Raw genomic sequence first — 82,391 nt, 5'->3', positions numbered from 1 at the left:
TGCGTCACAGAAACCAACACCGCCCCCTGTAGGAGCGGCCTTGTGCCGCGAAAGGGCTGCAAGGCAGCCCCGACAGTCCTGAGACAGACCCAAGACCCGGGGCCGCTACGCAGCCCATTCGCGGCACAAGGCAGCTCCTACAGAGATCGTGCCGGCGGCAAGCCCGGCGGTAGCCCTTTTCCTATGCAAGCCCTCGGGGCGTGGCTATCATGCCAGCCTTATTCCAAGTCGAGACTGGCATGCTGAAGTTGTTGAATCTCCTCAAGGATGGCCGGTTCCATTCCGGAGAAGCCCTGGGGGCCGCCCTCGGGGTAAGCCGCAGCGCCGTCTGGAAGCAGCTGCAGCACCTTGAGAGCGAACTGAACCTGACCATTCACAAGGTCCGTGGCCGTGGCTATCAGCTGGCAGCGCCGCTGAACCTGCTTGAATCGCAGGCGATCGCCGGGTTTTCGGAGGGTGAGCCGTGGCCGGCCTTCATTCATGACACCATCGACTCCACCAATGCCGAGGGCTTGAGGCTTGCCGCCCAGGGGCAGGTGGCACCGTTCCTGGTGCTGGCCGAGCGTCAGAGCGCCGGGCGCGGACGTCGTGGTCGCCAATGGGTCAGTCCATTCGCCGAAAACCTCTATTACAGCCTGGTACTGCGCATCGATGGCGGCATGCGCCAGCTCGAGGGCTTGAGCCTGGTGGTTGGCCTGGCGGTCATGCGCACGCTGAAGACGTTCGGCCTGAAGGATGTCGGGCTTAAATGGCCCAATGATGTCCTGGCCAACGGGCGCAAGATCACCGGCATCCTCCTGGAGCTGGTCGGCGATCCGGCGGATGTCTGCCATGTGGTGCTGGGCATCGGTATCAATGTGAACATGCAGGGCGCGGAGCAGATCGACCAACCCTGGACCTCCATGCGCGGCGAGACCGGGCAGCTGGTGGACCGTAACCGCTTGGTGGCGGAGCTCAGCCAGCAACTGCAGCACGAGCTGGCTCGTCATCGCCGCTATGGTTTCGCCGCGTTCCAGGAAGAATGGGAGCAGGCGCACCTGTGGCAGGGGCGGAAAGTCTCGCTGGTCGCTGGCACCACTCGCATCGATGGGGTGGCGTTGGGCGTGGATGGGCAGGGCGGCTTGCGCCTCGAGGTGGATGGTGTGGAAAAGAGCTTCAGCGGTGGCGAGCTCAGTCTGAGGTTGCGTGATGATTCTTGAGCTCGATTGCGGAAACAGCTTCATCAAGTGGCGCGTCATCCATGCGGCCGACGCCACCATCAACGGTGGCGGTATCGTCGACTCCGACCAGGCACTGGTTGCGGCCGTCGCGGCGCTTTCATCCCTGCGCCTGATCGGTTGCCGGATGGTCAGCGTGCGAAGTGAAGAAGAAACTTCGGCGCTGTGTGCGTTGATCCTGGCTTCGTTCGGGGTCGAAGTGAGTGTGGCCCAGCCGGTGAAGGAAATGGCCGGCGTTCGCAATGGCTACGAGGACTACCAGCGCCTGGGAATGGATCGCTGGCTCGGCGCGCTGGGCGCCTATCACCTGGCGGGTCGCGCCTGCCTGGTCATCGACTTCGGTACCGCAGCCAAGGCCGACTATGTCGCGGCCGATGGTGAGCACCTCGGTGGGTACATCTGTCCGGGCATGCCGCTGATGCGCAGCCAGTTGCGCACCCACACCCGGCGAATCCGCTATGACGATGCCTCGGCCGAGCGTGCCCTGGGCAGCCTGGCGCCGGGGCGCTCCACCGTCGAAGCGGTCGAGCGTGGTTGCGTGTTGATGCTCCAGGGCTTTGCCCGTACCCAGATCGAGCAGGCCAGGGCGCTATGGGGTGAGGATTTCACGGTCTTCCTGACCGGGGGCGATGCGCCGCTGGTGCAGGACGCAGCACCTCAAGCGCGGATCGTGCCGGATCTGGTCTTTGTCGGCCTGGCCATGGCCTGCCCAATTGAGTCGAGGTGACTATGCGCTGGTTGTTTCTGCTGTTGGTTGTGCTCAACGTCGTTTATTACGTATGGCATCAGCAGGAAGCTCCGCTTAAGGTCAAGGAAGTCGCCCCGTTGTCGTTATACAAAGGCTCCCAGCAGGAAATACGCTTGCTGCGCGAGACTGGGGCCGCGGCACCTGCCAGGCGGCGCGACGAATGCCTGGTGGTGGGTGGGCTGGCCGCACGTGAGCAGCTCGATGCCCTGCGTCAGCGCCTGGTCAGCCTGGATATCGCCGCCCTGCCGGTGGTGGGGCAGCTGCCGGGTGCCGAGGGTTTCTGGCTCAAGGTGGCCCCTGAAAGCGAGCGTTTGCTGGACCCTGCGGTGCTCTCGACTCTTTCCAAGGATTTCAAAGACTTAAAACACAAAATTATTTTGTGCGAGGGTATTGCAACTGCTGAATAGCTTGATAGAATGGCGCCCGCTTCACAGGGAACACCACTGAGGTGGTAGAGCTGGAAGCAGTGTCAAAGCAGCTAAGTTTCAGATTTGATTGAAAAAATTTGAAAAAACGCTTGACACTAGGACGGCAGACAAATAGAATGCCGGCCACATCTGGAGGGATTCCCGAGCGGTCAAAGGGGACGGACTGTAAATCCGTTGCGAGAGCTTCGAAGGTTCGAATCCTTCTCCCTCCACCAGTTTTAGCGAGAGCCGCAAGCTCCGCGGGTATAGTTTAGTGGTAGAACCTCAGCCTTCCAAGCTGATGATGCGGGTTCGATTCCCGCTACCCGCTCCAAGTTTGCAGGATTTTGCGCAAAGTGTTTCGCTCTTGTAGCTCAGTTGGTAGAGCACACCCTTGGTAAGGGTGAGGTCAGCGGTTCAAATCCGCTCAAGAGCTCCATATAAACAAGGCAGATATGAAAATATCTGCCTTTGTTTTATAGGCTGTATGACAATTTCTTCTGCGGAGGACTGTATCGATGGCTAAGGAAAAGTTTGATCGTTCGCTACCTCACGTTAACGTCGGCACTATCGGCCACGTTGACCATGGTAAGACTACTCTGACTGCAGCGCTGACTCGCGTCTGCTCCGAAGTTTTCGGTTCGGCCGTCGTTGAGTTCGACAAGATCGACTCGGCTCCGGAAGAAAAAGCGCGCGGTATCACCATCAACACCGCTCACGTCGAGTACAACTCGAACATTCGTCACTACGCTCACGTTGACTGCCCAGGTCACGCTGACTACGTGAAGAACATGATCACCGGTGCTGCCCAGATGGACGGCGCGATCCTGGTTTGCTCGGCCGCCGATGGTCCGATGCCACAAACCCGTGAGCACATCCTGCTGTCCCGTCAGGTTGGCGTTCCGTACATCGTGGTCTTCCTGAACAAGGCTGACCTGGTAGACGACGCTGAGCTGCTGGAACTGGTCGAGATGGAAGTTCGCGACCTGCTGTCCACCTACGACTTCCCAGGCGACGACACTCCGATCATCATCGGTTCGGCTCGTATGGCGCTGGAAGGCAAAGACGACAACGAAATGGGTACCAGCGCTGTCAAGAAGCTGGTTGAAACTCTGGATGCCTACATCCCTGAGCCAGTTCGTGCCATCGACCAGCCATTCCTGATGCCGATCGAAGACGTATTCTCGATCTCGGGTCGTGGTACTGTTGTTACCGGCCGTATCGAGCGTGGTATCGTCCGCGTTCAGGATCCGCTGGAAATCGTTGGTCTGCGTGACACCACCACCACCACCTGCACCGGTGTTGAGATGTTCCGCAAGCTGTTGGACGAAGGTCGTGCTGGCGAGAACTGCGGCGTTCTGCTGCGTGGTACCAAGCGTGACGACGTTGAGCGTGGCCAGGTTCTGGTCAAGCCAGGTTCGGTCAAGCCGCACACCAAGTTCACCGCAGAAGTCTACGTCCTGTCGAAGGAAGAAGGCGGCCGTCACACTCCGTTCTTCAAAGGCTACCGTCCTCAGTTCTACTTCCGTACCACTGACGTGACCGGTAACTGCGAACTGCCGGAAGGCGTTGAGATGGTAATGCCAGGTGACAACATTCAGATGACTGTCACCCTGATCAAGACCATCGCAATGGAAGACGGTCTGCGCTTCGCCATCCGTGAAGGCGGCCGTACCGTCGGCGCCGGCGTCGTAGCGAAAATTATTGAATAAGTAGTTGATTTACTTGATCAGGCCGGTATAATGGCCGGCCTGATACAGCGTTATAGGTCAGTAGCTCAATTGGCAGAGCGACGGTCTCCAAAACCGTAGGTTGGGGGTTCGATTCCCTCCTGACCTGCCATTCACCTCGGTGTGATGGCTTTCTTCTCACAGGATCCTCCTCGATGACTCCCAAAACTGAAGCCCAAGAATCGCGTTTTGATCTGTTCAAGTGGCTCGCTGTTGTCGCATTGGTAGTCGTAGGTGTCGTGGGTAATCAGTATTACTCCGCTTCTCCGATCCTGTATCGCGTGCTCGTCCTGCTTGCCCTGGCTGCTGTCGCTGGCTTCGTTGCCCTGCAGACCGCCAAAGGCAAGTCGTTCTTTGCGCTGGCGAAGGAAGCTCGTACCGAGATCCGTAAAGTCGTGTGGCCGACCCGCCAAGAAACCACTCAGACCACGCTGATTGTCGTGGCTGTAGTTCTGGTCATGGCGCTGCTGCTGTGGGGTCTTGATTCCCTGCTCGGCTGGTTGGTCTCCTTGATCGTTGGCTAAGGGTGTCTCGTGGCTAAGCGTTGGTATGTTGTGCATGCTTACTCGGGTTACGAGAAGCATGTAATGCGCTCCCTGATCGAGCGCGTCAAGCTGGCTGGCATGGAAGATGAATTCGGCGAGATCCTGGTCCCGACCGAAGAAGTCGTCGAAATGCGCAACGGCCAGAAGCGCAAGAGCGAGCGTAAGTTCTTCCCTGGCTATGTACTGGTCCAGATGGAAATGAACGAAGGGACTTGGCACCTTGTCAAGGATACCCCTCGGGTCATGGGTTTCATTGGTGGTACCGCAGACAAGCCTGCGCCGATCACCGATAAAGAAGCTGAGGCCATCCTGCGTCGCGTTGCCGACGGCAGTGACAAGCCGAAGCCGAAGACGCTGTTCGAGCCGGGCGAAGTGGTTCGCGTCATTGACGGTCCATTCGCCGACTTCAATGGCAGTGTCGAAGAAGTTAACTACGAAAAGAGCCGCCTGCAGGTTGCAGTGCTCATTTTCGGTCGCTCCACCCCGGTGGAGCTCGAGTTCAGCCAGGTCGAAAAGGTCTAGCGGAACGCAGCATCCCATACCCCGCAGCCCTATGTGCTGCGGGGTTTTGTCGTCACTGGGATAAAACGCAAGTCATACGGGGAGCCATTAGGCGTTCGTACCCGAATTTGGAGTAGCTCATGGCTAAGAAGATTCAGGCTTACATCAAGCTGCAAGTAAAGGCCGGCCAGGCCAACCCAAGCCCACCCGTTGGTCCAGCACTGGGTCAACACGGTGTGAACATCATGGAATTCTGCAAGGCCTTCAACGCCCGTACCCAGGGTCAAGAGCCAGGTCTGCCGACTCCAGTGATCATCACTGTCTACAGTGACCGTAGCTTCACCTTCGAGACCAAGAGCACCCCTGCCTCGGTTCTGCTGAAGAAAGCTGCTGGCCTGACCAGCGGTTCGGCTCGCCCGAACACCGTCAAGGTCGGTACCGTTACCCGTGCTCAGCTGGAAGAGATCGCCAAGGCCAAGCAGGCCGATCTGACCGCTGCTGACATGGACGCTGCTGTACGCACCATCGCCGGCTCCGCCCGCAGCATGGGCCTGAACGTGGAGGGTGTGTAATGGCTAAGCTGACCAAGCGCCAAAAGGCTATCGCCGAGAAAATCGAAGCAGGCAAGGCCTACAACTTCGAAGAAGCCGCAACCCTGCTGGCTTCGCTGCCGGCCGCCAAGTTCGTCGAGTCGTACGACATCGCCGTCAACCTCGGTGTAGACCCACGTAAATCCGACCAGGTCGTTCGTAGCGCTACCGTGCTGCCACACGGCACTGGCAAGACCGTACGTGTTGCCGTCTTCACCCAGGGTCCAGCTGCTGAAGCCGCTCTGGCTGCCGGCGCTGACCGCGTAGGTATGGACGACCTGGCTGCCGAAATGAAAGGCGGCGACCTGAACTATGACGTCGTCATCGCATCGCCTGATGCCATGCGCGTTGTAGGTCAGCTGGGTCAGGTTCTGGGTCCTCGCGGCCTGATGCCTAACCCGAAAGTCGGTACCGTGACCCCAGACGTAGCCACTGCCGTGAAGAACGCCAAGGCTGGTCAGGTTCGCTACCGTACCGACAAGAACGGTATCATCCATACCTCCGTTGGCAAGATCGGCTTCGAAGCCGGCAAGCTGAAGGAAAACGTTGAAGCCCTGATCGCTGATCTGAAGCGTATCAAGCCGGCTTCCTCGAAAGGTATCTACGTCAAGCGCGTTACCCTGAGCACCACCATGGGGCCAGGTCTGATCATCGATCAGAGCTCGCTGAACGTGTAATGCTCGGCCGGTGTGGCCTTGGTCGCACCGGCTACTAAATTGGGGTCCCTGCCTGGCGGGGGCTATCCAAGACCGTAGGCGGCGCAAGCCTTAAACCTCAAGCCTACGCAGATGGTGCTCCCGATTCGTTCGCGAATCAGACACCAAAACGACATCCGGCTTCGGCCAGATGAAACGGTAGAAACCAGGAGTAAACCCGTGGCAATTAAACTCGAAGACAAGAAGGCCATCGTCGCTGAAGTCAACGAGGCTGCCAAAGTCGCTCTGTCCGCTGTCGTGGCTGATGCCCGTGGTGTGACTGTAGGCGCAATGACCGGACTCCGTAAAGAGGCCCGCGAAGCTGGCGTTTACGTACGTGTCGTACGTAACACCCTGCTCAAGCGCGCTGTTGAAGGCACCGAATTCTCGATCCTCAACGACGCGTTCAAAGGCCCGACCCTGATTGCTTTCTCCAACGAACACCCGGGCGCTGCTGCCCGTCTGTTCAAAGAGTTCGCCAAGGGTCAGGACAAGTTCGAGATCAAGGCAGCTGCGTTTGACGGCAAGTTCCTTGCCGCTAACCAGATCGACGTGCTGGCAACCCTGCCAACTCGCGACGAGGCTATCGCACAGCTGATGAGCGTAATCCAAGGTGCAACCAGCAAGCTGGCTCGTACCCTGGCAGCTCTGCGCGACCAGAAAGAAGCTGCTGCTGCCTAAGGCACGCGCAACGCTTTCAAAATCATACGTTTAATTTGATGGCTGCGTAGGCTGTCACCCCAATACAGGATTTAAGTCATGTCTCTGACTAACGAGCAAATCATCGAAGCAATCGGCCAGAAAACCGTTCTGGAAATTGTTGAGCTGATCAAAGCGATGGAAGAAACCTTCGGCGTTACCGCTGCTGCCGCTGTTGCCGCTGGCCCAGCTGTTGCTGCTGCCGCTGCTGAAGAGCAGACCGAGTTCAACGTTGTTCTGGTTGAAGCCGGCGACAAGAAAGTGAACGTGATCAAAGCCGTTCGCGAGCTGACCGGTCTGGGCCTGAAAGAAGCCAAAGAGAAAGTCGATGGCGCTCCTCAGGTTGTAGCTGAAGGCGTTTCGAAAGAAGCCGCTGAAGACGCTAAGAAGAAGCTGGAAGAAGCAGGCGCCAAAGTCGAGCTGAAGTAATTTCGACTTTGCGACTCCAGTCCGAGCGTTAAGCGAAGGGCTGATGGCTGGTGGCTTATGCCACCGGCCTTTTTCCGTTATTGGTGGCCGATCAGGTCGGCCCCGATAACGAGCTGCAAGACACCCAAGAGGGTGGCGCAAACCAAGAGGTTTGCACGATTTTCGGCTGCTCCCGCCGGGAGATGCCAAACAAGCAGGTGACCAAGCTGGGGAATGCTGATGGCTTACTCATACACTGAGAAAAAACGTATCCGCAAGGACTTTAGCAAGTTGCCGGACGTCATGGATGTGCCTTACCTCCTGGCCATCCAGCTGGATTCGTATCGCGAATTCCTGCAGGCGGGAGCATCCAAGGATCAGTTCCGCGACGTCGGCCTGCATGCGGCCTTCAAATCGGTATTCCCGATCATCAGCTACTCCGGCAATGCTGCCCTGGAGTACGTCGGCTATCGCCTGGGCGAGCCGGCGTTCGATGTGAAGGAATGTGTCCTGCGCGGTGTGACCTTCGCGGTCCCGCTGCGGGTGAAGGTGCGCCTGATCATCTTCGACAAGGAATCGTCGAACAAAGCGATCAAGGACATCAAAGAGCAAGAAGTCTACATGGGTGAAATCCCCCTGATGACTGAGAACGGTACCTTCGTAATCAACGGTACCGAGCGTGTGATCGTATCTCAGCTGCACCGCTCGCCGGGTGTGTTCTTCGACCACGACCGTGGCAAGACCCACAGCTCGGGCAAGCTGCTGTACTCCGCGCGCATCATCCCTTACCGCGGTTCCTGGCTGGACTTCGAGTTCGACCCGAAGGACTGCGTGTTCGTGCGTATCGACCGTCGCCGCAAACTGCCGGCCTCGGTACTGCTGCGCGCGCTGGGCTACAGCACCGAAGAAGTACTCAACACCTTCTACACCACCAACGTGTTCCACCTGTCCGGCGAAAAACTGAGCCTGGAACTGGTGCCTCAGCGTCTGCGTGGTGAAGTTGCGGTCATGGACATCCATGACGGCAGCGGCAAGGTCATCGTCGAGCAAGGCCGCCGTATCACCGCGCGCCACATCAACCAGCTGGAAAAGGCTGGCGTGAAAGAGCTGGACGTACCGCTGGAGTACGTGCTGGGTCGCACCACCGCCAAGGCGATCGTGCACCCTGCCACCGGTGAGATCATCGCCGAGTGCAACACCGAGCTGACCACCGACCTGCTGGTGAAGATCGCCAAGGCCCAGGTTGTCCGCGTCGAGACCCTGTACACCAACGACATCGACTGCGGTCCGTTCATCTCGGATACCCTGAAGATCGACACCACCAGCAACCAACTGGAAGCGCTGGTCGAGATCTACCGCATGATGCGTCCAGGCGAGCCGCCAACCAAGGATGCCGCCGAGACCCTGTTCAACAACCTGTTCTTCAGCGCCGAGCGTTACGACCTGTCGGCCGTCGGTCGCATGAAGTTCAATCGTCGTATCGGTCGCACCGAGATCGAAGGTTCGGGCGTGCTGAGCAAGGAAGACATCGTCGAGGTCCTCAAGACCCTGGTCGATATCCGTAACGGCAAGGGCATCGTCGACGACATCGACCACCTCGGTAACCGTCGCGTCCGTTGCGTCGGCGAGATGGCCGAGAACCAGTTCCGCGTTGGCCTGGTGCGCGTAGAGCGCGCGGTCAAAGAGCGTCTGTCGATGGCCGAAAGCGAAGGCCTGATGCCGCAGGACCTGATCAACGCCAAGCCGGTAGCGGCGGCGGTGAAGGAGTTCTTCGGTTCGAGCCAGCTCTCGCAGTTCATGGACCAGAACAACCCGCTCTCCGAGATCACCCACAAGCGCCGCGTCTCCGCACTCGGCCCTGGTGGTCTGACCCGTGAGCGTGCTGGCTTCGAAGTCCGTGACGTACACCCGACCCACTACGGCCGCGTGTGCCCGATCGAGACCCCTGAAGGTCCGAACATCGGTCTGATCAACTCCCTGGCGGCCTACGCCCGCACCAACCAGTACGGCTTCCTGGAAAGCCCGTACCGTGTGGTGAAGGAAGGCGTTGTCAGCGACGACATCGTGTTCCTGTCGGCCATCGAAGAAGCCGATCACGTCATCGCCCAGGCTTCGGCCGCGATGAACGAGAAGAAGCAACTGATCGATGAGCTGGTAGCCGTTCGTCACCTGAACGAATTCACCGTCAAGGCGCCGGAAGACGTCACCCTGATGGACGTTTCGCCGAAGCAGGTAGTTTCGGTCGCAGCGTCGCTGATTCCGTTCCTCGAGCACGACGACGCCAACCGTGCGTTGATGGGTTCGAACATGCAGCGTCAGGCTGTACCGACCCTGCGTGCCGACAAGCCGCTGGTAGGTACCGGCATGGAGCGCAACGTCGCCCGTGACTCCGGTGTCTGCGTGGTTGCTCGCCGCGGTGGTGTGATCGACTCGGTCGACGCCAGCCGTATCGTTGTTCGCGTGAACGATGATGAGGTCGAGACCGGTGAAGCAGGTGTAGATATCTACAACCTGACCAAGTACACCCGCTCCAACCAGAACACCTGCATCAACCAGCGTCCGCTGGTCAGCAAAGGTGACAAGGTTCAGCGCAGCGACATCATGGCCGATGGTCCGTCCACCGACATGGGTGAGCTGGCACTGGGTCAGAACATGCGCATCGCGTTCATGGCGTGGAACGGCTTCAACTTCGAAGACTCCATCTGCCTGTCCGAGCGTGTGGTCCAGGAAGACCGCTTCACCACGATCCACATCCAGGAACTGACCTGCGTGGCTCGTGACACCAAGCTTGGCCCAGAGGAAATCACCGCGGACATCCCGAACGTGGGTGAGGCTGCGCTGAACAAGCTGGACGAAGCCGGTATCGTCTACGTGGGTGCCGAAGTCGGCGCTGGCGACATCCTGGTCGGCAAGGTCACTCCGAAAGGCGAGACCCAGCTGACGCCGGAAGAAAAACTGCTGCGCGCGATCTTCGGCGAGAAGGCCAGCGACGTCAAAGACACCTCCCTGCGCGTGCCGACCGGCACCAAGGGCACCGTCATCGACGTCCAGGTCTTCACCCGTGACGGCGTCGAGCGCGACAGTCGCGCCCTGGCCATCGAGAAGATGCAGCTGGACGAGATCCGCAAGGACCTCAATGAAGAGTTCCGCATCGTCGAAGGCGCGACCTTCGAGCGTCTGCGTTCCGCCCTGAACGGCCAGGTGGTCGACGGTGGCGCGGGCCTGAAGAAAGGCACCGTGATCAGCGATGACGTCCTGAACGGTCTGGAGCACGGCCAGTGGTTCAAACTGCGCATGGCCGAAGATGCACTGAACGAGCAGCTGGAAAAGGCTCAGCAGTACATCGTCGATCGCCGTCGCCTGCTGGACGACAAGTTCGAAGACAAGAAGCGCAAGCTGCAGCAGGGCGATGACCTGGCTCCAGGCGTACTGAAGATCGTCAAGGTCTACCTGGCAATCCGCCGTCGCATCCAGCCGGGTGACAAGATGGCCGGTCGTCACGGTAACAAGGGTGTCGTCTCGGTAATCATGCCGGTCGAAGACATGCCGCACGACGCCAACGGTACTCCGGTCGACGTCGTACTGAACCCGCTGGGCGTACCTTCGCGTATGAACGTCGGTCAGATTCTCGAAACCCACCTGGGCCTCGCGGCCAAGGGGCTGGGCGAGAAGATCGACCGCATGATCGAAGAACAGCGTAAAGCCGCTGAACTGCGTACCTTCCTCACCGAGATCTACAACGAGATCGGTGGTCGTCAGGAGAACCTGGAAGAGTTCACCGACGAAGAGATCCTCGCCCTGGCGAACAACCTGAAGAAAGGCGTGCCTATGGCCACTCCAGTCTTCGACGGTGCCAAGGAGCGCGAGATCAAGGCCATGCTGAAACTGGCAGACCTGCCGGAAAGCGGCCAGATGGTGCTGTTCGATGGCCGTACCGGCAACAAGTTCGAGCGTCCTGTGACCGTGGGTTACATGTACATGCTCAAGCTGAACCACTTGGTGGACGACAAGATGCACGCGCGTTCCACTGGTTCCTACAGCCTGGTTACCCAGCAGCCGCTGGGTGGTAAGGCGCAGTTCGGTGGTCAGCGTTTCGGGGAGATGGAAGTGTGGGCGCTGGAAGCATACGGCGCGGCATACACCCTGCAAGAAATGCTCACAGTGAAGTCGGACGACGTGAACGGCCGTACCAAGATGTACAAGAACATCGTGGATGGCGATCACCGTATGGAGCCGGGCATGCCCGAGTCCTTCAACGTGTTGATCAAAGAGATCCGTTCGCTCGGTATCGATATCGATCTGGAAACCGAATAACACGTGACGCGAAGGGGAGTGGGGCAGGTAATGCCCGCTCCCTGCTCCGCCAGGAGGAAAGGCCTTGAAAGACCTACTGAATTTGCTGAAAAACCAGGGTCAAGTCGAAGAGTTCGACGCCATCCGCATCGGTCTGGCGTCGCCTGAAATGATCCGTTCGTGGTCGTTCGGTGAAGTTAAGAAGCCGGAAACCATCAACTACCGTACGTTCAAGCCTGAGCGTGACGGCCTGTTCTGCGCCAAGATCTTTGGCCCAGTCAAGGACTACGAGTGCCTGTGCGGTAAGTACAAGCGCCTGAAGCACCGTGGCGTGATCTGCGAGAAGTGCGGCGTTGAAGTCGCCCTGGCCAAGGTTCGTCGTGAGCGCATGGCGCACATCGAACTGGCTTCGCCGGTTGCCCACATCTGGTTCCTGAAGTCGCTGCCGTCCCGTATCGGCCTGCTGATGGACATGACCCTGCGTGATATCGAGCGCGTGCTCTACTTCGAGAGCTATGTCGTTATCGACCCGGGCATGACCACCCTCGAGAAGGGTCAGCTGCTCAACGACGAGCAGTACTTCGAAGCGCTGGAAGAGTTCGGTGACGACTTCGACGCCCGCATGGGTGCCGAGGCTGTCCGCGAGCTGCTGCACGCTATCGACCTGGAGCACGAGATCGGCCGCCTGCGCGAAGAGATTCCGCAGACCAACTCGGAAACCAAGATCAAGAAGCTGTCCAAGCGCCTGAAGCTGATGGAAGCTTTTCAGGGCTCGGGCAACCTGCCTGAGTGGATGGTCCTGACCGTCCTGCCAGTACTGCCGCCGGACCTGCGTCCGCTGGTACCGCTGGATGGCGGCCGCTTCGCGACCTCCGACCTGAACGACCTGTATCGTCGGGTGATCAACCGTAACAACCGTCTGAAGCGCCTGCTCGATCTGTCGGCGCCGGACATCATCGTGCGCAACGAAAAGCGCATGCTGCAGGAAGCGGTCGACGCCCTGCTGGACAACGGCCGTCGCGGTCGCGCCATCACTGGCTCGAACAAGCGTCCGCTGAAGTCCCTGGCCGACATGATCAAAGGTAAGCAAGGTCGCTTCCGTCAGAACCTGCTCGGTAAGCGCGTGGACTACTCCGGTCGTTCGGTAATTACCGTAGGCCCGACCCTGCGTCTGCACCAGTGCGGTCTGCCGAAGAAGATGGCCCTCGAGCTGTTCAAGCCGTTCATTTTCGGCAAGCTGGAAATGCGTGGTCTGGCGACCACCATCAAGGCTGCCAAGAAGATGGTCGAGCGCGAGCTGCCAGAGGTGTGGGACGTTCTCGCCGAAGTCATTCGCGAACACCCCGTACTGCTCAACCGTGCACCGACCCTGCACCGTCTGGGTATCCAGGCCTTTGAGCCGGTTCTGATCGAAGGTAAGGCTATTCAGCTGCACCCGCTGGTCTGCGCCGCGTACAACGCCGACTTCGACGGTGACCAGATGGCCGTTCACGTGCCGCTGACCCTGGAAGCCCAGCTCGAAGCGCGCGCGCTGATGATGTCGACCAACAACATTCTGTCGCCAGCCAACGGTGAGCCAATCATCGTTCCGTCGCAGGACGTTGTACTGGGTCTGTACTACATGACCCGTGAGGCCATCAACGCCAAGGGCGAAGGTCGCGTGTTCGCCGACCTGCAGGAAGTCGACCGCGTATTCCGCGCCGGCGAAGCTGCCCTGCACGCGAAAATCAAGGTCCGTATCAACGAGACCGTGAAAGATCGCGACGGCTCCATCACCAAGAACACCCGTATCGTCGACACCACCGTCGGCCGTGCGCTGCTGTTCCAGGTAGTGCCTGCCGGCCTGCCGTTCGACGTGGTCAACCAGTCGATGAAGAAGAAGGCGATCTCCAAGCTGATCAACCAGTGCTACCGCGTGGTTGGTCTGAAAGAGACCGTGATCTTCGCCGACCAGCTGATGTACACCGGTTTTGCCTACTCGACCATTTCCGGCGTCTCGATCGGCGTCAACGACTTCGTGATCCCGGACGAGAAAGCCCGCATCATCGGTACCGCTACCGACGAAGTGAAGGAAATCGAGAGCCAGTACGCCTCCGGTCTGGTTACCCAGGGCGAGAAGTACAACAAGGTCATCGACTTGTGGTCCAAGGCGAACGACGAAGTGTCCAAGGCGATGATGGCCAACCTCTCGAAAGAGAAGGTCATCGACCGCGAGGGCAAGGAAGTCGAGCAAGAGTCCTTCAACTCGATGTACATGATGGCCGACTCCGGTGCGCGTGGTTCCGCTGCGCAGATCCGTCAGCTGGCCGGTATGCGTGGTCTGATGGCCAAGCCGGACGGCTCGATCATCGAGACGCCGATCACCGCGAACTTCCGTGAAGGTCTGAGCGTACTGCAGTACTTCATCTCGACTCACGGTGCTCGTAAGGGTCTGGCGGATACCGCCTTGAAGACCGCGAACTCCGGTTACCTGACTCGTCGTCTGGTAGACGTGGCGCAGGATCTGGTGGTTACCGAGATCGACTGCGGCACCGACCAGGGCCTGCTGATGACCCCGCACATCGAAGGCGGCGACGTTGTCGAGCCGCTGGGTGAGCGTGTACTGGGTCGTGTCATCGCCCGTGACGTGTTCAAGCCAGGCACCGAGGACGTCATCGTTCCTGCCGGTACCCTGGTGGACGAGCAGTGGGTCGAGTTCATCGAGCTGAACAGCATCGACGAAGTGATCGTGCGTTCGCCGATCAACTGCGAAACCCGCTACGGCATCTGCGCCAAGTGCTACGGTCGCGACCTGGCTCGCGGTCACCAGGTGAACATCGGTGAAGCTGTCGGCGTTATCGCTGCACAGTCGATCGGTGAGCCGGGTACCCAGCTGACCATGCGTACGTTCCACATCGGTGGTGCTGCAAGCCGTACCTCGGCTGCCGACAGCGTCCAGGTGAAGAACGGCGGTATGGTGCGTCTGCACAACCTGAAGCAGGTCGAGCGTGCCGACGGCAACCTGGTTGCCGTATCGCGTTCCGGCGAGCTGGCCATTGCCGACGAATTCGGTCGTGAGCGTGAGCGTTACAAGCTGCCGTACGGTGCGGTGATTTCGGTCAAGGAAGGTGAGAAGGTCGAGGCTGGCGCCATCGTCGCCAAGTGGGACCCGCACACCCACCCGATCGTTACCGAACTGAAAGGTACCGTGACCTTCGTGGGCATGGAAGAAAACATCACCATCAAGCGCCAGACCGACGAACTGACCGGCCTGACCAACATTGAAGTGATGGACGTCAAGGATCGCCCTGCCGCCGGCAAGGAAATCCGTCCGGCGATCAAGATGGTCGACGCCAACGGCAAGGACCTGTACCTGCCAGGCACCGACGTGCCTGCCCAGTACTTCCTGCCGGCCAACGCCCTCGTCGGTGTGGCTGACGGTGCCCAGATCGGCGTCGGTGACGTTATCGCGCGTATCCCGCAAGAAACGTCGAAGACCCGTGACATCACCGGTGGTCTGCCACGCGTTGCCGACCTGTTCGAAGCGCGTCGTCCGAAAGAAGCCTCGATCCTGGCTGAAGTCAGCGGCACCATCGCGTTCGGTAAAGAGACCAAGGGCAAGCGTCGTCTGGTCATCACTCCGACCGACGGTAGCGATCCGTACGAAGAGCTGATTCCGAAGTGGCGCCACCTGAACGTCTTCGAAGGCGAACAGGTAAACCGCGGCGAAGTTATCTCCGACGGCCCGAGCGATCCGCACGACATCCTGCGTCTGCTGGGTGTGAGCGCGCTGGCGAAGTACATCGTCAACGAGATCCAGGACGTTTACCGTCTGCAAGGCGTGAAGATCAACGACAAGCACATCGAGACCATCCTGCGTCAGATGCTGCGTAAAGTTGAGATTTCCGAGTCGGGCGATTCCAGCTTCATCAAGGGCGACCAGATGGAACTGACTCAGGTACTGGTAGAGAACGAGCGTCTCGCCAGCGAAGACAAGTTCATCTCCAAGTTCACCCGTGTGCTGCTGGGTATCACCAAGGCCTCGCTGTCCACCGAATCGTTCATCTCGGCGGCTTCCTTCCAGGAAACCACCCGCGTACTGACCGAAGCGGCGGTAACCGGCAAGCGCGACTACCTGCGCGGCCTGAAAGAGAACGTGGTCGTGGGTCGTCTGATCCCGGCCGGTACTGGTCTGGCCTACCACAGCGAGCGCAAGCGTCGCCGTGATGCCGACAAGCCGCTGCGTGTGAGCGCCAGTGAGGTGGAAGCCGCACTGACCGAAGCGCTGAACTCCAGCGGTAACTAAGTGCAGGGCAGGGCCCCGGCAACCCTCGCAAGATCGTCGGTGACATGAATTGTTGCCGATGATCGGGCGAGGAGGGCCGGGGCCTCGTCTTGACTGGGTGCAAGATCCTCTTTAGACTTTTGTACCCTTAAATTTGGTGAGGCTCCGTCTCGCCAATTTTTGGCTTTCTTGCAAGACAATAGAGTCGCAAGACAATCAGTGGAGCTAGTAGATGGCAACTATCAACCAGCTGGTACGTCAGCCGCGTAAGCGTTCGGTCGAGAAGTCCGACGTTCCTGCGCTGCAGAACTGCCCGCAGCGTCGTGGCGTGTGCACCCGTGTGTACACCACCACGCCGAAAAAACCTAACTCGGCACTGCGTAAAGTATGCCGTGTGCGTCTGACCAACGGTTTCGAGGTTTCCTCGTACATCGGTGGTGAAGGCCACAACCTGCAAGAGCACAGCGTCGTCCTGATCCGTGGCGGCCGTGTAAAAGACTTGCCAGGTGTTCGTTACCACACCGTTCGCGGCTCTCTGGATACTTCGGGCGTCAAAGGCCGTAACCAGGGTCGTTCGAAGTACGGTACCAAGCGTCCGAAGTAATCGGTCGTTTGCAGACATCCATTTTTTTGAGTCGATAAGAGTAAGGTCGGGCAGGGGTCGAAGACCCACGTCCCGGGCTAACCTGAAGACCGTTTGAGGGCTTATCATGCCAAGACGTCGTGTAGCAGCAAAACGTGAGATCCTGGACGATCCGAAGTACGGATCCCAGATCCTCGCCAAGTTCATGAACCACGTGATGGAAAGCGGCAAGAAGGCCGTAGCCGAGCGCATCGTTTACGGTGCCCTGGATACCGTCAAAGCACGCAAGAACAGCGACCCCCTGGAAATCTTCGAGAAAGCTCTCGACGCCATCGCTCCGCTGGTCGAAGTAAAGTCCCGCCGTGTCGGCGGTGCCACTTACCAGGTTCCGGTTGAAGTTCGTCCGTCCCGTCGTAACGCTCTGGCAATGCGCTGGCTCGTAGACTACGCCCGCAAGCGCGGCGAGAAGTCGATGGCTCTGCGCCTGGCAGGCGAGCTGCTGGATGCTGCTGAAGGCAAGGGTGCTGCAGTCAAGAAGCGTGAAGACGTTCACCGTATGGCTGAAGCCAACAAAGCGTTCTCGCACTACCGCTTCTAATTCAAGCATCAATCATTTTGCGAGGGCTTTATGGCTCGTACTACAGCAATTAACCGCTACCGTAACATCGGTATCTGCGCGCACGTTGACGCGGGCAAGACTACCACTACCGAGCGGATCCTGTTCTACACAGGTCTGAGCCACAAGATGGGCGAGGTGCATGACGGCGCCGCGACCACCGACTGGATGGTGCAGGAGCAGGAGCGCGGTATCACCATTACCTCCGCTGCCGTTACCACCTTCTGGAAAGGTTCCCGTGGCCAGTACGACAACTACCGCGTAAACGTCATCGATACCCCCGGCCACGTTGACTTCACCATTGAAGTAGAGCGTTCGCTGCGTGTACTCGACGGCGCGGTCGTTGTGTTCTGCGGTACTTCCGGCGTTGAGCCACAGTCCGAAACCGTATGGCGTCAGGCCAACAAGTACGGCGTTCCACGTGTTGTCTACGTGAACAAGATGGACCGTGCCGGTGCAAACTTCCTGCGCGTCGTAGGTCAGATCAAGAACCGTCTGGGTCACACCCCGGTTCCTGTTCAGCTGGCCATCGGTTCGGAAGATAACTTCCAGGGTCAGGTCGACCTGATCAAGATGAAGGCTATCTACTGGAACGACGACGACAAAGGCACCACCTACCGCGAGGAAGAAATTCCTGCGGACATGCTCGAGCTGGCCGAAGAATGGCGCGCGAACATGGTGGAAGCTGCTGCCGAAGCCACCGAAGAGCTGATGAACAAGTACCTTGAAGAAGGTGAGCTGACCGTCGAAGAGATCAAGGCAGGCCTGCGCGCGCGCACCCTGGCCAGCGAGATCGTTCCGGCTGTCTGCGGTTCGTCGTTCAAGAACAAGGGTGTTCCCCTGGTTCTCGACGCCGTCATCGACTTCCTGCCTGCTCCGACCGAGATCCCGGCGATCAAGGGTATCCACCCTGACCTGATCGACGTGCCGAAGGACGAAGTCAAGCCAGAGCAGTTCGACGAGCGTCACGCCAGCGACGACGAGCCGTTCTCGGCTCTGGCGTTCAAGATCGCTACCGACCCGTTCGTGGGTACTCTGACCTTCGTCCGCGTTTACTCGGGCTTCCTGACCTCTGGTGACTCCGTCATCAACTCGGTCAAGGGCAAGAAAGAGCGCGTTGGTCGTATGGTGCAGATGCACGCCAACCAGCGTGAAGAGATCAAAGAAGTACGCGCTGGTGACATCGCTGCTCTGATCGGCATGAAGGACGTCACCACCGGTGACACCCTGTGCAACGCCGACAAGCCGATCATCCTCGAGCGTATGGACTTCCCGGAGCCTGTGATTTCGCTCTCCGTAGAGCCGAAAACCAAGCAGGACCAGGAGAAGATGGGTATTGCACTGGGCAAGCTGGCTCAGGAAGACCCGTCGTTCCGCGTCAAGACCGACGAAGAAACCGGCCAGACCATCATCTCCGGTATGGGTGAGCTGCACCTGGACATCCTCGTTGACCGCATGAAGCGCGAGTTCAACGTCGAAGCCAACATCGGCAAGCCGCAGGTTTCGTACCGCGAGAAGATCACCAAGTCCAACGTCGAGATCGAAGGCAAGTTCGTTCGTCAGTCGGGCGGTCGTGGTCAGTTCGGTCACTGCTGGATCCGTTTCTCGGAGCCAGATCAGGACGAGAAGGGCAACATCACCGAAGGTCTGGTGTTCGCCAACGAAGTCGTTGGTGGTGTGATTCCGAAGGAATACATCCCTGCGATCCAGAAGGGTATCGAAGAGCAGATGAAGAACGGCGTTGTTGCCGGCTATCCTCTGATCGGCCTGAAGGCCGCGGTATTCGACGGTTCGTACCACGACGTCGACTCCAACGAAATGGCGTTCAAGATCGCTGCTTCGATGGCAACCAAGCAACTGGCCCAGAAGGGCGGTGGCGTGGTTCTCGAGCCGATCATGAAAGTCGAAGTTGTAACCCCGGAAGACTACCTGGGTGACGTGATGGGTGACCTGAACCGTCGTCGTGGTCTGGTACAAGGTATGGATGAGTCGGTCTCCGGCCGCGTCGTCCGCGCTGAAGTTCCGCTCGGAGAGATGTTCGGTTACGCAACCGACGTTCGTTCCATGTCTCAGGGTCGCGCAAGCTACTCCATGGAATTCTCCAAATACGCCGAAGCTCCGTCGAACATCGTCGAAGCACTCGTTAAAAAACAAGGCTAATCCCCTTTAGGCAAGAGGTTCACTGTCGTGGCTAAAGAAAAATTTGATCGTTCCCTTCCCCACGTTAACGTCGGCACCATCGGCCACGTTGACCACGGTAAGACCACTCTGACCGCAGCTCTGACTCGCGTCTGCTCCGAAGTTTTCGGTTCGGCCGTCGTTGAGTTCGACAAGATCGACTCGGCTCCGGAAGAAAAAGCGCGCGGTATCACCATCAACACCGCTCACGTCGAGTACAACTCGAACATTCGTCACTACGCTCACGTTGACTGCCCAGGTCACGCTGACTACGTGAAGAACATGATCACCGGTGCTGCCCAGATGGACGGCGCGATCCTGGTTTGCTCGGCCGCCGATGGTCCGATGCCACAAACCCGTGAGCACATCCTGCTGTCCCGTCAGGTTGGCGTTCCGTACATCGTGGTCTTCCTGAACAAGGCTGACCTGGTAGACGACGCTGAGCTGCTGGAACTGGTCGAGATGGAAGTTCGCGACCTGCTGTCCACCTACGACTTCCCAGGCGACGACACTCCGATCATCATCGGTTCGGCTCGTATGGCGCTGGAAGGCAAAGACGACAACGAAATGGGTACCAGCGCTGTCAAGAAGCTGGTTGAAACTCTGGATGCCTACATCCCTGAGCCAGTTCGTGCCATCGACCAGCCATTCCTGATGCCGATCGAAGACGTATTCTCGATCTCGGGTCGTGGTACTGTTGTTACCGGCCGTATCGAGCGTGGTATCGTCCGCGTTCAGGATCCGCTGGAAATCGTTGGTCTGCGTGACACCACCACCACCACCTGCACCGGTGTTGAGATGTTCCGCAAGCTGCTGGACGAAGGTCGTGCTGGCGAGAACTGCGGCGTTCTGCTGCGTGGTACCAAGCGTGACGACGTTGAGCGTGGCCAGGTTCTGGTCAAGCCAGGTTCGGTCAAGCCGCACACCAAGTTCACCGCAGAAGTCTACGTCCTGTCGAAGGAAGAAGGCGGCCGTCACACTCCGTTCTTCAAAGGCTACCGTCCTCAGTTCTACTTCCGTACCACTGACGTGACCGGTAACTGCGAACTGCCGGAAGGCGTTGAGATGGTAATGCCAGGTGACAACATTCAGATGACTGTCACCCTGATCAAGACCATCGCAATGGAAGACGGTCTGCGCTTCGCCATCCGTGAAGGCGGTCGTACCGTCGGCGCCGGCGTCGTGGCCAAAATCATCGAGTAATCACTCGATCGGTTGAAAAAACCCCCGCTCAGCGGGGGTTTTTTTTATTGGGTTGACACTAAATTGGGGCGTCTATAGAATCACGCCTCCTTTTAACGGGCGTAGTGCGCCCGATGGGAACAGCCTGGAGTCTGAAATCCAATGCAAAATCAGCAAATCCGTATCAGGTTGAAGGCTTTCGACCATCGCCTGATCGACCAATCCACCCAGGAAATCGTGGAAACCGCGAAACGTACTGGTGCACAAGTGCGTGGTCCAATTCCACTGCCAACCCGCAAAGAGCGTTTCACCGTTCTGATCTCCCCGCACGTCAACAAAGACGCGCGTGATCAGTACGAGATTCGCACTCATAAGCGCGTTCTGGACATCGTCCAGCCAACGGATAAAACCGTTGATGCGCTGATGAAGCTTGATCTCGCGGCAGGCGTGGAAGTGCAGATCAGCCTCGGCTAAGACTTCGGTCTGGTCGTGTAACGCTCTGAAATGGGCGGCCATAGCGGGTGAAAGCCCCGTACACTCATGAGGTTTACAACATGACTATTGGTGTAGTCGGTCGAAAAGCGGGCATGACCCGTATTTTCACCGAAGAAGGTGTCTCCATTCCGGTCACGGTCATCGAGATCGAGCCGAATCGCGTCACCCAGTTCAAAACTGAAGAAACCGATGGCTACCGTGCAGTGCAAGTCACTGTCGGCGAGCGTCGTGCTTCGCGTGTGACTGCCGCTCAGGCAGGCCACTTCGCCAAGGCTAACGTTGCCGCTGGTCGCGGTGTCTGGGAGTTCCGTCTTGAAGAAGGCGATTTCCAGGCTGGCGATCTGATCAAAGCTGAACTCTTCACTGCAGGCCAGCTGGTAGACGTAACCGGTCAGTCCAAAGGTAAAGGCTTCGCCGGTACCATCAAGCGTTGGAACTTCCGTGGTCAGGACAACACCCACGGTAACTCCGTATCGCACCGTGTCCCTGGCTCCATCGGCCAGTGCCAGACTCCTGGTCGTGTATTCAAGGGCAAGAAAATGTCCGGTCACATGGGCGCCGAGCGCGTGACTGTTCAGTCCCTGGAAGTAGTACGCGTAGACGCTGAACGCAACCTGCTGCTGATCAAGGGTGCCGTCCCAGGCGCTACTGGCGGCGACGTGGTCGTGCGTCCGGCTGTCAAGGCTCGCGGTTAAGGGGAAACTGACATGCAACTTAATGTAAATGACGCTCAGGCGATCGAAGTTTCCGAACTGACCTTCGGTGGCGAATTCAACGAGACGCTGGTACACCAAGCAGTCGTGGCCTACATGGCCGGCGGCCGTCAGGGCACCAAGCAGCAGAAGACCCGTTCTGACGTGGCCGGTGGCGGTAAGCGCCCATGGCGTCAGAAAGGTACTGGCCGTGCTCGTGCCGGTACTACCCGTGGTCCGATCTGGCGTGGCGGTGGTGTAACCTTCGCAGCTCGTCCTCAAGATCACTCGCAGAAGCTCAACAAGAAGATGTACCGCGCAGCCCTGCGCTCCATCCTCGCTGAGCTGGTGCGTAGCGACCGTCTGGTCGTGGTTCAGGACTTCGCTGTTGAAGCGCCGAAAACCAAAGATCTGCTGAACAAGCTGAACGGCATGGGTCTGAACGACGTTTTGATCGTTTCCGACGCTGTTGATCAGAACCTGTACCTGGCTGCTCGTAACCTGCCGCACGTCGACGTACGTGACGTTCAAGGTTCCGACCCGGTCAGTCTGATCGCATACGAGAAAGTGTTGATCACTGTCTCGGCCGTGAAGAAATTCGAGGAGCTGCTGGGATGAACCAGGAACGCGTATTCAAAGTCCTCCTTGGCCCGCACGTTTCCGAGAAGGCTACCGTTCTGGCTGAGAAAAAAGGCCAGTTCGTATTCAAGGTTGCTACCGATGCAACCAAGCTGGAAATCAAGAAAGCTGTCGAAGGCCTGTTCAACGTAAAAGTTGAAAACGTGTCGACTGTCAACGTTCTGGGTAAAACCAAGCGTACCGCACGTGGTCTGGGCAAGCGTAATGACTGGAAGAAGGCGATCGTCTCCCTTCAGCCAGGCCAAGATCTCGATTTCAGCAGCAGTGCTGAGTAAGGAAGGGGTGCATCATGGCAATCGTTAAATGCAAACCGACTTCCCCTGGCCGCCGTTTCGTGGTCAAGGTGGTCAACAAGGAGCTGCACAAAGGCGCTCCTCACGCACCGCTGCTCGAGAAGAAATCGAAGTCTGGTGGTCGTAACAACAATGGCCGCATCACCACTCGTCACGTTGGTGGTGGTCATAAGCAGCATTACCGTCTGGTTGACTTCCGTCGCAACGACAAAGATGGCATTCCAGCCACTGTCGAGCGTATCGAATACGACCCGAACCGTACTGCTCACATCGCCCTGCTGTGCTACGCAGACGGTGAGCGTCGCTACATCATCGCCCCTAAAGGCGTGAGCGCTGGCGACCAGCTGATCGCAGGTGCCCTGGCCCCAATCAAGGCCGGTAACTCCCTGCAACTGCGCAACATCCCAGTAGGTAGCACCATTCACGGCATCGAACTGAAGCCGGGTAAAGGTGCTCAGATCGCTCGTTCCGCTGGTGCTTCGGCTCAGCTGATCGCTCGCGAAGGTGTCTACGTGACCCTGCGTCTGCGCTCTGGTGAAATGCGTAAAGTCCTGGCTGAGTGCCGTGCGACCCTGGGCGAAGTCTCGAACTCCGAGCACAGCCTGCGTTCGCTGGGTAAAGCTGGTGCCAAACGCTGGCGCGGCGTTCGCCCAACCGTTCGTGGTGTTGCCATGAACCCGGTTGACCACCCGCATGGTGGTGGTGAAGGTCGTACCTCCGGTGGTCGTCATCCGGTATCGCCATGGGGCTTCCCAACCAAGGGTGCTAAAACCCGTGGTAATAAGCGTACCGACAACATGATCGTCCGTCGTCGCAAGTAACTAGAGGGATACGACAGTGCCACGTTCTCTGAAAAAAGGTCCTTTTATCGATCTTCACCTGTTGAAGAAGGTCGAAGTGGCGGTGGAGAAGAACGATCGCAAGCCAGTTAAAACCTGGTCGCGCCGTTCGATGATCCTGCCACAAATGGTCGGTCTGACCATCGCGGTACACAACGGTCGCCAACACGTCCCAGTTCTCGTGAACGAAGACATGGTCGGCCACAAACTGGGCGAGTTCGCCGGTACCCGCACCTACCGCGGGCACGTGGCTGACAAGAAAGCCAAGCGTTAAGGGGTAAGGAAATGGAAGTAGCCGCTAAGTTGTCGGGCGCTCGCATCTCCGCCCAGAAAGCCCGCTTGGTCGCCGACCAGATCCGCGGGAAGAAGGTGGGCGAAGCGCTCAACCTGTTGGCCTTCAGCAGCAAAAAAGCCGCTGAAATCATGAAGAAAGTCCTCGAGTCGGCCGTTGCCAACGCCGAACACAACGAAGGCGCAGACGTTGATGACCTGAAGGTCTCCACCGTCTTCGTCAACGAAGGGCGTTCGCTGAAGCGCATCATGCCACGTGCCAAAGGCCGTGCTGATCGCATCGTCAAGCGGTCTTGCCATATCACTGTCAAGGTTGCGGACAAGTAACGGAGTCGATCAGATGGGTCAGAAAGTACATCCCACTGGCATTCGCCTGGGAATCGTCAAGGAGCACACCTCCGTCTGGTACGCAGACGGCGCGACTTACGCAGATTACCTGCTGAAGGATCTGCAAACTCGCGAGTACCTCCAGGACAAACTAAAAAGCGCGTCCGTAAGCCGTATCGATATTCATCGTCCGGCTCAAACTGCACGCATCACCATCCACACCGCTCGTCCCGGTATCGTTATCGGCAAGAAAGGTGAAGATGTTGAGAAGCTGCGTCAGGACCTGACCAAGCAGATGGGTGTGCCTGTGCACATCAACATCGAAGAGATCCGCAAGCCGGAACTCGACGCTATGCTGGTTGCTCAGAGCGTTGCCCAGCAGCTGGAGCGCCGCGTTATGTTCCGTCGCGCCATGAAGCGCGCCGTACAGAACGCCATGCGTATTGGTGCCAAAGGCATCAAGATCCAGGTGAGCGGTCGTCTCGGCGGTGCCGAGATCGCACGTACCGAGTGGTATCGCGAAGGTCGTGTGCCTCTGCACACCCTGCGTGCCGATATCGACTACAACACCTACGAAGCTCACACCACCTACGGTGTGATCGGTGTGAAGGTTTGGATCTTCAAAGGCGAAGTAATTGGTGGTCGCCAGGAAGAGCTGAAGCCTCAAGCACCAGCGCCTCGTAAAAAAGCTGCTAAGTAAGGGGTACGCCAAATGTTGCAACCAAAGCGTACAAAATTCCGCAAGCAGATGACCGGCCACAACCGTGGTCTGGCACTGCGCGGTAGCAAGGTCAGCTTCGGCGAGTTCGCTCTGAAAGCTGTCGCCCGCGGTCGTCTCACCGCTCGCCAGATCGAGTCGGCACGTCGTGCCCTGACCCGTCACGTAAAACGTGGCGGCAAGATCTGGATCCGTGTCTTCCCGGACAAGCCGGTTACCAAGAAGCCTCTCGAGGTTCGTATGGGTAAAGGTAAAGGTTCCGTGGAATACTGGGTTGCCCAGATTCAGCCAGGCAAAGTCCTGTACGAGATCGAGGGTGTTTCTGAAGAGCTGGCGCGCGAAGCTTTCGCCCTGGCCGCTGCAAAGCTGCCTCTCGCCACCTCCTTTGTTAAGCGGACGGTGATGTGATGAAAGCGAATGAACTTCGTGAAAAATCCGCACAGCAACTGAATGAGCAACTGCTCGGCTTGCTGCGCGACCAGTTCAATCTGCGCATGCAGAAAGCAACTGGCCAGTTGGGGCAGTCGCACCTGCTCTCGCAAGTTAAGCGTGACATCGCTCGCGTGAAAACTGTGCTCAACCAGCAGGCAGGTAAGTGATCATGGCTGAAGCTGAAAAAACCGTCCGTACGCTGACTGGCCGTGTCGTCAGCGACAAAATGGACAAGACCATCACCGTTCTGATCGAGCGTCGCGTAAAGCACCCGATCTACGGTAAATACGTTAAGCGTTCGACTAAGCTGCACGCGCACGACGAAGCCAACCAGTGCAAGATCGGCGACAAGGTTTCCATCCGTGAAACCCGTCCGCTGGCCAAGACCAAGTCCTGGGCACTGGTTGAAGTCCTCGAACGCGCTGTTGAAGTCTAAGGGCTAAGGGTCGGAGAAATTTTATGATTCAGACTCAATCCATGCTCGATGTGGCCGATAACAGCGGCGCTCGTCGCGTCATGTGCATCAAGGTGCTCGGCGGTTCCCACCGCCGTTACGCCGGTATCGGTGACATCATCAAAGTTACCGTCAAGGAAGCGATTCCTCGCGGTAAGGTCAAGAAAGGCCAGGTGATGACCGCTGTTGTCGTTCGTACCCGTCACGGTGTACGTCGCGCTGACGGTTCCATCATTCGTTTCGACGGCAACGCTGCTGTTCTGCTGAACACCAAGCAAGAGCCGATCGGTACTCGCATCTTCGGGCCAGTGACTCGTGAACTTCGTACCGAGAAGTTCATGAAGATCGTCTCGCTCGCCCCTGAAGTGCTCTAAGGAGATCCGACATGCAAAAGATTCGTCGTGACGACGAGATCATCGTGATCGCCGGCAAAGACAAAGGTAAGCGCGGTAAGGTGCTGAAGGTTCTCGCTGACGACCGTCTGGTCATCGGTGGTGTCAACCTGGTCAAGCGCCACACCAAGCCTAACCCGATGGCGGGCGTCCAGGGCGGTATCGTCGAGAAAGAAGCGCCTCTGCACGCTTCCAACGTCGCCATCTTCAACGGCGAAACCAACAAGGCTGACCGCGTTGGTTTCAAAGTAGAAGACGGTAAAAAAATTCGTGTCTTCAAGTCGACCCAAAAAGCGGTTGATGCTTGAACACTGCTAGGTAGAAGACCATGGCACGACTGAAAGAGATTTACCGGAACGAAATCGCTCCTAAGCTTAAGGAAGAACTTAAGCTGTCGAACGTGATGGAAGTTCCGCGCGTTACCAAAATCACCCTGAACATGGGTCTGGGCGAAGCGATCGGCGACAAGAAAGTCATCGAGCACGCTGTTGCCGACCTGGAAAAGATCACCGGTCAAAAGCCGGTCGTGACTTTCGCTCGTAAATCCATCGCGGGCTTCAAAGTCCGTGAAGGCTGGCCGATCGGTGTCAAGGTGACCCTGCGTCGCGAAAAGATGTACGAGTTCCTGGACCGCCTGCTGGCGATCTCCCTGCCACGGGTTCGCGACTTCCGCGGCCTGAATGCCAAGTCCTTCGACGGTCGTGGCAACTACAGCATGGGCGTGAAAGAGCAGATCATCTTCCCGGAAATCGATTACGACAAGATCGATGCTCTGCGCGGTTTGGACATCACCCTGACCACCACTGCTCGTTCGGACGACGAAGGCCGCGCTCTGCTGCGTGCTTTCAAGTTCCCGTTCCGCAACTGATTGGAGTAGGAAAATGGCCAAGAAGAGCATGAAGAACCGCGAGCTGAAGCGTCAGCTCACGGTAGCCAAGTTCGCTAAGAAGCGTGCTGAGCTGAAAGCGACCATCGTCAACCTGAACGCCTCTCCTGAAGAGCGTTTCGCTGCCGTTGTCGCCCTGCAGAAGCAACCACGTGACGCCAGCGCCTCGCGCCTGCGTAACCGTTGCCGCCTGACCGGTCGTCCGCACGGTGTATACCGTAAGTTCGGCCTGGGCCGTAACAAGCTGCGCGAAGCCGCTATGCGCGGTGACGTGCCAGGTCTGGTCAAGGCCAGCTGGTAATCCCGGTTGGCGTGACGCCGGCGCAAGGGGAGCAATCTTCCGACCGCCGGTGACCTCGCAACGAAACAAGCCCCTATATGGGGCTTGTTTCGTTTCTGCCTTGTGTCTAGAATGACCGGCTCACCTGAGCCTGGGTTTTTTGCCCTGCCTGCTTGGGTGGTTGTGATAGCCGCAAGGCTAATAATTCTTGTATCAGGAGCATCTAGCCCATGAGTATGCAGGACCCGTTAGCGGACATGCTAACTCGCATCCGTAATGCCCAGATGGCTGAAAAGTCTGTCGTAAGCATGCCTTCTTCCACCCTGAAGGTCGCGGTTGCCAAAGTACTGAAAGACGAAGGCTACATCGCCAGCTACGAAGTGACCGGCGAAGCCAAGCCTTCCCTGTCGATCGAGCTGAAGTACTTCGAAGGCCGTCCGGTCATCGAAGAGCTGAAGCGTACCAGCCGTCCTGGCCTGCGCCAGTACAAGGCCGTTACCGAGCTGCCGAAAGTACGTGGCGGCCTGGGCGTGTCTATCGTCTCCACCAACAAAGGTGTGATGACTGACCGCGCTGCGCGCGCTGCCGGTGTCGGCGGCGAAGTTCTGTGCACAGTGTTCTAAGGGGAGATAGGCATGTCTCGCGTCGCTAAGAACCCCGTTAAGCTGCCAGCAGGCGTCGAAGTCAAATTCGCCGGCCAGCAGCTTTCGGTGAAGGGTGCCAAGGGCACTCTCGAACTGAACGTTCACTCGTCTGTTGAAGTTACCGAAGAAGCTGGTGAGCTGCGTTTCTCCGCTCGCAACGGTGACCAGCAAGCTCGCGCCATGGCCGGTACTACCCGCGCTCTGGTGAACAACATGGTCCAGGGCGTAAGCCAAGGCTTCGAGCGCAAGCTCCAGCTGGTCGGTGTTGGTTACAAGGCTCAGGCCAAAGGCACCATCCTGAACCTGGCTCTGGGCTTCTCGCATCCAGTGGATTACGAACTGCCAGCCGGTATCACCGCTGAAACCCCAAGCCAGACCGACATCCTGATCAAGGGTATCGACAAGCAGCTGGTGGGTCAGGTGGCCGCTGAAGTCCGCGGTTTCCGTCCGCCAGAGCCTTACAAGGGCAAGGGTGTGCGTTACGCGGACGAAGTAGTCCGTCGTAAAGAAGCCAAGAAGAAGTAGGGCCTAGCAAATGACCGACAAAAAAGTTACTCGACTGCGTCGCGCTCGCAAAGCACGCCTGAAAATGCACGAGCTCGAAGCCGTGCGTCTGTGCGTGTTCCGCTCCTCGCAGCACATCTACGCCCAGGTCATCTCGGCCGACGGCAGCAAGGTTCTGGCAAGTGCCTCGACCTTGGACAAAGAACTGCGTGATGGCGCCACCGGCAACATCGACGCGGCCACTAAGGTTGGCAAGCTGGTAGCTGAGCGTGCGAAAGCCGCCGGTGTATCTCAAGTTGCCTTTGACCGTTCCGGCTTCAAGTACCACGGCCGCGTCAAGGCGCTGGCTGATGCTGCTCGTGAAGGCGGGCTGGAGTTCTAAGTTATGGCAAATAACGATCAAAAGCGCGACGAAGGCTACATCGAGAAGCTGGTTCAAGTTAACCGCGTAGCCAAAACCGTAAAAGGCGGCCGTATCTTCACCTTCACCGCGCTGACCGTGGTGGGTGATGGCAAGGGTCGTGTTGGCTTTGGCCGTGGCAAGTCGCGCGAAGTACCTGCCGCGATCCAGAAAGCCATGGAAGCTGCTCGTCGCAACATGATTCAGGTTGACCTGAAGGGCACCACCCTGCAGTACGCCACCAAGGCCGCCCACGGCGCCTCGAAGGTCTACATGCAGCCTGCCTCGGAAGGTACCGGTATCATCGCCGGTGGCGCAATGCGTGCCGTCCTGGAAGTTGCTGGCGTTCAGAACGTCCTGGCCAAGTGCTACGGCTCGACCAACCCGGTGAACGTGGTTCACGCCACCTTCAAGGGTCTGAAAGCCATGCAATCCCCTGAGTCCATTGCTGCCAAGCGCGGCAAGACTGTTGAGGAGATCTTCTGATCATGGCAACCGTAAAAGTAACGCTGATCAAAAGCACCGCCGGCCGTCTGCCTAACCACAAACTGTGCGTTAAGGGTCTGGGTCTGCGTCGCATCGGTCACACTGTAGAAGTCCAGGATACTCCCGAGAACCGCGGGATGATCAACAAGGCTTACTACATGCTGAAGGTCGAGGGTTAATCGATGAAACTCAATGATCTGAGTCCAGCGCCGGGTTCCCGTCGCGAGAAGCACCGTCCGGGCCGTGGTATCGGTAGCGGTCTGGGCAAGACCGGTGGCCGTGGTCACAAAGGTCAGACCTCCCGCTCCGGTGGTTCCATCGCTCCAGGCTTCGAAGGCGGTCAACAGCCGCTGCACCGTCGCCTGCCGAAGTTCGGCTTCGTTTCCCTGAAAGCCATGGACCGCGCCGAAGTGCGTCTGTCCGAGCTGGCCAAGGTGGAAGGCGATCTGATCACCGTTCAGTCCCTCAAGGACGCCAACGTGATCGGCCAGCACGTACAGCGCGTGAAAATCATGCTGTCGGGCGAAGTCACTCGCGCAGTCACCCTCAAGGGTATCGCCGTCACCAAAGGTGCACGTGCGGCTATCGAAGCAGCTGGCGGCAAGTTCGAGGAATAAATGGCTAAGCAAGGTGCTCTCTCTTCGCTCGGTAAGGGCGGGATGTCGGAACTCTGGGCTCGTCTGCGCTTTCTGTTCATGGCGATCATCGTCTATCGGATTGGCGCGCACATCCCAGTGCCAGGCATTAACCCGGACCGTCTCGCGGATCTGTTCCGGCAGAATGAGGGGACCATTCTTAGCTTGTTCAACATGTTTTCCGGTGGCGCGCTGGAGCGCATGAGCATCTTTGCACTGGGGATCATGCCGTACATCTCGGCATCGATCATCATGCAGCTCATGACCGCTGTCAGCCCGCAGCTGGAGCAGTTGAAGAAGGAAGGTGAAGCTGGCCGTCGCAAGATCAGCCAGTACACCCGCTACGGCACCGTTATCCTGGCGCTGGTTCAAGCCATTGGCATGTCCATTGGCCTGGCCAACCAGGGCGTGGCGTTTTCTGCGGGCCTGGGCTTCCATGTCGTCGCCGTCTCCACCTTCGTGGCGGGCGCGATGTTCATGATGTGGCTCGGCGAGCAGATTACCGAGCGCGGTGTGGGCAACGGTATCTCGATGTTGATCTTCGCAGGTATCGTTGCCGGTCTTCCGAGAGCAATCGGGCAGTCTTTCGAGTCTGCGCGCACAGGCGATATCAACATTTTCGCCTTGGTCGCTATCGGTTTGCTGGCAGTAGCGATTATCGGCTTCGTGGTGTTCATTGAGCGTGGTCAGCGTCGTATCGCCGTTCACTACGCCAAGCGTCAGCAGGGCCGCAAGGTCTTCGCTGCGCAGACCAGCCACCTGCCGCTGAAGGTGAACATGGCGGGCGTAATCCCGGCCATTTTCGCGAGCAGCATCTTGCTGTTCCCGGCTTCGCTGGGTGCCTGGTTCGGTCAGTCCGAAGGTATGGGCTGGCTGCAGGACATCTCGCAGTCGATCGCTCCTGGTCAGCCGTTGAACATTCTGCTGTTTAGTGCAGGGATCATTTTCTTCTGCTTCTTCTACACAGCGTTGATGTTCAACCCGAAAGACGTAGCGGAAAACCTGAAGAAGTCCGGTGCCTTTATTCCGGGTATCCGTCCTGGTGAGCAGTCGGCGCGCTACATTGATGGCGTCCTGACCCGTCTGACCATGTTCGGTGCTCTTTACATGATGGCCGTGTGCCTTCTGCCCCAGTTCCTGGTGGTGGCAGCAAACGTGCCGTTCTACCTTGGCGGGACCTCGTTGCTGATTGTGGTAGTGGTTGTGATGGACTTCATGTCCCAAGTACAATCGCACCTCGTTTCGCACCAGTACGAATCCCTGATGAAGAAAGCCAACCTGAAAGGCTACGGCGGCAGCGGTCTGCTGCGCTGATTTAGCCCCTTAAGGTTCGAGGAGTCGGTAATGAAAGTTCGTGCATCGGTGAAAAAGCTGTGCCGCAACTGCAAGATCATTCGTCGCGAAGGTATCGTGCGCGTGATCTGCAGCGCGGAACCGCGTCACAAGCAGCGCCAAGGCTGAGTGTGATCCGCGCTTCAAACCCAGCAGCTAGTGTGCTGCTGGGTTGATTATTCGTTTCTACAGCGATATTATCTCGCGCCCTATTTCTTGGCTTCCGGGGCGTAGGTAGCTGTCAATTGGAGTCCCACTGAATGGCCCGTATTGCAGGCGTCAACATTCCAGATAACAAGCATACTGTTATCTCGCTGACCTACATCTATGGTGTCGGTCGCACTACCGCGCAGAAAATCTGTGCGGACGCTGGTGTAAACCCAGCCGCTAAGATCAAGGATCTGAGCGACGAGCAAATCGAAACCCTGCGTGGCGAAGTCGCGAAGTTCACCACCGAAGGTGACCTGCGCCGTGACATCAACATGAAGATCAAGCGCTTGATGGACCTGGGTTGCTACCGCGGCCTGCGTCATCGTAAAGGTCTGCCGGTTCGCGGTCAGCGCACCAAGACCAACGCACGCACCCGTAAGGGCCCGCGTAAGCCGATCCGCAAGTAATCGCCCAGGAATATAGACATGGCAAAACCTGCTGCTCGTCCTCGTAAAAAAGTCAAAAAGACAGTGGTTGATGGCATCGCCCACATCCATGCGTCTTTCAACAACACCATCGTGACCATCACCGACCGTCAGGGCAACGCACTGTCCTGGGCTACTTCCGGTGGTTCGGGTTTCCGTGGTTCGCGCAAATCCACCCCGTTCGCAGCTCAGATCGCTGCTGAGCGTGCTGGTCAAGCTGCGCTGGAATATGGTCTGAAGAACCTCGACGTCAACGTCAAGGGTCCAGGTCCAGGTCGTGAATCCGCCGTTCGTGCACTGAACAGCTGCGGCTACAAGATCGCCAGCATCACCGACGTGACGCCAATCCCGCACAACGGGTGCCGTCCGCCGAAGAAGCGTCGCGTGTAATCAGGAGACAGATAAATGGCACGTTACATTGGTCCAAAATGCAAACTGTCTCGCCGTGAAGGCACTGACCTGTTCCTGAAGAGCGGCGTTCGCGCTCTGGAATCGAAGTGCAACATCGAAGCAGCCCCAGGTATCCACGGCCAGCGCCGTGGCCGTCAGTCCGACTACGGTACCCAGCTGCGCGAGAAACAAAAAGTCCGTCGTATCTACGGTGTTCTGGAGCGTCAGTTCCGCGGTTACTACCAAGCTGCTGCCTCGAAAAAAGGCGCAACCGGTGAGAACCTGCTGCAACTGCTCGAGTGCCGTCTGGATAACGTCGTCTACCGTATGGGCTTCGGCTCGACTCGTTCCGAGTCCCGTCAGCTGGTTTCGCACAAAGCGATCAGCGTCAACGGTAAGACTGTGAACATTCCATCCTACCAAGTTCGTCCGGGTGACGTGGTCTCGGTTCGCGAGAAGTCGCTGAACCAGCTGCGCATTGTTCAAGCCCTTGAACTGTGCGCCCAGCGTGGCCGCGTTGAGTGGGTTGACGTGGATGCTGCTAAAAAGTCGGGCGTTTTCAAGAACGTTCCTGCTCGCAGCGACCTGTCCGCCGACATCAACGAAAACCTGATTGTCGAGCTCTACTCCAAGTAAGGGCTAGAAAATAGGTGCATCCATGCAGATTTCGGTAAATGAGTTTCTGACACCCCGTCACATCGACGTGCAGGTTGTCAGTCCAACCCGCGCCAAGATCACGCTCGAGCCTCTCGAGCGTGGCTTCGGCCATACCCTGGGCAACGCGCTGCGCCGCATCCTGTTGTCCTCCATGCCTGGCTGTGCAGTAGTCGAGGCCGAGATCGATGGCGTACTCCACGAGTACTCCGCGATCGAAGGTGTTCAGGAAGACGTCATTGAAATCCTGTTGAACCTGAAAGGCCTGGCTATCAAACTGCACGGTCGTGACGAAGTTACGCTGACCTTGTCGAAAAAGGGTTCGGGGGTGGTTACCGCTGCCGATATTCAGCTGGATCACGATGTCGAGATCGTCAACCCCGATCACGTAATCGCGAACCTGGCGTCCAACGGCGCCCTGAACATGAAGCTCACTGTAGCTCGTGGTCGCGGTTACGAGCCGGCCGACTCCCGTCAGACCGACGAAGACGAAAGCCGCAGCATTGGCCGTCTCCAGCTGGACGCTTCGTTCAGCCCGGTGCGTCGTATCGCCTACGTGGTCGAGAACGCCCGTGTTGAACAGCGTACCAACCTGGACAAGCTGGTCATCGATCTGGAAACCAACGGTACCCTGGATCCTGAAGAGGCCATCCGTCGTGCCGCGACCATCCTGCAACAGCAGCTGGCCGCGTTCGTCGACCTCAAAGGTGACAGCGAGCCGGTTGTGGTTGAGCAGGAAGACGAGATCGATCCGATCCTGCTGCGCCCGGTTGACGACCTGGAACTGACCGTACGTTCGGCCAACTGCCTCAAGGCGGAGAACATCTACTACATCGGCGACCTGATTCAGCGTACCGAAGTAGAGCTGTTGAAGACTCCTAACCTGGGCAAGAAGTCCCTGACTGAAATCAAGGACGTCCTGGCCTCCCGTGGTCTTTCCCTCGGCATGCGCCTCGACAACTGGCCGCCTGCAAGTCTTAAGAAAGACGACAAGGCGACTGCCTGATCGTCGTAATCACCGAACGTAGTGTTTGGTAAGGAATGAATCATGCGTCATCGTAAAAGTGGACGTCACCTGAGCCGTACCAGCTCTCACCGCAAGGCTATGTTCCAGAACATGGCAGTGTCGCTGATCGAGCACGAGCTGATCAAAACCACCCTGCCGAAAGCCAAGGAACTGCGCCGCGTTGCCGAGCCGCTGATCACCCTGGCCAAGGAAGACAGCGTTGCCAACCGTCGTCTGGCCTTCGACCGTACCCGTTCGAAGTCCGCCGTTGGCAAACTGTTCAACGACCTGGGCAAGCGTTACGCCACCCGTCAGGGCGGCTACCTGCGCATCCTGAAGTGCGGTTTCCGCGCTGGCGACAACGCGCCTATGGCGTACGTCGAGCTGGTTGATCGTCCGGTCGGTGGTGCTGTAGAAGCTGCCGAGTAAGACGTTCTGTCTGCTGCAAAGAACCGGGCCTAGGCCCGGTTTTTTGTTGCCTTATGAATTGTTATTTTCTATTGATGCAAGTCAGGTAATGAATTTGTTCTTGTAACAGGGCTCGACAATACTCTCTCCAAGCCGATTAGCCGGCAGTTCAAGACCGATCAGGAGAGCCCATGAGCAAGATTCTCACCACCGCAAGCGGCGCGCCCGTAGCCGACAACCAGAATTCCCGTTCCGCAGGCCCTCGCGGCCCGCTGCTGCTCGACGATTTCCACCTGGTCGAGAAGCTCGCCCACTTCAACCGCGAGAACATCCCCGAGCGTCGCGTGCACGCCAAGGGCTCCGGCGCCTACGGCACCTTCACCGTCACCCGTGATATCACCGAACTCACCAGTGCCAGGCTGTTCGACAGCATCGGCAAGCAGACCGAGACGTTCCTGCGCTTCTCCACCGTGGGTGGCGAACGCGGCTCGGCGGACACCGAGCGCGACCCGCGCGGTTTCGCGGTGAAGTTCTACACCGAGGAAGGTAACTGGGACATCGTCGGCAACAATACGCCGGTGTTCTTCATCCGTGATCCGCTGAAGTTCCCTGACTTCATCCACACCCAGAAGCGCCACCCGCAGACCAACCTGAAGAACGCGCAGATGATGTGGGACTTCTGGTCGCATTCGCCCGAGGCGCTGCACCAGGTCACCATCCTGTTCTCCGACCGCGGGATCCCTGACGGCTACCGCCACATGCACGGTTTCGGCAGCCACACCTACAGCCTGATCAACGCCAAGGGTGAGCGCACCTGGGTCAAGTGGCACTTCAAGACCCAGCAGGGGATCAAGAACCTGGCGCCGGCCGAGGCCGCCCGCCTGGCCGGCAGCGACCCGGACTATGCCCAGCGCGACCTGTTCCAGGCCATCGAGCGCGGTGATTTCCCACGTTGGACCGTGTGCATTCAGGTGATGAGCGAAGCCGAGGCCGCCAGCCGTGACGAGAACCCCTTCGACGTGACCAAGACCTGGTCTCAGAAGGACTACCCGTTGATCGAGGTCGGCGTGCTGGAACTCAACCGCAACCCGCTCAACTACTTCGCCGAGGTCGAGCAGGCGGCGTTCGGCCCCAGCAACATGGTGCCTGGGGTTGGCCTGTCGCCGGACCGCATGCTGCAGGGGCGCGTGTTCGCCTACGCCGATGCGCACCGCTACCGCGTGGGTACCAATCACCAGCATCTGCCGGTCAATGCGCCTCGTTGCCCGGTACACAGCTACCAGCGCGATGGTTCCATGGCCACCGGTGCCTACGGCAGTGCTCCCAACTACGAGCCAAACAGCTACGCGGACGCACCGAAGCAGTCGCCGCGCCATGCAGAGCCGGCGCTGGCCCTGAATGGCTCGGCGGATCGCTACGACCACCGCGAAGACAACGACTACTACAGCCATGCCGGCGCGCTGTTCCGCCTGATGAGCGATGAGCAAAAGGCACTGTTGATCGGCAACATCGCCGGCACCATGGCGGGCGTCAGCGAGGATGTCGTCCAGCGTCAACTGCAGTACTTCTTCAAGGCTGATCCAGCCTACGGAGAAGGCATCGCCAAGGCCTTGGGCATCAATCTGGCCTAATCGAAGTGATAACAAGAACCGCCCTCGTTTGGGCGGTTTTTCAATGAATATCACTACTGTTTAGCCGATTATTTGCTTCTAATTGCGCGTTTTTCAGTGACCGCGAGCAAAACCTGGTTCACACTATGTCCCATAGACGTATTCACAGGGAGAAGCAGGGCGATGCAAGGTCACCCGGACGTTATCAACTACCTCGTCACGTTGCTGAAGGGCGAACTGGCAGCACGCGATCAGTACTTCATTCACTCGCGGATGTACGAAGACTGGGGCCTGTCCAAGCTCTACGAACGTATCAACCACGAAATGGAAGAAGAGACGCAGCACGCCGACGCCCTGATGCGCCGTATCCTCATGCTCGAAGGCACCCCGGACATGCGCGCCGATGACCTGCACGTGGGTAGCACCGTGCCGGAGATGATCGAGGCTGATCTGAAGCTCGAGTACAAGGTCCGTGCCGCGCTGTGCAAGGGCATCGAGCTGTGCGAGCTGCACAAGGACTACATCAGCCGCGATATCCTGCGTGCGCAGTTGGCCGATACCGAAGAAGATCACACCTACTGGCTGGAGAAGCAGCAGGGGCTGATCAAGGCCATTGGTCTGGAGAACTATCTGCAGTCGCAGATGTAAAAGCTGGGGGCTGCTTTGCAGCCCATTCGCGGCACAAGGCCGCTCCTACAGGCGATCGCGTAATCTTTTGATTGACGCGTTCAAATGTAGGAGCGGCCTTGTGCCGCGAAAGGGGCGCAAAGCGCCCCCAATGCCTCAAGCCCGGTCGCGCTCCAGCAGCGGTTTGAGGTAATGCCCGGTATACGACTGCTTCTTCTCGGCCAGTTCCTCCGGCGTACCGCAGGCAATGATCTGCCCACCCTTGGAGCCACCCTCCGGCCCCAGGTCCACCAGCCAGTCGGCAGTCTTGATCACATCCAGGTTGTGCTCGATCACCACCACGGTGTTGCCGTGGTCACGCAGGCGGTGCAGCACGTCCAGCAATTGCTGGATATCGGCGAAGTGCAGGCCGGTGGTCGGTTCGTCGAGGATGTACAGGGTCTTGCCGGTGTCGCGCTTGGACAGCTCGCGGGACAGTTTCACCCGCTGCGCCTCACCACCAGACAACGTGGTCGCTGACTGCCCCAGCTTGATGTACGACAGGCCGACATCCATCAGCGTCTGCAGCTTGCGCGCCAGGGCCGGGACCGCGTCGAAGAACTCGCGGGCATCCTCGATGGTCATTTCCAGCACCTCGTGGATGTTCTTGCCCTTGTACTTGATCTCCAGGGTTTCGCGGTTGTAGCGCTTGCTCTTGCACACATCGCAGGGCACGTAGATGTCCGGCAGGAAGTGCATCTCCACCTTGATCAGGCCATCGCCCTGGCAGGCTTCGCAACGCCCACCCTTGACGTTGAACGAGAAGCGTCCCGGACCATAACCGCGTGAGCGCGATTCCGGCACGCCAGAGAACAGCTCGCGAATTGGCGTAAAGATGCCGGTGTAGGTGGCCGGGTTCGAGCGCGGCGTGCGACCGATGGGGCTCTGGTCGATATCCACCACCTTGTCCAGGTGTTGCAGGCCATCGACGCTGGCGTGTGGCGCGGCCTCCAGGCTGCTTGCGCCGTTGAGCGCGGTGGCGGCCAAGGGGAACAGGGTGTTGTTGATCAGCGTCGACTTGCCCGAGCCGGACACGCCGGTTACGCAGGTCAGCAGGCCGATCGGCACTTCCAGGTCGACGTTCTGCAGGTTGTTGCCGCGCGCGCCCTTGAGCTTGAGCGACAGCTTCTTGTTGCGGGGAGTGCGCTTGGCCGGGACGACGATCTTCTTGCGCCCGGACAGGTACTTGCCGGTCAGCGAGTCGGGGTGCGCCATGACCTCCTCGGGCGAGCCCTCGGCGACGATCTGGCCGCCATGCACGCCAGCGCCCGGGCCGATATCCACCACGTAGTCGGCCAAGCGGATGGCGTCCTCGTCGTGCTCGACCACGATCACCGTGTTGCCCAGGTCGCGCAGGTGGTTGAGGGTGGCCAGCAGGCGGTCGTTGTCCCGTTGATGAAGGCCGATGGACGGTTCATCGAGGATGTACATCACCCCGACCAGGCCGGCGCCGATCTGGCTGGCCAGGCGGATCCGCTGGGCCTCGCCGCCGGACAGGGTATCGGCGCTGCGGTCCAGCGTCAGATAATCGAGACCGACGTTGACCAGGAACTGCAGGCGCTCGCAGATCTCCTTGAGGATCTTCGCCGCGATCTCGCCACGACGTCCGGTGAGGGTCAGCCCGCCGAAGTAGTTGCTGGCTTCGCCGATCGGCAGGTTGGTCACCGCCGGCAGGGTCTTCTCGCCGACCCATACATGGCGGGCCTCACGACGCAGGCGAGTGCCGCGACAGTCGGGGCAGGGCTGGGTGCCGAGGAACTTGGCCAGTTCTTCGCGCACGGTGGCCGACTCGGTCTCGCGGTAGCGGCGTTCGAGGTTGGGCACGATGCCTTCGAAAGGATGCGAACGCTTGACGATGTCGCCACGGTCGTTGAGGTACTTGAAATCGACGCTCTGCTTGCCGCTGCCCTGCAGGATGACCTTCTGGTGCTCGGCCGACAGCTCGCCGAACGGTTCCTCGAGGCTGAAACCGTAGTGCGCGGCGAGTGAGCCAAGCATCTGGAAGTAATAGACGTTGCGCCGGTCCCAGCCACGTATCGCGCCTTCGGCCAGGGTCAGCTCGGCGTTGACCAGGCGCTTGGTGTCGAAGAACTGCTTCACCCCCAGGCCGTCACAGGTCGGGCAGGCACCGGCCGGGTTGTTGAAGGAGAACAGCTTGGGCTCCAGTTCGCTGATCGCATGGCCGCACACCGGGCAGGCGAAGCGCGCCGAGAAGATCACTTCCTCGCCGTCTTCGTCGTCCATCGGCGCGACCAGGGCGATGCCGTCGGCCAGCTTCAGCGCGGTCTCGAACGACTCGGCCAGGCGCTGCTGCAGGTCGGCGCGGACCTTGAAGCGGTCGACCACCACATCGATGCTGTGCTTCTTCTGTTTATCCAGCTTGGGCAGTTCGTCGAGCTCGTAGAGCTTGCCGTTGACCCGGGCGCGAACGAAGCCCTGGGCACGCAGTTCGTCGAACACCGCCAGGTGCTCGCCCTTGCGCTCGCGGATCACCGGGGCCAGCAGCATCAGCTTGCTGCCTTCAGGCTTTTCCAGCACCAGGTCGACCATCTGGCTGATCGTTTGCGCCTCCAGCGGGATGTCATGGTCCGGGCAGCGCGGGGTACCGACGCGGGCATAGAGCAGGCGCAGGTAGTCGTAGATTTCGGTGATGGTGCCGACGGTCGAGCGCGGGTTGTGCGAGGTCGACTTCTGCTCGATGGAGATCGCCGGTGACAGGCCTTCGATGGTGTCGACGTCGGGCTTTTCCATCATCGACAGGAACTGCCGGGCATAGGCCGACAGCGATTCGACGTAGCGGCGCTGGCCTTCGGCGTACAGCGTGTCGAACGCCAGCGAGGACTTGCCGGATCCGGACAGGCCGGTGATCACGATCAGTTTGTCCCGGGGCAGGGTCAGGTCGATGTTCTTCAGGTTGTGGGTACGCGCCCCACGGATCAGGATCTTGTCCACTACGGCCTCGCTCGGCGGGCATAAACAAAGGAGTATACGGCGCGCTGCCATTACGCGGCAAAGCGTCGCGTATATGCCGCCAAGGCGTCGGACTGATAGAATCGCCGCCGGTTCACACGAGGTTAATCCATGCACGACACCCACAACGAGCGCATGAGTGGCAGCGAAACCCGCGCCGCCAGCGGCCTGGCCCTGGTCTTCGCCTTTCGTATGCTGGGCATGTTCATGGTGCTGCCGGTGCTGGCCACCTACGGCATGGACCTGGCCGGCGCCACGCCTGCGCTTATCGGTCTGGCCATCGGTGCCTACGGCCTGACCCAGGCCGTGCTGCAGATTCCGTTCGGGGTGATTTCCGACCGCATCGGCCGCCGTCCGGTGATCTACGTGGGGTTGATCATCTTCGCCCTGGGCAGCGTGCTGGCGGCCCAGGCCGACTCTATCTGGGGCGTGATCGCCGGGCGCATCCTGCAGGGCGCGGGGGCGATTTCCGCGGCGGTGATGGCGTTGTTGTCCGACCTGACCCGTGAGCAGCACCGGACCAAGGCCATGGCCATGATCGGCATGAGCATCGGCCTGTCGTTCGCCGTGGCGATGGTGGTCGGCCCACTGTTGACCCGCGCCTTTGGCTTGTCAGGATTGTTCCTCGCCACCGCAGGACTTGCCCTGGTCGGCATCGGCCTGATCGCCTTCGTGGTACCCAACTCGCACAGCGTGTTGTCCCATCGCGAGTCCGGTGTCGCCCGTCAGGCCCTCGGTCCGACCCTGCGCAATCCGGACCTTCTGCGCCTGGACATCAGCATCTTCGTGTTGCACGCGATCCTGATGGCCAGCTTCGTGGCGCTGCCCCTGGCGTTCGTCGAGCGCGGCGGGCTGCCCAAGGAACAGCACTGGTGGGTGTACCTGACCGCGTTGCTGGTTTCATTTTTTGCAATGATCCCCTTCATCATCTACGGGGAAAAGAAGCGCAAGATGAAACGCGTGTTGCTCGGCGCGGTCAGTGTCCTGTTACTGGTGGAGGTGTTCTTCTGGCAGTGGGCTGACAACTTGCGCGGACTGGTGATCGGCACCGTGGTATTCTTTACTGCATTCAACCTGCTGGAGGCATCCTTGCCTTCGCTGGTCAGCAAGGTGTCGCCTGCCGGTGGCAAGGGGACGGCGATGGGGGTGTACTCCACCAGCCAGTTCCTCGGCGCCGCGCTGGGAGGCATCCTAGGTGGTTGGTTGTTCCAGCACGGTGGCTTGAGCATGGTGTTCCTCGGATGCGCCGTATTGTGCGTCCTGTGGTTGCTCACTGCGTTGCGCATGAACGAGCCGCCGTACGTGACCAGCCTGCGCATGCCGCTGACGCCGGAAGCGGTCCGGGAAGCCGGGCTGACCGAGCGCCTGATGGCCGTGCCGGGTGTGACCGACGCCGTGGTGGTGGCAGAAGAAGCCGCCATCTATATCAAACTGGATACGAAAATTTTGGACCGTGCGACCCTCGAGCGTCTGGTGAACCCAGCCTCTGCGGCGTGCGAAGCCTAGGAGAACGTTATGGCCCGTGGGGTTAACAAAGTCATTCTGGTCGGTACCTGCGGTCAGGATCCCGAAGTCCGCTACCTGCCCAACGGTAACGCCGTGACCAACCTGAGCCTGGCCACCAGCGAGCAGTGGACCGACAAGCAGTCGGGCCAGAAGGTCGAGCGTACCGAGTGGCACCGTGTGTCGCTGTTCGGCAAGGTCGCCGAGATTGCCGGCGAGTACCTGCGCAAGGGTTCTCAGTGCTACATCGAAGGCAAGCTGCAGACCCGCGAGTGGGAAAAGGACGGCATCAAGCGCTACACCACCGAGATCATCGTCGACATCAACGGCACCATGCAGTTGCTCGGCGGTCGTCCGCAGGGTCAGCAGGGTGGTGGCGACCAATACAACCAGGGTGGTGGTAACAACTACAACCAGGGTGGCCAGCAGCAGTACAACCAGGCTCCGCGCCAGCAAGCCCCGCGTCCGCAGCAGGCACCACAGCGCCCGGCGCCGCAACAGCCGGCTCCGCAGCCAGCCGCTGACTTCGACAGCTTCGACGACGATATTCCGTTCTAAGCCTCGAGTCTGCCTGGCAGTCAAGAACCCCTGAAACGCGAGTTTCAGGGGTTTTTTTCTGCGAGCGTGGACGATCATCAGCTGATGGCGCATTGGCACTAAAAGGCCTTGGTTTTACAAGATGTAACTGGTAGCGTGCGCGCCACCAGGCACCGGGATGTGTGTACGTCATTACAAGGAGTAGTCCATGACACCGGCCAATACCGTGATCAGCGGCATTGAACTCGAGCAATTGCTGGATCGTCTTGACGGTGTCCTCCAGGACCATGGCGCGCCCGCGCTGCTGGAGCAGCTCCAGGCCGAGGTGCTGCAAGCCGACTCGATCGGCTCGATCGAACGCCTGCATGTGCTGTGGGTCAACGCCGGCGATGCCCAGGCCGCCGCCCGTGTGCTGGTGGACGATGGCCAGCACCTGCTTGAGCTCTGCAACCCTGCCGCTCGCGCAGAATTGAGCATGAGTCTTCTGCTCAAGCGTCTGCGCCTGGCCCATTTCTGTGATGACGAGCCACTGATCGAGCAGGTGCTCGGTGAGATCGACGCCATGGCCAAGGTCGCACCGGACTACGACGTCGAGTACTACCGCCGTTCGCGCATTTTCGAGCAACTCGAGCAGCGTTCCCTGGTGCTGGCGCTCAGGGCCATCGAGGTGCGTCACGCCCTCACCCTGTTCAACCCCGGGCGCGCCAGCGTGCGGGCCTGGGACCTGGCCGACCGGGCCTGTCGCCGGGCCTGGGCGTTGCACGTCAATGGCGAGCAGGAGCAGGCCCGCGAGGCCGCGCTTGAGGGGGTTGCCGCCTTGCGCCAGGCAGGGCCGGACCAGGACATCGACCAGGGCGACTGGATCTGGCTGGGCAACGGCCTGATCGAGATCATTCCGTTGCGCCTGGCCATGTTCGAGCAGCCCGTGGTGAGTCTGATCGCCGACCTGTCGCTGCCTCGGCGCCGCGAGTGGGAAGTGCGTCTGGCGCGCCTCGCCGCCAGGGCCCTGCATGCGCAGGGCGACCTGCAGGGGGCGCTGCGTATCCTGCCGGCCGCGGCCATTGCCTTGGACAGCGACTGCGACAACAACTTCATCGAGTATGAACTGCCCTGGCTGGTGGCCGCCGGAGAGATCGAGCAGGCGGGGCGGCGGGCGCTGCATGACATCTACGACATGCGCGCGGCCACCGCGCCCATCACGGTCAAGGTGGTGGTCGAGCAATTGCTCGCGCAGGAGCCGAGTGTCTGGTGGCCGCTGTGCATCATGCGTGCCTGTGATGCCGACGATGTGCTGGAGCACTTTCTGGAATGCCTGCCGGCGCTCGATGAGTCGCCTGCCGGCAAAGGCGCGCTGATCGAGGCGCTGTATGAAGACACCGAGCAGCCCGAGCGTCTGGAGCACCTGTTCGCTCTGGCACTGGCCGAGGCTCAGCGTATCGCGCCGCGCCATCCCTGGATCCTGCGCCTGCTCGCCGTGCGCGACCGGCAGGCCGGGCGCATCGATGCGGCGACCGAACTGGCCATGCTGCAGGAGGCCATCGGCTCCGGCCTGATGAATGATCACCGCAGCAGCTACAGCCTGGTACACGCCTGGGCTGATACCCATGGCCTGCTCGATGCCCTGCGCCAGCCGCCGATGGTTCTGGCCAGTGGCTACGATTACTACAACCACAGCGGCAAGCTGTCGGGGCTGGTCGAGCAGCACAGCGAGTCGTTGACACCTGAGCAGCAGAATGAGGCCGGATACTTGCTCGAAGTGGCGCAACGGCAGGCTTATGAACTGGGCCAGGCCCGCCTGGAGCGGTATTTCGCCAGCGGCCAGGGGCACCGTGGCGACGGTTGTGCCCACCTGTACTCGATGCTGTGCAACAACCTGGCGATCAACTACCGCTACCTGCAGGGCCAAGAGCGCGTCCCGGAGTCGATCGAGCTTCATCACCGCGGTATCGAGGCCAGCCCCTTCGCCGAGCATTACGACGGTGTGCTTCGCGCCTACATCAAGCTCGATGATCCCGCAGCGATCTGCCAGGCGGCGGAAGACCTGTGGAACTTCGCGGCGGCCCATGGCTACGGGCGGCACAATCCGGACGGCTATTTCGGCAACGTTTCCCAGGCGCTGTATGTGCTCGACCGTGATCATGAGCTCGTGATCTGGCTGCAGCGCCTGCTCGACTGGCAGGCAGGGCAGGACATCAGTGATCAGGACGTGGACTATGAAGGGCTACGCTGCCGGCTGAGGATCTGCTTCCATCTCGCCCACTCACAGCCGGAGGCCGCGCTGGCGCTGTGGCAGCGCTATGAGTCGATCATCACCGAGCGCCAGGATGCGCTGTTGACCTGGGACAGTGCCGATATCTTCAAGAATATGGGGCGCAAGGATGAGGCCATCGCCCGCTACAACGCGGCGCTGGCCCTGTGCGCGGGCAGCGATGAGGCCCACGATATCGCCAATGCCGCGGCCCTGCGCAGCATCCTGGATGAATTGCAACAGGTGCAGGCACCTGTCGCCAAGCGCTGGTGGCAAGTGTGGAAATGACCGCCGCCCCGCGCGCCGGCGCCTATGCGCCGCGCAACCTGCTCAACGCCGATGCGCTCAAGCGCCGACTGGAGCAGCGCAGTCAGGCCAGGGGCGACGAAGCGCCTGTGCGTGGCTGGCTGCTCAACCATTTCTATCGCCAGTTGGTCGGCAATTTCGAGCCCGCGCGCAAGGTGCGCAGCCTCGAGGAGGCCACGAGCCTGCTGCAGGGGCAGGCTGTGCCGGCCTGGGTGGAGCGGCATCTGAAACAGGAGGCGAAGGCGGGCGAGGCCGTGGCGCTGGTCTGGATCGATCCTGACCACCCGGCGGTGCTCGAGCAGGAAGCGATGCTGGTGGAGTTCCTCACCTCCCGCAAAGGCACGGCGCTGGAAGGCAAGCTCGAGCGCATCAACTGCCCGCAGGCGCTGGCGCTCTGGCATCAGGAGCACGCCCGCATGGCGGCGCGCCAAGCCCAGGGCTGGCGGCAGAGTCGCCCGGAGGCGCTGCGTCGGATGGTCGAGTGCGACGCTCATGTGCTCGTCGAATTGCTGCCGGACAGCCCCCATCTGCGTGAAGAGATGGCCTTCGAAAGCTATGTCATGCGCCATTGCCTTGGGCAGTTTGCCGACCGTCGCACCCTGCGCGGTGGTTACGGTGAAAGCTACGCCGAGGCCCTGGAAGCAGGGCGCATGCGCATCTTCAGCCTGCGTGATGGCCAGGGCCAACCGCATATCACCATCAGCCTGCTGGTCCAGGGCGACGGCAGACTGTGCGTCGAGCAGCTCAAGGGCAAGCAGAACCGTCCGCCGGTCGCGCGCTACCTGGATGACGTGCTCACCTGCCTGAATGCCCTGGGCACCGACCGGCAAACCCCCGCGGATTGCCTGGCCATTGGCGTCGTGCGCTGTGACGCGGGCTGGTGCCGCCTGGAGTCGGTGACCGATCCGACCACCCAGGCGCAACTGATTGCCCAGCATCCGCAATTGTTCAATCGCTTCGCCGCGCCATCGCCGCTTGTGGAGTGGCTGGTGGCGGCGCGCCAGCCCGAGCGCCTGCGAGCGACGCAGCCACGTGCCGCCACGCTGCGTTACGCCTTGCGCCATCTGTTTGGCCAGCCTGAGTCCGACGGCCCGGTGTACGCCACCGAGGCGGTGACCTGGCCCGGCATGACCGCGGCCCTGGCCGCCGGGATCGCCGACTGGCACTCCACTGACCGCTGAGGGTACCGAGATGTTGATCTTCCTGGGCATGCTGGCCGCCACCTGGCTCCTCGCGCGCTGGATGCGCCCGCGCGCGCCGGCGTTCGAGTTGTATGGCGCGCGCCGGCACCTTGCATTGTCGGTGGCGCGGCCGATGGCCGATGCCATGAGCGTGGATGGTTTCTTCAACCAGCATTGCGGGAGCTTCACCGAATCGGCACGCAGCTTTTTGCGCATGCCGTTGCTGCACATCGCCGGCCTGCAGGGCAGTGCCACCGACGAAGAGATCCAGCGCTATTTCGCCAATGATTTCGAGCATGAGTGGTTTCGACTCGATCTGCTGAACCTGCAACCCTCCGACGACCCGCGTGCCTCCCTGGCGTTTGCCTGTGTGCGCTGCGGCTTCCTTGTGCGTTGCGCCATGCTGCTCGGCTGGCTGGCGCCCGATGTCGGTTGGCGTGTGCTGCTGCTCAACGCCCAGCGCGCCCAGGACTGTTTCGACGGCTGGGCGGACCTCGGCGCGGCCTACCTCGACGGTCGCCGGCAATGGGTGCGGGCGTTTCGCGCCGACTCGCTCGGGACCTTCGATGAGCAGCGGCTCCAGGCGTTGCTGGCGTCCGAGGACGGGTGGGCAGGCTTGCCGTGGCGTGAGTGCGCTCCGCTGAGTCCGCAGTTGCAGGCTGCGTGAGGGGGCAGCCATGCAGCCTGATGCAGGACCTTGCCGTTCCTGATGCAAGGCTGCTCTTGAGTGCCTGAAAGTGCTTGAACTTGGGAAGTTGGGATGGCTATCGTCACGCTCCTCCCATTCAGGAACCGAGACATGGATGTGCTCATGGGACTGCTGGCTGCCGTACTCTGGGGAGCCACCGACTTTCTGGTCGGCATGAATGCCCGGGCGGTCGGCGTAAGGCGGGCGGTATTCTTCGGACAGTTGTTGGGCCTGTTGTTGATGGGGCTCATCATTGCCGTATCTTCCCAGCAACTCATCAAGATGGTCGCGGCCCCGGCTAGCGTGCTGCTGCTCGCTTGTCTGGCGGCGCTGTGTACCCTGAGCGGTGCATTGGCACTTTCGAAGGCGTTCGCGATCGGCAAGACCTCGGTGGTGGCGCCGTTGGTGACTTCCTATGGTGTGTTCACCACGCTGCTGGCCTGGCTGGGCGGTGAGACGCTGGGCACCTGGCAGATCTTCGGGTTGCTGACCTGCTTTCTGGGTGTGGTCCTGGCCAGCCGTGAGGCAAAGGGCGGCAGTGGGCAAACGCATGTGGGCGGTCGTCTGTCGGTCGGTTTCGCCCTGCTGGCGGCGCTGCTGTATGGCGTCAGCTTCTGGGTCCAGGGCAAGTACGCACTGCCGGTGCTGGGGCCGGTGAACATGCTGGCGCTGGGCTACGGAGTAGGGGTTCTGTTCCTGCTGCCTGAAGCACTGCGAATGCTTCGAGACCAGGTTACGGTCAGGCTCAAGACCTGGGGCACCTTGTGTGGTGCCAGCCTTTTCAACCTGGGAGGTTTCTCGGCGTTTTCCTGGGGCGCGTTGCATGGCTCGATCGCGGTCGTCACGGTGATCAGCACTTTGTCCGGAGGCATTGCCGCGATTCTCGGCTTCCTGTTCTACCGCGAGCGCCTGTCCCTGCTACAGATCGTCGGGGTGATTCTGGTGCTGGTGGGCGCTGTCCTCCTGCATCTGTATGGATGAAGCGGCGAAATCCCCTGAGCCTGATCCAGATCATCACGCTTTGCAGATTCTTGACTAGGCTTAACAGTTGGCGGTGTCTGTCCACCGTCACCGTGAAGTCCCTGAGGCGCCGGCCAAGTCCCGCGCGCCCGAGAACCTGATCAGGAGTGCACGATGGATCTCAACCGTCGGCAATTCTTCAAGGTCGCCGCCGTCGGCCTTGGAGGCTCGAGCCTTGCGGCGTTGGGCATGGCCCCGACACCCGCGTTCGCCGAGCAGGTGCGCCACTTCAAGCTGGCGCACACCAAAGAAACCCGCAACACCTGTCCTTACTGCTCGGTCGGCTGCGGCCTGATCATGTACAGCCAGGGTGACGCGGGCAAGAACGTCAAACAGAACATCATCCACATCGAGGGCGACGCGGACCATCCGGTCAACCGCGGCACTCTGTGCCCGAAAGGCGCCGGCCTGCTGGACTTTATCCACAGCCCCAGCCGCCTCAAGTACCCCGAGGTGCGCAAGCCGGGCAGCAGCGAGTGGACCCGCATCGAATGGGACGAAGCCCTCGACCGCGTCGCTGACCTGATGAAACAGGACCGCGACGCCAACTTCATCGAGAAGAATGCCCAGGGCCAGACGGTCAACCGCTGGCTTACCACCGGCTTCCTCGCCGCGTCCGCCGCTTCCAGCGAAGCGGGCTACATGACGCACAAGGTAATCCGTTCGCTGGGCATGCTGGGGTTCGATAACCAGGCGCGTGTCTGACACGGCCCGACGGTGGCAAGTCTTGCCCCGACGTATGGCCGTGGCGCGATGACCAATCACTGGTCTGACATCGCCAACGCAAACCTGGTCCTGGTGATGGGCGGCAACGCCGCTGAAGCGCACCCGTGCGGCTTCAAGTGGGTGACCGAAGCCAAGGCGCACAACAAGGCGCGGCTGATCGTGGTCGACCCGCGGTTCACCCGTACCGCCTCGGTGGCCGATTACTACGCGCCGATCCGCACCGGCAGCGACATCGCCTTTATGGGCGGGCTGATCAACTACCTGCTGAGCAACGACAAGATCCAGCACGAGTACGTGCGCAACTACACCGACGTGTCGTTCATCGTCAAAGAGAGCTATGGCTTCGAAGACGGGCTGTTCAGCGGCTATGACGCGGCCAAGCGCGTGTACGCCGACAAGTCCGGCTGGGGCTACGAGCTGGGCGAGGACGGTTTCGCCAAGGTCGATCCGACCCTGCAGCACCCGCGTTGCGTCTACCAGCTGATGAAGCAGCACTACAGCCGCTACACGCCGGAACTGGCGAGCATGACCTGCGGCATGCCCCAGGACCAGATGATGAAGATCTGGGAAGAGATCGCCACCTGCTCGGTGCCGGGCAAGACCATGACGATCCTCTACGCCCTGGGCTGGACCCAGCACTCCATCGGCGCGCAGATCATCCGCAGCGCGGCCATGGTGCAGTTGCTGCTGGGCAACGTCGGCATGCCGGGTGGCGGGGTCAATGCCCTGCGCGGCCACTCCAACATCCAGGGCCTGACCGACCTGGGGCTGCTGTCGAACTCGCTGCCGGGTTACCTGACCCTGGCCGGTGATGCCGAGCAGGACTATGCCGCCTACATCGACAAGCGCGCTTCCAAACCATTGCGGCCGGGGCAGCTGTCGTACTGGCAGAACTACGGCAAGTTCCACGTCAGCCTGATGAAGGCCTGGTACGGCGCCAACGCCACCGCCGCCAACAACTGGGGCTACGACTGGCTGCCCAAGCTCGATGTGCCGGCCTACGACGTGCTGCGCATGTTCGAGATGATGGGCCAGGGCAAGGTCAACGGCTACATGTGCCAGGGCTTCAACCCGATCGCCGCGCTGCCGGACAAGAACCGCGTCACCGCGGCCCTGGCCAAGCTCAAGTGGCTGGTGATCATGGACCCGCTGGCCACCGAGACCTCCGAGTTCTGGCGCAACGCCGGCGCGTTCAACGACGTCGACACCGCCAACATCCAGACCGAGGTGATCCGCCTGCCCACCACCTGCTTCGCCGAGGAAGATGGCTCGCTGGTCAACAGCAGCCGCTGGCTGCAGTGGCACTGGAAGGGCGCCGACGGTCCGGGCGAGACCCGTACCGACGTGCACATCATGAGCGAGCTGTTCCTGCGCCTGCGCAAGCGTTATCAGGCCGAAGGCGGCGCCTACCCCGACCCGCTGCTCAACCTCAGCTGGCCGTACAAGGTCCCTGAAGAGCCTTCGCCCGAAGAGCTGGCCAAGGAGATGAACGGCTGGGCGGTCAGTGACCTTACCGACGCCACCGGCGCCACGCTCAAGGCCGGCCAGCAACTGGCCGGTTTCGCCCAGATGAAGGACGACGGCAGCACCGCGTCGGGCTGCTGGATCTTCGCCGGCTGCTGGACCGAGCAGGGCAACCAGATGGCCCGGCGCGACAACAGCGACCCGTACGGCATGCACCAGGTGCAGAACTGGGCCTGGGCCTGGCCGGCCAACCGGCGGATCCTCTACAACCGTGCCTCAAGCGACCCGCAAGGCAAGCCGTGGGATCCGGAGAAGAAACGCCTGGTGTGGTGGAACGGCAAGGCCTGGACCGGCACCGACGTGCCGGACTTCAAGGTCGATTCGCCACCGGAAGCGGGGATGAACCCGTTCATCATGAACCCCGAGGGCGTGGCGCGGTTCTTCGCCGTCGACAAAATGGCCGAGGGGCCGTTCCCCGAGCACTACGAGCCGTTCGAGACGCCGATCGGTATCAACCCGCTGCATCCGCAGAACAAGAAGGCCACCAGCAACCCGGCCGGGCGGATCTTCGATTCGGTGTGGGACACCCTCGGCACGCATGACGAGTTCCCCCATGCGGCAACCACCTACCGGCTGACCGAGCACTTCCACTTCTGGAGCAAGCATTGCCGGCTCAACGCCATTGCCCAGCCCGAGCAGTTCGTCGAGATCGGCGAGGTGCTGGCCAACGAGAAGGGCATCAAGGCCGGCGACCGGGTAAGGGTGTCGAGCAAGCGCGGCTATATCGACGCGGTGGCGGTGGTGACCAAGCGGATCCGTCCGCTGCAGGTCAACAACCAGACCGTGCACCAGATCGGCATCCCGTTGCACTGGGGCTTCACTGGCAGCACGCGGCACGGCTTCCTGACCAACACCCTGGTGCCGTTCCTCGGTGATGGCAACACGCAGACGCCGGAGTCCAAGTCGTTCCTCGTCAAAGTGGAGAAACTCTGATGGCCAGCCAAGACATCATCGCCCGCTCGGCCACCACCACCGTACCGCCCTCGGTACGCCAGCAGCAGGAAGTCGCCAAGCTGATCGACACCACCAAGTGCATCGGCTGCAAGGCCTGCCAGGTGGCGTGCTCGGAGTGGAACGAACTGCGTGACGAGGTCGGCCACAACCACGGCACCTACGACAACCCCCAGGACCTCAGCGCCGAGACCTGGACCCTGATGCGCTTCACCGAGCACGAGCGCGACGACGGCAACCTGGAGTGGCTGATCCGCAAGGACGGCTGCATGCACTGTGCTGAGCCAGGTTGCCTGAAGGCCTGCCCGAGCCCGGGGGCGATCATCAAGCACGCCAACGGTATCGTCGACTTCAACCAGGACCACTGCATCGGTTGCGGCTACTGCATCACCGGCTGCCCGTTCAATATCCCGCGCATCTCGCAGAAGGACCACAAGGCCTACAAGTGCACCCTGTGTTCCGACCGCGTGAGCGTGGGCCTGGAGCCGGCCTGCGTGAAGACCTGCCCGACCGGGGCGATCGTCTTCGGCAGCAAGGAGGAGATGAAGGTGCATGCCGACGAGCGCATCGTCGACCTGAAGTCGAGGGGGTACGAGAACGCCGGGCTGTACGATCCGGATGGCGTCGGTGGCACCCACGTGATGTACGTGCTGCACCACGCCGACACGCCGCGGATCTACGCCGGCCTGCCGGATCAACCGGTAATCAGCCCGTTGGTGGGGCTGTGGAAGGGCTTCAGCAAGCCGCTGGCGCTGCTGGCCATGGGCGCGGCGGTGCTGGCCGGGTTCTTCCACTATGTACGCGTGGGTCCGCAGCGGGTCGAGGAGGACGAACACCCGGCGCCTGTGGATAACACGGTCCACCAGGTGGACCCGGCGGTGCATGTCTATGATCCGAACCGCCCGAGCGGGCAGGGGGAGCAGCGGCCATGAACGACAACAAGCCTATCCTGCGCTACAACGCCAACGAACGGAGCAACCACTGGGTCGTGGCGATCCTGTTCGTGCTCGCCGGCCTCTCGGGGCTGGCACTGTTTCACCCGGCGCTGTTCTGGCTCAGCCACTTGTTCGGCGGCGGGCCGTGGACGCGGATCCTCCACCCGTTCATCGGCGTGGGCATGTTCGTGTTCTTCCTCGGGCTGGTGCTGCGCTTCTGGCGCGCCAACTTCATCACCGCCAACGACCGCCTGTGGCTGCGCCGCATCGACCGGGTGATGCTCAACAAGGAAGAGGGCGTGCCGCCGATCGGCAAGTACAACGCCGGGCAGAAGCTGCTGTTCTGGACCTTGCTGGCATGCATGCTGGTGCTGCTGGTCAGCGGCGTGGTGATCTGGCGCGCGTACTTCAGCCATTGGTTCGGCATCGACGTCATTCGCCTGTCCGCGCTGCTGCATGCCCTGGCGGCGTTCGTGCTGATCCTCAGCATCATCGTGCACATCTATGCCGGGATCTGGATCAAGGGCTCGATCGGCGCCATGCTGCATGGCTGGGTCAGCCGCGCCTGGGCACGCAAGCACCATGAACTGTGGTACCGGGACGTGACCGGCGACAAGACGCCACACAACCACGGTGGAAAAGAAGGATGACCGTTTGAGCACGATTCTCGAACCTGGGCAGATCGAAGCGTCGGCAGTGATGCCGCCGTTTCTGCACCTGCCCGCCGCCCACCTCTTCGAGGTGCGCGCCGCTCGGCTTGAGCAGTTGGCCGAGGGCAATGCCCTGGGTGATTACCTGCGGTTGATGGCCCGGCTGTGCCGGACTCAGCAGCAGCTTGTGGATAACCCACCGGCCGGCCTGCCAGTAGCCGAAGAGCGACAGCGCCTGTGTATAAGTCATGGCCTGCCGCCGCTGGCGGCCGACAGCCTGGTGCGAGAAGGGCCATGGCTGGTCTGGCTGCAGGCGTTGCTCGATCATTTTTCGGCGGAACCTGATGGGCCGTTGGCGGACGCGCTGGCGACATTGCACGGCAGCGATGAGGCGCAACGTAAAGGCTGGGGCATTGCCCTGCTCGGCGGCCAGTACGACGCGGTGCCGGCGGCGCTGGTGCCCTTTATCGGCGCTGCGTTGCAGGCTGCCTGGTCCAGCTGGCTGTTGGCCTTGCCTGCGCCTGAGCTCAAGCCCGCTGGCAGCCTGGCCCAGTGCCCGGCCTGCGGCTCGCCAGCGATGGCCGGGGTGGTACGCAATCGTGGCAAGCATAATGGCCTGCGCTACCTGGCCTGCTCGCTGTGTGCCTGCGAATGGCATGTGGTGCGGGTCAAGTGCGTGTACTGCGAGTCGAGCAAGGACCTGCGCTACAGCAACCTCGAGGATGACCGCCACGCACCGGGCAAGGCGCCGTTGCGTGCCGAGTGCTGCCCGGGGTGCGAGAGCTACCTCAAGCAGTGCTACCTGGAGAACGACGCCGCGGCCGAGCCGTTGGCTGATGACCTGGCGAGTCTGGCGCTGGACATGCGCCTGGACGAGGAGGGTTTCCATCGGCTGGCGCCGAACCTGCTGTTGGCGCCGGGCTAGGGGGTAATTGTCTACACTGCTACACCGAGTCGCCTTCTTCGCGGGACAAGCCCGCTCCTACAGGTACAGCGCTGGTTTCGACGCCAACGTGTCTCCTGTAGGAGCGGGCTTGCCCCGCGAAAGGGCCGGAACAGACAACGGATCAGTCATAGGTAGTACCGAATGTCTTCAACCCTCGCCAGCGACACCCCACGCCTGCCTTCCATCGACACCCTGCTGCGCCACCCGGCCTGCGCTCCACTGATCGACCGGCACGGTCGTGACGCCACGCTGGCCACCCTGCGCCAGCTGCTCGACGACCTGCGCGAGCCAGCTCGCCTCGGTCAACTGAGTGCCACCGAACTGACCGCCGAAGTCCTCCTGGGCCGAGCCGGCGAACGCCTGGCCATCCAGCAGCGCAGCCAGGTGCGCCGGGTGTTCAACCTCACCGGCACGGTGCTGCATACCAACCTCGGCCGGGCCTTGCTGCCCGAAGAAGCGATCGACGCCATGCAGACCGCCGCCCGCTACCCGCTGAACCTGGAGTTCGACCTCAACACCGGCAAGCGTGGCGACCGCGACGACCTGATCGAAGGCCTGATCCGCGAACTGACCGGCGCCGAGGCCGTCACCGTGGTCAACAACAACGCCGCCGCCGTGCTGCTGGCGCTCAACAGCCTGGGTGCGCGCAAGGAAGGGATCATCTCCCGGGGCGAGCTGATCGAGATCGGCGGCGCCTTCCGCATCCCCGACATCATGGCCCGCGCGGGGGTGAAGCTGCACGAGATCGGCACCACCAACCGCACCCACGCCCGCGACTACGAGGGCGCGATCAACCCGCGCACGGGCCTGCTGATGCGTGTGCACTGCAGCAACTACAGCATCCAGGGTTTCACTACCCAGGTGCCCACCGCGGAACTGGCGCGCATCGCCCATGCACATGAATTACCGCTGCTGGAAGACCTGGGCAGCGGCAGCCTGCTCGACCTGACCCGCTGGGGGCTGCCGGCCGAGCCGACTGTACGTCAGGCCCTGGCCGACGGCGCCGACATCGTCACCTTCAGCGGCGACAAACTGCTCGGCGGGCCGCAGGCCGGGATCATCGTCGGGCGTAAGGAGCTGATCGCGAAGATCAAGAAGAACCCTCTCAAGCGTGCCTTGCGGGTGGACAAGATCACCCTCGCGGCACTCGAAGCCGTGCTGGCGCTGTACCGCAACCCCGATCGCTTGGCCGAGCGCCTGCCAAGCCTGCGCCTGCTTACTCGGCCCCAGGCCGAAATCGCCGCCCAGGCCGAACGCCTGGCGCCTGAGTTGGCTGCACGACTGGGTGCTCAGTGGGAGGTTCGCGTCGAATCGGCCCTGGGCATGATCGGCAGCGGCAGCCAGCCCGTGGCGCGCTTGCCAAGCGCGGCCTTGTGCCTGCGTCCGCACGTGTCGAAGAAACTGCGTGGGCGCAGCCTGCATGTGCTGGAGCGGGCATTGCGCGACCTGCCGGTGCCGGTGCTCGGTCGCATTGATGACGATGCATTGTGGCTCGATCTGCGCCAGCTGGATGACGAGGCGCAATGGTTGGCGCAACTGCCGGCGTTGCAGTTGGGGCCGGTGCAGTGATCGTCGGTACCGCCGGCCACATCGACCACGGCAAGACCGCGCTGCTCCAGGCCCTGACCGGCCAGGCCGGCGACACGCGCCAGGAGGAGCGCGCCCGGGGCATGACCATCGACCTCGGCTACCGCTATGCCGCGTTGGCCGAAGGCGCTCCCCTGACAGGCTTTATCGATGTGCCTGGGCACGAGCGTTTTATCCACAACATGCTCGCTGGCGCCCATGGCATCGACCTGGTACTGCTGGTGGTCGCCGCCGACGACGGGGTGATGCCACAGACCCGCGAGCATCTGTCGATCATCGAGTTGCTGGGCATTCCCCAGGCGCTGGTGGTCATCAGCAAGTGCGATCGGGTCGAGCCGCAGCGGCTGGCCGAAGTCCAGGCGCAGGTCACGGCGTTGCTGGCGCCTGGGCCTTATGCCGGGGTAGCGCAGTTCCCGGTGTCGAGCCTGTCCGGCGCGGGAATCGAGGCCCTGCGCGAGGCCTTGCTGGCGGCCGAGGCGCATGTTCGCCAGCGCAGCGTGCGCGGCGGTTTCCGCCTGGCCGTGGACCGGGCTTTCGCGGTTTCCGGGGCAGGGGTGGTGGTCACCGGCACGGCGCTGGCCGGGCAGGTCAGCGTCGGCGACACCTTGCTGTTGGGCAAGGCTGGCAAATCGGTGCGGGTGCGTGGCCTGCACGCGCAGAACCAGGCGGCATTGGTGGCCGAGGCAGGGCAGCGGGTGGCATTGAATATCAGCGCGGAAAAGCTCTCGGCCGAACAGGTACATCGCGGCGACTGGCTGCTACCTGAGTGGTTGCATGCACCCAGCGTGCGGGTCGATATCGACCTCACCTTGCTGGCGGGAGAAACACGCGTGTTCGAGCATTTCAGCGCGGTGCACGTGCATCTGGGGACCCAGGATGTCACTGCCCGGGTCGCGTTGCTCGAAGGGGAACGGCTCGAGGCTGGCCAGCGCATGTTCGCCCAACTGCTGCTCAATGCACCGTTGCAGGCAGTGCATGGGGATCGTCTGGTTCTGCGCGATCAGCGCGCCCAGCGCACGCTGGGTGGTGGCCGTGTGCTCGACCCATTCGCACCGAGTCGGCAGCGGCGCAGCGAGGAGCGCTTGCGCCAGTTGCAGGTGTTGCGCAATGCCGACAGCCTCGAGCGGGCGTTGCCGGTCTTGCTGGAGGCAGCGCCAGGCGGGCTCGAGCCCCAGCGTCTGGAGCGCCAGTTCAATCGCCTGCGTGAGACCTGGCAGTTGCCGGAAGCGGTGCTGGTGATTGCCACGCGTCAAGGTCAGTTGCTGTTCGACCGCGTACAGTGGCAGGCGCTCAAGCAACAGGTGCTGGAGCGCCTGGCGCAGTTCCATGAACAGGAGCCGGATCAGCTAGGCCCTGACCGTGATCGGCTGCGCCGCTTTACCGCACTGCCGTTGGAGCGCCCCGCGTTTGTCAGCCTGCTGGATGAGTTGCTGGGCGAAGGCACGATCAGCAGCAGTGGCCCATGGCTGCACCTGCCGGGTCACCGGGTCCAGCTGAGCGAAGCGGATACCGCGTTGTGGGTGCGTCTGTTGCCCCGCCTGTTGGCGGGCGAGTTCGATCCGCCCTGGGTGCGGACCCTGGCCGGCGAGGAGGGCTGCGACGAGGCTGACGTGCGCCTGTTGTTGCGCAAGCTTGCCCGGTTGGGCCTGGTGCACCAGGTGGTGCGTGACCTGTTTTACCCGGAGACGACGCTCAAGCGCATGGCAGAGCTGCTGTTGCGTCAGGCCGAGACATCGCCGATAGTGCAGGTCGCGGCGTTTCGCGATGGTTTGGCCATCGGTCGCAAGCGCACTGTGCAGATTCTCGAGTATTTCGACCGCGTTGGCTTGACCCGACGAGTTGGCGACCTGCGTCATATCCGCGTCGACAGCGCCCTGGCCCAGCCGCAACGCGAGCTCTGATTTCAAGGAAGGCAATCGCGCCCGGTGGCGCGGCCGGGCTTCAAACCCGGTTGGGGACGGCAGCCGTTCCCGGGCAGGTTCGACTCCCGCTGCCTTCCGCCACTTTTCCAGGTGCTGAAAACATCGCGGGGCAAGCCCGCTCCCACGATGCCCTGTACAGGCTTGTGGGAGCGGGCTTGCCCCGCGATGGCGTACGGAAGATTTACGTGTCAGGCCCGCTCGCCGCATAGGTCCAGCGCGAACCAGTGCTCCGCCGCCTGCACATCCAGCCCCGCGCCCAGCAATGCAAACAGCTTGCCCAGCGCGGCCTCACGGGTCATACCGCCGCCGCTGACCAGCCCGGTGTCACGCAGGCGGCTGCCCGCCGCATAGGTGTCGAACACCACCGAACCTTCCGGACACTGGCTGATGGCAACGATCATCACCCCACCCTGGCGGGCGTCATGCAGGACGTCGAGCAGCGCCTGGTCGTCGGACGGCCCGGTACCGCTGCCGTAGCACTCCAGCACCAGCCCCTGGATACCGCTGTCGAACAGACCACGCAGGTGCCCGGCGGCCAGGCCCGGGAACACCGGCATGACCGCCAGCTTGACTGGCTGGCGCGGTTGGCGGTAGTCCAGGCGAGTTGGTAGCTCGGGCGCACGTTCGCCCTCACGATGACGGGGCAGCACGGTGAAGGCGTCGAACGCCTCGCTGCGCAGCTTCGAAGCGCGGCAGCCGTGCAGCAACTGGCCATGGAAGTACAGTTGCACGCCGTCTTCCAGGCCGCTTTCGAACAGGTTCAGGGCACCGACCAGGTTGGCCCAGGCATCGTTGTCCGGCGCGCCGGCCGGCAGCATGGAACCGGTCAACAGCACTGGCGCTGGCAAACCCAGCAACAGGAACGACAGGGCCGCGGCGCTGTAGGCCAGGGTATCGGTGCCATGTAGCACCAGTACGCCGTCGTGGCCGTCACGCTCGACCGCCTCGACGATGGCGTCGCGCATCGCCAGCCAGTTGGCCTGTTGCATGTTGGCGCTGTCGATCAGCGGATTCAGTTCACGCAGCGACCACTGCACCTTTGGCGCGTCGCCGCAGGCAGCGAAATGTTCGCGCATGCGCGTTTCAAAGCCACCGGCCGGCGCGAGGCCTTCGGCAGTCTGCAACATGCCGATGGTGCCACCGGTGTAAAGGACGAGAAGATTCTTGACTGCACGCATGGGAGGATTCCGTAGCGATGTAGCGAAAGAAGAAGCAGCCGCCCACGAACGGGGCGGCTGGGGCAGGGGAGAATATCAGCGCTGAGCGTGCGCCTGAACGGCAGCTTTGTCAGTGGCTGTTTCAGCCTGCGGATTGGCCGGCCAGGCGGCACGGTCCAGGTCCAGGTCGGTGAACTTGCTGGAGTCGAACACCGGCTGCTTGATGCCGGCCTTGCGCTGTGCGTCGTAGTCGCGCATTACGCGCAGGCCGACCTTGAACAGCATGGCCAGGGCGATCAGGTTGACGAAGGCCAGGCAGGTCATGGTGATGTCGGCGAAGGCGAACACGGTCGACAGGTCCTGCGTCGAACCCCACACCACCAGCGCCAGCACCAGGCCGCGGAAGGTCATCAGCACGGCGCGGTTGCGGCTGAGGAACTGCAGGCTGTTCTCGCCCAGGTAGTAGTTGTAGAGAATGCAGGTAAAGACGAACAGCGACAGCGCGACGCTGACGAACACGCGGCCCCAGTCACCGACCACGGCGGCCAGCGAGTTCTGGGTCAGGACGATGCCGTCACCTTCGAAGCCCGGGGTGTAGAAGCCCGACAGCAGGATCAGCAGCGCGGTGCAGGTGCAGATCACGAAGGTGTCGAGGAACACGCTGAAGGCCTGGACCACGCCCTGGGCGCCAGGGTGTTTCACGGCGGCCACGGCGGCGACGTTCGGTGCGCTGCCCAGGCCTGCTTCGTTGGCGAACACGCCACGCTTCACGCCCATGACGATGGCGCTGCCCAGCAGGCCAGCGAACGCAGGGTCGAGGCCGAAGGCGCTCTTGAAGATGGTTTCCAGCATGGCCGGGACGTGTTCGATCTGGGTGCCGATCACGTACAGGGTCACGCCGATGTAGGCCAGGGTCTTGACCGGTACCAGCAGGTCGGACACCGCAGCGATGCGCTTGATACCGCCGATGAAGGTCAGGGCCAGCAGGGCTGCCAGGACGATACCGGTGTGTTTCGGATCGAAGGCAAAGGCGTTCTGCAGCGAGTGGGTCACGGTGTACGACTGCAGGCCGATGAAGGCGAAGCCGTAGGTGACCAGCAGCAGGATCGAGAACACGATCGCCATGCTTTTCAGCTTCAGACCGTGTTGGATGTAGTACGCCGGGCCGCCGCGGTACAGGCCATCGCCATCGGCGCGCTTGTAGACCTGGGCCAGGGTGCATTCGAAGAAGCTGCTGGACATGCCCACCAGTGCGGTAACCCACATCCAGAACACGGCGCCCGGACCGCCAAGGGTCACGGCGATACCGACACCAGCGATGTTACCGGCGCCGACGCGGCCGGCCAGGCTCAGCATCAGGGCCTGGAACGAGCTCAGTTGGCCTGCCTGGCCGCGAAGGGATTCCTTGAAGACACCGAACATGTGGCCGAAATGGCGGAACTGGACGAACCGAGAGCGGATCGTGAAGTAACTGCCGAGACCGACAATCAGCACGATGAGAAGCTTCCCCGAAAGGAAATCGTTGAGTGCTTCGAGCATTGGAAAATGACCTCGATTCTTATTCTTCGCGTGGAAAGACCAGCGGGCGGCAGGCGCACCGCTATTCATTGGGGGCGCATGGTTGGCTATGACAACTGTGGTTACAATTTCGCGGGTTGCTCCATTTTGGTGCGACTTGATGCTAGAATGGCGTCACTCGCATCATCCGGACCCACGCATCATGGGCGATCACTTCGCTACCAACCTCAAATTGGCCTGCAGCCACTACCGCTCTATCTCCGAGGTTTGCCGGCAGCTGTCGATCAACCGCGCGCAGTTCAACAAGTACCTGAGCGGCCAGAGCCGTCCGACGGCCTACAACCTCAAGCGCATCGGCGACTTCTTCGGCGTCGAGGATTACGAGCTGGGTCTGCCGGCGGAACAGTTCGCCCGCTTGATCGGCGCACGCAACCAGGAACAGCGTGTCGGTCCCCAGGACGACCCGATCAGCGAATTGTTCAAGCCACTGCATAAAGAAGCCGGCAACCTGTCGCGCTACTGCGGCTACTACTTCGAATATTCCAACTGCATGTCGGTGCCGGGCTCGATCCTGGTGTCGCTGGTGCACCTGTGGGAGGAGCGCGGCAGCTTTTTGTTCGAGCGCCAGGAACGCCAGGAGCGCAGCAGTGGCCTCGACCAGCACGCCGAGGTACGTTGCCGCTACCTGGGCGCGGCGTTCCAGCTGCAGGACCGGATGTTCCTGATCGACTACGAGTCGCTCACCTTCAACGAGATGAGCCAGACGATTCTCATCCCCAGTTTCAAGAGCCGCATCAGCCGTCTGAACGGCCTCAAGACCGGGGTCTCCAGCGGTGACCGGCGCAACCCGGCGTGCACCCGGGTGGTGTGGGAATACCTGGGCGAGGAGATCAACCGCATCAACGCCTATCGGCAGATCAAGCTGTACCGCCCGGACGATCCGCGTATCGATGACGACATCCGCGACCGGCTGAGTGCGGGGATGGTCAGCAACGGGTTGTTCGAGATTGAGTAGCTATGTCGCACAGGAAGCCATGATTGCGCGGCCAGCGCGCTCCCACAGGCCCCTGCTAAATCAGTAAGTCATGTGCAGGTCCATGAAAAGCGGACAGTACTAGTCGAGAATGAACGCCGCCACCGCATCGGCCACCTGGTCCGCCACCTCCGGTCGGTCGCGCAGGTGCGCGGCGATGCCGTGGTCGCAGTCGGTGAGCATCAGGCATTCCACATGGGGCGCGGGCACCGAGCGCAGCAAGGCGTGGGTGACCTCCTCGGGAATCGGGCTGTAGCGCTCGACGCCCGCCAGCCGCCGGGTGCCGGCCGAGGTGCCGGGCCCCTGGCCGTGGACCCTGGAGTTGAGCCCGTCGTATTCACCAATCACCAGCAGCACCCGGCCCTGGAACTGGCGCAGGAAGGCGTAGCTGTCGCAGTCGAGGAAGGCAAAAGGCTTGCGGATGGCCTCGCTGAAGGCCGGCCCGAAAGGCGCGGCATGGGCCGCGTCGGGGTAGACCGCCGGGCAGATCAGCACCAGCTTGCGTACGCTGGGGCGCTGGGCGGCCAGCTTCAGGGCGATGGCGGCGCCCAGGCTGTGGCCGACCAGGGTGTCGCTGCGGGCGTCTAGGTGTTGGTGAAAGCGCAGGGCCTCATCCAGGTTGCTGGCCAGTGAGGCATTCTTGGCCCCAGGTTCGCTGGCCAGGCTGTGGCCGGAGAGGTTGCCGGTCAGTGAGCCGATGCCCTGCTGCTGGAGGCGATAGAGCAACGGGTTGAGGCGGGTGAAGTCGGAGCGTGCGCCGCCGACCACGAATACCGTGGGGGCACGCTCGGCGTCCGGCAGCAGCAGGCGCGCCTGCTGGCGATAGTCGGCGAAATTCTCGTCGATGAACCGCTCCGGGCCGGGTGCGGGCTCGTCGAATTGCCATCTGGCGCGCTGTGCAGTGTTCAGTTCGGCATCCATGTTGATCTCCTTGAACAGGCCAGGCGCAGTATAAGTAGCTGTCGGCAAAGGCGGAATACCGCCCCGACCGGTGCCAATCGCCACGCGCCGCGCGCCAGGCCTTGCCTGGGTTGGACTTCCCCTGCCGGAAACAGCAAAATGAACCCTTTCCTCCATCGACCAGACCGGACCTGTTGACTCTATGCGTATGCGCCTGATGCTGTTGGGTGGTGGCAATGCCCTCGGGCAAGCGCTGATTCGTCTCGGGGCCGAGGAAGACATCGCCTTCCTGGCGCCTCGCCCGCCGGAAAACGGCTGGGATCCGGCCAGCCTGACTCTGCTGCTCGACGAGCAACGCCCGCACGCCGTGGTCAACCTGGCCTATTATTTCGACTGGTTCCAGGCCGAGTCCGTCAGCGAGCAACGTCTGGCCCAGCAGGAGCGGGCGGTGGAGCGGCTCGCCGAACTGTGCCAGCACCACGAGATGATCCTTGTGCAACCGTCCAGCTACCGTGTGTTCGATGGCTCGCGCGCCACCGCCTACAGCGAGAAGGACGAGCCGGTGCCGCTCGGCCTGCGTGGCCAGGCGCTCTGGCGCATCGAGCAGAGCGTGCGCGCTACCTGCCCGCAGCATGTGCTGCTGCGCTTCGGCTGGCTGCTGGACGAAAGCATCGACGGCGCGCTCGGGCGCTTCCTGACCCGCGCTGAACAGCCCCAGGAACTGCTGCTGGCCGATGACCGACGCGGCAACCCGACGCCGGTGGACGATGCCGCGCGGGTGATCCTCTCGGTGCTCAAGCAGCTCGATTGCCAGGCGCCGCTGTGGGGCACCTACCACTATGCTGGCAACGAGGCCACCACGCCGCTGGTGCTCGGCCAGGCGATCCTCACCGAAGCCACCCAGTGGCGCAAGCTGGCCGTGCAGGCGCCGACCGCCCAGGCCCACGCCGCCCGCCCGGATGCCAGCGAGGAGCCGCAGCACGCGGTGCTGGCCTGCAAGAAGATCCTTCACACCTTCGGCATCAAGCCCCGCGCCTGGCGCGCCGGCTTGCCGCCCTTACTGGACCGATTCTACCGACATGGCTGACGCCCCCATCCTGATCACCGGCGGTGCCGGCTTCATTGGCTCCCACCTGTGCGATGCGTTGCTGGAGAAAGGCTACGCGGTGCGTATCCTCGACGACCTGTCGACCGGCAAGCGCAGCAACCTGCAGCTCGGCCATCCGCGCCTGGAACTGCTCGAAGGCGATGTCGCCGACGCCGCCCTGGTGGCCCGTGCCGCCAGTGGCTGCCAGGCGGTAGTGCACCTGGCCGCGGTGGCCTCGGTGCAGGCCTCGGTGGAAAACCCGGTGAAGACCCACCAGAGCAACTTCATCGGCACGCTCAATGTCTGCGAGGCGATGCGCCTGAACGGCATCCGCCGCGTGCTGTTCGCCTCCAGCGCGGCGGTGTACGGCAACAATGGCGAGGGCCAGTCGATTGCCGAGGACACGCCCAAGGCACCGCTGACCCCCTATGCGGTGGACAAGCTGGCCAGCGAGCAATACCTGGACTTCTACCGTCGCCAGCATGGGCTGGAGCCGGTGGTGTTCCGCTTCTTCAATATCTTCGGGCCGCGCCAGGATCCTTCCTCGCCGTATTCGGGGGTGATCAGCATCTTCTGCGAGCGCGCCACCCGGGGTACGCCGATCACCGTGTTCGGTGATGGCGAGCAGACCCGCGACTTCCTGTTCGTCGGCGATCTGGTCCAGGTGATGGTGCAGGCGCTTGAGCAGCCGGTGGTGGAAGAGGGCGCGGTGAATATCGGCCTGAACCAGGCGACTTCGCTGAACCAGCTGCTCAAGGCGCTGGAGCAGGTGGTGGGCGGTTTGCCGGCGGTCAGCTACGGCCAGGCCCGCTCGGGTGATATCCGCCATTCGCGGGCGGACAATTCGCGCTTGCTGGCACGCTTCGCGTTCCCTGAGCCGACGCCGTTCGTCGAGGGGCTGGCGCGGTTGCTTGGCAAGGTCTGAACCTCTATTGCATGTAGGAGCGGCCTTGTGCCGCGAAAGGGGCGCGAAGCGGCCCCAATTATGCTAATCCCGCAACACTGCCAGGGCTGCTTTGCAGCCCTTTCGCGGCACAAGGCCGCTCCTACAGGGATCGTGCATGGCAGGTGGAGCAGGTATCACGTATGCCGGACCACCCGCCGGCGGCAATCCTCCGGCCGCACCTCCCGCCCATCCCGGGCCCGCACCTGCAGCGTCTCCAGCCCTTGGCCACGATCATCGACCAGCTGCGAGCGTGACTCCCCCTCCGTGAACAGGTAGCGCTCCCCCCACTGGCGCAAGCCAATCACGATCGGAAACACCGAGCGCCCCCGTTCGGTCAGCACATATTCCTTGTAGGCACTGCCATCCGAGGCCGGCTGCTGCACCAGCAGTTCAGCCTCGACCAGCAGCTTCAAGCGCGAAGCGAGGATGTTCTTCGCCAGCCCCAGGTTCTTCTGCAATTCGCTGAAGCGGCGCAGGCCGTCAAAGGCATCGCGCAGGATCATCAGCGCCCAACGGTCGCCGAGCACCTCCAGGGCACGGGCCACGGGGCATTGCTGGTTGTTCTGGTCGAGCATGGCGCGATCCTTGGGTGTCTATCTGGTTGCAGAATAAAACCACCTTTGTTAGAAAGCCAGTCATATGGTTTTAAATTGAAACCAGAATTGAAAGGGAGTTTTCGATGTCGACGCTCACCCGCGGATTGACGTTGTTGTTGGCCGCCGCCTGCGCCCTGGCCGTGGCCACGGTGTATCTCGCCCAGCCGCTGCTGGAGTCGATGGCGGCGAGCCTTGGGGTGAGCAGCGCCCGCGCCGGCCTGGTAGTCGGGATGACACAGGCCGGCTATGCCTTGGGGTTGCTGCTGATTGTGCCGCTGGGGGATCTGGTTGATCGCAAGCGGCTGATCCTCGGCCAGTTGCTGGTCTCATCCGGCGCCTTGCTGGCCGTGGCCTTTGCCGTGGACTGGGCCGTGCTGCTGGCCGCAATGGCCCTGGTCGGCCTGGCCGCGGTGGTGGTGCAAGTGATGGTGGCGCATGCCGCCACATTGGCCACGCCCGCCGAACAAGGGCAGGCGGTGGGCACGGTGACCAGCGGCGTGGTGCTGGGCATTCTCTCGGCGCGCCTGGTGTCGGGCGCAGTGGCCGACCTGCTCGGTTGGCAGGGTGTGTATGGCGTGGCGGCAGTGCTTGCGCTGGCAATGGCGGGGCTGCTCGCCTGGCGCTTGCCCGCCGCCAGGCCACAGGGGCCGGGGCAGCGCTATCGGGCGTTGTTGGCATCGGTGTTGCGGCTGTATCGACATGACCGCCTGCTGCGTCAGCGCGGCCTGTTCGCGGTGCTGGTATTCGCGGCGTTCAGTGTGCTGTGGAGCGCGATGGTGCTGCCCTTGAGCGCCGTGCCACTGGCGCTGGATCACACGCAAGTCGGGCTGTTCGGTCTGGCCGGCGTGGCGGGGGCACTGGCGGCATCGCGTGCCGGGCGTCTGGCGGATCAGGGGCATGGACGGCGGGTGACTGGCTGGGCATTGGGCCTGCTGACCCTGTCGTGGCTACCCATCGCCTACCTCGAGCAGTCATTGCTGGCGCTGGTAATCGGGATTCTGATGCTGGACCTGGCCGTGCAGGCGGTGCATGTGACCAACCAGAGTCTGCTGCTGGCGGGGCGCGGCGAGATGGCCAGCCGGCTGATCGGCGCCTACATGTGCTGCTATTCGATCGGTAGTGGGGTGGGGGCGGTCGTGGCGACCTGGGTGTACGGACAGTGGGGCTGGGTGGCGGTGTGCGGGGTCGGGGCGGGGATAAGCGCGCTCGCCTGGGGCTATTGGGGGTATCTCTGGAGCGTCGAGACGATGCGTGGCGGGCCCGCTCCGGAGGGAGCAGGCCCGCCTGCGAATCAGAACTTGTAGCCGATGCCGACCATGTAGACCCACGGATCGACATCGACGTCGACCTTGGTCTTGCCCACGCCCAGGGCGCTCGGGCCGTCGATGCTGGCCTTGGTGTCGATGTCGACGTACCAGACCGCGGCGTTGAGCAGCAGGTTGTCGGTGAGCATGTAGTCCATGCCCAGCTGGCCGGCGATGCCGACCGAGTCCTTCAGCTTCATGTTGCTGAAGCCCTGGGCCTTGCGGTCGCTGGTCAGGTCTTCATCGAAGAACATCGTGTAGTTAATGCCCACGCCGGCGTACGGCTGGAACTTCGAGGAGGGCGCCATCGGGTAGTACTGCAGCGACAGGGTCGGCGGCAGTTGCTTGATGTCGGCCAGCTTGCCGTCCAGGCCAGGGCCGAGGCCCTTGACGCCGACTTTGTGCTGGAACGGGGTGGCGGCCAGCAGCTCGAGGCCGATGTGATCGGTGAGCATGTAGGCGAAGGCCAGGCCCAGCTGGGTGTCGCTGTCCAGGGTCGCCTTGGTGCCCGAGACCTTGGCGCCGTCGAGCTTGATGTCGCCGCTGTTCTCGTTGGGCGCGGTGGTGATGGCGCCGGCGCGGAGGATGAAATCCCCCGCCTGGTGGGCGTGGGCGACAGGGGCTGCAAGCGCCAACGCGACGAGCGAGGCACCGAGCAAGGACTTGTTCATGGAAGCTCCCAGAGGACGTGAGTAATCGAGTAGTCCAATGGTACGAAGCCGACTAAACAGAAAGTTTGACCCAGCTCAAAGAAGCCGTGCTATCGGGGTGACGCAGTGCTCACTTCAGCTCATACGCGTAGATTTTCTCTGCTTCCATCTGGTAACCGGCATCCGCCAGCTCGCTGCTGCTGGCCTTGACCTGCATCGTGCCCTCGATCCAGTAGGGCTGGTAAAGGTCTTCGATGCGCACGCCCATCTCGCTGAAGATATGCACGATCTGGTTCGACGGCGGGGGCGGCACATGGATGCAGGCGCCGTAGTAGGGCACCAGGAGGAACTCGGTGGTGCGGCCTTCGTCGCTGACTTCCAGCGGCACGATGTAGCCGGGGATCTTCACCTGCTGGCCGTCCAGGGTTTTCACCACCGGTGCGTTGGGCGCCTGCTGGCGGGCGGCGGGGGCCGCCTCGGCGGAGAGCGCGTCGCTGATCTGCGACAGGTCGTGCAGGGGCGTCAGTTGCGGCGGGATGACCGGCGCGCCTTCGGGGATCAGGGCGGGCCAGTCCAGTTCGCGCGGGTCGGCGGCCCAGAGGGGAAGTGAAGCCATCAGCATGATCGTGAGCAGCAAGTACTGAACGATCGGTGTTGCCCTCTTCGCGGGTAAACCCGCTTCCACAGGAGGTGAGGCGATCCCTGTGGGAGCGGGTTTACCCGCGAAGAGGGCGGTGAAGTCTAGGGTCATATCTGTCATCTTAAAGATGAATCGACAAACCATCGGCCAACGACTGCCGATAGGCGCGCCAGGCCGGCACGCTGCCCATCAGCAGCGCCGCGCCGAGAATGATGGCCAGCAACGTCCACTCGTGGGCGCTCGGCCAGGCCAGTGGCAGGTATAGCCCATAGTTGGCCTGTACATAGCCTTGGGCCAGGGCGATGCCCGCATACAGCAACCCCAGCCCGGCGGCGATGCCCGCCAGCGCCAGGGCCAGTGCCTCGAGCACCAGCAGCCCGGCGATGTGCCAGGGACGGGCGCCCACCGAACGCAGGATGGCCATTTCCCGGCGGCGCTCGTTGAGGCTGGTGAGAATGGCCGTGAGCATGCCGATCAGGCCGGTGAGCACGACGAACAGCGACACCACGAACAAGGCCTGCTCCGCGGTGCCCATCAGGCTCCACAGCTCCTGCAGGGCCACGCCGGGCAGGATCGCCAGCAGCGGTTCGGCGCGGTACTCGTTGATCTCGCGCTGCAGGCTGAAGGTGGCGATCTTGCTGTTGAGCCCGAGCATGAAGGCAGTGATGGCCGCGGGCTGCAGGTCCATGGTGCGGGCCTGCTCGGCGCTGATGCGCCCGGCGCCACGGGCCGGCACGCCGTTGTGCCAGTCGATGTGGATCGCCTCCATGCCGGCCAGGCTGATGTGCAGGGTGCGGTCCACCGGGGTGCCGGTGCGCTCGAGCACGCCGACCACGGTGAACGGTTTGTCGTCATGCTTGACCAGGCTGATGGCGGCTACACCATGCGCCAGTACCAGCTTGTCGCCGAGCTTGTAGTGCAGCGCCTCGGCCACTTCGGCGCCGAGCACCACCTCGAACGGATCGTCGGCGAACGCCCGGCCCTGGCCGAGTGCCAAGTGCTGGCGGCGGCCGAACTGGTAATGGCTGAAGTAGTCGGTGGTGGTGCCCATCACCCGGTAGCCACGGTGCGAGTCGCCCAGGGAGATGGGGATCGCCCATTTCACCCGCGGGTCGCTGGCGTAGTGCTGGTAGCTGTCCCAGCGGATGTTGTTGGTGGCGTTGCCGATGCGGAACACCGAGTACAGCAGCAGGTTCACCGACCCCGAGCGGGCGCCAACGATCAGGTCGGTGCCGCTGATGGTGCTGGCGAAGCTGGCGCGGGCCTCGGTGCGCACCCGCTCGACGGCCAGCAGCAGGCACACCGACAGGGCGATGGCAAAGGCGGTGAGCAGGGCGGTGAAACGGCGGTTGGCCAGGCTGGCCAGGGCAAGGCGAAGCAGGTACATCAGGCCTCCCGGGGCTTGGCGGCGCGGTTGAGCTCGGCCAGGGACAGGTGCCGGTCGAACAGCGGCGCCAGGCTCTGGTCATGGCTGACGAACAGCAGGCTGGCGCCGGCGTCGCGGCACTCGTCGAACAGCAGGCGGATGAAGGCCTCGCGGGTATCGGCGTCGAGGGCCGAGGTGGGCTCGTCGGCGATCACCAGCTCGGGCTGACCGATCAGCGCCCGTGCCGCGGCAACCCGCTGCTGCTGGCCGATCGACAGGCTGTCGGCGCGGCGGGCGAGCAGGGTCGGGTCGTCCAGGCCCAGGTGAGCGAGCAGTTGGGCAGCGGCCTGGTCGATGCTGCCATGGCGCTGGGCGGCGCGGGCCGCGCGGCTTTTCGAGAAGCGGCAGGGCAGCTCGACATTCTCCCGCACCGACAGGAACGGAAGCAGGTTGAACTGCTGGAAAATGTAGCCGGTGTGATCGACCCGGAAACGGTCGCGCGCGCCCTGGCCCATGGCCGCGAGGTCCTGGCCAAGCAGGCGGATGCTGCCTTGCCCGGGGCGGTTGACGCCGCCCAGCAGGCCGAGCAGGGTGGTCTTGCCGCTGCCGCTGGGGCCCTTGAGGAACAGTGCCTCGCCGGGCTCCAGGCGAAATGCAGGGATTTCCAGCAGCGGCGCCTGGCCGGGCCAGGCGAACACCAGGTCATGCAGTTCGATCAGCGGCTGGTTCATTCAGAACGCGACCACGGCCTTGGCGGGGGTGGCCTCTATGCCTTTCTGCCCGTTGGGGCCGATCAGTTGCACGTTGATCTTCTGGGTCTGCGGGAAGGTCTTGAACAGTGGGCCGAGATCGATCTGAGCGAGTTTGCCCGGGGTGGCGCAGGTCAGCTGATAGTGGGCGTTGACGTCGGCGTGGGCGTGACCGTGCTCATGGCTGTCACCATCCTCGTCGGCCTGGGCGGCGTCACCGAACAGCGGGCTTTCCAGCTCCTGGGCGTCTTCCTTGCAGCCGGCGGCCGGGGCAACGCCGAACAGTTTCATGGGCTGTTCGAGCTGTTGGCGGGCGGCGGCGACCTTGGCCTTGTCGGCATCGCTGCTGGCCACGTGCTCGAAGCCGACGATGTTCATCGCCGGGCTGTCCAGTTCCAGTTCGAGGGTGTTGCCGTCGAGCACCGCATTGAGCTTGGCCACGCCATGCTCGTGGGCGCCGAGGGCGCCATGGGCGTGGTCATGATCGTGGTCGTCGTGGGCATGGGCCACGGCCAGGGGCAGCAGGGCGAAGGGCAGGGCGAGCAACAGACGACGCATGGACGGCTCCACAGGCGGCTTGGGAAAGATTTTGTGATGTTATAACAATTGTTCTTTGCCCCGCCAGCCTGCCTGGCACAGGTTTCATGTTCGTGGGAGCATGGCAGCATCGAGACTGGAGGCAGGGTACCTATCGTGAGAATTCGTGGACAGATCGGTGAATGGCCGGTGGACCTGACCGTCGAACTGGCGCCGGAAGAGTGGGCGCAGCTGGGACGTCGGCTGGAGGTGCCGGCGTCTGTCGAGGTGGTGCCGGTCACAGGCAGCCCGGCGCCTCGGCAGGATGACGGGCAATGGGCGGCGGCGCGAGAAGTGCTGCGCCAGGCGGGCCAGATGAGTGGGCCTGAGCTGCTGGAGCGCCTGGAAGGGCTGGCCGGGAGCATGGCGGCGGGCAAGCGGCTGTTGGTGCGCTTGCGCCACAGCAGTGAGGTGAAGGTGGAAAGCGGCGTGGATGCACCGGTGTATCGCTGGGTGGGGTGAGGGGTCGCTGTGCGGCCCTTTAGCCGCACCGCTCCAATTCACGATTGCCGGGGTGCTTTGCGACCCTTTCGCGGCACCAGGCCGCTCCTACAGGCGCGCGCGCTCGTCTGTAGGAGCGGCCTGGTGCCGCGAAAGGGCTGCAAAGCAGCCCCAGCAGCCTCAGAACAGCGCTGCAGACAGCTTGCGGCGATACACGCTGACCAGCGGGTGAGCGTTGCCCAGCAGTTCGAACACCTGCAGCAGCGCCTTCTGCGGCAAGCCGTTCTCATAGGCGCGGTTGCGCTGGAACAGCTTCAGCAGCCCATCCATCGCGGCCTCGTACTGCTGGCGCGCCAGCTGCTGGATGCACAGCTGGTAGGCCGCCTCGTCGTCCTGCGGATTCTGCGCCAGGCGGCTCTTCAACTCGGCGGCTTCCGGCAGGCTGGCGGCCTGGCGCAGGAAGGTCAGCTGGGCCTTGGCGCCGGCCAGGGCGGCCTTGTGTTCGTCGGTCTTGACCGCGTCGAGTACCACCTGGGCCTCGCCCAGCTCGCCGCGCTCGGCCAGGCAGCGGGCGTAGAGGATCAGCGCCTCGGCATTGCTGTTGTCTTCACCCAGCAGCACCTGCAGCAGCGCCTCGGCTTCGCTGAAGCGGCTTTCGGCGAATAGCGCCTTGGCCTGCTCCAGCGGCGCGGCGGCGGGCGGCGCGGGCATCTGCACATGGGGTTCGAGCATGGCGCGGATGGCCGACTCGGGCTGGGCACCGGCGAAACCGTCGACCGGCTGGCCGTCCTTGAACAGCACCACGGTCGGCAGGCTGCGGATACCGAACTGGGCGACGACCTGCTGCTCGACGTCGCAGTTGATCTTGGCCAGCAGCAGTTCGCCCTGGTAACCCTCGGCGATCTTCGCCAGCAGCGGCATCAGCGCCTTGCACGGCGCGCACCACTCGGCCCAGAAGTCGACCAGCACCGGCTTGTGGAAGGAGTTCTCGATGACCAGTTGCTGGAAGGTGGCATCGGTGGCATCGAAGATAAATGGTGTTTCCTGGCTCATCGTGACTCTCGCAAATCCGTGAATACCCCCACTATAAGGGCTCGCGGCTGGCATGGTACAGGCTGACCCGGCGGAATTCGTGCGGCTCGGCCAGATCCGGCAGGGTCAGCGCCTCGAGCACGCCGAGCGGGCGGTACAGCGGGTGGCTGAAGTCGCGCACCCGCGAGTCGGCCACCAGCGCCTGGCGACCACGGCTGAGGAACTCGTCCAGCAGCGGCAGGTTGGCGCGGTCGTAGAGCACATCGGCGACCAGGATCAGGTCGAAGCGGTCGGCCTCGGCGAAGAAATCGCTGCTGTAGCTCAGCGTCACGCCGTTCAGCGCGGCGTTGGCACGGCAGGCGTCCAGGGCCAGCGGGTCGAGGTCGCAGGCCACCACCTCCAGCGCGCCGGCCCGGGCGGCGGCGATCCCGGCGATGCCGGAGCCGGCGCCGAAATCCAGTACGCGCTTGCCGCGCACCCACTGCGGGCGCTCGGCCAGGTAGCGCGCCATGGCCAGGCCGCTGGCCCAGCAGAAACTCCAGTAGGGCGGCTCCTCGAGAATGCGCCGGGTTTCCTCGCGGGTGAATTCGCGGTCCATGTTCTGCTCGTCGATCAACCAGAGCTTCAGGTCGCACCCGGGCAGCTCGCTGACGATCAGGCGCGCTTCGCCGATCAGGCCGCTCAGGGCCTGTTGCAGGATTGCCGGGGCCATCTACGGTGCCTTTTCGAAACGCAGCGGGCCGGTGGCCTGGGTCTGGGCCTGGGCGATGCGAACCGGCGGCAGGTGCAGGATCAGCTGGCCGGAGCGGCTGGCGCGGCCGCGCAGTTCGACCCGGGCCCCGGCAGGGAAGGCTTCGGGGTTGAAGCGCAGGCGGTAGGGCAGGGCCTGGCCGGTGCCGCTCAAGGTGCTGCTGGCCAGCAGTTGCTGTGGCCGGCCACGCTCGTCGATCACCAGCAGGGCCAGTTCCACGTCGGCGCCCGCCGGGATTTCCAGCAGGGTACCGCTCAGCTCGCGCTGGTAGGCTGGCAGCGGGCCCAGGGGTTCGGTTTTCTTCGCCACCTTGGCCGGCACCGGGGCCGGGGCCTGTTCCGGCTTGGGGCGGTCGCTGCCGCAGGCGGCGAGCAGGGCGGCGCAACACAGCACGACGAGCGCTCGAGGGTGCATGGGGTAGTCCTTCACGGGCAGATTTGCATGGATGGTAAACCCTTTGGCTTGTCTTGCCAGTGCAATGCGCTACCATGGCCCTCCCTTTTTTTGTTGCCTGCCACCATGCACTGTCCGTTTTGCGGTGCCAACGACACCAAGGTCATCGACTCGCGTCTGGTCGCCGAGGGCGAACAGGTGCGTCGCCGGCGCGAATGCGTCGCCTGCGGCGAGCGCTTCACTACCTTTGAAACCGCCGAGCTGGTCCTGCCCCGGCTGATCAAGCAGGACGGCACGCGCCAGCCCTTCGACGAAGACAAGCTGCGCGCCGGCATGCAGCGCGCGCTGGAAAAGCGCCCGGTCAGCGTCGAGCGCCTGGAAGCGGCGCTGGCGCACATCAAGAGCCGCCTGCGCGCCACCGGCGAGCGCGAAGTGAAGTCGCTGGTGGTCGGTGAGATGGTGATGGCCGAGCTGCGCAAGCTCGACGAGGTGGCCTACATCCGTTTCGCCTCGGTCTACCGGCGCTTCCAGGACCTCGACGAATTCCGCGAAGAAATCGACCGCCTGGCCCGCGAGCCGGCTAAAGAGTAAGCATGTCCAGCCAAGCCATTCTCGACGCCCACTACATGGCCCGCGCTGTGGAACTGGCCCGCAAGGGCCTGTACAGCACCCACCCAAACCCCCGCGTGGGTTGCGTGATCGTGCGTGACGGCGAGGTGGTCGGCGAAGGCTGGCATGTGCGCGCCGGCGAGCCGCACGCCGAGGTCCATGCCTTGCGCCAGGCCGGCGAGCGCGCCCGCGGCGGCTGCGCCTACGTCACCCTCGAACCCTGCAGCCACCATGGCCGCACGCCGCCGTGCGCCGAGGCGCTGGTCAAGGCCGGGGTGGCGCGGGTGGTGGCGGCCATGCAGGACCCCAATCCGCAAGTGGCCGGCAATGGCCTGCGGCGCCTGCGCGAGGCCGGCATCGAAGTCGCCAGCGGCGTGCTCGAGGCCGAGGCCCGCGCGCTCAATCCCGGGTTCCTCAAGCGCATGGAGCAGGGCCTGCCGTTCGTGCGCGCCAAGCTGGCCATGAGCCTGGACGGCCGCACCGCCATGGCCAGCGGCGAAAGCCAGTGGATCACCGGCCCTGCGGCGCGTGCCGCGGTGCAGCGCCTGCGCGCGCGTTCCAGCGTGGTGCTGACCAGCGCCGAGAGCGTGCTGTTCGACCAGGCCCGCATGACCGTGCGCGGCGAGGAACTGGGCCTGGATGACGCCCTCACCGCCCTGGCCCTGTCGCGTCCGCCGTTGCGCGTGCTGGTCGACGGGCGCCTGCGCCTGCCGCTGGACGCGCCGTTCTTCCAGGCCGGCCCGGCGCTGGTGGTGACCGCCGCGGGCGAAGACCCGCGCTACGCGGCCGCCGGCCATGAACTGATCAACCTGCCCGGCAGCGCGGGCCGCGTCGACCTGCCTGCACTGCTGCGCACCCTGGCCGGGCGCGGGGTCAACGAAATCCTGCTGGAGGCCGGCGCCGGCCTGGTCGGCGCCTTCGCCCGCCAGGGCCTGGTCGACGAGTACCAGCTGTTCGTCGCCGGCACCTTCCTCGGCTCCGACGCCCGTCCGTTGCTGGACTGGCCGCTGTCGAAAATGAGCGAGGCGCCGCGACTGAAGATCACCGAAATGCGCGCGGTCGGCGATGACTGGCGAGTCACTGCCATCCCCCTGCCGCCCCCCGGCGTATAATGCCAGGCTTGCCTCGCGCAGCCCGTATCTAGGAGAACACCATGTTCACCGGCATCATCGAATCCATCGGCACCATCCGCAGCCTCACCCCCAAGGGCGGTGACGTGCGCGTCTACGTAGAGACCGGCAAGCTCGACCTGGGCGACGTCAAGCTCGGCGACAGCATCGCGGTCAACGGCGTGTGCCTGACCGCCGTCGAACTGCCCGGCGACGGCTTCTGGGCCGACGTCAGCGTCGAGACCCTCAAGCGCACCGCCATGGTCGATCTCAAGAGCGGCAGCCGGGTCAACCTGGAAAAGGCCCTGACCCCCACCACCCGCCTGGGCGGCCACCTGGTCAGCGGCCACGTCGACGGCGTCGGCGAGATCGTCTCGCGCGCCGATAACGCCCGTGCCATCCAGTTCCGCGTGCGCGCGCCCAAGGAGCTGGCCAAGTACATCGCCCACAAGGGCTCGATCACCGTCGACGGCACCAGCCTGACGGTCAACGAAGTCGATGGCGCCGAGTTCGAGCTGACCATCGTCCCGCACACCCTGTCCGAAACCATCATGGCCGACTACCGCGCAGGGCGTCGGGTGAACCTTGAGGTCGACCTGCTGGCCCGTTACCTGGAGCGTCTGCTGCTGGGCGACAAGGCCGCCGAGCCGAGCAAAGGCAGTGGCATCACCGAAAGCTTCCTGGCCGCCAACGGCTTCTTGAAATCCTGATTGAGAAGGGGGTGCCGCGTGGCGCTCAACAGCATCGAAGAACTGGTCGAAGACATCCGCCAGGGCAAAATGGTCATCCTCATGGATGACGAAGACCGCGAGAACGAAGGCGACATCATCATGGCGGCCGAGTGCTGCCTGCCCGAGCACATCAACTTCATGGCCAAGCACGCCCGTGGCCTGATCTGCATGCCGATGACCCGCGAGCGCTGCGAGACGCTCAAGCTGCCACTGATGGCGCCGCGCAACGGCTCGGGCTTCGGCACCAAGTTCACCGTGTCGATCGAGGCCGCCGAAGGCGTCACCACCGGCATCTCCGCCGCCGACCGCGCCCGCACCGTGCAGGCCGCCGCCGCCAAGGACGCCAAGGCCGAGGACATCGTCAGCCCCGGCCACATCTTCCCGCTGATGGCCCAGCCCGGCGGTACCCTGGCTCGCGCCGGCCACACCGAGGCCGCCTGCGACCTGGCGCGCATGGCCGGCTTCGAGCCGAGCGGGGTGATCTGCGAGGTGATGAACGACGACGGCACCATGTCGCGTCGCGCAGAACTGGAAGTGTTCGCCGCCGAGCACGGCCTGAAGATCGGCACCATCGCCGACCTGATCCACTACCGCATGATCCACGAGCGCACCGTGCAGCGCGTCTCCGAGCAGCCGATCGAGAGCGAGCTGGGCCAGTTCAACCTGGTCACCTACCGCGACGCGGTGGAAGGCGACGTGCACATGGCCCTGACCCTGGGCAAGATCTGCGCCGAAGAGCCTACCCTGGTGCGGGTGCACAACATGGACCCGCTGCGCGACCTGCTGATGGTCAAGCAGCCGGGCCGCTGGAGCCTGCGCGCGGCCATGAGCGCCGTGGCCGAGGCCGGCAGCGGCGTGGTGCTGCTGCTGGGCCACCCGCTGGACGGCGACGTGCTGTTGGCGCATATCCGCGAGAGCGCGGGTGATGCCCCGGCGAAAGCGCCGACCACCTACAGCACCGTCGGTGCCGGTTCGCAGATCCTGCGCGACCTCGGCGTGCGCAAGATGCGCCTGATGAGTTCGCCGATGAAGTTCAATGCGATATCCGGATTCGATCTGGAAGTTGTAGAATACGTGCCCTCCGAGTGACTTGAGGCGGCATTTCGCCCCCTGGACTCGAGTCAAAACCCTCCCGAGGCCGCCACCGCGCGGCCTCGCTCTTGAAGATGAGAACTCCGGAATGACCCTGAAGACCATCGAAGGTACCTTCATCGCCCCCAAAGGTCGCTATGCTTTGGTGGTTGGCCGCTTCAACAGCTTCGTCGTCGAAAGCCTGGTAAGCGGTGCAGTCGATGCCCTGGTACGCCACGGCGTCAGCGAAAGCGACATCACCATCATCCGTGCCCCGGGCGCGTTCGAAATCCCGCTGGTAGCGCAGAAAGTCGCCCAGCAGGGTGCTTATGACGCGATCATCGCCCTGGGCGCGGTGATCCGTGGCGGTACCCCGCACTTCGAATACGTGGCGGGTGAGTGCACCAAGGGCCTGGCCCAGGTGTCCATGGAGTTCGGTGTTCCGGTGGCCTTCGGCGTCCTGACCGTCGACTCCATCGAGCAAGCCATCGAGCGTTCCGGCACCAAGGCTGGCAACAAAGGTGCCGAAGCTGCCCTGTCGGCCCTGGAAATGGTCAGTCTGCTGGCGCAGTTGGAGGCCAAGTGATTAGCGACGAAAGCGATCGTTTCAACCCGCGCGATCCAAAACCTGCGGATGCCGGCAAGCCCTCGAAGAGCGCCAAGCGTCGCGAAGCCCGCAAGCTCGCCACGCAAGCGCTCTACCAGTGGCACATGGCCAAGCACTCGCTGAACGAAGTGGAAGCGCAGTTCCGGGTCGATAACGATTTCTCCGATGTCGACGGCGCCTACTTCCGCGAGATCCTGCACGGGGTCCCGGCGAAGAAGGTCGAGATCGACGAGGCGCTCAAGCCTTGCCTGGACACGCCGCTGGAAGAACTCGACCCGGTCGAGCTGGCCGTGCTGCGCCTGTCCACCTGGGAGTTCATGATGCGCGTCGACGTGCCGTACCGCGTCGTCATCAACGAAGGCGTGGAACTGGCCAAAGTCTTCGGCGCCACTGACGGCCACAAGTTCGTCAACGGCGTGCTGGACAAGCTGGCTCCGCGTCTGCGTGAGGCGGAAGTCAAGGCGAACAAGCGCTGATCGCGGCGCTGACCAGCCATGGGTGAGTTTGAGCTGATCCGTCACTACTTCGCCGCCGCGCCTTGTGCGCAGGGTGGCGAGGGCGTGGCCCTGGGGATCGGCGACGACTGTGCCCTGCTGGACCTGCCCGCCGGCGAGCAGCTGGCGATCTCCACCGACACGCTGGTGGCCGCTGTGCATTTCCCCGCAGTCTGCGACCCGCTGCTGCTGGGCCAGCGTTCGCTCGCCGTGGCGGCCAGCGACCTGGCGGCCATGGGCGCCACGCCCATTGGCTTCACCCTCGCCCTGACCCTGCCCGAAGTCGGCCCGGACTGGCTGGCAGCCTTCGCCGATGGCCTCGGCCGCATGGCTCACCGTTGCCGCATGACCTTGATCGGCGGAGACACCACCCGTGGGCCGCTGAGCATCACCGTGACCGTGTTCGGCCGGGTACCGGCAGGCCAGGCCCTGCGCCGCAGCGGCGCGCAGCCAGGCGACCTGCTGTGCGTCGGTGGTTTCCTGGGTAACGCGGCGGGGGCCTTGCCGCTGGTGCTGGGCGAGCGCGAGGCGGCTGCCGAGGTGGCCGGCCCGCTGCTGGAGCACTACTGGTCGCCCTTGCCCCAGTTGCAGCTGGGCGAGCGCCTGCGCGGCCTGGCCACGGCGGCACTGGATATCTCCGACGGGCTGCTGGCCGACTGCGGGCATATCGCCAAGGCGTCCGGCGTCGCGCTGGAGGTGAACCTGTCGCAGGTCCCCGTGTCTGCTCCTTTACAGGCTTTCCTGGGGCGCGAGGCGGCAGTGCAGGCGGCGCTCACTGGCGGCGACGACTACGTGCTGGCGTTCACCCTGCCGGAAAGCGCACTGACCTCCCTGGCCCGCGAGGTGCACGTCATCGGGCGTGTGCTGCAAGGCCAGGGCGTGACCCTGCGTGACCCGCAGGGCCAGGACATCACCCCCGTGCAGCGGGGCTATCAACATTTCAGGGAGACACCGTGACCGACCACCCCAACCAGGTGCCTGCGGAGTTCGTTCCGCCTTCGGTCTGGCGCAACCCGTGGCACTTCATCGCTTTCGGCTTCGGCTCGGGCACTTTGCCCAAGGCCCCCGGTACCTGGGGTTCGCTGGTGGCGCTGCCGTTCATCCCGTTGTGGCAGATGCTGCCCGACTGGGGCTACTGGCTGCTGCTGGGCATCAGCATGCTGTTCGGCGTGTGGCTGTGCGGCAAGGTGGCCAACGACTTGCGCGTTCATGACCACGAGGGCATTGTCTGGGACGAGATCGTCGGCATGTGGATCACCCTGTGGCTGGTGCCGGAAGGCTGGCAGTGGCTGCTGGCGGGGTTCCTGATGTTCCGCTTCTTCGACATCCTCAAGCCGTGGCCGATCCGCTGGGTCGATCGCCATGTGCATGGTGGGTTCGGGATCATGCTCGACGATATCCTGGCCGGCGTGTTCGCCTGGCTGGGCATGCAGGTTCTGGTGTGGGCGGTGGCCTGATACAGGGAGCGTTGCGATGGCCTTGAGGAGTGTGTTGCTGGCGTGGGTGCTGCTTTGCGCAGTGCCCGGCGTCATGGCGCAGGAGCAACAGGTGCGCCTGGTCAGCGAGGAGTGGCTCGACTACACCAACGCCGATGGCAGCGGGCTGGCCTGGGACGTGCTGCGCAAGGTGTTCGAGCCTGCCGGCGTCAAGGTCAAGGTGCTGAGCGCGCCGTACAGCCGCGCGGTCGGCCTGGTGAAACGGGGCGAGGCGGATGCCTGGGTCGGCTCCTACAAGGAAGAGAACGACGACAATCTCTATCCGCGCTGGCATTTCGACCTGGACCATATCTATGCCTTGGGCCTGGCCGGCAAGCCGCAGCCGACGCTGGACACCATCGGCCAGTACCGCCTGGCCTGGGTGCGTGGTTACGACTACGCCAGCTATCTGCCCAACGTCCACAATTTCCGCGAGGTTCAGCGCCGCGAAGGCATATTGCCCATGCTCGAGCATGACCGGGTGGATTTCTACATCGATGCGCAGACCGAGGTCGAGTTCGTGCTAGGTCAGGCGCCCGAGCCACAGCGTTTTCGCAGCACCCATGTCGCCGAGCTCCCGCTGTACCTGGCCTTCACCCGCAGTGCCCAGGGCGAGGCCTTGCGTGACCTGTTCGACCGGCGCATGGCGCAACTGGTGCGCAGCGGTGAGTTGAAGCCGATCTTCGAGCGCTGGAAGCAGCCGTATCCGTTTACAGCGGATAGTCAGCCGCATTGAGGCTTGTGTCACTGCTCTTGTAGGAGCGGCCTTGTGCCGCGATGGGCTGCGTAGCGGCCCCAGCAATTTCGATGGTGGCTCGGAATCTGGGGCCGCTGCGCAGCCCTTTCGCGGCACAAGGCCGCTCCTACAGGATTTGGTCCTTGTTCCATAAGCATCGAACTTTTCGATCTTAAGCCACCATATTCCTCCTGCGCACCTGCGCCGGGCTGCTGATACAATCGGCCGATCTGAAAAATCCTACTATCCAGGAGCACAACGTGCCCGTCGTCTTTGTTGCCGCCTCTAAACTCCCGACTCCCTTTGCGATCTTCACCATGCATGGCTTCCTCGACGAAGCCACCGGCCGCGAGCATGTGGTGCTCAGCCTGGGTGATATCGCGGACGGCGAGCCGGTGCTGGGGCGCCTGCACTCCGAGTGCCTGACCGGCGATGCGCTGTTCAGCCAGCGCTGCGACTGCGGCTCGCAACTTGAAGCCGCGTTGCAGGCCATCGCCCGCGAAGGCCGTGGCGTGCTGCTGTACCTGCGCCAGGAGGGCCGTGGCATCGGCCTGCTGAACAAGATCCGCGCCTATGAGCTGCAGGATGGCGGCGCCGACACCGTCGAGGCCAACGAGCGCCTGGGCTTCGCCGCCGACCAGCGCGACTACGCCATGTGCCTGCCGATGCTCGAGCACCTGGGCGTGAAGTCGCTGCGTTTGATGACCAACAACCCGCGCAAGGTCAAGGCGCTGACCGACATGAGCATCAAGGTCGCCGAGCGCGTGCCGCTGCACACCGGCCACAATCCGCACAACCGCCTGTACCTGGCCACCAAGGCCGACAAGCTTGGCCACATGATGGGCAACAAGCACCAGGGCGAGGTGCCCCAGGCGTGACCCGCGCCGAGGTCAAGCGACGACTGGCCCTGGCCTGGTGGCAGTACCTGGCCGTGGGCCTGTTGCCATTGCCGATAATGGCCTGGGCGTTCGATGGGGGAGCGCCGCTGATCCCGGTGCTGGCCATGCCCTTGTTCATCGCCGGGGCCGCGACCATGTTCCTCAGCCTGCCGCGCTTCGGCGCCTACAAGCGGGCGTTGATCGCCACCGACAAGCAGCTGGGCACGGCGGACGAACCCGCTGCCTGGATCGAGCTGGCGCGGGTCAGGCGCCTGGCCATGCTGTTCGCCTGCTTCCCGGCCTGGGTCGCGGCGCTGTCGGTGCTGGTCGGGCTGGAGGCGGTGCCGCAGATCCTCCTTGCCCTGTCCACCGTGGTGGTGCTGTACCTCTACCGTATTCCGCGCCAGCTCGGCTGATGCGGGCGTTTCTCGCCTCCCTCGCTTTATTGTGTCTCGGTACCCTGGCCGAGGCCGGGCCGCGGGTGGTCAGCCTGGCACCGTCGATGACCGAGATCATCCTCGAACTGGAGGCCGGCGACCTGTTGGTGGGCCTGCTGGACGCGGGTGAGCGTCCGCCGAGCCTTCAGGCCCTGCCCTCGGTCGGGCGCCATGGCCAGCTGGACATGGAGCGCCTGCTCAGTCTCAAGCCTGACCTGCTGCTGCTCTGGCCCGGCAGCGTCGCGCCGGCCCAGCGCGACCAGCTCAAGCGCCTGGGTATCGCCACGTTCAGTGGCGAGCCCGGCGACCTCGACCAGTTGATCGAGCAGATCGAAACCATCGCCCGGCGCCTCGGGCGAGACGAGCAGGGCCGCGCCTATGCCGCCGACCTGCGTGAGCGACTGCAGGCACTGCGGGAGCGCTACCGGCGCGACACGCCGCTGAAGGTGTTCTACCAGGTCTGGGACAAGCCGCTGTATACCCTGGGCGGGCGCCAGGTGGTCAGCGATGCCCTGCGCGTCTGCGGGGCGCGCAATGTGTTCGATGACCTGACTCAGCCTGCGCCGCAGGTCAGCGTGGAATCGGTGCTGTTGCGCGATCCCGAGGTGATCCTGGCGGGTGACATGACGCAGCTGGCTAGCTGGCGTCGCTGGCCACAGCTGAGCGCCGTGCAGGAGGAAGGCTTGCTGGTGGTGCCGGACAAGGGCCTGGAGCGGCCCAGCGGGCAGATGATCGAGGCCACCGCCCGGCTGTGCGCGCTGCTGGAGGCTAGAGGGTCGGGGTCCAGGTGAGGCTCAGCAGCCAGGTGCGGCCTTCTTCGCGATAGCCGTAGTCGGCCCTCTGATGGTTGTACAGGGTGCGGCTGTAACGCTTGTCCAGCAGGTTGTCGAGCTTCAGGTCGACCTTCAGTTCGCGGGTGGCTGCCCAGCCACCGCGAATGCCCAGCAGCCCGTAACCGCCGATGGGGGCTTCGTTGGTTTCGTCGTTGTAGCTGCCGCTGACGGCCTGCCAACTGGCGCCGACATTGAAGCGGTCGAATTGACGATCGATATCCAGGCTCAGGGTACGCCGGGCGCGCCGGGCGAGCGTATGGCCGTTCTTTTGGTCGCGCGGGTCGATCAACGCCAAGCCTAGCTGTGATGTCCAGGCTCCCCATTGCTGGTCCAGCGCCATCTCGAAGCCATTGATGCGGGCCTGGGCAACGTTGCGCATGGCATCGGCCTCTTCGTCGTAGTTGATGGCGTCTCGCAAGTCGGTGCGATAGAGCGAAGTTTCCAGGCGGCTGCTGTCGGTCAGTTGGCTGCGCCATTGCACTTCATAGGACTTCGAGTGCTCCGGCTTGAGGTCTGGGTTGCTGAACCCGGGGTAGTAGAGGTCGTTGAATGTAGGGGCACGGAACCCCTCGCTGTAGGACAGCAGCAGGTCATTGCGGGCGTTCAACGGCAGCGTCAGGCTGCCGCTCCAGGTGGTCTGGCCACCGAACTGCTGGTTCTTGTCGTGGCGCACACCAAGCTCGGTCGAGAAGTGATCGCCCTGGAACCGGTGCTGGGCGAAGGCTGCACGGTTCCAGCGGCTGTCCTCGTTGAAGTCGGTGCTTGCATGTACACGGTCTTCGTACCACTCGCCACCCAGCAACAGGCTGTTGCGGTCATTCAGTGTCAGATCGTTCTGCCAGGTGACTTGGTCGCGGTAGGTGTTGAACGGTGAGCTCTTGTGCGTGAGCTTGTCGCGGCTGTCATCGCGGTTTTCACTGTGGGCCACTTCCAGTCGGGAGTGCCACTGCTCGGCCAGTTGGGCGTCAAGGTAGCTGCCCAGGCTGCTGACGGCGAAGTTCGAGTAGGGCATCTGCGGGCTGCCGCCACGAGGCTCGTCGAACTCACGACGCCCTCGGTTATCGAGCAGGTTCAGACCCGCCTCGAAACGCTCGTTGAAGGTATGGCTCAGGCTCAGGTTGAGCGAGCGGTTGCGGTAGGCGTCATGGTCACCATCGCTGGCATACGACGGGCCGGTCGAATCGATACCGGCGGTTTCGTCCAGGCTGGCGCCGAGGTTGAAGCGGGTCGCGCTATCGCCGCCCGACAGCCCCAGGCTGCGTTGCCAGGTCTGATTGCTGCCGGCCGCCAGGCGCAGGCGCGGTTGCATGCCCGGGTCGCCGCCACGACGGGTGAAGATCTGGATCACCCCGCCAATGGCGTCGCTGCCGTAGACCACCGAGCGCGAGCCGCGCAGCACTTCCACACGTTCGATCTGGTCGACGTCGAGAAACTGCAGGCCACTGTCGCCAGAGGTGGCATTGGCAATGCGCACGCCGTCGACCAGCACCAGGGTCTGGGCGGCCTTGGTGCCGCGGATGAAGATCCCGGGCAGGCTGCCGCGGCCGCCGGTGGGCGCGACCTGCACGCCGGGGACACGGGCGAGCAGGTCGGTGACGCCGCTCGGCTGCAGGCGGTCGATATCGGCACGGGTGAACACTGTGTTGGCGGCGCTGGTGGCGCTGCGCGACTCGACCTGGCGGCTGGCGCTGATCAGTACGTCGGGAAGCTTCAGGGCGTCGTCGCGGGAGGGTTCGGCGGCCAGGGCGGCGGCGGGGAGGCAGAGCAGGGGGAGGGCGCGGATCTTCATGGGCAGTTCCATTGCAATCGCGGGG

89 protein-coding genes and 5 tRNA genes are annotated in these 82,391 nt (G+C 62.5%); 80 read left to right on the top strand and 14 right to left on the bottom strand.

The genetic code is table 11. The features are described from left to right. Window positions 1–239: 239 nt before the first annotated feature. The 50 genes from birA to bfr all read left to right on the top strand — a co-directional run bounded on the left by birA (window position 240) and on the right by bfr (window position 36,746). Window positions 240–1,199 carry a bifunctional biotin--[acetyl-CoA-carboxylase] ligase/biotin operon repressor BirA gene (birA, locus tag V0R62_RS19650; RefSeq protein ID WP_330104885.1) on the top strand — a complete coding sequence of 320 codons (960 nt, stop codon included), beginning with the start codon at window positions 240–242 and terminating at the stop codon, window positions 1,197–1,199. Then, window positions 1,189–1,944: a pantothenate kinase gene (locus V0R62_RS19645; protein WP_186715871.1), complete on the top strand. Its 756-nt coding sequence runs from the start codon at window positions 1,189–1,191 to the stop codon at window positions 1,942–1,944. The genes birA and V0R62_RS19645 overlap by 11 nt, the downstream gene beginning before the upstream one ends. A gap of 2 nt (window positions 1,945–1,946) precedes the next feature. Further along, window positions 1,947–2,372: a hypothetical protein gene (locus tag V0R62_RS19640; protein WP_050703550.1), complete on the top strand. Its 426-nt coding sequence runs from the start codon at window positions 1,947–1,949 to the stop codon at window positions 2,370–2,372. 152 nt (window positions 2,373–2,524) lie between these two features. Then, window positions 2,525–2,608: transfer RNA gene (locus V0R62_RS19635), tRNA-Tyr, on the top strand. 24 nt (window positions 2,609–2,632) lie between these two features. Then, window positions 2,633–2,706 (top strand) — tRNA-Gly (locus tag V0R62_RS19630). Window positions 2,707–2,735: 29 nt separating this feature from the next. Beyond that, window positions 2,736–2,811: transfer RNA gene (locus V0R62_RS19625), tRNA-Thr, on the top strand. A gap of 79 nt (window positions 2,812–2,890) precedes the next feature. Further along, a complete protein-coding gene (gene tuf, locus V0R62_RS19620) occupies window positions 2,891–4,084 on the top strand; it encodes an elongation factor Tu (protein WP_182323863.1) in 1,194 nt (397 codons plus the stop codon). A 54-nt stretch (window positions 4,085–4,138) separates the two neighbouring features. Continuing rightward, window positions 4,139–4,214: transfer RNA gene (locus tag V0R62_RS19615), tRNA-Trp, on the top strand. A 43-nt stretch (window positions 4,215–4,257) separates the two neighbouring features. Next, complete coding sequence (gene secE / locus V0R62_RS19610; RefSeq protein WP_011531879.1) at window positions 4,258–4,626, top strand: preprotein translocase subunit SecE; 369 nt, start codon at window positions 4,258–4,260, stop codon at window positions 4,624–4,626. 9 nt (window positions 4,627–4,635) lie between these two features. Beyond that, window positions 4,636–5,169 carry a transcription termination/antitermination protein NusG gene (gene nusG, locus V0R62_RS19605; protein WP_011531880.1) on the top strand — a complete coding sequence of 178 codons (534 nt, stop codon included), beginning with the start codon at window positions 4,636–4,638 and terminating at the stop codon, window positions 5,167–5,169. A gap of 119 nt (window positions 5,170–5,288) precedes the next feature. Then, window positions 5,289–5,720 carry a 50S ribosomal protein L11 gene (rplK, locus tag V0R62_RS19600; protein WP_028692261.1) on the top strand — a complete coding sequence of 144 codons (432 nt, stop codon included), beginning with the start codon at window positions 5,289–5,291 and terminating at the stop codon, window positions 5,718–5,720. Next, window positions 5,720–6,415 (top strand): 50S ribosomal protein L1, encoded by a 696-nt coding sequence (gene rplA, locus V0R62_RS19595; RefSeq protein ID WP_028692260.1) that lies wholly within the window; start codon window positions 5,720–5,722, stop codon window positions 6,413–6,415. The genes rplK and rplA overlap by 1 nt, the downstream gene beginning before the upstream one ends. A gap of 198 nt (window positions 6,416–6,613) precedes the next feature. Then, window positions 6,614–7,114: a 50S ribosomal protein L10 gene (gene rplJ / locus V0R62_RS19590; protein ID WP_003257082.1), complete on the top strand. Its 501-nt coding sequence runs from the start codon at window positions 6,614–6,616 to the stop codon at window positions 7,112–7,114. Between the two features lie 78 nt (window positions 7,115–7,192). Beyond that, window positions 7,193–7,561 carry a 50S ribosomal protein L7/L12 gene (gene rplL / locus V0R62_RS19585; RefSeq protein ID WP_050703553.1) on the top strand — a complete coding sequence of 123 codons (369 nt, stop codon included), beginning with the start codon at window positions 7,193–7,195 and terminating at the stop codon, window positions 7,559–7,561. Between the two features lie 219 nt (window positions 7,562–7,780). Further along, complete coding sequence (gene rpoB, locus V0R62_RS19580; protein WP_330104884.1) at window positions 7,781–11,854, top strand: DNA-directed RNA polymerase subunit beta; 4,074 nt, start codon at window positions 7,781–7,783, stop codon at window positions 11,852–11,854. 64 nt (window positions 11,855–11,918) lie between these two features. Continuing rightward, on the top strand, window positions 11,919–16,118 hold the full coding sequence (gene rpoC / locus V0R62_RS19575) for a DNA-directed RNA polymerase subunit beta' (protein ID WP_330104883.1): 4,200 nt from the start codon (window positions 11,919–11,921) through the stop codon (window positions 16,116–16,118). A gap of 211 nt (window positions 16,119–16,329) precedes the next feature. After that, complete coding sequence (gene rpsL, locus V0R62_RS19570) at window positions 16,330–16,701, top strand: 30S ribosomal protein S12 (protein WP_003255492.1); 372 nt, start codon at window positions 16,330–16,332, stop codon at window positions 16,699–16,701. 106 nt (window positions 16,702–16,807) lie between these two features. Beyond that, window positions 16,808–17,278: a 30S ribosomal protein S7 gene (rpsG, locus tag V0R62_RS19565; RefSeq protein ID WP_003246741.1), complete on the top strand. Its 471-nt coding sequence runs from the start codon at window positions 16,808–16,810 to the stop codon at window positions 17,276–17,278. 30 nt (window positions 17,279–17,308) lie between these two features. Next, entirely contained in the window at window positions 17,309–19,456 is a 2,148-nt protein-coding gene (fusA, locus tag V0R62_RS19560) for an elongation factor G (protein ID WP_203649996.1), read from the top strand. Between the two features lie 27 nt (window positions 19,457–19,483). Beyond that, complete coding sequence (gene tuf, locus V0R62_RS19555) at window positions 19,484–20,677, top strand: elongation factor Tu (protein WP_182323863.1); 1,194 nt, start codon at window positions 19,484–19,486, stop codon at window positions 20,675–20,677. A gap of 141 nt (window positions 20,678–20,818) precedes the next feature. After that, window positions 20,819–21,130, top strand: coding sequence for a 30S ribosomal protein S10 (rpsJ, locus tag V0R62_RS19550; RefSeq protein ID WP_003103876.1), 312 nt, complete (start codon window positions 20,819–20,821; stop codon window positions 21,128–21,130). Between the two features lie 80 nt (window positions 21,131–21,210). Next, complete coding sequence (gene rplC / locus V0R62_RS19545; protein WP_011531887.1) at window positions 21,211–21,846, top strand: 50S ribosomal protein L3; 636 nt, start codon at window positions 21,211–21,213, stop codon at window positions 21,844–21,846. 12 nt (window positions 21,847–21,858) lie between these two features. After that, window positions 21,859–22,461, top strand: coding sequence for a 50S ribosomal protein L4 (gene rplD, locus V0R62_RS19540; protein WP_008089819.1), 603 nt, complete (start codon window positions 21,859–21,861; stop codon window positions 22,459–22,461). Then, on the top strand, window positions 22,458–22,757 hold the full coding sequence (gene rplW / locus V0R62_RS19535; protein WP_003255484.1) for a 50S ribosomal protein L23: 300 nt from the start codon (window positions 22,458–22,460) through the stop codon (window positions 22,755–22,757). The genes rplD and rplW overlap by 4 nt, the downstream gene beginning before the upstream one ends. A gap of 14 nt (window positions 22,758–22,771) precedes the next feature. Beyond that, window positions 22,772–23,596: a 50S ribosomal protein L2 gene (gene rplB, locus V0R62_RS19530; RefSeq protein ID WP_027915105.1), complete on the top strand. Its 825-nt coding sequence runs from the start codon at window positions 22,772–22,774 to the stop codon at window positions 23,594–23,596. Between the two features lie 16 nt (window positions 23,597–23,612). Further along, window positions 23,613–23,888 carry a 30S ribosomal protein S19 gene (rpsS, locus tag V0R62_RS19525; RefSeq protein ID WP_003255482.1) on the top strand — a complete coding sequence of 92 codons (276 nt, stop codon included), beginning with the start codon at window positions 23,613–23,615 and terminating at the stop codon, window positions 23,886–23,888. Window positions 23,889–23,899: 11 nt separating this feature from the next. Then, on the top strand, window positions 23,900–24,232 hold the full coding sequence (gene rplV / locus V0R62_RS19520; protein WP_003103908.1) for a 50S ribosomal protein L22: 333 nt from the start codon (window positions 23,900–23,902) through the stop codon (window positions 24,230–24,232). Between the two features lie 13 nt (window positions 24,233–24,245). Further along, the gene (rpsC, locus tag V0R62_RS19515) at window positions 24,246–24,932 is read left to right on the top strand and encodes a 30S ribosomal protein S3 (RefSeq protein WP_011531889.1); all 687 of its coding nucleotides are present in this window, start codon (window positions 24,246–24,248) and stop codon (window positions 24,930–24,932) included. 12 nt (window positions 24,933–24,944) lie between these two features. Next, complete coding sequence (gene rplP, locus V0R62_RS19510) at window positions 24,945–25,358, top strand: 50S ribosomal protein L16 (RefSeq protein ID WP_009397508.1); 414 nt, start codon at window positions 24,945–24,947, stop codon at window positions 25,356–25,358. After that, the gene (gene rpmC / locus V0R62_RS19505) at window positions 25,358–25,549 is read left to right on the top strand and encodes a 50S ribosomal protein L29 (protein WP_002555481.1); all 192 of its coding nucleotides are present in this window, start codon (window positions 25,358–25,360) and stop codon (window positions 25,547–25,549) included. Before rplP ends, rpmC begins: the two co-directional genes overlap by 1 nt. Before the next feature lie 2 nt (window positions 25,550–25,551). Beyond that, window positions 25,552–25,818, top strand: coding sequence for a 30S ribosomal protein S17 (rpsQ, locus tag V0R62_RS19500; protein WP_003255478.1), 267 nt, complete (start codon window positions 25,552–25,554; stop codon window positions 25,816–25,818). Between the two features lie 23 nt (window positions 25,819–25,841). After that, on the top strand, window positions 25,842–26,210 hold the full coding sequence (gene rplN, locus V0R62_RS19495; protein WP_008089810.1) for a 50S ribosomal protein L14: 369 nt from the start codon (window positions 25,842–25,844) through the stop codon (window positions 26,208–26,210). An 11-nt stretch (window positions 26,211–26,221) separates the two neighbouring features. Further along, complete coding sequence (gene rplX, locus V0R62_RS19490) at window positions 26,222–26,536, top strand: 50S ribosomal protein L24 (protein ID WP_003255476.1); 315 nt, start codon at window positions 26,222–26,224, stop codon at window positions 26,534–26,536. A gap of 20 nt (window positions 26,537–26,556) precedes the next feature. Then, the gene (gene rplE / locus V0R62_RS19485; RefSeq protein ID WP_012316517.1) at window positions 26,557–27,096 is read left to right on the top strand and encodes a 50S ribosomal protein L5; all 540 of its coding nucleotides are present in this window, start codon (window positions 26,557–26,559) and stop codon (window positions 27,094–27,096) included. Window positions 27,097–27,109: 13 nt separating this feature from the next. After that, window positions 27,110–27,415: a 30S ribosomal protein S14 gene (gene rpsN, locus V0R62_RS19480; protein ID WP_011531890.1), complete on the top strand. Its 306-nt coding sequence runs from the start codon at window positions 27,110–27,112 to the stop codon at window positions 27,413–27,415. A 209-nt stretch (window positions 27,416–27,624) separates the two neighbouring features. Beyond that, the gene (gene rpsH / locus V0R62_RS19475) at window positions 27,625–28,017 is read left to right on the top strand and encodes a 30S ribosomal protein S8 (protein WP_028690236.1); all 393 of its coding nucleotides are present in this window, start codon (window positions 27,625–27,627) and stop codon (window positions 28,015–28,017) included. Window positions 28,018–28,029: 12 nt separating this feature from the next. Next, window positions 28,030–28,563 (top strand): 50S ribosomal protein L6, encoded by a 534-nt coding sequence (gene rplF / locus V0R62_RS19470; protein WP_280082808.1) that lies wholly within the window; start codon window positions 28,030–28,032, stop codon window positions 28,561–28,563. A 10-nt stretch (window positions 28,564–28,573) separates the two neighbouring features. Further along, window positions 28,574–28,924, top strand: coding sequence for a 50S ribosomal protein L18 (gene rplR / locus V0R62_RS19465; RefSeq protein ID WP_011531893.1), 351 nt, complete (start codon window positions 28,574–28,576; stop codon window positions 28,922–28,924). Window positions 28,925–28,927: 3 nt separating this feature from the next. Continuing rightward, complete coding sequence (rpsE, locus tag V0R62_RS19460) at window positions 28,928–29,428, top strand: 30S ribosomal protein S5 (RefSeq protein WP_011531894.1); 501 nt, start codon at window positions 28,928–28,930, stop codon at window positions 29,426–29,428. Between the two features lie 2 nt (window positions 29,429–29,430). Then, window positions 29,431–29,607: a 50S ribosomal protein L30 gene (gene rpmD / locus V0R62_RS19455; RefSeq protein ID WP_028690238.1), complete on the top strand. Its 177-nt coding sequence runs from the start codon at window positions 29,431–29,433 to the stop codon at window positions 29,605–29,607. A 3-nt stretch (window positions 29,608–29,610) separates the two neighbouring features. Continuing rightward, a complete protein-coding gene (gene rplO, locus V0R62_RS19450; RefSeq protein ID WP_011531896.1) occupies window positions 29,611–30,045 on the top strand; it encodes a 50S ribosomal protein L15 in 435 nt (144 codons plus the stop codon). After that, window positions 30,046–31,377 carry a preprotein translocase subunit SecY gene (secY, locus tag V0R62_RS19445; protein ID WP_003255459.1) on the top strand — a complete coding sequence of 444 codons (1,332 nt, stop codon included), beginning with the start codon at window positions 30,046–30,048 and terminating at the stop codon, window positions 31,375–31,377. Between the two features lie 30 nt (window positions 31,378–31,407). After that, window positions 31,408–31,524, top strand: a complete 117-nt coding sequence (gene rpmJ, locus V0R62_RS19440; protein WP_011531897.1) for a 50S ribosomal protein L36 — start codon at window positions 31,408–31,410, stop codon at window positions 31,522–31,524. 131 nt (window positions 31,525–31,655) lie between these two features. Continuing rightward, the gene (gene rpsM / locus V0R62_RS19435) at window positions 31,656–32,012 is read left to right on the top strand and encodes a 30S ribosomal protein S13 (RefSeq protein ID WP_003255457.1); all 357 of its coding nucleotides are present in this window, start codon (window positions 31,656–31,658) and stop codon (window positions 32,010–32,012) included. 18 nt (window positions 32,013–32,030) lie between these two features. Then, window positions 32,031–32,420, top strand: coding sequence for a 30S ribosomal protein S11 (gene rpsK, locus V0R62_RS19430; RefSeq protein WP_003255454.1), 390 nt, complete (start codon window positions 32,031–32,033; stop codon window positions 32,418–32,420). A gap of 15 nt (window positions 32,421–32,435) precedes the next feature. After that, a complete protein-coding gene (rpsD, locus tag V0R62_RS19425; protein ID WP_023629185.1) occupies window positions 32,436–33,056 on the top strand; it encodes a 30S ribosomal protein S4 in 621 nt (206 codons plus the stop codon). A gap of 22 nt (window positions 33,057–33,078) precedes the next feature. After that, complete coding sequence (locus V0R62_RS19420) at window positions 33,079–34,080, top strand: DNA-directed RNA polymerase subunit alpha (protein ID WP_003255452.1); 1,002 nt, start codon at window positions 33,079–33,081, stop codon at window positions 34,078–34,080. 42 nt (window positions 34,081–34,122) lie between these two features. Beyond that, entirely contained in the window at window positions 34,123–34,509 is a 387-nt protein-coding gene (gene rplQ / locus V0R62_RS19415; protein ID WP_003255451.1) for a 50S ribosomal protein L17, read from the top strand. A gap of 170 nt (window positions 34,510–34,679) precedes the next feature. Further along, entirely contained in the window at window positions 34,680–36,119 is a 1,440-nt protein-coding gene (locus V0R62_RS19410; protein ID WP_330104882.1) for a catalase, read from the top strand. 162 nt (window positions 36,120–36,281) lie between these two features. Beyond that, the gene (bfr, locus tag V0R62_RS19405; protein ID WP_051101247.1) at window positions 36,282–36,746 is read left to right on the top strand and encodes a bacterioferritin; all 465 of its coding nucleotides are present in this window, start codon (window positions 36,282–36,284) and stop codon (window positions 36,744–36,746) included. A 135-nt stretch (window positions 36,747–36,881) separates the two neighbouring features. Here bfr and uvrA read toward each other — a convergent pair whose 3' ends face one another. Continuing rightward, complete coding sequence (gene uvrA / locus V0R62_RS19400) at window positions 36,882–39,716, bottom strand: excinuclease ABC subunit UvrA (RefSeq protein WP_330104881.1); 2,835 nt, start codon at window positions 39,714–39,716, stop codon at window positions 36,882–36,884. 129 nt (window positions 39,717–39,845) lie between these two features. Here uvrA and V0R62_RS19395 point away from each other — a divergent pair, with 129 nt between their 5' ends. The 13 genes from V0R62_RS19395 to V0R62_RS19335 all read left to right on the top strand — a co-directional run bounded on the left by V0R62_RS19395 (window position 39,846) and on the right by V0R62_RS19335 (window position 56,539). After that, window positions 39,846–41,240 (top strand): MFS transporter, encoded by a 1,395-nt coding sequence (locus V0R62_RS19395; RefSeq protein WP_330104880.1) that lies wholly within the window; start codon window positions 39,846–39,848, stop codon window positions 41,238–41,240. A gap of 9 nt (window positions 41,241–41,249) precedes the next feature. Then, complete coding sequence (locus V0R62_RS19390) at window positions 41,250–41,795, top strand: single-stranded DNA-binding protein (protein WP_028690243.1); 546 nt, start codon at window positions 41,250–41,252, stop codon at window positions 41,793–41,795. 187 nt (window positions 41,796–41,982) lie between these two features. Continuing rightward, window positions 41,983–44,310: a hypothetical protein gene (locus V0R62_RS19385; protein ID WP_330104879.1), complete on the top strand. Its 2,328-nt coding sequence runs from the start codon at window positions 41,983–41,985 to the stop codon at window positions 44,308–44,310. Next, window positions 44,307–45,509 carry a hypothetical protein gene (locus V0R62_RS19380; RefSeq protein ID WP_330104878.1) on the top strand — a complete coding sequence of 401 codons (1,203 nt, stop codon included), beginning with the start codon at window positions 44,307–44,309 and terminating at the stop codon, window positions 45,507–45,509. The genes V0R62_RS19385 and V0R62_RS19380 overlap by 4 nt, the downstream gene beginning before the upstream one ends. 10 nt (window positions 45,510–45,519) lie before the next feature. Then, window positions 45,520–46,176: a DUF1266 domain-containing protein gene (locus V0R62_RS19375; protein ID WP_330104877.1), complete on the top strand. Its 657-nt coding sequence runs from the start codon at window positions 45,520–45,522 to the stop codon at window positions 46,174–46,176. 132 nt (window positions 46,177–46,308) lie between these two features. Further along, window positions 46,309–47,178, top strand: coding sequence for a DMT family transporter (locus tag V0R62_RS19370; protein ID WP_330104876.1), 870 nt, complete (start codon window positions 46,309–46,311; stop codon window positions 47,176–47,178). 153 nt (window positions 47,179–47,331) lie between these two features. Next, window positions 47,332–50,400, top strand: a complete 3,069-nt coding sequence (gene fdnG, locus V0R62_RS19365; protein ID WP_330104875.1) for a formate dehydrogenase-N subunit alpha — start codon at window positions 47,332–47,334, stop codon at window positions 50,398–50,400. After that, window positions 50,400–51,350 (top strand): formate dehydrogenase subunit beta, encoded by a 951-nt coding sequence (gene fdxH / locus V0R62_RS19360; protein WP_330104874.1) that lies wholly within the window; start codon window positions 50,400–50,402, stop codon window positions 51,348–51,350. Before fdnG ends, fdxH begins: the two co-directional genes overlap by 1 nt. Further along, entirely contained in the window at window positions 51,347–52,003 is a 657-nt protein-coding gene (locus V0R62_RS19355) for a formate dehydrogenase subunit gamma (protein ID WP_330104873.1), read from the top strand. Before fdxH ends, V0R62_RS19355 begins: the two co-directional genes overlap by 4 nt. 4 nt (window positions 52,004–52,007) lie before the next feature. Next, on the top strand, window positions 52,008–52,928 hold the full coding sequence (gene fdhE / locus V0R62_RS19350) for a formate dehydrogenase accessory protein FdhE (protein ID WP_330104872.1): 921 nt from the start codon (window positions 52,008–52,010) through the stop codon (window positions 52,926–52,928). Between the two features lie 162 nt (window positions 52,929–53,090). Beyond that, entirely contained in the window at window positions 53,091–54,518 is a 1,428-nt protein-coding gene (gene selA, locus V0R62_RS19345) for an L-seryl-tRNA(Sec) selenium transferase (RefSeq protein ID WP_330104871.1), read from the top strand. After that, the gene (selB, locus tag V0R62_RS19340) at window positions 54,515–56,437 is read left to right on the top strand and encodes a selenocysteine-specific translation elongation factor (RefSeq protein WP_330104888.1); all 1,923 of its coding nucleotides are present in this window, start codon (window positions 54,515–54,517) and stop codon (window positions 56,435–56,437) included. Before selA ends, selB begins: the two co-directional genes overlap by 4 nt. 6 nt (window positions 56,438–56,443) lie before the next feature. After that, a tRNA-Sec gene (locus V0R62_RS19335) sits at window positions 56,444–56,539 on the top strand. Window positions 56,540–56,646: 107 nt separating this feature from the next. On the opposite strand, the gene V0R62_RS19330 is transcribed toward V0R62_RS19335, so the two are convergent. Together V0R62_RS19330 and V0R62_RS19325 are read right to left on the bottom strand one after the other, a co-directional pair. Continuing rightward, window positions 56,647–57,636, bottom strand: a complete 990-nt coding sequence (locus tag V0R62_RS19330) for an asparaginase (protein ID WP_330104870.1) — start codon at window positions 57,634–57,636, stop codon at window positions 56,647–56,649. Between the two features lie 75 nt (window positions 57,637–57,711). Further along, the gene (locus V0R62_RS19325) at window positions 57,712–59,154 is read right to left on the bottom strand and encodes an alanine/glycine:cation symporter family protein (protein WP_050703570.1); all 1,443 of its coding nucleotides are present in this window, start codon (window positions 59,152–59,154) and stop codon (window positions 57,712–57,714) included. Between the two features lie 181 nt (window positions 59,155–59,335). Between V0R62_RS19325 and V0R62_RS19320 the strand changes: the two genes are divergently transcribed. After that, window positions 59,336–60,148: a helix-turn-helix domain-containing protein gene (locus V0R62_RS19320; protein WP_050703571.1), complete on the top strand. Its 813-nt coding sequence runs from the start codon at window positions 59,336–59,338 to the stop codon at window positions 60,146–60,148. A 99-nt stretch (window positions 60,149–60,247) separates the two neighbouring features. On the opposite strand, the gene V0R62_RS19315 is transcribed toward V0R62_RS19320, so the two are convergent. Beyond that, entirely contained in the window at window positions 60,248–61,087 is an 840-nt protein-coding gene (locus V0R62_RS19315; protein WP_330104869.1) for an alpha/beta hydrolase, read from the bottom strand. A gap of 181 nt (window positions 61,088–61,268) precedes the next feature. On the opposite strand from V0R62_RS19315, the gene V0R62_RS19310 reads away from it, so the two are divergent. Beyond that, window positions 61,269–62,153, top strand: a complete 885-nt coding sequence (locus V0R62_RS19310; RefSeq protein ID WP_028690262.1) for a sugar nucleotide-binding protein — start codon at window positions 61,269–61,271, stop codon at window positions 62,151–62,153. Continuing rightward, window positions 62,146–63,078, top strand: a complete 933-nt coding sequence (locus V0R62_RS19305; RefSeq protein ID WP_186714300.1) for an NAD-dependent epimerase/dehydratase family protein — start codon at window positions 62,146–62,148, stop codon at window positions 63,076–63,078. Before V0R62_RS19310 ends, V0R62_RS19305 begins: the two co-directional genes overlap by 8 nt. Before the next feature lie 155 nt (window positions 63,079–63,233). Here the strand turns inward: V0R62_RS19305 and V0R62_RS19300 are convergent, their stop codons facing one another. Further along, a complete protein-coding gene (locus tag V0R62_RS19300; protein ID WP_330104868.1) occupies window positions 63,234–63,674 on the bottom strand; it encodes a winged helix-turn-helix transcriptional regulator in 441 nt (146 codons plus the stop codon). A gap of 104 nt (window positions 63,675–63,778) precedes the next feature. Here V0R62_RS19300 and V0R62_RS19295 point away from each other — a divergent pair, with 104 nt between their 5' ends. Further along, window positions 63,779–64,999 carry an MFS transporter gene (locus V0R62_RS19295; RefSeq protein ID WP_330104867.1) on the top strand — a complete coding sequence of 407 codons (1,221 nt, stop codon included), beginning with the start codon at window positions 63,779–63,781 and terminating at the stop codon, window positions 64,997–64,999. Here the strand turns inward: V0R62_RS19295 and V0R62_RS19290 are convergent. The 5 genes from V0R62_RS19290 to V0R62_RS19270 all read right to left on the bottom strand — a co-directional run bounded on the left by V0R62_RS19290 (window position 64,987) and on the right by V0R62_RS19270 (window position 68,962). Beyond that, the gene (locus V0R62_RS19290; protein ID WP_028690266.1) at window positions 64,987–65,670 is read right to left on the bottom strand and encodes an OmpW/AlkL family protein; all 684 of its coding nucleotides are present in this window, start codon (window positions 65,668–65,670) and stop codon (window positions 64,987–64,989) included. The genes V0R62_RS19295 and V0R62_RS19290 overlap by 13 nt on opposite strands. 109 nt (window positions 65,671–65,779) lie before the next feature. Continuing rightward, the gene (locus V0R62_RS19285) at window positions 65,780–66,271 is read right to left on the bottom strand and encodes a DUF3299 domain-containing protein (RefSeq protein WP_330104887.1); all 492 of its coding nucleotides are present in this window, start codon (window positions 66,269–66,271) and stop codon (window positions 65,780–65,782) included. A gap of 139 nt (window positions 66,272–66,410) precedes the next feature. Next, entirely contained in the window at window positions 66,411–67,676 is a 1,266-nt protein-coding gene (locus tag V0R62_RS19280) for an ABC transporter permease (protein WP_330104866.1), read from the bottom strand. Then, complete coding sequence (locus tag V0R62_RS19275) at window positions 67,676–68,386, bottom strand: ABC transporter ATP-binding protein (RefSeq protein ID WP_050703578.1); 711 nt, start codon at window positions 68,384–68,386, stop codon at window positions 67,676–67,678. The genes V0R62_RS19280 and V0R62_RS19275 overlap by 1 nt, the downstream gene beginning before the upstream one ends. Continuing rightward, window positions 68,387–68,962 carry a DUF2796 domain-containing protein gene (locus V0R62_RS19270; protein WP_330104865.1) on the bottom strand — a complete coding sequence of 192 codons (576 nt, stop codon included), beginning with the start codon at window positions 68,960–68,962 and terminating at the stop codon, window positions 68,387–68,389. It lies immediately after the preceding gene. A gap of 135 nt (window positions 68,963–69,097) precedes the next feature. Here V0R62_RS19270 and V0R62_RS19265 point away from each other — a divergent pair, with 135 nt between their 5' ends. Continuing rightward, window positions 69,098–69,442: a hypothetical protein gene (locus V0R62_RS19265; protein ID WP_330104864.1), complete on the top strand. Its 345-nt coding sequence runs from the start codon at window positions 69,098–69,100 to the stop codon at window positions 69,440–69,442. A gap of 159 nt (window positions 69,443–69,601) precedes the next feature. Here V0R62_RS19265 and trxA read toward each other — a convergent pair whose 3' ends face one another. Genes trxA through V0R62_RS19250 form a run of 3 tightly spaced genes read right to left on the bottom strand, consistent with a single transcriptional unit; the run spans window position 69,602 to window position 71,618 of the window. After that, window positions 69,602–70,474: a thioredoxin gene (gene trxA / locus V0R62_RS19260; RefSeq protein ID WP_330104863.1), complete on the bottom strand. Its 873-nt coding sequence runs from the start codon at window positions 70,472–70,474 to the stop codon at window positions 69,602–69,604. A gap of 31 nt (window positions 70,475–70,505) precedes the next feature. Beyond that, on the bottom strand, window positions 70,506–71,165 hold the full coding sequence (locus V0R62_RS19255) for a class I SAM-dependent methyltransferase (RefSeq protein WP_330104862.1): 660 nt from the start codon (window positions 71,163–71,165) through the stop codon (window positions 70,506–70,508). Further along, complete coding sequence (locus V0R62_RS19250) at window positions 71,166–71,618, bottom strand: YbaY family lipoprotein (protein ID WP_028690274.1); 453 nt, start codon at window positions 71,616–71,618, stop codon at window positions 71,166–71,168. Window positions 71,619–71,723: 105 nt separating this feature from the next. On the opposite strand from V0R62_RS19250, the gene nrdR reads away from it, so the two are divergent. The 12 genes from nrdR to V0R62_RS19190 all read left to right on the top strand — a co-directional run bounded on the left by nrdR (window position 71,724) and on the right by V0R62_RS19190 (window position 80,535). Further along, a complete protein-coding gene (gene nrdR / locus V0R62_RS19245) occupies window positions 71,724–72,188 on the top strand; it encodes a transcriptional regulator NrdR (protein ID WP_009685710.1) in 465 nt (154 codons plus the stop codon). A gap of 2 nt (window positions 72,189–72,190) precedes the next feature. Then, the gene (gene ribD / locus V0R62_RS19240) at window positions 72,191–73,318 is read left to right on the top strand and encodes a bifunctional diaminohydroxyphosphoribosylaminopyrimidine deaminase/5-amino-6-(5-phosphoribosylamino)uracil reductase RibD (RefSeq protein ID WP_330104861.1); all 1,128 of its coding nucleotides are present in this window, start codon (window positions 72,191–72,193) and stop codon (window positions 73,316–73,318) included. Between the two features lie 41 nt (window positions 73,319–73,359). Further along, entirely contained in the window at window positions 73,360–74,025 is a 666-nt protein-coding gene (locus V0R62_RS19235; protein ID WP_028690276.1) for a riboflavin synthase, read from the top strand. Window positions 74,026–74,043: 18 nt separating this feature from the next. Next, complete coding sequence (ribBA, locus tag V0R62_RS19230) at window positions 74,044–75,135, top strand: bifunctional 3,4-dihydroxy-2-butanone-4-phosphate synthase/GTP cyclohydrolase II (protein ID WP_050703586.1); 1,092 nt, start codon at window positions 74,044–74,046, stop codon at window positions 75,133–75,135. Between the two features lie 91 nt (window positions 75,136–75,226). Continuing rightward, complete coding sequence (ribH, locus tag V0R62_RS19225; RefSeq protein WP_003255395.1) at window positions 75,227–75,703, top strand: 6,7-dimethyl-8-ribityllumazine synthase; 477 nt, start codon at window positions 75,227–75,229, stop codon at window positions 75,701–75,703. Beyond that, the gene (gene nusB, locus V0R62_RS19220; RefSeq protein WP_028690278.1) at window positions 75,700–76,200 is read left to right on the top strand and encodes a transcription antitermination factor NusB; all 501 of its coding nucleotides are present in this window, start codon (window positions 75,700–75,702) and stop codon (window positions 76,198–76,200) included. Before ribH ends, nusB begins: the two co-directional genes overlap by 4 nt. Before the next feature lie 18 nt (window positions 76,201–76,218). After that, on the top strand, window positions 76,219–77,175 hold the full coding sequence (thiL, locus tag V0R62_RS19215) for a thiamine-phosphate kinase (protein WP_330104860.1): 957 nt from the start codon (window positions 76,219–76,221) through the stop codon (window positions 77,173–77,175). Further along, a complete protein-coding gene (locus V0R62_RS19210) occupies window positions 77,172–77,675 on the top strand; it encodes a phosphatidylglycerophosphatase A family protein (RefSeq protein ID WP_023632630.1) in 504 nt (167 codons plus the stop codon). Before thiL ends, V0R62_RS19210 begins: the two co-directional genes overlap by 4 nt. 16 nt (window positions 77,676–77,691) lie before the next feature. Beyond that, complete coding sequence (locus V0R62_RS19205; RefSeq protein WP_330104859.1) at window positions 77,692–78,429, top strand: substrate-binding periplasmic protein; 738 nt, start codon at window positions 77,692–77,694, stop codon at window positions 78,427–78,429. Window positions 78,430–78,689: 260 nt separating this feature from the next. Next, window positions 78,690–79,307, top strand: coding sequence for a GTP cyclohydrolase II (gene ribA / locus V0R62_RS19200; RefSeq protein ID WP_011531972.1), 618 nt, complete (start codon window positions 78,690–78,692; stop codon window positions 79,305–79,307). Further along, window positions 79,304–79,723, top strand: coding sequence for an MFS transporter (locus V0R62_RS19195; RefSeq protein ID WP_330104858.1), 420 nt, complete (start codon window positions 79,304–79,306; stop codon window positions 79,721–79,723). Before ribA ends, V0R62_RS19195 begins: the two co-directional genes overlap by 4 nt. Continuing rightward, a complete protein-coding gene (locus V0R62_RS19190; RefSeq protein WP_330104857.1) occupies window positions 79,723–80,535 on the top strand; it encodes a cobalamin-binding protein in 813 nt (270 codons plus the stop codon). Before V0R62_RS19195 ends, V0R62_RS19190 begins: the two co-directional genes overlap by 1 nt. Here V0R62_RS19190 and V0R62_RS19185 read toward each other — a convergent pair. Next, complete coding sequence (locus V0R62_RS19185; RefSeq protein ID WP_330104886.1) at window positions 80,513–82,378, bottom strand: TonB-dependent receptor domain-containing protein; 1,866 nt, start codon at window positions 82,376–82,378, stop codon at window positions 80,513–80,515. The genes V0R62_RS19190 and V0R62_RS19185 overlap by 23 nt on opposite strands. Window positions 82,379–82,391 lie beyond the last annotated feature (13 nt).

This window comes from Pseudomonas carassii, assembly GCF_036324045.1.
GTDB lineage: Bacteria > Pseudomonadota > Gammaproteobacteria > Pseudomonadales > Pseudomonadaceae > Aquipseudomonas > Aquipseudomonas peradeniyensis.
This window is presented reverse-complemented; position numbering and strand designations above follow the sequence as displayed.

Bases quoted from the DNA above. Each gene is read 5' to 3' on its own strand.
- rpsL (WP_003255492.1), top strand. From the start codon at position 16,330: ATGGCAACTATCAACCAGCTGGTACGTCAGCCGCGTAAGCGTTCGGTC.
- rplR (WP_011531893.1), top strand. From the start codon at position 28,574: ATGACCGACAAAAAAGTTACTCGACTGCGTCGCGCTCGCAAAGCACGC.
- rplB (WP_027915105.1), top strand. From the start codon at position 22,772: ATGGCAATCGTTAAATGCAAACCGACTTCCCCTGGCCGCCGTTTCGTG.
- rplD (WP_008089819.1), top strand. From the start codon at position 21,859: ATGCAACTTAATGTAAATGACGCTCAGGCGATCGAAGTTTCCGAACTG.
- rplV (WP_003103908.1), top strand. From the start codon at position 23,900: ATGGAAGTAGCCGCTAAGTTGTCGGGCGCTCGCATCTCCGCCCAGAAA.
- fdxH (WP_330104874.1), top strand. From the start codon at position 50,400: ATGGCCAGCCAAGACATCATCGCCCGCTCGGCCACCACCACCGTACCG.
- V0R62_RS19315 (WP_330104869.1), bottom strand. From the start codon at position 61,087: ATGGATGCCGAACTGAACACTGCACAGCGCGCCAGATGGCAATTCGAC.
- rplX (WP_003255476.1), top strand. From the start codon at position 26,222: ATGCAAAAGATTCGTCGTGACGACGAGATCATCGTGATCGCCGGCAAA.
- V0R62_RS19190 (WP_330104857.1), top strand. From the start codon at position 79,723: ATGCGGGCGTTTCTCGCCTCCCTCGCTTTATTGTGTCTCGGTACCCTG.
- rplP (WP_009397508.1), top strand. From the start codon at position 24,945: ATGTTGCAACCAAAGCGTACAAAATTCCGCAAGCAGATGACCGGCCAC.
- V0R62_RS19395 (WP_330104880.1), top strand. From the start codon at position 39,846: ATGCACGACACCCACAACGAGCGCATGAGTGGCAGCGAAACCCGCGCC.
- V0R62_RS19305 (WP_186714300.1), top strand. From the start codon at position 62,146: ATGGCTGACGCCCCCATCCTGATCACCGGCGGTGCCGGCTTCATTGGC.
- rplK (WP_028692261.1), top strand. From the start codon at position 5,289: ATGGCTAAGAAGATTCAGGCTTACATCAAGCTGCAAGTAAAGGCCGGC.
- rplW (WP_003255484.1), top strand. From the start codon at position 22,458: ATGAACCAGGAACGCGTATTCAAAGTCCTCCTTGGCCCGCACGTTTCC.
- bfr (WP_051101247.1), top strand. From the start codon at position 36,282: ATGCAAGGTCACCCGGACGTTATCAACTACCTCGTCACGTTGCTGAAG.
- ribD (WP_330104861.1), top strand. From the start codon at position 72,191: ATGTCCAGCCAAGCCATTCTCGACGCCCACTACATGGCCCGCGCTGTG.
- V0R62_RS19235 (WP_028690276.1), top strand. From the start codon at position 73,360: ATGTTCACCGGCATCATCGAATCCATCGGCACCATCCGCAGCCTCACC.
- V0R62_RS19290 (WP_028690266.1), bottom strand. From the start codon at position 65,670: ATGAACAAGTCCTTGCTCGGTGCCTCGCTCGTCGCGTTGGCGCTTGCA.
- V0R62_RS19390 (WP_028690243.1), top strand. From the start codon at position 41,250: ATGGCCCGTGGGGTTAACAAAGTCATTCTGGTCGGTACCTGCGGTCAG.
- secY (WP_003255459.1), top strand. From the start codon at position 30,046: ATGGCTAAGCAAGGTGCTCTCTCTTCGCTCGGTAAGGGCGGGATGTCG.
- rpsJ (WP_003103876.1), top strand. From the start codon at position 20,819: ATGCAAAATCAGCAAATCCGTATCAGGTTGAAGGCTTTCGACCATCGC.
- rplQ (WP_003255451.1), top strand. From the start codon at position 34,123: ATGCGTCATCGTAAAAGTGGACGTCACCTGAGCCGTACCAGCTCTCAC.
- V0R62_RS19300 (WP_330104868.1), bottom strand. From the start codon at position 63,674: ATGCTCGACCAGAACAACCAGCAATGCCCCGTGGCCCGTGCCCTGGAG.
- rpsM (WP_003255457.1), top strand. From the start codon at position 31,656: ATGGCCCGTATTGCAGGCGTCAACATTCCAGATAACAAGCATACTGTT.
- V0R62_RS19370 (WP_330104876.1), top strand. From the start codon at position 46,309: ATGGATGTGCTCATGGGACTGCTGGCTGCCGTACTCTGGGGAGCCACC.
- rplO (WP_011531896.1), top strand. From the start codon at position 29,611: ATGAAACTCAATGATCTGAGTCCAGCGCCGGGTTCCCGTCGCGAGAAG.
- rpsG (WP_003246741.1), top strand. From the start codon at position 16,808: ATGCCAAGACGTCGTGTAGCAGCAAAACGTGAGATCCTGGACGATCCG.
- rplN (WP_008089810.1), top strand. From the start codon at position 25,842: ATGATTCAGACTCAATCCATGCTCGATGTGGCCGATAACAGCGGCGCT.
- V0R62_RS19410 (WP_330104882.1), top strand. From the start codon at position 34,680: ATGAGCAAGATTCTCACCACCGCAAGCGGCGCGCCCGTAGCCGACAAC.
- birA (WP_330104885.1), top strand. From the start codon at position 240: ATGCTGAAGTTGTTGAATCTCCTCAAGGATGGCCGGTTCCATTCCGGA.
- fusA (WP_203649996.1), top strand. From the start codon at position 17,309: ATGGCTCGTACTACAGCAATTAACCGCTACCGTAACATCGGTATCTGC.
- V0R62_RS19310 (WP_028690262.1), top strand. From the start codon at position 61,269: ATGCGTATGCGCCTGATGCTGTTGGGTGGTGGCAATGCCCTCGGGCAA.
- V0R62_RS19280 (WP_330104866.1), bottom strand. From the start codon at position 67,676: ATGTACCTGCTTCGCCTTGCCCTGGCCAGCCTGGCCAACCGCCGTTTC.
- trxA (WP_330104863.1), bottom strand. From the start codon at position 70,474: ATGAGCCAGGAAACACCATTTATCTTCGATGCCACCGATGCCACCTTC.
- rpsN (WP_011531890.1), top strand. From the start codon at position 27,110: ATGGCCAAGAAGAGCATGAAGAACCGCGAGCTGAAGCGTCAGCTCACG.
- V0R62_RS19275 (WP_050703578.1), bottom strand. From the start codon at position 68,386: ATGAACCAGCCGCTGATCGAACTGCATGACCTGGTGTTCGCCTGGCCC.
- V0R62_RS19205 (WP_330104859.1), top strand. From the start codon at position 77,692: ATGGCCTTGAGGAGTGTGTTGCTGGCGTGGGTGCTGCTTTGCGCAGTG.
- V0R62_RS19375 (WP_330104877.1), top strand. From the start codon at position 45,520: ATGTTGATCTTCCTGGGCATGCTGGCCGCCACCTGGCTCCTCGCGCGC.
- thiL (WP_330104860.1), top strand. From the start codon at position 76,219: ATGGGTGAGTTTGAGCTGATCCGTCACTACTTCGCCGCCGCGCCTTGT.
- V0R62_RS19320 (WP_050703571.1), top strand. From the start codon at position 59,336: ATGGGCGATCACTTCGCTACCAACCTCAAATTGGCCTGCAGCCACTAC.
- V0R62_RS19295 (WP_330104867.1), top strand. From the start codon at position 63,779: ATGTCGACGCTCACCCGCGGATTGACGTTGTTGTTGGCCGCCGCCTGC.
- tuf (WP_182323863.1), top strand. From the start codon at position 2,891: ATGGCTAAGGAAAAGTTTGATCGTTCGCTACCTCACGTTAACGTCGGC.
- V0R62_RS19270 (WP_330104865.1), bottom strand. From the start codon at position 68,962: ATGCGTCGTCTGTTGCTCGCCCTGCCCTTCGCCCTGCTGCCCCTGGCC.
- rplL (WP_050703553.1), top strand. From the start codon at position 7,193: ATGTCTCTGACTAACGAGCAAATCATCGAAGCAATCGGCCAGAAAACC.
- V0R62_RS19250 (WP_028690274.1), bottom strand. From the start codon at position 71,618: ATGCACCCTCGAGCGCTCGTCGTGCTGTGTTGCGCCGCCCTGCTCGCC.
- ribH (WP_003255395.1), top strand. From the start codon at position 75,227: ATGACCCTGAAGACCATCGAAGGTACCTTCATCGCCCCCAAAGGTCGC.
- rpmJ (WP_011531897.1), top strand. From the start codon at position 31,408: ATGAAAGTTCGTGCATCGGTGAAAAAGCTGTGCCGCAACTGCAAGATC.
- rplC (WP_011531887.1), top strand. From the start codon at position 21,211: ATGACTATTGGTGTAGTCGGTCGAAAAGCGGGCATGACCCGTATTTTC.
- rplA (WP_028692260.1), top strand. From the start codon at position 5,720: ATGGCTAAGCTGACCAAGCGCCAAAAGGCTATCGCCGAGAAAATCGAA.
- rpsE (WP_011531894.1), top strand. From the start codon at position 28,928: ATGGCAAATAACGATCAAAAGCGCGACGAAGGCTACATCGAGAAGCTG.
- rplE (WP_012316517.1), top strand. From the start codon at position 26,557: ATGGCACGACTGAAAGAGATTTACCGGAACGAAATCGCTCCTAAGCTT.
- V0R62_RS19325 (WP_050703570.1), bottom strand. From the start codon at position 59,154: ATGCTCGAAGCACTCAACGATTTCCTTTCGGGGAAGCTTCTCATCGTG.
- rpsH (WP_028690236.1), top strand. From the start codon at position 27,625: ATGAGTATGCAGGACCCGTTAGCGGACATGCTAACTCGCATCCGTAAT.
- rpsD (WP_023629185.1), top strand. From the start codon at position 32,436: ATGGCACGTTACATTGGTCCAAAATGCAAACTGTCTCGCCGTGAAGGC.
- V0R62_RS19185 (WP_330104886.1), bottom strand. From the start codon at position 82,378: ATGGAACTGCCCATGAAGATCCGCGCCCTCCCCCTGCTCTGCCTCCCC.
- selA (WP_330104871.1), top strand. From the start codon at position 53,091: ATGTCTTCAACCCTCGCCAGCGACACCCCACGCCTGCCTTCCATCGAC.
- rpmD (WP_028690238.1), top strand. From the start codon at position 29,431: ATGGCAACCGTAAAAGTAACGCTGATCAAAAGCACCGCCGGCCGTCTG.
- rpoB (WP_330104884.1), top strand. From the start codon at position 7,781: ATGGCTTACTCATACACTGAGAAAAAACGTATCCGCAAGGACTTTAGC.
- rpsK (WP_003255454.1), top strand. From the start codon at position 32,031: ATGGCAAAACCTGCTGCTCGTCCTCGTAAAAAAGTCAAAAAGACAGTG.
- rpsC (WP_011531889.1), top strand. From the start codon at position 24,246: ATGGGTCAGAAAGTACATCCCACTGGCATTCGCCTGGGAATCGTCAAG.
- rpsQ (WP_003255478.1), top strand. From the start codon at position 25,552: ATGGCTGAAGCTGAAAAAACCGTCCGTACGCTGACTGGCCGTGTCGTC.
- V0R62_RS19640 (WP_050703550.1), top strand. From the start codon at position 1,947: ATGCGCTGGTTGTTTCTGCTGTTGGTTGTGCTCAACGTCGTTTATTAC.
- V0R62_RS19385 (WP_330104879.1), top strand. From the start codon at position 41,983: ATGACACCGGCCAATACCGTGATCAGCGGCATTGAACTCGAGCAATTG.
- V0R62_RS19285 (WP_330104887.1), bottom strand. From the start codon at position 66,271: ATGCTGATGGCTTCACTTCCCCTCTGGGCCGCCGACCCGCGCGAACTG.
- V0R62_RS19355 (WP_330104873.1), top strand. From the start codon at position 51,347: ATGAACGACAACAAGCCTATCCTGCGCTACAACGCCAACGAACGGAGC.
- rplF (WP_280082808.1), top strand. From the start codon at position 28,030: ATGTCTCGCGTCGCTAAGAACCCCGTTAAGCTGCCAGCAGGCGTCGAA.
- V0R62_RS19255 (WP_330104862.1), bottom strand. From the start codon at position 71,165: ATGGCCCCGGCAATCCTGCAACAGGCCCTGAGCGGCCTGATCGGCGAA.
- V0R62_RS19420 (WP_003255452.1), top strand. From the start codon at position 33,079: ATGCAGATTTCGGTAAATGAGTTTCTGACACCCCGTCACATCGACGTG.
- rpmC (WP_002555481.1), top strand. From the start codon at position 25,358: ATGAAAGCGAATGAACTTCGTGAAAAATCCGCACAGCAACTGAATGAG.
- secE (WP_011531879.1), top strand. From the start codon at position 4,258: ATGACTCCCAAAACTGAAGCCCAAGAATCGCGTTTTGATCTGTTCAAG.
- V0R62_RS19380 (WP_330104878.1), top strand. From the start codon at position 44,307: ATGACCGCCGCCCCGCGCGCCGGCGCCTATGCGCCGCGCAACCTGCTC.
- V0R62_RS19645 (WP_186715871.1), top strand. From the start codon at position 1,189: ATGATTCTTGAGCTCGATTGCGGAAACAGCTTCATCAAGTGGCGCGTC.
- V0R62_RS19330 (WP_330104870.1), bottom strand. From the start codon at position 57,636: ATGCGTGCAGTCAAGAATCTTCTCGTCCTTTACACCGGTGGCACCATC.
- nrdR (WP_009685710.1), top strand. From the start codon at position 71,724: ATGCACTGTCCGTTTTGCGGTGCCAACGACACCAAGGTCATCGACTCG.